The 115,343-nt window shown below is 49.8% G+C and carries 97 protein-coding genes, 10 tRNA genes and 1 other RNA gene (1 of these 108 only partly in view); 67 read left to right on the top strand and 41 right to left on the bottom strand.

All coding sequences use genetic code 11. The features are described from left to right. The first annotated feature begins 17 nt into the window (after positions 1-17). From rplM to M3P05_RS03395, 7 genes are all read left to right on the top strand, one after another. A complete protein-coding gene (gene rplM / locus M3P05_RS03425) occupies positions 18-446 on the top strand; it encodes a 50S ribosomal protein L13 (protein ID WP_249697821.1) in 429 nt (142 codons plus the stop codon). A 12-nt stretch (positions 447-458) separates the two neighbouring features. Further along, positions 459-851, top strand: a complete 393-nt coding sequence (rpsI, locus tag M3P05_RS03420) for a 30S ribosomal protein S9 (protein ID WP_249697820.1) — start codon at positions 459-461, stop codon at positions 849-851. Positions 852-1,216: 365 nt separating this feature from the next. Further along, complete coding sequence (gene petA / locus M3P05_RS03415; protein WP_249697819.1) at positions 1,217-1,810, top strand: ubiquinol-cytochrome c reductase iron-sulfur subunit; 594 nt, start codon at positions 1,217-1,219, stop codon at positions 1,808-1,810. Continuing rightward, positions 1,810-3,024, top strand: a complete 1,215-nt coding sequence (locus tag M3P05_RS03410; RefSeq protein WP_249697818.1) for a cytochrome b — start codon at positions 1,810-1,812, stop codon at positions 3,022-3,024. Before petA ends, M3P05_RS03410 begins: the two co-directional genes overlap by 1 nt. Beyond that, a complete protein-coding gene (locus tag M3P05_RS03405; RefSeq protein ID WP_249697817.1) occupies positions 3,024-3,791 on the top strand; it encodes a cytochrome c1 in 768 nt (255 codons plus the stop codon). Before M3P05_RS03410 ends, M3P05_RS03405 begins: the two co-directional genes overlap by 1 nt. 107 nt (positions 3,792-3,898) lie before the next feature. After that, the gene (gene sspA, locus M3P05_RS03400) at positions 3,899-4,528 is read left to right on the top strand and encodes a stringent starvation protein SspA (protein ID WP_249697816.1); all 630 of its coding nucleotides are present in this window, start codon (positions 3,899-3,901) and stop codon (positions 4,526-4,528) included. A gap of 149 nt (positions 4,529-4,677) precedes the next feature. Beyond that, positions 4,678-5,169, top strand: a complete 492-nt coding sequence (locus M3P05_RS03395; protein ID WP_249697815.1) for a ClpXP protease specificity-enhancing factor — start codon at positions 4,678-4,680, stop codon at positions 5,167-5,169. Between the two features lie 55 nt (positions 5,170-5,224). On the opposite strand, the gene M3P05_RS03390 is transcribed toward M3P05_RS03395, so the two are convergent. The 4 genes from M3P05_RS03390 to M3P05_RS03375 form a co-directional block, all read right to left on the bottom strand. Continuing rightward, complete coding sequence (locus M3P05_RS03390) at positions 5,225-5,797, bottom strand: BON domain-containing protein (RefSeq protein WP_249697814.1); 573 nt, start codon at positions 5,795-5,797, stop codon at positions 5,225-5,227. Positions 5,798-5,833: 36 nt separating this feature from the next. Beyond that, entirely contained in the window at positions 5,834-6,421 is a 588-nt protein-coding gene (locus tag M3P05_RS03385; protein WP_249697813.1) for a phosphoheptose isomerase, read from the bottom strand. Positions 6,422-6,501: 80 nt separating this feature from the next. Next, a complete protein-coding gene (locus M3P05_RS03380) occupies positions 6,502-6,885 on the bottom strand; it encodes a YraN family protein (RefSeq protein ID WP_249697812.1) in 384 nt (127 codons plus the stop codon). Further along, positions 6,860-8,731, bottom strand: coding sequence for a penicillin-binding protein activator (locus M3P05_RS03375; RefSeq protein ID WP_249697811.1), 1,872 nt, complete (start codon positions 8,729-8,731; stop codon positions 6,860-6,862). Before M3P05_RS03375 ends, M3P05_RS03380 begins: the two co-directional genes overlap by 26 nt. A gap of 146 nt (positions 8,732-8,877) precedes the next feature. Between M3P05_RS03375 and rsmI the strand changes: the two genes are divergently transcribed. Next, positions 8,878-9,723, top strand: a complete 846-nt coding sequence (gene rsmI, locus M3P05_RS03370; RefSeq protein WP_249697810.1) for a 16S rRNA (cytidine(1402)-2'-O)-methyltransferase — start codon at positions 8,878-8,880, stop codon at positions 9,721-9,723. A gap of 1 nt (position 9,724) precedes the next feature. Here the strand turns inward: rsmI and M3P05_RS03365 are convergent, their stop codons facing one another. Next, complete coding sequence (locus M3P05_RS03365; protein ID WP_249697809.1) at positions 9,725-10,354, bottom strand: MarC family protein; 630 nt, start codon at positions 10,352-10,354, stop codon at positions 9,725-9,727. Positions 10,355-10,442: 88 nt separating this feature from the next. On the opposite strand from M3P05_RS03365, the gene rnpB reads away from it, so the two are divergent. From rnpB to M3P05_RS03260, 21 genes are all read left to right on the top strand, one after another. Further along, an RNA gene (gene rnpB, locus M3P05_RS03360) (RNase P RNA component class A) lies at positions 10,443-10,837 on the top strand. Between the two features lie 392 nt (positions 10,838-11,229). Then, positions 11,230-11,685: a division/cell wall cluster transcriptional repressor MraZ gene (gene mraZ / locus M3P05_RS03355; RefSeq protein WP_249697808.1), complete on the top strand. Its 456-nt coding sequence runs from the start codon at positions 11,230-11,232 to the stop codon at positions 11,683-11,685. A gap of 2 nt (positions 11,686-11,687) precedes the next feature. Beyond that, positions 11,688-12,611, top strand: coding sequence for a 16S rRNA (cytosine(1402)-N(4))-methyltransferase RsmH (gene rsmH, locus M3P05_RS03350; RefSeq protein ID WP_249697807.1), 924 nt, complete (start codon positions 11,688-11,690; stop codon positions 12,609-12,611). Continuing rightward, the gene (gene ftsL / locus M3P05_RS03345) at positions 12,608-12,919 is read left to right on the top strand and encodes a cell division protein FtsL (protein ID WP_249697806.1); all 312 of its coding nucleotides are present in this window, start codon (positions 12,608-12,610) and stop codon (positions 12,917-12,919) included. Before rsmH ends, ftsL begins: the two co-directional genes overlap by 4 nt. A gap of 56 nt (positions 12,920-12,975) precedes the next feature. Next, on the top strand, positions 12,976-14,637 hold the full coding sequence (locus M3P05_RS03340; protein ID WP_249697805.1) for a peptidoglycan D,D-transpeptidase FtsI family protein: 1,662 nt from the start codon (positions 12,976-12,978) through the stop codon (positions 14,635-14,637). Further along, positions 14,637-16,142, top strand: a complete 1,506-nt coding sequence (locus M3P05_RS03335) for a UDP-N-acetylmuramoyl-L-alanyl-D-glutamate--2,6-diaminopimelate ligase (RefSeq protein WP_249697804.1) — start codon at positions 14,637-14,639, stop codon at positions 16,140-16,142. The genes M3P05_RS03340 and M3P05_RS03335 overlap by 1 nt, the downstream gene beginning before the upstream one ends. Continuing rightward, positions 16,139-17,548, top strand: a complete 1,410-nt coding sequence (locus tag M3P05_RS03330; protein WP_249697803.1) for a UDP-N-acetylmuramoyl-tripeptide--D-alanyl-D-alanine ligase — start codon at positions 16,139-16,141, stop codon at positions 17,546-17,548. The genes M3P05_RS03335 and M3P05_RS03330 overlap by 4 nt, the downstream gene beginning before the upstream one ends. Continuing rightward, positions 17,548-18,630, top strand: coding sequence for a phospho-N-acetylmuramoyl-pentapeptide-transferase (mraY, locus tag M3P05_RS03325; RefSeq protein ID WP_249697802.1), 1,083 nt, complete (start codon positions 17,548-17,550; stop codon positions 18,628-18,630). The genes M3P05_RS03330 and mraY overlap by 1 nt, the downstream gene beginning before the upstream one ends. Positions 18,631-18,642: 12 nt before the next feature. After that, the gene (murD, locus tag M3P05_RS03320) at positions 18,643-20,004 is read left to right on the top strand and encodes a UDP-N-acetylmuramoyl-L-alanine--D-glutamate ligase (protein ID WP_249697801.1); all 1,362 of its coding nucleotides are present in this window, start codon (positions 18,643-18,645) and stop codon (positions 20,002-20,004) included. Next, on the top strand, positions 19,997-21,181 hold the full coding sequence (gene ftsW, locus M3P05_RS03315) for a putative lipid II flippase FtsW (RefSeq protein WP_249697800.1): 1,185 nt from the start codon (positions 19,997-19,999) through the stop codon (positions 21,179-21,181). The genes murD and ftsW overlap by 8 nt, the downstream gene beginning before the upstream one ends. Continuing rightward, complete coding sequence (murG, locus tag M3P05_RS03310) at positions 21,174-22,244, top strand: undecaprenyldiphospho-muramoylpentapeptide beta-N-acetylglucosaminyltransferase (protein WP_249697799.1); 1,071 nt, start codon at positions 21,174-21,176, stop codon at positions 22,242-22,244. The genes ftsW and murG overlap by 8 nt, the downstream gene beginning before the upstream one ends. Continuing rightward, positions 22,237-23,688, top strand: coding sequence for a UDP-N-acetylmuramate--L-alanine ligase (murC, locus tag M3P05_RS03305; protein ID WP_249697798.1), 1,452 nt, complete (start codon positions 22,237-22,239; stop codon positions 23,686-23,688). Before murG ends, murC begins: the two co-directional genes overlap by 8 nt. 56 nt (positions 23,689-23,744) lie before the next feature. Further along, positions 23,745-24,740, top strand: a complete 996-nt coding sequence (locus M3P05_RS03300) for a D-alanine--D-alanine ligase (protein WP_249697797.1) — start codon at positions 23,745-23,747, stop codon at positions 24,738-24,740. Next, positions 24,695-25,534 (top strand): cell division protein FtsQ/DivIB, encoded by an 840-nt coding sequence (locus tag M3P05_RS03295; protein ID WP_249697796.1) that lies wholly within the window; start codon positions 24,695-24,697, stop codon positions 25,532-25,534. Before M3P05_RS03300 ends, M3P05_RS03295 begins: the two co-directional genes overlap by 46 nt. 127 nt (positions 25,535-25,661) lie before the next feature. After that, positions 25,662-26,906 (top strand): cell division protein FtsA, encoded by a 1,245-nt coding sequence (ftsA, locus tag M3P05_RS03290; RefSeq protein ID WP_249697795.1) that lies wholly within the window; start codon positions 25,662-25,664, stop codon positions 26,904-26,906. Positions 26,907-26,962: 56 nt separating this feature from the next. After that, positions 26,963-28,135, top strand: a complete 1,173-nt coding sequence (gene ftsZ, locus M3P05_RS03285; protein ID WP_249697794.1) for a cell division protein FtsZ — start codon at positions 26,963-26,965, stop codon at positions 28,133-28,135. Between the two features lie 177 nt (positions 28,136-28,312). Beyond that, on the top strand, positions 28,313-29,227 hold the full coding sequence (lpxC, locus tag M3P05_RS03280) for a UDP-3-O-acyl-N-acetylglucosamine deacetylase (protein ID WP_249697793.1): 915 nt from the start codon (positions 28,313-28,315) through the stop codon (positions 29,225-29,227). A 281-nt stretch (positions 29,228-29,508) separates the two neighbouring features. After that, positions 29,509-30,444, top strand: coding sequence for a M23 family metallopeptidase (locus tag M3P05_RS03275; RefSeq protein WP_249697792.1), 936 nt, complete (start codon positions 29,509-29,511; stop codon positions 30,442-30,444). A 42-nt stretch (positions 30,445-30,486) separates the two neighbouring features. Then, complete coding sequence (gene secA / locus M3P05_RS03270) at positions 30,487-33,231, top strand: preprotein translocase subunit SecA (RefSeq protein WP_283777657.1); 2,745 nt, start codon at positions 30,487-30,489, stop codon at positions 33,229-33,231. A gap of 460 nt (positions 33,232-33,691) precedes the next feature. After that, on the top strand, positions 33,692-34,909 hold the full coding sequence (argJ, locus tag M3P05_RS03265; protein ID WP_249697791.1) for a bifunctional glutamate N-acetyltransferase/amino-acid acetyltransferase ArgJ: 1,218 nt from the start codon (positions 33,692-33,694) through the stop codon (positions 34,907-34,909). Next, positions 34,909-35,847: a Nudix family hydrolase gene (locus tag M3P05_RS03260; protein WP_249697790.1), complete on the top strand. Its 939-nt coding sequence runs from the start codon at positions 34,909-34,911 to the stop codon at positions 35,845-35,847. The genes argJ and M3P05_RS03260 overlap by 1 nt, the downstream gene beginning before the upstream one ends. A 53-nt stretch (positions 35,848-35,900) precedes the next feature. Here M3P05_RS03260 and yacG read toward each other — a convergent pair whose 3' ends face one another. Both yacG and M3P05_RS03250 read right to left on the bottom strand, forming a co-directional pair. Beyond that, positions 35,901-36,098, bottom strand: a complete 198-nt coding sequence (gene yacG, locus M3P05_RS03255) for a DNA gyrase inhibitor YacG (RefSeq protein ID WP_408635853.1) — start codon at positions 36,096-36,098, stop codon at positions 35,901-35,903. 90 nt (positions 36,099-36,188) lie between these two features. Further along, the gene (locus tag M3P05_RS03250; protein ID WP_249697789.1) at positions 36,189-37,163 is read right to left on the bottom strand and encodes an outer membrane protein assembly factor BamD; all 975 of its coding nucleotides are present in this window, start codon (positions 37,161-37,163) and stop codon (positions 36,189-36,191) included. Positions 37,164-37,398: 235 nt separating this feature from the next. Here M3P05_RS03250 and rluD point away from each other — a divergent pair, with 235 nt between their 5' ends. The 7 genes from rluD to M3P05_RS03215 all read left to right on the top strand — a co-directional run bounded on the left by rluD (position 37,399) and on the right by M3P05_RS03215 (position 42,397). Beyond that, positions 37,399-38,361 carry a 23S rRNA pseudouridine(1911/1915/1917) synthase RluD gene (gene rluD / locus M3P05_RS03245; protein ID WP_249697788.1) on the top strand — a complete coding sequence of 321 codons (963 nt, stop codon included), beginning with the start codon at positions 37,399-37,401 and terminating at the stop codon, positions 38,359-38,361. Continuing rightward, the gene (gene pgeF, locus M3P05_RS03240; protein ID WP_249697787.1) at positions 38,358-39,098 is read left to right on the top strand and encodes a peptidoglycan editing factor PgeF; all 741 of its coding nucleotides are present in this window, start codon (positions 38,358-38,360) and stop codon (positions 39,096-39,098) included. The genes rluD and pgeF overlap by 4 nt, the downstream gene beginning before the upstream one ends. Before the next feature lie 78 nt (positions 39,099-39,176). After that, positions 39,177-41,744: an ATP-dependent chaperone ClpB gene (gene clpB / locus M3P05_RS03235; protein WP_249697786.1), complete on the top strand. Its 2,568-nt coding sequence runs from the start codon at positions 39,177-39,179 to the stop codon at positions 41,742-41,744. A gap of 252 nt (positions 41,745-41,996) precedes the next feature. Then, a tRNA-Asn gene (locus tag M3P05_RS03230) sits at positions 41,997-42,072 on the top strand. A gap of 38 nt (positions 42,073-42,110) precedes the next feature. Further along, positions 42,111-42,186 (top strand) — tRNA-Lys (locus M3P05_RS03225). Between the two features lie 7 nt (positions 42,187-42,193). After that, positions 42,194-42,269 (top strand) — tRNA-Asn (locus M3P05_RS03220). 52 nt (positions 42,270-42,321) lie between these two features. Beyond that, positions 42,322-42,397 (top strand) — tRNA-Lys (locus tag M3P05_RS03215). A gap of 243 nt (positions 42,398-42,640) precedes the next feature. Here M3P05_RS03215 and M3P05_RS03210 read toward each other — a convergent pair. Together M3P05_RS03210 and M3P05_RS03205 are read right to left on the bottom strand one after the other, a co-directional pair. Further along, complete coding sequence (locus tag M3P05_RS03210; protein WP_249697785.1) at positions 42,641-43,957, bottom strand: NAD(P)/FAD-dependent oxidoreductase; 1,317 nt, start codon at positions 43,955-43,957, stop codon at positions 42,641-42,643. A 27-nt stretch (positions 43,958-43,984) separates the two neighbouring features. Next, on the bottom strand, positions 43,985-44,182 hold the full coding sequence (locus M3P05_RS03205; protein WP_249697784.1) for a DUF3094 family protein: 198 nt from the start codon (positions 44,180-44,182) through the stop codon (positions 43,985-43,987). A 193-nt stretch (positions 44,183-44,375) separates the two neighbouring features. On the opposite strand from M3P05_RS03205, the gene M3P05_RS03200 reads away from it, so the two are divergent. Next, complete coding sequence (locus tag M3P05_RS03200) at positions 44,376-45,200, top strand: class I SAM-dependent methyltransferase (RefSeq protein ID WP_249697783.1); 825 nt, start codon at positions 44,376-44,378, stop codon at positions 45,198-45,200. Here M3P05_RS03200 and M3P05_RS03195 read toward each other — a convergent pair. Then, positions 45,099-46,280, bottom strand: a complete 1,182-nt coding sequence (locus M3P05_RS03195; protein ID WP_249697782.1) for an acetyl-CoA C-acyltransferase — start codon at positions 46,278-46,280, stop codon at positions 45,099-45,101. The two genes, M3P05_RS03200 and M3P05_RS03195, sit on opposite strands and share 102 nt — an antisense overlap. A gap of 368 nt (positions 46,281-46,648) precedes the next feature. Further along, complete coding sequence (locus tag M3P05_RS03190; RefSeq protein WP_249697781.1) at positions 46,649-47,605, bottom strand: hypothetical protein; 957 nt, start codon at positions 47,603-47,605, stop codon at positions 46,649-46,651. A 357-nt stretch (positions 47,606-47,962) separates the two neighbouring features. On the opposite strand from M3P05_RS03190, the gene M3P05_RS03185 reads away from it, so the two are divergent. The 9 genes from M3P05_RS03185 (at position 47,963) to M3P05_RS03145 (ending at position 54,235) form a co-directional block, all read left to right on the top strand. Next, positions 47,963-48,039: transfer RNA gene (locus M3P05_RS03185), tRNA-Met, on the top strand. 25 nt (positions 48,040-48,064) lie between these two features. Continuing rightward, a tRNA-Gln gene (locus tag M3P05_RS03180) sits at positions 48,065-48,139 on the top strand. Between the two features lie 30 nt (positions 48,140-48,169). Then, positions 48,170-48,246 (top strand) — tRNA-Met (locus tag M3P05_RS03175). A gap of 25 nt (positions 48,247-48,271) precedes the next feature. Then, positions 48,272-48,346: transfer RNA gene (locus tag M3P05_RS03170), tRNA-Gln, on the top strand. Positions 48,347-48,384: 38 nt separating this feature from the next. Continuing rightward, positions 48,385-48,461: transfer RNA gene (locus M3P05_RS03165), tRNA-Met, on the top strand. 8 nt (positions 48,462-48,469) lie between these two features. Beyond that, positions 48,470-48,544 (top strand) — tRNA-Gln (locus M3P05_RS03160). Positions 48,545-48,880: 336 nt separating this feature from the next. After that, the gene (locus M3P05_RS03155; protein ID WP_249697780.1) at positions 48,881-50,251 is read left to right on the top strand and encodes an FAD-dependent oxidoreductase; all 1,371 of its coding nucleotides are present in this window, start codon (positions 48,881-48,883) and stop codon (positions 50,249-50,251) included. Positions 50,252-50,392: 141 nt separating this feature from the next. Beyond that, the gene (locus tag M3P05_RS03150; RefSeq protein ID WP_249697779.1) at positions 50,393-52,261 is read left to right on the top strand and encodes a hypothetical protein; all 1,869 of its coding nucleotides are present in this window, start codon (positions 50,393-50,395) and stop codon (positions 52,259-52,261) included. Between the two features lie 216 nt (positions 52,262-52,477). Beyond that, positions 52,478-54,235 carry a coiled-coil domain-containing protein gene (locus M3P05_RS03145; RefSeq protein ID WP_249697778.1) on the top strand — a complete coding sequence of 586 codons (1,758 nt, stop codon included), beginning with the start codon at positions 52,478-52,480 and terminating at the stop codon, positions 54,233-54,235. 100 nt (positions 54,236-54,335) lie between these two features. Here M3P05_RS03145 and M3P05_RS03140 read toward each other — a convergent pair whose 3' ends face one another. Next, on the bottom strand, positions 54,336-54,893 hold the full coding sequence (locus M3P05_RS03140) for a hypoxanthine-guanine phosphoribosyltransferase (protein WP_249697777.1): 558 nt from the start codon (positions 54,891-54,893) through the stop codon (positions 54,336-54,338). A gap of 334 nt (positions 54,894-55,227) precedes the next feature. Between M3P05_RS03140 and upp the strand changes: the two genes are divergently transcribed. Next, on the top strand, positions 55,228-55,854 hold the full coding sequence (upp, locus tag M3P05_RS03135) for a uracil phosphoribosyltransferase (RefSeq protein ID WP_249697776.1): 627 nt from the start codon (positions 55,228-55,230) through the stop codon (positions 55,852-55,854). Positions 55,855-56,031: 177 nt separating this feature from the next. Then, positions 56,032-57,261 carry a uracil-xanthine permease family protein gene (locus M3P05_RS03130; RefSeq protein WP_249697775.1) on the top strand — a complete coding sequence of 410 codons (1,230 nt, stop codon included), beginning with the start codon at positions 56,032-56,034 and terminating at the stop codon, positions 57,259-57,261. 54 nt (positions 57,262-57,315) lie between these two features. Here the strand turns inward: M3P05_RS03130 and M3P05_RS03125 are convergent, their stop codons facing one another. The 8 genes from M3P05_RS03125 to M3P05_RS03090 form a co-directional block, all read right to left on the bottom strand. Continuing rightward, the gene (locus M3P05_RS03125; protein ID WP_249697774.1) at positions 57,316-58,134 is read right to left on the bottom strand and encodes a hypothetical protein; all 819 of its coding nucleotides are present in this window, start codon (positions 58,132-58,134) and stop codon (positions 57,316-57,318) included. Positions 58,135-58,153: 19 nt separating this feature from the next. Beyond that, on the bottom strand, positions 58,154-58,498 hold the full coding sequence (locus M3P05_RS03120; protein WP_249697773.1) for an STAS domain-containing protein: 345 nt from the start codon (positions 58,496-58,498) through the stop codon (positions 58,154-58,156). 265 nt (positions 58,499-58,763) lie between these two features. Beyond that, entirely contained in the window at positions 58,764-60,518 is a 1,755-nt protein-coding gene (locus M3P05_RS03115) for a formate--tetrahydrofolate ligase (protein ID WP_249697772.1), read from the bottom strand. A gap of 83 nt (positions 60,519-60,601) precedes the next feature. Next, on the bottom strand, positions 60,602-60,925 hold the full coding sequence (locus tag M3P05_RS21190) for a hypothetical protein (protein ID WP_408635852.1): 324 nt from the start codon (positions 60,923-60,925) through the stop codon (positions 60,602-60,604). A 237-nt stretch (positions 60,926-61,162) separates the two neighbouring features. Continuing rightward, positions 61,163-64,243 (bottom strand): beta-galactosidase, encoded by a 3,081-nt coding sequence (locus M3P05_RS03105; protein WP_249697771.1) that lies wholly within the window; start codon positions 64,241-64,243, stop codon positions 61,163-61,165. Between the two features lie 5 nt (positions 64,244-64,248). Continuing rightward, complete coding sequence (locus tag M3P05_RS03100; protein WP_249697770.1) at positions 64,249-65,304, bottom strand: aldose epimerase family protein; 1,056 nt, start codon at positions 65,302-65,304, stop codon at positions 64,249-64,251. A gap of 27 nt (positions 65,305-65,331) precedes the next feature. After that, positions 65,332-66,492, bottom strand: a complete 1,161-nt coding sequence (galK, locus tag M3P05_RS03095) for a galactokinase (RefSeq protein ID WP_249697769.1) — start codon at positions 66,490-66,492, stop codon at positions 65,332-65,334. 24 nt (positions 66,493-66,516) lie between these two features. After that, entirely contained in the window at positions 66,517-67,575 is a 1,059-nt protein-coding gene (locus M3P05_RS03090) for a UDP-glucose--hexose-1-phosphate uridylyltransferase (RefSeq protein ID WP_249697768.1), read from the bottom strand. Positions 67,576-67,844: 269 nt separating this feature from the next. Between M3P05_RS03090 and M3P05_RS03085 the strand changes: the two genes are divergently transcribed. Further along, the gene (locus M3P05_RS03085) at positions 67,845-68,870 is read left to right on the top strand and encodes a LacI family DNA-binding transcriptional regulator (RefSeq protein ID WP_249697767.1); all 1,026 of its coding nucleotides are present in this window, start codon (positions 67,845-67,847) and stop codon (positions 68,868-68,870) included. A 55-nt stretch (positions 68,871-68,925) separates the two neighbouring features. Then, entirely contained in the window at positions 68,926-69,498 is a 573-nt protein-coding gene (locus tag M3P05_RS03080; RefSeq protein WP_249697766.1) for a hypothetical protein, read from the top strand. A gap of 60 nt (positions 69,499-69,558) precedes the next feature. Here the strand turns inward: M3P05_RS03080 and rsgA are convergent, their stop codons facing one another. Continuing rightward, complete coding sequence (rsgA, locus tag M3P05_RS03075) at positions 69,559-70,641, bottom strand: ribosome small subunit-dependent GTPase A (RefSeq protein WP_249697765.1); 1,083 nt, start codon at positions 70,639-70,641, stop codon at positions 69,559-69,561. A gap of 324 nt (positions 70,642-70,965) precedes the next feature. Next, positions 70,966-71,409, bottom strand: coding sequence for a DeoR/GlpR family DNA-binding transcription regulator (locus M3P05_RS03070; RefSeq protein ID WP_249697764.1), 444 nt, complete (start codon positions 71,407-71,409; stop codon positions 70,966-70,968). Positions 71,410-71,685: 276 nt separating this feature from the next. On the opposite strand from M3P05_RS03070, the gene M3P05_RS03065 reads away from it, so the two are divergent. The 5 genes from M3P05_RS03065 to M3P05_RS03045 all read left to right on the top strand — a co-directional run bounded on the left by M3P05_RS03065 (position 71,686) and on the right by M3P05_RS03045 (position 77,146). After that, positions 71,686-71,946, top strand: coding sequence for an HPr family phosphocarrier protein (locus tag M3P05_RS03065; RefSeq protein ID WP_249697763.1), 261 nt, complete (start codon positions 71,686-71,688; stop codon positions 71,944-71,946). A 4-nt stretch (positions 71,947-71,950) separates the two neighbouring features. Beyond that, entirely contained in the window at positions 71,951-73,678 is a 1,728-nt protein-coding gene (ptsP, locus tag M3P05_RS03060; protein WP_249697762.1) for a phosphoenolpyruvate--protein phosphotransferase, read from the top strand. A 228-nt stretch (positions 73,679-73,906) separates the two neighbouring features. Continuing rightward, on the top strand, positions 73,907-74,926 hold the full coding sequence (locus M3P05_RS03055) for a hypothetical protein (RefSeq protein WP_249697761.1): 1,020 nt from the start codon (positions 73,907-73,909) through the stop codon (positions 74,924-74,926). Positions 74,927-75,023: 97 nt separating this feature from the next. Next, positions 75,024-76,262 (top strand): protein kinase family protein, encoded by a 1,239-nt coding sequence (locus M3P05_RS03050; RefSeq protein WP_249697760.1) that lies wholly within the window; start codon positions 75,024-75,026, stop codon positions 76,260-76,262. Between the two features lie 164 nt (positions 76,263-76,426). Then, positions 76,427-77,146, top strand: coding sequence for a hypothetical protein (locus tag M3P05_RS03045; protein WP_249697759.1), 720 nt, complete (start codon positions 76,427-76,429; stop codon positions 77,144-77,146). Between the two features lie 173 nt (positions 77,147-77,319). Here M3P05_RS03045 and gatB read toward each other — a convergent pair whose 3' ends face one another. From gatB to gatC, 3 genes are all read right to left on the bottom strand, one after another. Next, positions 77,320-78,777 (bottom strand): Asp-tRNA(Asn)/Glu-tRNA(Gln) amidotransferase subunit GatB, encoded by a 1,458-nt coding sequence (gatB, locus tag M3P05_RS03040; protein ID WP_249697758.1) that lies wholly within the window; start codon positions 78,775-78,777, stop codon positions 77,320-77,322. Between the two features lie 14 nt (positions 78,778-78,791). Further along, positions 78,792-80,261, bottom strand: a complete 1,470-nt coding sequence (gene gatA / locus M3P05_RS03035) for an Asp-tRNA(Asn)/Glu-tRNA(Gln) amidotransferase subunit GatA (RefSeq protein ID WP_249697916.1) — start codon at positions 80,259-80,261, stop codon at positions 78,792-78,794. A gap of 93 nt (positions 80,262-80,354) precedes the next feature. Further along, a complete protein-coding gene (gatC, locus tag M3P05_RS03030; protein ID WP_332841993.1) occupies positions 80,355-80,705 on the bottom strand; it encodes an Asp-tRNA(Asn)/Glu-tRNA(Gln) amidotransferase subunit GatC in 351 nt (116 codons plus the stop codon). A 603-nt stretch (positions 80,706-81,308) separates the two neighbouring features. Between gatC and M3P05_RS03025 the strand changes: the two genes are divergently transcribed. Then, the gene (locus M3P05_RS03025) at positions 81,309-82,346 is read left to right on the top strand and encodes a rod shape-determining protein (RefSeq protein ID WP_249697757.1); all 1,038 of its coding nucleotides are present in this window, start codon (positions 81,309-81,311) and stop codon (positions 82,344-82,346) included. Here the strand turns inward: M3P05_RS03025 and M3P05_RS03020 are convergent. After that, positions 82,336-83,517: a hypothetical protein gene (locus tag M3P05_RS03020; RefSeq protein WP_249697756.1), complete on the bottom strand. Its 1,182-nt coding sequence runs from the start codon at positions 83,515-83,517 to the stop codon at positions 82,336-82,338. The two genes, M3P05_RS03025 and M3P05_RS03020, sit on opposite strands and share 11 nt — an antisense overlap. 200 nt (positions 83,518-83,717) lie before the next feature. Here M3P05_RS03020 and M3P05_RS03015 point away from each other — a divergent pair, with 200 nt between their 5' ends. Beyond that, complete coding sequence (locus M3P05_RS03015; RefSeq protein ID WP_249697755.1) at positions 83,718-83,888, top strand: hypothetical protein; 171 nt, start codon at positions 83,718-83,720, stop codon at positions 83,886-83,888. A 67-nt stretch (positions 83,889-83,955) separates the two neighbouring features. Here M3P05_RS03015 and M3P05_RS03010 read toward each other — a convergent pair whose 3' ends face one another. The 9 genes from M3P05_RS03010 to napF form a co-directional block, all read right to left on the bottom strand. After that, positions 83,956-85,722, bottom strand: coding sequence for an SGNH/GDSL hydrolase family protein (locus M3P05_RS03010; RefSeq protein WP_249697754.1), 1,767 nt, complete (start codon positions 85,720-85,722; stop codon positions 83,956-83,958). Positions 85,723-85,896: 174 nt separating this feature from the next. Beyond that, the gene (locus M3P05_RS03005; protein ID WP_249697753.1) at positions 85,897-86,025 is read right to left on the bottom strand and encodes a TIGR02808 family protein; all 129 of its coding nucleotides are present in this window, start codon (positions 86,023-86,025) and stop codon (positions 85,897-85,899) included. Between the two features lie 12 nt (positions 86,026-86,037). After that, a complete protein-coding gene (locus tag M3P05_RS03000) occupies positions 86,038-86,631 on the bottom strand; it encodes a cytochrome c3 family protein (protein WP_249697752.1) in 594 nt (197 codons plus the stop codon). A gap of 51 nt (positions 86,632-86,682) precedes the next feature. After that, positions 86,683-87,141: a nitrate reductase cytochrome c-type subunit gene (locus M3P05_RS02995; RefSeq protein WP_249697751.1), complete on the bottom strand. Its 459-nt coding sequence runs from the start codon at positions 87,139-87,141 to the stop codon at positions 86,683-86,685. Positions 87,142-87,152: 11 nt separating this feature from the next. Next, positions 87,153-88,088: a quinol dehydrogenase ferredoxin subunit NapH gene (gene napH, locus M3P05_RS02990; RefSeq protein ID WP_249697750.1), complete on the bottom strand. Its 936-nt coding sequence runs from the start codon at positions 88,086-88,088 to the stop codon at positions 87,153-87,155. Continuing rightward, positions 88,085-88,846, bottom strand: a complete 762-nt coding sequence (gene napG / locus M3P05_RS02985) for a ferredoxin-type protein NapG (protein WP_249697749.1) — start codon at positions 88,844-88,846, stop codon at positions 88,085-88,087. Before napG ends, napH begins: the two co-directional genes overlap by 4 nt. A 53-nt stretch (positions 88,847-88,899) precedes the next feature. Further along, entirely contained in the window at positions 88,900-91,479 is a 2,580-nt protein-coding gene (gene napA / locus M3P05_RS02980) for a nitrate reductase catalytic subunit NapA (RefSeq protein ID WP_249697748.1), read from the bottom strand. Further along, positions 91,476-91,784, bottom strand: a complete 309-nt coding sequence (locus tag M3P05_RS02975) for a chaperone NapD (protein ID WP_249697747.1) — start codon at positions 91,782-91,784, stop codon at positions 91,476-91,478. Before M3P05_RS02975 ends, napA begins: the two co-directional genes overlap by 4 nt. Next, on the bottom strand, positions 91,781-92,287 hold the full coding sequence (gene napF, locus M3P05_RS02970; RefSeq protein WP_249697746.1) for a ferredoxin-type protein NapF: 507 nt from the start codon (positions 92,285-92,287) through the stop codon (positions 91,781-91,783). The genes M3P05_RS02975 and napF overlap by 4 nt, the downstream gene beginning before the upstream one ends. A 281-nt stretch (positions 92,288-92,568) precedes the next feature. Between napF and M3P05_RS02965 the strand changes: the two genes are divergently transcribed. Next, positions 92,569-94,398: a histidine kinase gene (locus M3P05_RS02965; protein WP_249697745.1), complete on the top strand. Its 1,830-nt coding sequence runs from the start codon at positions 92,569-92,571 to the stop codon at positions 94,396-94,398. Continuing rightward, on the top strand, positions 94,373-95,011 hold the full coding sequence (gene narL / locus M3P05_RS02960) for a two-component system response regulator NarL (protein ID WP_249697744.1): 639 nt from the start codon (positions 94,373-94,375) through the stop codon (positions 95,009-95,011). The genes M3P05_RS02965 and narL overlap by 26 nt, the downstream gene beginning before the upstream one ends. On the opposite strand, the gene M3P05_RS02955 is transcribed toward narL, so the two are convergent. Both M3P05_RS02955 and M3P05_RS02950 read right to left on the bottom strand, forming a co-directional pair. Next, positions 94,989-97,022 (bottom strand): hypothetical protein, encoded by a 2,034-nt coding sequence (locus M3P05_RS02955; RefSeq protein WP_249697743.1) that lies wholly within the window; start codon positions 97,020-97,022, stop codon positions 94,989-94,991. The two genes, narL and M3P05_RS02955, sit on opposite strands and share 23 nt — an antisense overlap. 336 nt (positions 97,023-97,358) lie before the next feature. Then, positions 97,359-99,533 (bottom strand): hypothetical protein, encoded by a 2,175-nt coding sequence (locus M3P05_RS02950; RefSeq protein ID WP_249697742.1) that lies wholly within the window; start codon positions 99,531-99,533, stop codon positions 97,359-97,361. Positions 99,534-99,886: 353 nt separating this feature from the next. Between M3P05_RS02950 and mreC the strand changes: the two genes are divergently transcribed. The 6 genes from mreC to tldD all read left to right on the top strand — a co-directional run bounded on the left by mreC (position 99,887) and on the right by tldD (position 109,205). Further along, positions 99,887-100,828: a rod shape-determining protein MreC gene (gene mreC / locus M3P05_RS02945; RefSeq protein ID WP_249697913.1), complete on the top strand. Its 942-nt coding sequence runs from the start codon at positions 99,887-99,889 to the stop codon at positions 100,826-100,828. Continuing rightward, positions 100,825-101,310, top strand: a complete 486-nt coding sequence (mreD, locus tag M3P05_RS02940; protein ID WP_249697741.1) for a rod shape-determining protein MreD — start codon at positions 100,825-100,827, stop codon at positions 101,308-101,310. Before mreC ends, mreD begins: the two co-directional genes overlap by 4 nt. A gap of 68 nt (positions 101,311-101,378) precedes the next feature. Next, positions 101,379-102,011 (top strand): Maf family protein, encoded by a 633-nt coding sequence (locus M3P05_RS02935; protein WP_249697740.1) that lies wholly within the window; start codon positions 101,379-101,381, stop codon positions 102,009-102,011. Positions 102,012-102,109: 98 nt separating this feature from the next. Continuing rightward, positions 102,110-103,576 (top strand): ribonuclease G, encoded by a 1,467-nt coding sequence (gene rng, locus M3P05_RS02930; RefSeq protein WP_249697739.1) that lies wholly within the window; start codon positions 102,110-102,112, stop codon positions 103,574-103,576. A gap of 95 nt (positions 103,577-103,671) precedes the next feature. After that, complete coding sequence (locus M3P05_RS02925) at positions 103,672-107,619, top strand: YhdP family protein (protein WP_249697738.1); 3,948 nt, start codon at positions 103,672-103,674, stop codon at positions 107,617-107,619. A 143-nt stretch (positions 107,620-107,762) separates the two neighbouring features. Further along, on the top strand, positions 107,763-109,205 hold the full coding sequence (gene tldD, locus M3P05_RS02920; RefSeq protein ID WP_249697737.1) for a metalloprotease TldD: 1,443 nt from the start codon (positions 107,763-107,765) through the stop codon (positions 109,203-109,205). A gap of 64 nt (positions 109,206-109,269) precedes the next feature. On the opposite strand, the gene yjgA is transcribed toward tldD, so the two are convergent. Next, complete coding sequence (gene yjgA / locus M3P05_RS02915) at positions 109,270-109,794, bottom strand: ribosome biogenesis factor YjgA (protein ID WP_249697736.1); 525 nt, start codon at positions 109,792-109,794, stop codon at positions 109,270-109,272. 404 nt (positions 109,795-110,198) lie between these two features. Here yjgA and pmbA point away from each other — a divergent pair, with 404 nt between their 5' ends. Together pmbA and M3P05_RS02905 are read left to right on the top strand one after the other, a co-directional pair. Then, entirely contained in the window at positions 110,199-111,566 is a 1,368-nt protein-coding gene (gene pmbA, locus M3P05_RS02910; RefSeq protein WP_249697735.1) for a metalloprotease PmbA, read from the top strand. 112 nt (positions 111,567-111,678) lie between these two features. After that, a complete protein-coding gene (locus M3P05_RS02905; RefSeq protein WP_249697734.1) occupies positions 111,679-113,232 on the top strand; it encodes a peptide ABC transporter substrate-binding protein in 1,554 nt (517 codons plus the stop codon). A gap of 10 nt (positions 113,233-113,242) precedes the next feature. On the opposite strand, the gene mgtE is transcribed toward M3P05_RS02905, so the two are convergent. The 3 genes from mgtE to rapZ form a co-directional block, all read right to left on the bottom strand. Beyond that, complete coding sequence (gene mgtE, locus M3P05_RS02900; RefSeq protein ID WP_249697733.1) at positions 113,243-114,604, bottom strand: magnesium transporter; 1,362 nt, start codon at positions 114,602-114,604, stop codon at positions 113,243-113,245. A 69-nt stretch (positions 114,605-114,673) separates the two neighbouring features. Next, a complete protein-coding gene (locus tag M3P05_RS02895) occupies positions 114,674-114,943 on the bottom strand; it encodes an HPr family phosphocarrier protein (RefSeq protein ID WP_249697732.1) in 270 nt (89 codons plus the stop codon). Then, a protein-coding gene (gene rapZ, locus M3P05_RS02890; RefSeq protein ID WP_283777655.1) for an RNase adapter RapZ crosses the window boundary here: on the bottom strand, positions 114,940-115,343 show its end. 505 nt of this gene lie beyond the right edge of the window; the window shows 404 of its 909 coding nt (coding positions 506-909); its start codon lies off the right edge, out of view — the gene reads right to left on this strand; it ends in the stop codon at positions 114,940-114,942. The genes M3P05_RS02895 and rapZ overlap by 4 nt, the downstream gene beginning before the upstream one ends.

Raw genomic sequence — 115,343 nt, 5'->3', positions numbered from 1 at the left:
TGAGGCGGAAGAGATTAATGAAAACCTTTAGCGCTAAAGCAGAAACCGCAAAGCGTGACTGGTACGTCGTAGACGCTACCGGCAAAACTCTGGGTCGTCTGGCCACTGAGATTGCTACCCGTCTGCGCGGCAAGCACAAGCCAGAATACACTCCTCACGTGGATACTGGTGATTACATCGTAGTTATCAACGCTGAGAAGGTTCACGTAACCGGTAACAAGGCGTCTGACAAGATGTACTACCGCCACTCCGAATTCCCGGGTGGCCTGAAGTCTATGAACTTCGAAAAGCTGGTAGCCCACAAGCCTGAGCGTATTATCGAACTGGCTGTAAAAGGCATGATGCCCCGCAATCCGCTGGGTCGCGCGATGCAGCGTAAGCTGAAAGTTTACGCTGGCACCGAACATCCGCATGCTGCTCAGCAGCCTCAGCAACTGGATATCTAATCGGGGATTATTATGTCTGTTACTCAAAACTACGGCACTGGTCGCCGCAAGAACTCTACCGCTCGCGTATTCCTGCGTGCCGGTACTGGTAAAATCAGCATCAACGGCCGTACTCTGCAGGAGTACTTCGGTCGTGAAACCTCCCGTATGGTTGTTATGCAGCCTCTGGAACTGGTTGAGATGACTGAGAAGTTTGACCTGAACATCACTGTAAAAGGTGGTGGTGACTCTGGTCAGGCCGGCGCAATCCGTCACGGTATCACTCGTGCACTGATGGATTACGATGAGACTCTGCGTGGTGCTCTGCGTAAAGCTGGTTATGTCACTCGTGACGCCCGTATGGTTGAACGTAAGAAGGTTGGTCTGCACAAAGCGCGTAAGCGTCCGCAGTTCTCCAAGCGTTAATCCATTCGGATACCGCACAAAAAACGCCTGGCCATTGGTCAGGCGTTTTTTTTATGAATGAAAAATCTTCCACCGTCTGCTTTCTTACCTCTCTTTTGTCGTCTTTCTCACCTCTTTTTGTAAGCCACTGGTTTAAAAAATAGTTTTGACCGACTTTTAACCGTTTTTTTGGCTTTTCTGACGCTTTTTCTCTCTATTGGTGCATTAACATTATGGACTAAAACCTATATCATTTCGGTCTGTGCGTGGGGCAGTAGGGTAAACGCCTGTTGCTTGTGGGAAATAACGAAATTAACTACCATGCCCACCGCCCGAAACTGGCAGGCATGCCATACAAGCAATAACCCTGATGGGGAGAAAGCCGAATGAGTCAAGACGGCGTAAATGTGGGTCGGCGCCGCTTCCTGATAGGAGCTACATCGGTTGTCGGAGCGGCGGGAGCCGTTGGGGTCGCGACACCGTTCGTCAAATCTTGGAATCCCAGTGCCAAGGCGAAAGCCGCCGGAGCACCTGTGGAAATCAATGTATCCAAACTGGAAGCTGGTCAGCAGGTCGTTGCCGAATGGCGGGGTAAGCCCGTATTTATTGTGCGGCGTACTCAGGAAATGCTCAAAAATATAGAAGGGGAAGACGGACGAGTTCGTGATCCGAAATCCAATGAATCGGAGCAGCCTGATTACGCAAAAAATGAGTTCCGTTCCCGTGAGGCTGAGTACCTGGTGTTGATAGGTCTCTGCACACACCTTGGTTGCTCTCCCAAGTATCATCCAGAAGTTGTTCCGATGGACTTCGATGCTAAGTGGAAAGGTGGATATTACTGCCCATGCCACGGCTCCAAGTTTGATCTGGCCGGGCGTGTGTACAAAGGAGTACCGGCACCAACCAACCTGGTTGTTCCGCCCTATTCCTTCAAGGGGGATGGCGTGATCGTGATCGGTGTGGATGAGGAGAACGCCTGATGGGACAAAAATTCATGGCATGGGTCGATGAGCGTTTGCCCGTAACCTCTTTCTGGGAAGCTCATCTCTCCAAATATTACGCGGCCAAAAACTTTAACTTCTGGTATTTCTTCGGTTCGCTGTCACTGCTGGTTCTTGTTAACCAGATTCTGACCGGTGTCTGGCTGACCATGAGTTATGAACCAAGCGCAGAAGGTGCTTTTGCCTCTGTTGAATACATCATGCGTGATGTGGAGTTTGGCTGGTTGATTCGTTATCTCCACTCCACAGGTGCTTCGGCATTCTTCGTGGTTGTTTATCTCCATATGTTCCGTGCGCTGCTCTATGGGTCTTATCGCAAACCCAGGGAGCTGATCTGGATCTTTGGTATGGCAATCTACCTGGCGCTGATGGCTGAAGCCTTTATGGGTTATCTGCTGCCTTGGGGGCAGATGTCTTACTGGGGTGCACAGGTCATTATCTCCCTGTTTGGTGCTATTCCGGTGATTGGCGCTGACCTGCAGCAGTGGATTCGTGGTGATTATCTGATCTCTGGAATTACCCTGAACCGCTTCTTTGCTCTGCATGTTGTGGCTCTGCCTATTGTGATTCTGGGTCTGGTGGTGATGCACCTGGCGGCTCTGCATACTGTTGGTTCAAATAACCCTGACGGTATTGAGATCAAGAAAAACAAAGGGCCGGATGGTGTACCGGTTGATGGTATTGCCTTCCATCCTTACTACACAGTCAAGGATATTGTCGGAGTGACTGTCTTCCTGTTTGTGTTCTGTGTGGTGGTGTTCTTCTTCCCGGAGATGAATGGCTTCTTCCTGGAACATGCCAACTTTGAACAGGCAAACAGTTTGAAGACGCCGGAGCATATTGCCCCTGTTTGGTACTTTGGTGCTTTCTACTCGATCCTGCGGGCCGTGCCTGACAAGCTGATAGGGGTTGTGGCGATGGGTGGTGCTATCGCTATTCTGTTTGTGCTGCCATGGCTTGATCGTAGCCCGGTGAAATCCTGGCGTTACAAAGGGCCGATTTTCCGCACCCTGATTGTACTGTTTGGTATCGTCTTCGCATTGTTGACCTGGCTGGGAACCATGCCTGCCACGGACACCTATACCTTGATCGCGCGTATATGCACAGTTTTCTATTTCGGTTTCTTTGTGCTGATGCCGTTCTACTCCGCGAAGGAAAAAACAAAACCAGTTCCGGAGAGGGTGACCGGGTAATGAAAAGAACACAGTTGCTCAAAAGAACAATAGCTGTATTGATGTTTGCTGTTCTGCCCTTGGGAGCTTTTGCAGCATCAGGGGGTTACCCGCTGGATGAGATGGTTCCGGATATGACCGATAAAGCCTCTCTGCAGCGCGGTGCTAAAACCTATATGAACTACTGCTATGGATGCCATGCTACTGGTTTCCAGCGCTATGAACGGGTCGCGGATGATCTGGGTATTCCCCATGATCTGATGATGGAAAACCTGATGCCAGCCGGTGGTAAAATCGGGGATCTGATGACCAATGGCATGGATCCGAAAGAGTCCAAGAACTGGTTTGGTGCCACACCTCCGGATTTGACTCTTGTGGCCCGGGTTCGTGGTACAGACTGGTTGTATACCTACCTTCGTACTTTCTACCTCGATCCCAAGCGTCCTTACGGTGTGAACAATAAGGTATTCCCGGACGTGGGTATGCCTCATGTTTTGCTGGAGTTGCAGGGTGCTCAGGTAGATACCTGTGGTGGTGGCGCTTCCCAGCTTGACACTCTGACAGGTGAGAAGCTGTGTGGTCTGGAACCTGACAGTTCTATCAAGGGCAGTATGACTCCCGGTCAGTTCGATCAGGCCATGTATGACCTGGTGAATTTCCTCTCCTATAGCGGTGAGCCAATGCAGTTGGAACGCCAGCGTTTGGGAATTTATGTGCTGTTGTTCCTGCTGGTATTCTTTGTAGTGGCCTATCTGCTGAAGCGTGAATACTGGAAGGACGTTCACTAACTCCTATAATCTGCTGGATTTTCTGGTAGAATTCCGCAATTGGCGCGTAATCACTCTTGATTGCGCGCGTTTTTGTTTCAACTGAGACCTCAGGCGGGGGTAAATAGATGGGCGTAGTCGCCAAGCGATCCTCAATGACCTTCTTCTCTGATCCGGCTGACCATTACTGTCACCGGGTACGCATTGTATTAGCTGAGAAGGGTGTTGCTGTTGATATTCAGGACGTGGATCCAAACGCCATGCCCCAGGAACTCACCGATATCAACCCATATGGAACTGTTCCGACTCTGGTCGATCGTGATCTGGTTCTTTACGAATCCGGTGTCATGATGGAGTATCTGGATGAGCGCTTCCCTCACCCACCTCTGCTGCCGGTTTACCCTGTCACCCGCGCCCAGAGCCGTCTGATGATGCACCGTATTCAGAAGGACTGGTGTCAGCTGGTTGATATTATTGTTAATCCTGCGAGCAAGGAATCTGCTGTTGCCAAGGCTCGTAAGGAGTTGCGGGAAGGTCTGATCGGTATAGCCCCGATCTTCAATGAGAAGCCTTTCTTTATGAGTGAAGAGTTCACTCTGGTTGATTGCTGTGTAGCTCCAATCCTGTGGCGTCTGCCTGCTCTGGGTATTGAGCTGCCTCGCCAGGCCAAGGGGCTGCAGGCATACGCAGATCGACTGTTTGAGCGGGAATCCTTCCAGGAAAGCCTGTCCGAAGTCGAGAAAGAAATGCGGGTGTAAGATCAGTCTTGAATTACACTGAAGGGAGTGTGATTGCACACTCCCTTTTTTATTGGGAACTTTTTAGTTTTTATTGATAGTGCTTTGTGTGGTTATAAATTGGGCCGGATGCATAATTTATTATCAGTAACCGAAGCTGGAGTCATTTGATGAGTATGACAAGCAGTCGTCCCTATATTGTCCGGGCGCTGTACGATTGGATCGTAGATAACGAATGCACGCCTTACCTGCTGGTTGATTCCCACTGGCCAGGTGTTTGTGTGCCTGCTCAGTTTACTGAAGATGATCAGGTTGTTCTTAATATCTCTCCCATGGCAGTGCGTGAGCTTGATCTTGGAAATGATGCTGTTTCCTTTATGGCGCGTTTTGGTGGGAAGTCCTGTGATGTTTATGTGCCGGTTGCAGCCGTCATGGCCATCTATGCCCGTGAGAATGGTCAGGGGATGGTATTTGAAATGGAGCAGCGTCCGGATTCTGTTGTGCAGGAAGCTGTTGAAGAAAAAGTAGAGTCTCCCAAGCTGGAATCTGTTCCATCAATAGTTCGAGAGTCGGAACCAGAAGAGGAAAAGTCGGATTCTGAAGCTCCTGCAGAACCGCCGCGTCCTGCAAAAGGTCGTCCTTCCCTGAAGGTTATCAAGTAGAAATAAGTCCATAAAAAAAGCCCGCTTTTGCGGGCTTTTTTTATGCTGGAATAAATCAGCGAATGTACTCAAAAACTTTCACAATTTTTTGAACACCATAGGATTCTTTAACGATGCTAACAGCCCACTCTGCTTCGCGGGGAGTGACCAGTCCCATCAGGTAGACAGTACCGTTTTCAGTAACCACTTTAACGCGTGTTACCGGAAAACCTTCGATTGCAGTCATGGTGGCTTTGATCTTGGTTGTTAGCCAGCTGTCCCCTGTGCGCACGAGTGCTGTGGTCGGTCCGGCAATTTCCAGCTCGTTGTAAACTTTACGAGCCTTCTTGGCTTCCCGTGCTATCTGTTCAGTCTGTGCTTTCAGATCTTCGCTGGTAACTTGTCCCGCCAGAAGGATGTAGCCATTAAAGCTGGTAACAACAATATGGCTGCCTTTGAAAGGCTCACCCGGAGCTTTTTTGAGGTTAACGCTGATAACAGTCTCAATGCCCTGGTCATCAACCCAGGCACCAATACTGCGTGTGCCCTGATTCCCCTCAATGGGACCTTCGCGCACTGCTGAAATGGTTGAGGCGCATCCGCTGATTAAAGCCAGTGTGCAAACCAGTATGGGCAGTAAGGCTCTCATGATTTTTTCCTTGTTAATTCTCTTCTATCTAGCCTGTTATTCGGCGTTACCAAAAAGAAATTCATCAATTAAGTCGCAAATGCAGTGCAGGGTAAGCAGGTGAACTTCCTGAATGCGGGCAGTGACCTGGTTGTCGACGCGGATTTCAACGTCTTCCGGATGTAGAAGTCTGGCACAGTTGCCACCATCCATGCCTGTCAGGGCGATGACTGTCATTTCACGATCGTGAGCGGCCTGGATGGCTTGAATAATATTGGGAGAATGGCCGCTGGTGGAAATCGCCAGAAGCATGTCGCCGGGCTGTCCGAGTGCTCTAATCTGTTTGGAAAATACTTCGTTATAACTGTAGTCGTTGGCAATAGACGTCAGTGTTGATGTATCAGCGGTCAGGGAAATAGCTGGAAGACTGGGGCGTTCCCTCTCGAAGCGGTTGAGCAGCTCTGAGGTGAAGTGTTGTGCTGCCGCAGCACAGCCACCATTACCGCATGCCAGAATTTTTCCTTCATTAACAAGGGAGTGTACCATAAGCTCTGCAGCCTGGGCGATAAGCGGAGGCAGATCCTCGGCTGCGCGGATCTTGGCGTCGATGCTGTCAGAGAAATGATTGGTTATATGGTCAAGCATGTCACGGTGTCCTGGTGATCCGCTTCTGTCCGTCTGGAAACTGCGTTCTCTCAGATAGTTGATCGGCTAAATGTATGGAGTCAAGTTCTGAAAGCATCCCTGGTCCAATTGACCGAATAAAGGTCATTGTGATGCGCATCCGGCTGAATCGCGATTATATCAAAGCGACATGGTTGTTGGTCGGTGAGATTATAAGTTTGCATATAATGTTGCGCTGTGCGGATCAACCGCTGACATTTGCGGTAATCAACGGATTCCTCGGGCGCGCCAAAATTGCGATGACTGCGAAATCTCACCTCTACGAATACAAGAGTGTCCCTGTCTTGCATGATAAGATCAAGTTCTCCTGTGCGGCAGGCATAATTTCTTTCCCGCAGCTTCATTCCTTTTCTGCGCAGATAGTTGAGAGCCAGATCCTCGGCTTTCTTTCCTGCGGTATTATGAACCCTCGTTTTCCAGAACATTCTCTAGATTCGGAGACATGGAGCGTTCACGGGTTAATGGCACCGGGCGGCCATTGCGAAAATACTGCCAGCGGAGTTCACGCTCGACTTCACGGTTGCTGTCTATGGTCAGGATGCCGGTGGCTCCAAACATCTGCGCTCCCTGAGAGCGTGACAGTTGCTCCAGGCGTGGGTAGATGCGCCAGGCATCGGCACCAAGTGCATAGAGTGGAGCCAGTGAGCCGGAGCTGTTACTCCAGGTTTTCTCAATTTCGGCCTTGAGAGGAGTGCTCTTATCAGCCAGCCATGGCATCAGCGGAATTCTCACCTCGTTGAGATCGCGATCCTGAATCTGGTCGATCTCGCCACTGTACATGCTGGATACCGTGTAAGTTGGTAGGTTGTAGGCGAAATAGAAATCGAGGGCAGGCTTGAGCTGGCGTCCCTGGCTCGGGTTACCAGCAATAAAGATCATGTCAATGTCTTCGCGACGACGCGGGGTGAAGTCGAGACGCTTTCCAAGAACTCTGGTCAGGCTGTTGGCCCGTTTGATGCTGCTGCTTACCAGCAGTGCTTTGCTGACAGAGGGGTTGAAATCTCCCTTTCCTGAGAAGGTCTGCTGGTCCAGTACTTCACCGCCCAGTTCCTTCCACGTTTCGGAAAATGTCGTGGCAACCCGGTTGCCCCAGCTGTTATCCGGTGTGATTAACACAGGCTGTCGGTAGCCATCCAGCCACGCACGTTCAGCGGCCTGACGCGCTTCATTTTCAGAAGCCAGGCCAAACTGATAAACGGGATGTGAAATCTGCTTTGGTAGCTCAGGTACCTGATTGAGGATAAGTTGTGGAACAGTAATTGAGCTGTTTTCAAGACTGTTTTGAGCAGCACTGCGACCCAGTGGACCAATAATCAGCTCAGCCCCATCATTTTGCGCCTGTTGAGCCAGTTGGGATGTATCAGTGTCATTGGTGTCGTAAACCAGCACATTTTGGGGGGAGGCTTGAGTGTTGCCTTTGAAAGACTGATAAAAACCCGCCATAAATCCATCGCGGACAGCTGCTCCGGCTGTGGCCTGAGGGCCGCTCAGCGGGAGAAGTAAGGCTATGCTTTGAGGCTGGTAAGCTGGTGTTGTTTGTAAAGTGGTTATAGCCTTGGGCTGGTTCAAGAAAGCTGGTGAACCGACCCATCGTCTTTGCCACTCGTCAAGCTGCTTCAATTGTGTGGCAAGTTCTTCCGGGCTGCGATAAATGATGGCAAGCTCCAGCCAGGGAATAAGGCTGTTGTTTCTGGTCTGGCTGAGTAATGCTTTCAGATCTTCACTATTTTCCTGAAGCATGCTGTACCAGAGATTAATATAGAGTTCCTCTGGAATGTTGTTTATTTGGGTGTCGATTGCGTTGCCCCAGTGGATAATGGCTTCCCTGTGGTCACCTTCCAGATCAGATAGTGTTGCCTGCAGAGTATCGTAAATCTGCTGCTGAGCAGGTCTCAGTGTTGCCCGGTTCAGTGAGTTCAGCCAGTCTCTTGCTTCGCCAGGGGTGTCGCTGCTGATACGCAGGTGGGCCTGAAGTAATAGATAGTCGCCAAGTTCCTGGTTGGTAAGGCTGGAGATATTCACCATGCCAAGCAGGCTGTTTGTTCTTTGCGGGTTGTCTATCCCGAACATTTGGGCAGCCTGAAGGTAAAGCTTGCTGCGGAGGGGGTCGGCGGCCCTGCTGGCCGAAACAATAAGTGATTCGGTCGTTGTGCCGGTTTCCTTGGTGATGACCGTTGGACGGGGTTCAACCCGGGGTGTGGAGCTGCAGGCCGCCAATAGAATTATTGGCAGTGACACCAGTACGGTTCTTATCCAGATTTTCGAATTCACGGTTTGCGGCGACCTTCTGGCAAAATAGTGAAATTAGTACAGATGGATTCTAACCGAGACATGATGGCGGCTCCAGAAAGTGAGGCTGAAATATGTATCGACTTTTATCTATCTGCCAAGCGTGAAGTTAAAAGCAAGGTTCAAAAATGAGTGAAAGTTGTCTTTATATAGTGGCAACACCTATCGGTAATCTGAATGATCTGTCTCCTCGCGCCAGGGATGTTCTGGCTCAGGTTGATGTGATCGCTGCGGAAGATACCCGCCATACTTCACGATTGCTCAACCATTTTGGGATCAGAGGTAACCTGGTTGCCTGTCATGACCATAATGAGCGGAGCCGGAGTGAGCAGATTGTTCAAAGGTTGCAAGGCGGAGAATCTGTTGCTCTGGTGTCGGATGCCGGCACGCCTCTGATCTCAGATCCGGGATATCATCTTGTCAATGCTGTTCGTGAGGCTGGTATTAAGGTTGTTCCTGTTCCAGGTGCCTGTGCCATGGTGTCGGCTCTGAGTGTATCCGGTCTGCCCTCGGATCGTTTCTTTTTTGAGGGATTTCTGCCAGCTAAAGGAGCTGGGCGCCGTAAACGCTTGGCAGAGCTTTCAGATTTTCCCCATACCTGGATTGTGTATGAGTCTCCACATCGGATCATGGATATGCTGGTTGATATGGATGGGGAGCTGGGTGGTGATCGGAAAATTGTCCTGGCTCGGGAACTGACAAAGACTTTTGAGACTGTTTTGTCCGGAACTGTATCTGAGTTACAGGAAATTCTCACCAGTGATGAGAATCAGCGCAGAGGGGAGTTTGTTGTTCTTATCCATGGTGCTGAAAAGCAGGAAGGCTTTGGTGATGACATTCCTGACGAGGCATTAAAGATTCTTGAGGTGCTGGTTGAAGAGCTGCCTATGAAGCAGGCCAGTCAGATTGCCTCAAAAATTACCGGCATAAAATCCAAGCTGCTGTATAAGGCAGGTCTGGCGATGAAAGAATGATTTATTGATCGGGAGGTAAGGGAACCCATTCAAGGGCTGCCAGACCTTCTATGCAAATCTCTACGGCCAGGGCTGTCACAATCAGGCCCATGACTCTTACAAGTACGGCTGAGCCATTCTCTCCCAGAATTTTATAAATGTGAGGCGCTGACCTGAAGATAAGGTAGGTCAGCACCATCACCAGGCACATCAGGAATGCTGTGAATGCCTGATCCTTGATGGTATGAATACGGTTATCAGTGAGGATGATAATCGCCGTCAGTGCTCCGGGGCTTGCCAGTGATGGGACTGCCAGTGGAAAAACTGCGACATCGTGCCCGGGTTCCTGGTGGCTGGCTTCCTGCTCTTCCTGTTCCGGGTGAAAAATCATTTGTATCCCAAACAAAAACAAGACAGCACCGCCTGCAATTTGAAATGCGCCAAGATGTATGCCGATGGCGTGAAGGATAATCTGCCCGGCTACGAGAAACAGGGTGATAATGGCAGCGCTGTAAAGAACTGCCTTGAGAGCAGTCTGGGCTTTACGCTCCGGAGAAAAACGACGAGTGACGGTCAAAAAAATGGGCAGGCTGCCTATTGGATCGATAACCGCAAACAGCAGTACGAAGTCATGGATGATTTCAGCGTACATTGAACGGTAAACCAAGGATTGACCTATGCACTGTAGTCAAAAGTTCGGCTTGAGGTGTGGGTGAGGTTCCGGTATTCTCCGCCATCCGCAAGATGGCTGGGCAGTCGCTGTTCTTTTTTCGTGTTTTCACGGAGGAAGAAGGGAGGAAAGTCCGGGCTCCAAAGGACAGGGTGCCAGGTAACGCCTGGGGGGTGAAAGCCTACGGAAAGTGCCGCAGAGAGTAGACCGCCTAAGTTGGCTCATTCTTTTAGAGGGAGCTGACCGGTAAGGGTGAAAGGGTGCGGTAAGAGCGCACCGCATGACTGGCAACAGTTCATGGCAGGGTAAACCCCACTCGGAGCAAGACCAAATAGGAATTCTATAGGCGTGGTCCGCGCTGAATTCGGGTAGGTCGCTTGAGGTGCATGGCGACATGTATCCCAGATGAATGGCTGTCACGGCTTTTTAGTTGTACAGAACCCGGCTTACAGGCCATCTTGCGGATTTTTTCTTTCTGTCCCGTCGGGCATAAAGAAAAGTATTTCAGATCGTGATGGTTTCTTTTCCTGATTTTGCTTTTGTTGCAGTAAAAAGCTCATTTCTTAGTTTTCTTCGAGATAACCAGTGCCATTCTTTATTAAATGGAGCGTTTAGCACTGTGTGGGTAAAGATAATCTGATCTCTTATCAGGTGCGGGCATATGTTTCATTTTCTTGAAGTTTTCCATTTTTCTCCACTCTAATCTCTTTTCGTAACTTATTAATTTTAAAAGAAATTGTCTGTAACCAGGGGTGTTGACCCGGGTTTTGCGTATTTCTATAGTGTGATACAGTGGGTCAAAGTGGATAAAAGTGGAATAATTTGGGATGCTGTTGCAATAGAGTGGAGGGAATCACGTGTTTCGTGGTGTGAATGCGCTAAATATGGATGCGAAAGGACGGTTGGCCGTGCCGACACGTTATCGCTCCGTATTGTCAGAGCGTTGCGCCGGGTATCTGGTTGCCACCATTGATACCGAAGAGACCTGCCTGTTGATCTACCCCGTTGATGAATGGGAGCAGATACAAGCGAAAATCGAGGCTCTTCCCAGCTTTCATCCCATGACCCGCAGAATACAGCGGTTATTGATCGGCCATGCCACAGATCTGGAAATGGATGGAAATGGCCGGATTTTAATTCCACCCCTGTTGCGTGAATACGCCGGGCTGTCTAAAAAAACTGTTTTGCTGGGGCAGGGCAAGAAATTCGAACTCTGGGATGAAGAGTGCTGGCATGAGCGGCGCGACGCTTACCTCAAGGAAACCGGGGAAGGTGTGGCGACTCCCGAAGATTTACAGACATTGTCGTTGTAGATATGAGCAAGCAGTTTAGGCACAAAACCGTGTTACTGGATGAGGCCATTGAGTGCCTGGTTCAGACGCCCGACGGGCATTACATAGATGGAACATTCGGACGGGGCGGCCACAGTCGGCTGATCCTGTCCCAGTTGGATGAAAATGGCCTGTTGACCGGAATTGATAAGGATCCGGTCGCCATAGGTTTCGGCGAGGCCCTGATGGAGGAAGACAAGCGCTTCCGTATCTGTCATGGCTCATTTGCAGAGATTAAAACCTTTGCAAATGGCGAAAAGCTGGATGGCATTCTCCTTGATCTGGGGGTTTCTTCTCCCCAGCTGGATGATGCAGCTCGAGGATTCAGCTTCCTGAGGGATGGTCCGCTTGATATGCGGATGAACACCAGCAAGGGAATGAGCGCTGCGCAATGGCTCGCTGTTGCTGATGAAGATGAGATCACTGATGTGATCAAACGTTTTGGAGAGGAAAAGTTCGGCCGCCGTATGGCCAAGGCCATTATCGAAGCCCGCCAGAATGCACCGATTGAGACAACGGCTCGTTTGGCCAAGATTATAGCGAATGCTAATCCGGTATGGCCCAAGAAGATCCACCCTGCCACCAAAGCGTTCCAGGGGATCCGGATCTTTATCAACAGCGAGCTGGATGATCTGGAGAGACTGCTTGAAGACAGTCTGGAGCTTCTGAAGCCTGGAGGAAGACTGGTGATTATCAGCTTCCACTCTCTGGAAGACAGGATTGTGAAGCGGTTCATTCGCAGGCATGAGAAAGGGGATGATGTTCCCAGCTGGGTGCCTCTGACGGATGAGCAGCTGAATCGGAAGTTAAAGAGTGTGGGCAAGGCCCGTAAACCTGGCCCGGAAGAAGTTGATGGTAATCCTCGTGCCCGCAGTGCGGTTATGAGGGTTGCGGAAAGGCTGGCATGAGTGGACGCTGGCTGGATTTTGCACCCTTGCAGTTTCTGCAGGGAGGAATCCGCTGGCTGCCTGTAGTCCTTGGCGCTTTGGTCGTGGTGTCAGCTTTTGCTGTAGTTTGGTCAGCGCACCTGAACAGGGTGGCATTTGACCAGCTGCAGATTGAGTTGATGCGTAAAAATGCAATTCAGGAACAGTGGGGGCAGTTGTTGATACAGCATAGCACCCTGACCGCTCACAAGCGGATCGACAAACTCGCTCGTGAGCAGCTTGAAATGGAAGCGCCCGGCAAAGACAGGATCATCATGGTACAGCCGTGAACAAGAGACGGAAAACGACACCATACCAAGGCCGATATCGCTGTGTTCAGTTCCTTATGGTTCTGGCAGTGCTGTTGGTTGGTGGTCGTGTTTCCTATCTGCAGGTTCTGAATCGGCCATTTTTACAGAATGAAGGCGACAAACGAACTGTCCGTGAGGAAGTGATTTCCGCCCACCGGGGGATGATCTTTGACCGGAATGGCAGTCCGCTTGCTGTCAGCACGTCTGTCACCACGCTCTGGGCTGATCCCCGGATACTTGTTAAGGAAAGAGCGCGCTGGCCGGAGTTGGCGAAGGCTTTGGGAATCAGTCCAAAGGCTTTGTCTCGCAAGATAGAGAATGCCAGTGGGCGCGGCTTTATGTATCTGGAGCGGCGTATGCAGCCGGCAGATGCAAAAAAAATACTGGATTTGGATATTTCGGGGGTGAATGGCCTTCCGGAATATCGTCGTTTCTACCCGGCGGGCGAAGTGGCAGCCCAGCTGGTTGGACTGACGGATATTGATGACAAAGGGCAGGAAGGTGTTGAGCTGGCCCTTGATGGCTGGTTGTCGGGTAAGCCCGGATCCATGCGGCTGATAAAAGACCGCAGAGGCAAGGTGATCCGGGAAACCGATGTGCTCAGGAGTGCTGAGCCCGGACATGAAATAAAGCTGAGTATTGATCTGCGCATTCAATACCTGGCTTATCGGGAGCTGGTGAGAGCTGTACGGGAGAATGAGGCCCGTACAGCTTCTCTGGTTATGCTGGACGTGAAAACCGGTGAAGTGCTGGCCATGGTCAACCAGCCTTCATTCAATCCAAATGATCGCAGTAATTTCAGTGCTGCCAGCGTTCGTAACCGTGCCATTGTTGACCAGTTTGAACCTGGTTCGGTTATCAAGCCGTTTACAGTTGCTGCGGCGCTGGAAAGTGGTCGGTACAGCAGTCATACCCCGGTTAATACTTCACCGGGGTGGATGCGCGTTGGGCGTGATGTGGTCAAGGATGTACGCAATTTCGGCAAGCTGGATGTAACCGGGGTTATTACCAAATCCAGTAATGTCGGGGTTTCCAAGCTGGCGCTGGATATAGGGCCGGAGCGGCTGGTTTCCCTGTTTCAGCGGGTTGGCCTTGGGCAGTCTACGGGCGTTGTTTTCCCGGGTGAAAGCACCGGTTTGATGCCGAGTCGCAGCAGTTGGAAGCCAATTGAGACGGCAACACTCTCGTATGGTTATGGATTGTCTGTAACCTCACTGCAGCTGGCACAGGCTTACATGATCCTGGCTAACGACGGCAGGGCGGTTCCAGTCAGCTTGATCAAGCGGGATATTCCTGTCGAAAGCCAGCAGGTGGTTGATCCACAGGTGGCGCGCAGAGTTCTCGATATGATGAGGACGGTGACTGGCGTCAAGGGAACAGGCCGCCGTGCCCGTACATACAGTTACACCGTTGCCGGCAAGACCGGCACTGTTAAGAAGCTGGGAGTCAAGGGCTACTCAGATGATAGCTATATTTCTCTGTTTGCCGGAGTAATACCAGCGAACAAGCCACGTGTGGCAATGGTCGTGGTGCTCGATGGCACCAAATCGACCAGATATTATGGTGGTGTTGTGGCAGCACCTGTGTTCTCCCGGGTGGCGGGAGAGGCCATGCGTATGCTCGGTGTGCCGGCTGATGATGCCGACAGCCAGCACATGCTGGTGGATACTGCCAGAAATTCCAGGAATGAGAGCTGATGACAGATTCTATTTGGGAACATAACCTGACTCTGAATCAGCTGCTTGAATGGCTCGGAATTGAGCCGTTGGCAGCGGATATCAAGCTGTCTGGTCTGGCGACCGACAGCCGCAGAGTCAGCAGTGGTGAGCTGTTCCTTGCCCTGCCAGGGTTTGCAACTGACGGGCGAGACTATATTGAAGCGGCGATAAAGGCGGGGGCGGTTGCTGTTCTTGCTGAAGCTGGCCGTGACCTGTCTTTCGTGAATGTCCCAGTTGTGCAGGTGTGTAACCTTCATGCCAGAGCTGGCGGCCTGATTGACTTTGCTCTTGGTCAACCTTCCCGTGATATCAATGTGATTGGTGTAACCGGAACCAACGGCAAATCGTCCTCTGTGCATTTTGTTGCTGAGCTTCTGGAGCAGATGAGCAGTGGCTGTGGTGTTATGGGAACTCTTGGTCAGGGCCGTGCTGGTCACCTTGAGAATATGGGGAATACCACTGCAGATATCCTGACCTGTCACAGCTTTGCTGCCCGGATGCGTCAGCAGAACGTTGGCTGGATGGCTACCGAGATATCATCCCATGGACTGGACCAGGGTCGTGTTAACGGGTTGCGAATCGATACCGCAGTTTTTACCAACCTGACCCGTGACCACCTCGACTACCACAAGACCATGGAAGCATACGCAGCGGCAAAGGGTAAGCTGTTTGCTCATCCCGGCCTGCGTCATGCCATCTTTAATGCTGATGATCCGGCGGCAGAAACTCTGCGCGGTTTTGCTCCTGAAAGTGTTGAGTGCCTTAATTGCTCTCTTTCTGATTCATCGGCTGATCTCTATCTCAAGAATATTGAGCTGCTTCCTGACGGAATGAAGGCGACTGTGGTTACCCCGTGGGGAACCGGGACTCTGGAAACATCATTAATAGGTCGCTTCAACCTGAGCAATCTGCTGGGTGTGGTAGCTGTTTTGGGATGTCATAACTTCCCGTTAAATGATGTCCTTGCTGCAATCAAGCATCTGGCCAGTGTTCCAGGCCGCCTGGAAAGTTATGGCGGTGGAACCCAGCCGGTTGTCGTGATCGATTACGCGCATACGTCTGATGCGTTGAAAAGTGTTCTCTTGGCCCTGCGTGAACATGGAGGTCGTCGTATTTCCTGTGTCTTTGGATGCGGTGGTGACCGCGACCGTGGTAAGCGCCCACTGATGGCCCAGGCCGCCTGTGCTGGTGCAGACCATGTTTATGTCACCAGCGATAATCCTCGTAGCGAGGAGCCCAGAAGCATTATTGATGATGCGCTGACTGGTGTTACCGGAGATGCTCTCGACAAGGTGACTGTGGTTGTAGATCGCGCTGAGGCAATCGCACTAGCCGTTTCAAATGCTGCGCCCGGTGATGTTGTTCTGGTGGCTGGTAAGGGCCATGAGTGTTACCAGGAAATTAAAGGTGTCCGCTATCCCTTCAGTGATCTTGATCAGGTGACTCAGGCTCTGACTCATTTGCAAGCCGGGAGGGTTGCATGATCGCCTCCAAACATTTGAGTGGGCTTGCTGATGCGCTTTCAGCCAAATTGATTGGTGATGATGCTGAGACAGGTTCTGTCAGCATCAATACCCGAACTCTGCAGCCTGGACAGCTCTTTGTTGCAATCAAAGGCCCTAACTTTGATGGGCACCGTTATGTTGAGGCTGCTCTGGAAAAAGGTGCCTGCGGGGCTGTTGTCAGTGAGAAGGGTGGCGGACTTCCTCGCGTGCTGGTTCAAGACACCGAAGATGCTCTTACAGCTATCGGTCGCTTAAATCGGGATGCTTTTGGCGGACTTGTTCTCGGCGTGACAGGCAGCAGTGGCAAGACTTCAGTGAAAGAGATGCTGGCAGCCATTTTCTCTCAAGTAGGCGAGACGTTGTCCACAAAAGGAAACCTGAACAACGCCTACGGGGTTCCAGTCACTCTGAGCGGTCTGACTGATGATCACAAGTTTGCCGTTGTTGAAATGGGAACCAACAGCCCGGGTGAAATTGCACATCTGACGTCTATTGTCCGCCCCCATATTTCCATGGTGAACAATGCTGGCGGTTCGCATATTGCCGGGCTCGGTGGCCTGGCTGGAGTCGTTCAGGAAAAAGGTGCGATTTTTGATCGTCTGCCTGAAGATGGCTGCGCCATCATTAATCTGGATGATGCCCATGCTGAAATCTGGAGAGAGCGGGTCGCTAAAAACAGCGGGTGTCGTGTAGCGACATTCAGTCTGAAGAATCAGGATGCAACCAGTCGGGCGGAAGATATTGTCACCGAAGATGACGGTATGCACTTCACCCTTCACCTTGATGGAAAAAATACACCGGTTCATCTGCAGTTCTGGGGTAAACACCAGGTCACAAATGCCTGTGCCGCTGCAGCTGTCGCCTACGCAGCAGGTATTGATATTGAAACTATCGCTGCTGGTCTGGGAGAAGCCCGTCCTTATGCCCGTCGTGGCCAGCGTTTCCGCACTGGCAGTGGTGCTCTGATCATTGATGAGAGCTACAACGCCAACCCCGAGTCAACCCAGGCATCCATTGACGAGTTGGTTGATTGTGATGGCTATCGCATTCTGATTGTTGGCGATATGTCAGAAGAGCATTTTGAGAGCGAGAAGGATGGTATTCGTCTGCATCGTGAACTTGGAAAGTATGCACGCAAGGCGGGTATTGATCGTGTGCTGACATATGGAAACTGGTCAAGCCATCTGCACACCGGCTTTAAGGGTGAAGGAAAACACTTCACAGACAAGCAGGAACTGTGCGACTGGCTGCTGCCACATTTGAATCCTGGTGTTGTTGTTTTGGTTAAAGGTTCTTTTACTGCTGGTATGAATCAGATTGTCAGCGCCTGTCTGGCTGACTCTGCTGTGGATAATTCCACGGAAACCGCCACGGAGGGCAACTGATGCTGTATTGGCTGGCTGATATTTTAAGCGCTTATTACAGTGGTTTTGGTGTATTTAAGTATTTGACTCTTCGGGCGATTCTCGGGGTTTTAACCGCACTGGCTTTTTCTTTGTGGTTTGGTCCGATTTTTATCCGCAAGCTGAGTTTTCACCAGATTGGTCAGGCTGTGCGTGATGATGGTCCCCAATCCCATCTCAGTAAAGCCGGGACTCCAACCATGGGCGGCGGCCTGATTCTGGCTGCTATAGCAATCAGCACGCTGCTTTGGGGTGACCTGACTAATGCATATGTCTGGATCGTGCTTGGCGTAACTCTCTCGTTTGGTGCTGTAGGCTGGGTGGATGATTACCGTAAGGTCGTTGAGAAGCATTCCCGGGGTCTGCCAGCAAAATGGAAGTATTTCTGGCAGTCAGTTTTTGGGCTGGGAGCAGCTATAGCGCTCTATATGATGGCCAAGACCCCCGTCGAAACCTCACTGATTGTTCCGTTTTTCAAGAACGTGGCTATCCCGCTGGGTGTGTTCTTTATTGTGCTGACCTATCTGGTCATTGTCGGTACAAGTAACGCCGTTAATCTGACAGATGGTCTGGATGGCCTGGCCATTATGCCAACGGTTATGGTTGGTGCTGCATTGGGTGTTTTTGCCTACCTGAGTGGTCATGCCGAGTTTGCCCGCTATCTCCATATTCCCTTTATTCGTGGTTCCGGTGAGCTGGTTGTGTTTACGTCAGCGCTGGTTGGTGCAGGTCTTGGATTTTTGTGGTTTAACACCTATCCCGCACAGGTCTTTATGGGAGATGTTGGTGCTCTGGCCCTTGGTGCCGCGCTGGGTGTTATTGCCGTTATCGTTCGGCAGGAGATCGTCCTGTTTATTATGGGCGGTGTTTTTGTGATGGAGACGGTTTCAGTCATTCTCCAGGTCGGTTCGTATAAGCTGACCGGGCGTCGTATTTTCCGGATGGCACCTATTCACCATCACTTTGAGTTGAAGGGCTGGCCGGAGCCAAGGGTTATTGTACGGTTCTGGATCATCAGTCTGATCCTGGTTTTGATTGGTTTGGCAACACTGAAGATTCGTTAAAGGAAAACTGGCGTGCACGAGCAGCTTATCAGCAGTGACAAAAAGCGCATAGTTGTCGGTCTTGGCAAGACTGGACTTGCGTGTGCGCGCTGGCTGTATCGTCAGGGGCTGCCTTTCTTTGTGGTTGATACCCGCACCAATCCTCCCGGACTGGATGCTCTTCGCGATGCCTGCCCGGGTGTTGATATTATCTGCGGGTCGCTTGAGAGTGATCTGTTAAGCCAGGCCGATGAGCTTATCGTGAGCCCCGGACTGTCCTTGAAAGAACCGACTATTGCTCAGGCTATCGCCAATGGTGTCGCTGTTTCCGGTGATATCGAACTGTTCTGCCGCCAGGTTGAAGCACCTGTTATCGCCATTACCGGCTCCAATGGTAAAAGTACTGTGACTACCCTGGTTGGCCTGATGGCTGAAAAGGCAGGAGTCAGTGTTGGAGTTGGCGGCAATATCGGCACTCCTGTTCTTGATCTTCTGGAGCAGGGTGAAAAGGATCTTTATGTTCTTGAGTTGTCGAGTTTCCAGCTGGAAACAACACACTCTCTTCGAGCTGCCGCAGCAACGGTTCTGAATGTCACACCGGATCATATGGATCGGTATGACAGCCTTGCAGAATATCATCAGGCCAAGCACAGAATTTACTGCGGCTGCACCGGTGCAGTTGTGAATCGTGATGATGCGCTGTCATCTCCACTTGTTTCAGAAAATGTTCGTCTTGTCTCTTTCGGGTTAAATCAGGCTCCTGGTCTGAATGATTTCGGTACCGTGAAAGAGAATGGCAAAACCTGGCTTGTTCAGGGGCTTAAACGACTTATTTCAACAGATGAGCTGAAAGTCCGTGGTAGTCACAATCAGGCGAATGCTCTGGCTGCACTGGCACTGGGAACTCTGGCTAGGCTGCCAATGGAAGCAATGCTGGAAGCTTTGAGAGAGTTTACTGGACTGCCCCATCGCTGCGAGTGGGTGAAAGATGCCCATGATGTGAACTGGTTTAATGATTCCAAAGCGACCAATACCGGTTCTGCCATTGCTGCCATTGAAGGTTTATCCAGCGATATAACCGGACAGATTGTTCTCATCGCCGGGGGTGATGGCAAAGGTGCAGACTTCTCTGAAATGAAGCCTGCAGTTCAAAGTCATGTACGTGATCTGATTGTTATTGGAGTGGATGGCCCCCGGCTGGGTTCTGAAGTTGAAGGGGCAGCTCCCATTCACAAGGCTGAGAGTCTGGATGAAGCCATTCTGACAGCAAAAGAGCTGGCGCAATCAGGTGATGTGGTATTGCTGGCTCCGGCCTGTGCCAGCTTCGATATGTTTGACAATTATGAGCATCGCGGCGAGATGTTCAGGGAACGTGTGGAGGTGCTGTGTGGCTAACATAAGCTTCTCCAACCTGTTTTATCGTTCCCAGCCTAATCAGGCCTCCGTTGATTTTTGGTTGCTGGGTGCAGCCATGCTGGTTGCCGGTATAGGACTGGTTATGGTGGCTTCAGCTTCCAGTGGTATTGCCAGCGCCAATTACAACGATCCGTTCCACTTTATTATCCGACAAGGAATTTTCCTGTTTGTTGGAGCTGTTGCTGCTAGCGTGGCAATGATTATCCCTATGGAACAATGGGAGCGCTGGTCCTGGATGGCTCTGGCTGTATCAGGTGTTCTTCTGTTTGTGGTGCTGTTTGTTGGTCGGGAGATTAACGGCAGTACCCGCTGGCTGCCCTTTGGGTTCTTTAACCTCCAGCCTTCCGAAGTGGCGAAGGTTCTGGTTGCTGTTTATATGGCCTCTTATCTGGCCCGCCGCCAGGATGATGTTCGCGGAGAAGGCTGGTGGGGATTCAGTCGTCCCATGCTGGTTCTCTCCATTGCATTGGCCTTGCTGCTGTTTGAACCTGATTTTGGCTCATCCGTTGTTCTGCTTGGTGCTGTCATGGGAATGGTATTTCTGGCCGGTGCCGGGCTGGGGAAATTCTTCGTGATTATGGCTGGAGCGGTTCTGGGAGCAGTGGCTCTGGTGTTTGCCGCCCCTTATCGTTTGCGTCGTCTGGCTGTCTATACCGATCCATGGGCGGATCAATTTGGTGATGGCTATCAGCTAACACAGTCGCTGATCGGTTTTGGCCGTGGTGGCTGGACTGGTGAAGGGCTGGGGAATGGTATTCAAAAACTGTTCTTCCTCCCTGAAGCTCATACCGATTTTATTTTTTCTGTGGTGGCAGAAGAGCTGGGGCTGATTGGTTCCATAGCCGTTATTGCCATTCTGTTTTTTATTGCCTGGCGGGCAGTGGAAATTGGCTTTCAGGCAGAGAAAGCCAATCAGTATTTTTCTGCTTATCTCGCTTACGGCCTGGGGCTGCTGTTTGGCAGTCAGGTGTTTATCAATATTGGTGTCAGCAGTGGTCTCCTGCCTACCAAGGGACTGGCCCTGCCATTCCTCAGTTATGGTGGCAGTAGCCTGATTACGAATTGTCTGACTATCGGGCTTTTAATGCGCATTGATTTTGAGCGTCGCAGTGCAGGCGCAGCTGTATCGAAAGTGAAGGGAAGCAGTCATGGCTGATCAGTCTCCTTTGTTCATTATTATGGCCGGCGGAACTGGCGGGCATATTTTTCCTGCTCTGGCAGTTGCTGATGAACTGCGTGACCAGGGTTTTCGTATCCATTGGCTGGGAACCCGCGATGGTATGGAAGCAGATCTGGTTCCCAAACATGGCTATGACATCTCCTATATGCCGGTGAAAGGTGTAAGGGGAAATGGTTTAAAGGCGCTGTTGCAGGCTCCTTTCCGTGTGTTGGTATCCATGTGGCACGCTCTGAAAATCATGCGTGCCAAAAAAGCTGTTGCTGTGCTGGGTATGGGTGGATTTGTTTCTGGCCCCGGCAGTGTGGCTGCATGGTTACTGCGTAAACCTCTGGTACTCCATGAGCAGAATGCCACGGTTGGCTTGACCAACAATATCGCCAGTCGGTTTGCGACCCGTTTGCTGGAAGCATTTCCCAATACTTTCCAAAAAAAACAGGCGGAATGTACAGGTAATCCTGTTCGCCCGATGATCGTCCCTGTTGAAAAGCAGGGGGATGACCAGAGGCCTCTGAAGCTTCTTGTTCTTGGCGGTAGTCGTGGAGCCGTTGCAATTAACGAGTGTGTACCAAAGGCGTTGTCCCGGCTGGATGGAGGCAAGCTTGAAGTCTGGCATCAGGCCGGTGATCGCAATATTGAGGAAACCCATTCTTTCTATCAGGAAGCGGGAGTTGAAGGGAGAGTTGATCCCTTTATTGATGATATGGCTGAAGCCTATGGCTGGGCGGATATTGTTTTATGCCGCTCCGGGGCTTTGACTGTGGCCGAACTGGCCAATGCCGGTAAGCCTGGCATTTTAGTGCCCTATCCCTGGCATAAGGATCAGCAGCAGCTGAAAAATGCCCGCTACCTGGTGGATAACCAGGCAGCCATTCTGCTTGAGCAGAAAGATATGACAGAACAATCATTGGCTGATCTGCTGAATCAGCTGGTTAAAGACCGGAGTCGTGTAAAGTCCATGGCGGAAGCAACCAAGGTTTGTGCTCACCCTGATGCAACGAAAACCGTTGCCCGTTTTTGTCGGGAGGTGGCGAATGTCTGAACAGTTATCAAGACAACACGTCCCGGTTTTTGCTGTTCCTGAAATGCGTCGGATTAGCAAGATTCACTTTATTGGCATCGGCGGCTCCGGAATGTGTGGCATTGCGGAAGTGCTGCGAAACCAGGGTTATAAAATTTCCGGTTCTGATATTAATCAGTCCCGGGTAACCCGCCGTCTGGAGTCTCTCGGGGTTGAGGTTTTCCTGGGGCATGACAGCGCCAATATCGATGATGTTGATGTGGTGGTCGTTTCCACAGCCGTAAAAGAAGACAACCCTGAGCTGGTAGAAGCCCGTGAACGTCGAATTCCGGTTGTTCCCAGGGCGGAGATGCTGGCAGAGCTGATGCGCTATCGACATGGTGTTGCTGTTGCCGGAACCCATGGTAAAACCACCACAACCAGTCTTCTAGCCTCCGTCCTTGGGCAGGGTGGCTTGGATCCAACCTTTATTATCGGTGGCCGTTTAAATTCTGCAGGCACCAATGCGCGACTGGGTGGTAGCCGCTACCTGGTTGCGGAAGCCGATGAAAGTGATGCGTCTTTCCTGCATCTGCAACCGATGATCTCCATTGTGACCAATATCGATGCCGATCATATGGGAACTTACGGTGGCGACTTCAGTAAACTGAAGCAGACCTTCATCGACTTTCTCCATAACCTGCCTTTCTATGGGTTGGCCGTGGTCTGTATTGATGATCCCGTGGTGCGGGAGCTTCTTCCCCAAATCAAGAGGCAAGTGATCACTTACGGTTTTGCTGAAGATGCGGATTACCGTGCCATCGATATTCGTCAGAATGGCATGCAGAACACCTTCCGTCTGGTTCGCAAAGATAGAGACGATGTGATTGATGTAGCCCTGAATATTCCCGGCGAACACAATATCCAGAATGCTCTGGCCACTTATGCCGTTGCGGCAGAAGAAGGTCTCAGTGATGAAGATATCTGTGCTGGCCTTGAAGGGTTCCAGGGCGTAGGTCGTCGTTTTCAGGTTTATGGCGACTACCAGACCGGTGTTGGCGAGGTCATGTTTGTTGATGATTATGGTCATCACCCCCGTGAAGTGGCGGCAACAATTGCCGCGATTCGCAAAGGCTGGCCGGATAAACGGCTGGTTATGATCTATCAGCCGCATCGGTATACACGTACCCGTGATCTTTATGAAGATTTTGTGGATGTGCTGTCACAAGTCGATGTTTTGCTGCTGATGGATGTGTACCCTGCCGGAGAAGCTGTTATTCCCGGTGCGGATGCACGCAGCCTGTGCAGGAGCATCCGTCAGCGCGGACGTCTGGATCCGATCTTCGTACAGCGTGGAGAACCGGTTGAGCCGGTGCTGGCCGATGTGCTGGCTGATGGTGATCTGTTAATTACCCAGGGTGCCGGTGATATCGGCGGTCTGGCCAGTGACCTGGCTGAAAAAGAGCTGGTGCTGAAACAGTCCTGATTAATTCAGGCCTGAAATAAGTGGCCGTTTGAGCCACAAATGAAAGAGTTGAGTGCATGACTGAACAAACCCAAAAGGACAATCTGACCAAGAGCACGGAAGCCTTTGGCCGCGTAGCCGTTCTGTGTGGCGGAGATTCTCCTGAGCGTCAGGTGTCGCTGAAATCCGGAGGCCGGATTTTTAAGGCGCTGCAGGATCGTGGCGTTGATGTGGTGATGGTCGATGCAGCAACTGATCTGGTTGATCAGTTGCAAACCATCAAGCCGGATCGTGTATTCCTGGCTCTGCATGGTGCCAGTGGTGAAGACGGTACTGTTCAGGGGCTGCTGGATTTTCTGAAGATTCCTTATACCGGCAGTGGTGTTAAGGGCTCGGCAATTGCCATGGATAAGTCCCGCAGCAAGTTGATCTGGAAGAGTATTGACCTGCAAACACCTGACTTTCAGATTGTTGATGCTGCAACAGATCTTGATGCGGTTGAGCTTCCGGTTCCCTGCTTTGTGAAACCCAACAGTGATGGTTCCAGCATCGCAACATTCCCGGTTTACAGCCGTGATGACCTGAAGCCTGCAATTGAGAAAGTGCTGGCCCATGCCGATAAGGTTCTTGTTGAGCAGATGATTGAAGGGCCGGAGTTCACGGTCAGCATTCTGAATGGGCGTCCTCTGCCGGGTATTCGTCTGGAGACAGATAACACCTTCTACGACTATGAAGCCAAGTACCTGTCTGACAGTACACGTTATCTGCTGCCCTGCGGTCTGACCGAAGAGAAAGAGCAGGAGCTGCAGGAACTGGCATTGAAAGCATTTGACAGTATCGGCTGTGCAGGCTGGGGGCGTGTTGACGTAATGCAGGATGGTCAGGGTAACTTCTGGTTGCTTGAGGTGAACACTATCCCGGGTATGACTGATCACAGTCTTGTGCCTATGGCAGCGAAAGCTGTTGGATATGATTTTGAAGATCTGGTTCTGGAATTGCTTCAGGCAACTGGACAGGAGGAGCGGCCATGGACGCCCGCCGGTACCTCAACCGTGACAGCCAGAGCCAACTGAACAAAGATGCCCGCAAAAAGAAGCGGGCAGGATATGTTCAGGAGGATGTAAAACGCTGGGCGACGCTTGTGTTGGGAGCATTGAAGTGGCTGGCAGTAGGCGTTGTCCTCGGAGCTTTCATCTGGTCGGTTCCGACAGTTTGGAACTGGCTGGACAGACCGATTGCCCGGGTTGGGATAAGTGGAGACTTTCGCTATCTCAATCAGGAACAGGTAAAGGTGAAGCTTGGGCCTTTCCTGCAGGAGCAGACATTTTTCAGTCTTGATCTGCGGGGTTTGCAAAAAGAGCTTCTGGCCGATTCCTGGATCGACAGCGTGAATGTCAGGAAAACCTGGCCGGATCAGCTTGAGATTACTCTCCGCGAGGAAGTGCCTGTGGCACGCTGGCGGGACAAAGAGCTGATCAATATCGAGGGAGAGGTTTTTCCTCGAGGTGCAGGGCAGGAGTTTGATGACTTTCCTGTTCTTGCAGGCCCGAGAGGGCGTGAGCAGGAAGTGATGGAGCAGTATCTGACGCTGAGTCACCAGTTGCGGCCAATTGGTCTGAAACTGGATGGAGTGGCGTTATCACCGGCCGGAAGCTGGAGCTTTCAGGTTGATGAGGTTGAAGTGCAGTTAGGAAGTGAGGCATTGCTGGAGCGCATGCAGAGGTTTTCCCGGTTGTACCGCATCCATCTTGAGAAACAATGGGTAGCTGTGAAAGGGGTTGACCTGCGCTACCGGGATGGGGTTGCAATCGCCTGGAAGCAGTCTGAACAGGCATTGGGATCTCAACAAGCTTTGGGTTCTTCATAAGCTTTGGGCAATGGGTAGGTGTATTCACCAGGAAAATGAAAACCTGATGACTGCAGGAAAAAATAGGCTGGTTCGCTGGTCGCAAACAAGTCACCGCTTGTTAACGGGACAACAGGTAGGTTTATAAATGACTGGTTCTGGGAACGGAAAGATGGTCGTCGGCCTGGATATCGGCACCTCAAAGGTAGTCGCCCTGGTCGGGGAGATTACAGAGCGCGATACCATAGAAATTGTTGGCATTGGCTCGCACCCTTCGCGTGGTTTGAAGCGGGGTGTCGTCGTCAACATTGAGTCGACCGTGCAGTCCATACAGCGTGCCATTGAAGAGGCTGAGCTGATGGCTGGTTGCCAGATCGATACGGTTTATGCCGGTATCGCGGGTAGTCATATCCGGAGCCTGAACTCCCATGGAATTGTGGCGATACGTGAGCGTGAGGTGACTCATGCGGATATGGAACGGGTGATTGATGCAGCACAGGCTGTCGCTATTCCGGCAGACCAAAAGATTCTACACATTCTGCCGCAGGAATATGTGATTGATACTCAGGAAGGTGTGAAGGAACCACTGGGTATGTCCGGTGTACGTCTGGAAGCCAAGGTTCATCTGGTGACCTGTGCGGTCAATGCAGTACAGAACATCGAGAAGTGCATTCGTCGCTGTAACCTTGATGTGGACGATGTGATTCTTGAACAGCTGGCATCCAGTTATTCGGTACTGACCGATGATGAGAAAGAGCTGGGTGTATGCATGGTGGATATCGGTGGCGGTACGACTGATATTGCCATCTTTACCGAAGGTGCCATTCGGCACACGGCGGTGATTCCGATCGCGGGTGACCAGGTGACCAATGATATTGCCATGGCCCTGCGGACACCGACCCAGCATGCGGAAGATATCAAGATTAAATACGCTTGTGCGCTGACTCAGCTTGCAGGTGAAAACGAAACCATCAAGGTACCGAGTGTTGGTGATAGGCCTCCAAGAGAGCTGTCCCGTCAGGCGCTGGCTGAGGTGGTTGAGCCGCGTTACGCCGAGCTGTTCAGTCTGATTCAGGCAGAGCTTCGTCGTAGCGGTTTTGAAGAGTTAATTCCAGCCGGTGTTGTTCTGACTGGTGGAACTTCCAAGATGGAAGGAGTGATTGAGCTGGCGGAGGAGATATTCCATATGCCGGTTCGTTTGGGAGTGCCTCAGAATATTGAGGGGTTGGCGGATGTTGTGCGCAACCCGATTTACGCAACAGGTGTCGGGTTGTTGCAGTATGCGCAGCACAATATGCAGGAGACTGTGAGCGCTGCTCCAGCCAAGGGCGCACGCCGACCTCAGGAAAGCTTTGTAGGTCGTTTAAAGCAGTGGATACAAGGCAATTTTTAATTGTTAACTGGAAGTTAATACAAGAAAATGGATATTAAGAGAGAAAGGAGAGAGTCATGTTCGAGCTGTTAGACAATGTGCCGCAGAATGCGGTTATCAAAGTCATCGGTGTCGGCGGCGGTGGCGGAAATGCGGTTAACCATATGCTCAATAGCCAGGTTGAGGGTGTGGACTTTGTCGTAGCCAATACAGATGCTCAGGCTCTCAAGAACCTGAATGCTCGCACCTTGCTGCAACTGGGTACAGGCATCACTAAGGGACTTGGTGCTGGAGCAAATCCTGAAGTCGGTCGTCAGGCCGCGCTGGAAGATCGTGAGCGAATTGCTGAAGTGCTTCAGGGTGCAGATATGGTGTTTATCACCGCAGGTATGGGCGGTGGAACGGGTACCGGTGCAGCGCCTGTTGTTGCCCAGGTTGCCAAAGAAATGGATATCCTGACTGTTGCCGTTGTCACCCGTCCGTTCCCGTTTGAAGGGCGCAAGCGGATGGCGATTGCCAGTGAAGGTCTTAAGGAGCTGTCCGAGCACGTTGATTCCCTGATCACCATTCCTAATGAAAAGCTGCTGCAGGCCCTGGGTAAAAAAGCCAGTCTGCTGTCTGCCTTCAGCGCAGCAAACGATGTTCTACTGGGTGCAGTGCAGGGTATTGCTGATCTGATTATCCGTCCGGGAATGATCAACGTAGACTTCGCCGACGTGCGTACTGTTATGTCCGAAATGGGCATGGCCATGATGGGTACAGGCTCTGCAACGGGTGAAAGCCGTGCTGCAGAAGCAGCTGAAGCGGCTGTGCGCAGTCCGCTGCTGGATGATATCGATCTGCAGGGTGCCCGCGGTATCCTGGTCAATATTACCGCTGGTCTCGATTTTGCCATTGGTGAGTTTGAAGAAGTGGGTGACGCTGTTTCCCAGTATGCTTCTGATAACGCTACAGTGGTTATCGGTACTGTTATTGATCCAGAAATGACCGATGAGCTGCGTGTAACTGTTGTTGCAACCGGCCTGGGAGAGGCGGATGATAAGATCCGCACAGTTGTGGACAATACACCTGCAAAGACAGAGAAGCCTGTTGAGACTCTGGATTACGCCGAGCTTGAGCGTCCGACAGTGATTCGCAACAAGCCTAAGACTGCACCGACATCCGGTCTGGACGCGGCTACGGCTCCGGATCTACAGTCTTCTCCAGATTATCTGGATATTCCGGCATTTCTGCGTCGTCAGGCGGATTAATTTCCGCCTTGCAGGTCAAAATGGGCATTGTTTACGGAATGTAACACTATATCCATGGTGTTAACTTTGCTAGACTGGCCGATTATTGCAAGTTTCCAAAATTGGTAGGAAGACTTGCAGTTTGGCTTCGCGCCAAATAACGGCATACGGCAGATATAAAGGCTTTACGGCTGCATTATGATCAGACAGCGTACACTTAAAAATATTATTCGCGCCACTGGCGTTGGTCTGCACTCAGGCGAGAAGGTCTATATGACTCTGAAGCCTGCTCCTGTTGATACCGGCATTGTTTTCTGCCGCACGGATCTTGATCCTGTGGTTGAAATTCCGGCCAGGGCGATGAATGTCGGGCAGACGACACTCAGTACTTCCCTCGAGAAGGACGGTGTGCGTGTTGATACGGTTGAGCACCTGCTGTCTGCAATGGCCGGTCTTGGTATTGATAATGCCTATGTTGAAGTCACTGCCCATGAAGTCCCTATTATGGATGGCAGTGCCGGTCCTTTCGTATTCCTGCTCCAGTCTGCTGGTATTGAAGAGCAGTCTGCTGCCAAGCGGTTTATCCGTATCAAGAAGAAAGTAGCGGTGGAAGATGGTGATATCACTGCCACCTTCGTTCCTTTTGATGGTTTCAAGGTTAGCTTTACGATTGATTTCGATCACCCGGTTTTCCGTGGTCTGACTCAGCAGTCCAGTATCGATTTCTCCAGTACTTCTTTTGTTAAAGAAGTCAGTCGTGCCCGTACCTTTGGTTTTATGCGTGATATCGAATTCCTGCGCTCCCAGAATCTGGCTCTGGGTGGTAGTGTCGATAACGCAATCGTGGTGGATGAGTACCGTATCCTGAATGAAGATGGTCTCCGCTACGAAGATGAATTCGTCAAGCACAAGATGCTGGACGCTATTGGTGATCTGTATCTGCTGGGCAGCAGTTTGATTGGTGAGTTTATCGGTCACAAGTCCGGTCACTCTCTCAACAACAAGCTGTTGCGCGCCTTGATCGCCGATGAGTCTGCATGGGAAGTAGTGACCTTTGATGACGCTGCCAAAGCTCCTATCTCCTATGCCCGTCCAACTGCCGTTATTGTCTGATCCGAATCTGATCTCTCTCTTTTAAGGCCATCTTATGATGGCCTTTTTTATGCACGTTCGTTCAAGTGAGCTATGGTTGCGAGGGGGATTGTCAGAATGCTATTGTGTGCCGCACACTGGCTGTTAATCTGGTAGTATCCACCTTTGCAACTAGCCGCAGCAGTTTTTTTTAAGCTGTTGAAATGGTTTTGTATAATTTGAGTATTCATTGCGTAAAAAATTATTTTGTTGTCGCAGTGAGTTGGATCGTACAGATTCTTAATGAGTGGATTCAGGCAGCAATGAAGATAATCGTTGTTAGACATCCCCATGGCAAGAGTCGCACCTTCTGGTTGAATGGTGTGCGACTGGCGTGGGTTGCCTGTCTGTTCTCAGCTTCTCTTGTCACCGCTGGTTTTGTAGCTGGTTGGCACTATATGGATATTAACTCGACAGGGTCCATGAGTGCCCGGGAGCTCGAAAACTGGCAGAAAGAATTAGCCGGTCAGCGTAAAGCTGTTGAGAAACTTCGCAATGAATCTGCTGTCGAACTGGATGCACTGTCTGTACAGATAGCCCAGTTGCAGGGGCAGCTCATGCGTCTTGATGCGCTGGGTGAGCGATTGGTTACTATGGCTGATCTCACTGGTGATGAGTTTGATTTTGGTACCCCCCCCGCTTTAGGTGGCCCTGAGGATTCCCAGGAATCCGGCACGGCTTACCAACCCCCTGGATTTTCTGATCAGATTGATGAACTGGCTGCCCGCATTGACAGTAAGGCGGAACAGCTGGAAGTCCTTGAATCAATGCTGTTAGGGCGCAGCCTTCAGGATGATCTTTATATTGCTGGCCGACCAATCAAGAAAGGCTGGATGTCTTCACCGTTTGGTCGTCGCACAGATCCGTTTACCGGTCGTCCAGCCCTCCATCAGGGGGTCGACTTTGCCGGTAAGGAAGGTTCTGATGTAATTGCTGTTGGTTCAGGTGTCGTCACCTGGTCTGGCGAACGCAGTGGTTATGGACTGCTGGTTGAAATTAATCATGGTAATGGTTATGTCACCCGCTATGCCCATAACAAGGAAATCCTGGTGAAGGTTGGGGATATCGTCAGTAAGGGACAGACTGTCAGTCACATGGGTAGCTCCGGACGATCAACCGGGCCCCATGTTCACTTTGAAGTACTGGTTAATGGACGTCAGGTAAATCCGTCAAGGTATGTTTACCGGGCAAGTCGCTGATGCGAGCGAAATGAATTCGGATATTTCAGGCATTTAACAAACATGTTGTCATCCTTCATCAAAAAAATTATTGGTAGTCAGAACGACCGTCAGCTCAAGAGAATGAGCAAGCGGGTAAAAGCGATCGGAGAGCTTGAGGGTGAACTTGAAAGCCTGACCGATGACGAGCTGAAGGCGCGCAGCCTGCAGCTGGCTGAGCGTGCCCGTGGCGGAGAAGAGCTTGATAAACTGCTTCCGGAAGCGTTTGCCGTCTGCCGTGAGGCCAGTCGTCGTGTTATGGGAATGCGCCACTTCGATGTACAGATGATCGGTGGTATTACCCTGCATGAAGGTCGTATCGCTGAGATGCGTACCGGTGAAGGTAAGACCCTGATGGCAACCCTGCCGGTTTATCTGAATGCTCTGAGTGGTAAAGGTGTTCATGTTGTTACCGTGAACGACTACCTTGCTCGCCGTGACGCTGACTGGATGCGTCCACTGTACGAATTTCTGGGTTTGACTGTTGGCGTTGTTGTTCCCCAGCAGAATCCTGACGAGAAGCGTGCCGCATACCAATCCGATATCACCTACGGCACCAACAATGAATTCGGTTTTGACTATCTGCGTGACAACATGGCCTTCCGTAAGGAAGACAAGTTCCAGCGTGGGCTGAACTTTGCTGTTGTCGATGAAGTTGACTCCATCCTGATCGACGAAGCCCGAACTCCTCTGATTATTTCCGGGCCGGCTGAAGACAGCTCTGAGTTGTACCGTACCATGAATAAGTTGGTGCCCAGCCTGAAGCGCCAGATGGAAGAGTTCAAGGAAGAAGATGAGCCTACCGAAGATCAGATTGGTCACTACATCATTGATGAGAAGACCCGTCAGGTTGAGTTGACTGAATCCGGTCACGAATATATCGAGCAGATGCTGACCAAACAGGGAATGCTGCCTGAAGGTGAGAGTCTGTATGCATCTCAGAACCTGAGTCTGCTGCACCACGCCCAGGCGGCTCTGAAGGCTCACACTCTGTTCCAGAAGAACGTTGAGTACATCGTTCAGGGGCAGGATGTTCTGCTGGTTGACGAACATACCGGTCGTACCATGCATGGTCGTCGTCTGTCGGAAGGTCTGCACCAGGCACTGGAAGCCAAAGAAGGTTTAACCATTCAGGCTGAGAGCCAGACTCTGGCTTCCACAACCTTCCAGAACTACTTCCGTCTGTATGAAACCCTGTCCGGTATGACCGGTACTGCGGATACAGAAGCCTACGAATTCCGTCAGATCTACGGTCTGGATGTAGTTGTTATCCCAACTCATAAGCCTATGGTCCGTAAGGATATGAATGACCTCGTGTACCTCACTCTTGAAGAGAAGTACGAGGCCATTATTCAGGATATTCGCGAAACCATGGCAGCGGATCGCCCGGTTCTGGTGGGTACAGCTTCCATTGAATCCTCTGAACTCCTTTCTGGTGCTCTCAGAAAAGCCAAGATTCCTCACGAAGTTCTGAACGCCAAGTTCCATGAGCGTGAGGCAGAAATTGTTGCTCAGGCTGGTCGTGCTGGTGCCATTACTATTGCGACCAATATGGCGGGTCGTGGTACCGATATTGTTCTGGGTGGTAACTGGGAAGCGGAAGCTGCTGAACTTGATAACCCAAGTCAGGAGCAGCTAGATAAGCTGAAGGCTGAATGGCAGGCGCGTCATGATGGTGTTCTGGCTGCTGGTGGTCTGCATATCATCGGTACTGAGCGCCATGAATCCCGTCGTATCGATAACCAGCTGCGCGGTCGTGCCGGTCGTCAGGGTGATGCAGGCTCTTCTCGTTTCTACCTGTCCCTTGAAGATAACCTGATGCGTATCTTTGCCTCTGACCGGGTGAAGAACTTTATGAAAGCGCTGGGTATGGAAAAGGGTGAAGCAATTGAGCACCGCATGGTGAGCAACGCTATCGAAAAGGCTCAGCGTAAGGTTGAAGGCCGTAACTTCGATATTCGTAAGCAGCTGCTGGAATACGATGATGTTGCCAACGATCAGCGTAAAGTGGTTTACACCCAGCGTAACGATCTTCTGGAAGCGGAAGATGTTTCTGAAAGTGTGGTGAATATCCGCGCTGAAGTTGTTAACAGCATCATTGATGAATTTATTCCTCCTCAGAGTCTGGAAGAGCAGTGGGATATTTCAGGTCTGAGCAAGCGTATTGCTGCTGAGCTGAACGAAGCCCTGCCTATCCAGAAATGGCTGGATGAGGAAGATGCTCTGGATGAAGATGGTCTGCGTGATCGTATTCTTGAGACTGTTGTAGAGTCTTACGAGACCAAGAAGCAGGTGGCTGGCGAAGAAGCCTTGCGTCAGTTCGAGAAGCATATCCTCCTGCGGATTCTGGATGATAAGTGGAAAGAACATCTGTCCACCATGGATTACCTGCGCCAGGGCATTCACCTGCGTGGTTATGCCGCCAAGAACCCCAAGCAGGAATACAAGCGTGAGGCATTTGAGCTGTTCTCCCAGATGCTGACAGATATCAAGCACGAAGTTATCCGTGTTCTGTCTCATGTTCAGGTGCAGCAGGATGATCAGACTGAAGAGCTTGAGCGTCAGCGTCGTGAAGAACTGGCTCGCCGCATGCAATTCCAGCATGAGCAGGCTGTGGCTCTTGAAGGTGAATCCCAGCAGGCTGCTGAAGAAGGTATGCCTCAGCCGGTAGAAACCTTTGTACGCGATGGTCGTAAGATCGGACGTAATGAACCCTGCCCCTGTGGTTCCGGCAAGAAGTTTAAGCAGTGCCACGGTAAAATTGTCTAGCTATTGATCAAATAAAAAGCCCTGCATTAAAGATGATGCGGGGCTTTTTTGTATATGGCCTGGGTTGACTAGGGGGCGTTCTCAATTAAACATCGAACTCAGCGCTTTAGAGAGTTTCTGTAACGAGGCGTAGTGCCGCAGGAATGCTTGTTGCCTTTCAAGGCGCTACAACGAAGCTTACAGGAACTCTCGAAAGCGCCCTGCGGGTGACTCTAAAAGCGGCCATACCCAGAGGGCACAAACGTCAGCTGCGTCGGGCTTGCTCAATGTAGAATAACTACGATTTTCACAAGCCCTTCTAACATCTGGCCGCTTTTAGAGTCACTGAGTCGATGTTTAATTGAGAACGCCCCCTAGTGTTAGAGCCAGAAGTTGAGGTTATTGCCCGTTAAATCATATATCCTGATGCACCTTGAGAATTAAAAAAACGATTACAAGCTTGTAAATAGGTGGGGAGAGTATGGCAACTGGCGCTGCACCTTCAGGTACGTTACACCCAGTTAAAGGGTTCAAACTTGGTACGGTCAAAGCTGAAATCCGGTATCCGGATCGACGTGATCTAGTGGTTATGACCTGGCCTGAATCAGCCTGTGTTGCCGGAGTTTTTACCCAGAATAAATTTTGTGCGGCTCCTGTCGTTATTTCGAAAGAAAGAGTGAATCACTCGCCCTGTGCGTTGCTGGTGAATACCGGTAATGCCAATGCCGGCACAGGGGAAAGAGGAATACAGAATGCTCTTTCTACAACAAGAAACCTGGCTGAGCTTCTTGGTTGTAAGACCGAGCAGGTTTTGACTTTTTCTACTGGTGTTATTGGTGAGTACCTGCCAGTGGATCGAATAGAAAAAGGTTTGCCCGGCTGTGTTGATGCGCTATCCGAAGACGGATGGTGGCAGGCAGCGGAAGGCATTATGACCACAGATACCCGCCCCAAAGGCTTTTCCCGCCAAGTTCGCAGTGGAAGTCATATCTTCACCGTTACCGGTATTGCCAAGGGCTCCGGGATGATTCATCCCAATATGGCAACCATGCTGGCCTATATCGCCACAGATGCAGTTATTGCTCAGCCACTGCTGCAAGAGCTTTTGGAAGACGTTTCGAACAACACCTTCAACCGAATTACCATTGATGGTGATACCTCAACAAACGACTCCTGTATTCTGGTTGCAACCGGTACCGCCGGTAATGAACTGATTAATAGTAGAAACCATCCTCTCTTTGGGAAGGTGGCTGAAGCTATTGCTGATATTTGTCAGGAGTTGGCCAAAGCCTTGGTTATGGATGGTGAGGGTGCTACCCGGTTTGTCACTGTTGCAGTGGATGAAGCGGAATCTGTGGAGCAGGCACATACAGTTGCTAATACTGTGGCTCTGTCGCCTTTGGTGAAAACAGCACTTTTTGCATCTGATCCCAACTGGGGACGAATTCTGGCGGCAGCTGGCCGGGCACCTGTTGATAATCTTGATGTTGAGAATATACGCATCTGGCTGGATAGTGTTCTGATTGCAGAGAAGGGTGGTGTAGCATCTACCTATCGGGAGGAAGATGGGCAGGCTGTTGTGGATAAGGAAGCCTATACAATTCGAATTTCTCTGGGTCTGGGAGAGAAAGAAACACAGGTTTGGACCTCTGACCTGTCCCATGACTATGTCACCATTAACGCAGAGTATCGTACCTGATGACGGTTCATGTCGTAGCTGCTGTCATTCTTGATAGTGAAGAGCGTGTATTAATCGCTGAAAGACCCGCTGATAAGCACCAGGGTGGTCTTTGGGAGTTTCCTGGAGGTAAAGTGGAACCTGGAGAGCGAATAGAAGGCGCGCTCTGTCGTGAGCTTGAAGAGGAGCTTGGGATTCTGCCTTCTGAGTATGAGCCTCTGATAAAAATCCGTTACGATTACTCAGATAAATCTGTTTTGCTGGATGTCTGGACGGTTACAGCATTTTCCGGAGAGGCACATGGGCGGGAAGGGCAGCCCATTGAATGGGTGGATAAGGCGCAGCTGCGGGATTATGAGTTTCCTGCTGCCAATCACCCTATTCTGAATGCGGCAATATTGCCTGAACGTTATTTAATCACTGGATCATTTCGGGATAAAAGCGAACTGATCGATAAAGTCTCTTCTGCTCTCAGAATGGGAATTTCACTGGTTCAGTTCAGGGCTCCCTGGCTGGATAAAGAACAATACCGGGAGTGTGTGGAATCTTTAGTTCCTCTGTTTTCCGGTCATGAAAGCAAGCTGATAGTAAAAGGCGAGCTGGAATGGCTGGAAGATGATTCAGTTGGTGGTATTCACCTCACCAGCTCTCAGCTTGAGAGTTTGCATAAGGAAGGGTGGAAGCACTCCGGTGGGAAAATTGTCGGAGTGTCCTGTCATAGTGGTTTGCAATTAGTGCAGGCTTCTGAGGTTGGTGCTTTCTTTGCCACGCTGTCTCCTGTTGAGGAAACATCTTTTCATCCAGAAGCTAATCCTCTGGGCTGGGGGCAGGTGGGGCCAATGATTGAGAACGCAACACTTCCGGTCTATTGCCTGGGCGGTATGAGGGATAACGATCTTGTCCAGGCCTGTCGTCTTGGTGCACAGGGTATTGCAGCAATCTCCGCCTGGTGGTCATAGTTTCTTGAGAAAGGTTGAAGCGGCATGCTTAGTTTGGCTTGCCGCTTTTGCTTTTACTTGTAGTTAGGATCATCCAGTGATTCTGACATGAGATCATCGTATTGACTGGCTCCAGGGATTTTGTGCTCTTCAGCTGCCCAGGCTCCAAGGTCAATCATTTTGCAGCGTTCGCAGCAGAATGGGCGATATTTATTCTCTGACTTCCATTCAACTGGTTTGCTGCAGTGGGGGCACTTGACTGTTGTGGTCACGATTAACTCTCAAGAAAAGTGATTATGAAAAAGGGTCTGACTAGTCAGACCCTTTTTTACCTGTAGGCATATTGTGAAACAGTTTATAGCCTATGGCTTGGGAGGTTCGGGTACAGCTTCAGACTTATCTTCGTCATCGTTACCGAACAGGCCAAATGTTACAGTGCTCAGCATGGAAGAATCCTCTTCTTCCTCAATGACTTCAGAGCGCTGGCGTGGTGCTGGATCATTGCTGCCAATCAGGCCAAATGTCACAGTGTTCAGCAGGGATGGATCAACATCGTTATAAATGCGACGACCGATAAATTCACCCTCGGCATTGATCAGTGTGCTGTCAGGGAAGTTGGTTTTCAGAACCAGAAGGGCTTCATCAGCTGGCTGATTCAGACCAAGGTGCTGGTAACCTTCAATCATGACTGCCAGAGCTTCTTCAGTGGAAGGTGTGCCCTGCAGGTGCTCAACGACATAACGTCCACGGTTTACAGCGGCAACATATGCCTTGCGCTTCAGGTAGTAATCAGCAGCATGCATTTCATAGCGTGCCAGGCGGTTACGCAGGTAGATCATGCGCTGACGGGCATCCGGAGCGTAACGGCTCTCCGGGAAGCGACGCAGCAGTTCGGCAAATTCGTTAAATGACTGGCGGGCCTGACCTGGGTCACGACGTGACAGGTCAACGGGAACATAGCGTTCCAGCAGGCCGAGGTCGGCAGTATTGGAAGCCAGACCACGCATGTAATAGGCGTAATCAACATTTGGGTGCTGTGGGTGCAGGCGGATAAAACGCTCGGCTGCAGCACGGGAAGCTTCTGGCTCAGTGCTCATGTAATAGGCGTAAACCAGATCCAGCTGGGCCTGTTCGGCAAAGGGGCCGAATGGGTATCTGGATTCCAGGATGCGAAGCTTGTCGACAGCAACGGAGTAAAGCCCGCTGCTCAATGCTTGGGAAGATTGTTCATAAAGCTCTGCTTCAGTGAGGTTCTCCGGCACCTTGGTTTCCGTGCTGGAGCAGGCTGTCAGAACTAAGGTCATGGCCAGAATAAGAATATGTTTTGTTGATCGCATGGGTTATCCCTGAGGTGCGTTCCCGCTGCAGTCCGTCCGTCCCGGAGTAAGACATGCTGTGATAAACTGCGTTAATCGTTCTATTTAATCACAGCATGGGGCTAATCCCAAGCTATCCGGGTTTGATCTTGTCAGGCGTGTTTCCGATGATGATTCAGGTCATTGGGTATGTCTGTCTGCATTGACCGGATACACGCTGTTATATTCAGTTGTTATAGGGATTCTAGTTTCATTTATGGCTGAAAAGATAATCCTGGAAGCATCCGTTCCTGCCGACCTGGGAGGGAAGCGCCTGGACCAGATCGCATCCAAGGTTTTTCCTGACTATTCCCGCTCCTGTCTGCAGGACTGGATTCGTGCCGGAGCGCTGACTGTCGACGGAAAAACAATTCGACCCCGGGATAAATTATATGGCGGGGAGCAGCTGCGGCTGGAGGCAGAGCTGGAGGAGGAAGATCGCTGGGAACCAGAGGATATCCCTCTGGATGTGGTTTACGAAGATGATCATATCATCGTGATTAATAAACCGCGTGACCTGGTTGTTCATCCTGCGGCGGGTAACTGGTCGGGTACCCTTCTGAATGGTTTGCTGTTCCGTTACCCGGAGCTGGCTTCTGTACCACGTGCCGGTATTGTTCATCGTTTGGATAAAGACACCACCGGCCTTATGGTGGTTGCACGAACCATGCAGGCTCAGAATGATCTGGTAGCTCAACTGCAGGAGCGGACCGTTAGTCGTGAGTATGAGGCCATTGTTTTTGGCGTGATGAGTGCTGGTGGAGTTGTTAATCAACCGATTGGTCGTCATCCGACCAGCCGTTTGAAAATGGCAGTCACTGATGGTGGTAAACCATCCATTACCCACTACTGGGTGGAGCAGCGCTACAAGGGGCATACTCATATCCAGCTGAAACTGGAAACCGGTCGTACTCACCAGATTCGTGTGCATATGAGTCATCTGCGCTACCCGCTGGTGGGTGACAGCCTGTATGGCGGGCCGCCACGTTTCCCAAAGGGGGCAACCCAGGAACTGACGACGGCGATCAAGGATTTTGATCGTCAGGCGCTGCATGCCCGTCGCCTTGGTCTTGTGCATCCCTATACCTGCGACTATATGGAGTGGGAAACTGAACTGCCTGAAGATTTCCAGACTTTCCTTGATGTTCTGGATCAGGATATGGAGCTCGAAACAGTATGACTCTGAAGGATAACTATCTGCTTCCTGAGTGGGCTGCGCCTTCTGGCGTAAAGGCATTTGTTTCTACCAAACCCATCAGTCCGGTTGGGCCGCCAATGGGAGAACGGAATGAACCTGACTTTCCTGCCCGGCGTAAGCAGTGGTTATCCTCCTGGGGTGAAGATTTGGTTCAACAGTGGGGCTGGAAACAGCAGCCCTGCTGGGCGACTCAGGTGCATGGTATTAACGTTGTGTCGGCTGACTCGAAATATGGAGTTGAAGCGGATGCGGTTTGGGCAGACCAGAGAAGCATTCCCTGCACAGTCTTAACGGCTGACTGTTTGCCAGTGCTGTTCTGTAATAAATCCGGTACCAAAGTGGCGGCTTCCCATGCAGGCTGGCGAGGTCTCTGTGATGGGGTGTTGGAAGCCACGGTGAAAGCAATGGGGGAGTCAGGCGAGCAATTGATGGCCTGGATGGGGCCAGCAATCAGTCGCCGTTGTTTTGAGGTGGGGCCGGAAGTGCGTGAAGCCTTTATCAAGGCAGCACCTGAAGCGGAAAAGGCCTTTGTCAGCGGTGAGGGTGACCGGTGGCTTGGAGATCTTTATCTGATTGCTCGGCAACGTCTGAATCGGTTGGGTATCACTGATATCACTGGCGGAGGTCTCTGCACAGTGATTGAAGATGAACTTTTCCACTCCTATCGCCGTGATGGCGCCGCTTCTGGCCGGATGGTTTCTGCAATCTGGGTTGAGTAAATCAACCCAGTTGAATTTTTTCCGTTAGTCGCCATATAGAAAAATAGAAAATGAAATTCTGGCGATGAGGGAAAAGCTATGCGCGCCGAGCGTCTAACCAGCAAGCTTCAGGCAGCCCTGTCAGACGCACAGTCTCTGGCAGTAGGTAAAGACCATAACAGTATTGAACCTGCTCACCTGCTGCAGACCATGCTTGAGCAGCAGGGTGGAGCGGTAAAGCCACTGCTGTCTCAGGTGGGTTTTGATATTGCTACCATCTACCAGGGGTTGGCAGATATTCTGGGCAAAGTTGCCGTTGTAAAGAATCCTACCGGCGATATTCAGCCCTCACATCCTTTGATTCGTTTGTTGAATCTTGCTGACAAGAGAGCGCAGCAGGATGGAGATCAGTTTATCAGCAGTGAATGTGTGCTGCTGGTGATGATGGAAGAAGGTGGCCCGCTTGGTCAGATGCTGCGGGATCAGGGTGTCAGCAAAAAAGCCCTGGAAACAGCAATCAAAAACCTGCGCGGCGGGGAGAATGTTAATGACCCTAACGCAGAAGATAGCCGTAACGCACTGTCGAAATACACGATTGATCTGACTGAGCGTGCCGAGCAGGGCAAACTTGATCCGGTGATTGGTCGTGATGATGAAATTCGGCGCACAGTCCAGGTGTTGCAGCGTCGAACCAAGAACAATCCGGTGCTGATCGGTGAGCCTGGCGTTGGTAAAACTGCCATTGTGGAAGGCTTGGCTCTGCGGATTATCAATGGTGAAGTGCCGGAAGGTATTCGCAATAAGAGAATTCTCTCCCTCGATCTGGGGGCTTTGTTAGCAGGTGCCAAATACCGGGGTGAGTTTGAAGAGCGCCTCAAGGCAGTTCTGAACGACCTTGCCAAGCAGGAAGGTCAGATCATTCTGTTTATTGATGAGCTGCATACCATGGTGGGTGCCGGTAAGGCCGAAGGAGCCATGGATGCAGGAAATATGCTTAAGCCAGCTCTGGCTCGAGGGGAGTTGCACTGTGTCGGTGCCACCACTCTCGATGAGTACCGTCAGTATATTGAGAAAGATGCAGCCCTTGAGCGTCGTTTCCAGAAGGTTTTGGTCGATGAGCCTTGTGTGGAAGACACCATCGCTATTCTACGTGGCTTGAAAGAGCGCTATGAAGTTCACCACCATGTGGATATCACAGATCCGGCCATTATCGCGGCTGCTAAATTGTCCCATCGGTATATCACCGATCGCCAGCTGCCGGATAAAGCTATCGATCTGATTGATGAGGCTGCCAGCCGTATCCGGATGGAGATGGACTCCAAACCTGAATCCATGGATAAGCTGGAGCGCAAACTGATTCAGCTGAAAATTGAGAAGGAAGCGCTGAAAAAAGAGGAAGACAGAGTCTCTCAGAAACGCCTGCAGGATCTGGATGGTGAAATCAGTAAGCTGGAAAAAGAGTTTTCCGACCTAGAGGAAATCTGGACGGCCGAAAAAGCAGTTCTCCAGGGTGCCCACAAGCTGAAGGAAGAGAAAGAGAAGCTGCTTCTGGAGCTGGATGCTGCCAACCGTAGCGGTGATCTGGCGAAGATGTCAGAGATTCAGTACGGCAAGCTTCCGGAAATCGAAAAGCGCATTCAGCAGGCGCAGGATGCCGAATCTGCCGAAATGCAGTTACTGCGCAACAAAGTGACAGACGAGGAAATTGCAGAGGTTGTCTCCCGCTGGACTGGTATACCTGTAAACCGAATGCTGGAAGGCGAGCGCGATAAGCTGCTGCGCATGGAAGAGGCATTGCATAACCGGGTTATCGGTCAGCATGAAGCCGTACAGGCTGTTGCTGATGCAGTACGCCGCAGCCGGGCTGGACTTTCTGATCCTAACAAGCCCAATGGCTCGTTTATGTTCCTCGGCCCAACCGGGGTGGGCAAAACAGAGCTGTGCAAGTCTTTGGCGGAATTCCTGTTTGATACTGAAGATGCCGTGGTTCGGATTGATATGTCCGAATTTATGGAGAAGCACTCTGTTGCCCGTCTTTTGGGTGCGCCTCCCGGGTATGTTGGTTATGAGGAAGGTGGTTATTTGACAGAAGCGGTACGTCGTCGTCCGTACAGTGTGGTTTTGCTGGACGAGGTCGAGAAAGCACATGCTGATGTCTTCAATGTTCTGCTGCAGGTGCTGGATGATGGCCGACTGACCGATGGGCAGGGGCGAACTGTTGATTTCCGCAATACCGTGATTGTGATGACTTCAAACCTGGGGTCAGACCTAATCCAGACTCTGGATAATCATGAGTTTGAAACCGTGAAGAGCACTTTGATGAATGTTGTGGGTCAGCACTTCCGGCCTGAGTTTGTAAACCGCATTGATGAGTTGGTGGTTTTCCATCCTCTTGAGAAGGGGCAGATTGCGGGCATTGCCTGTATTCAGCTGGATCGTCTGTGCAAGCGCTTGGCTGAAAACGAGTTGTCTCTGGAACTTTCTGATAAAGCCATGGCATTGCTGGTGGATGCAGGCTTTGATCCCGTCTATGGGGCCCGTCCTCTCAAACGTGCAATTCAGCGGGAAATTGAGAACCCTCTGGCGCAATCCATTCTGGCTGGAAAATATGAACCCGGTTCCACAATTAAAATGGATGTGAAAGAAGAAAAGGTGGTTTTCAGCTAGCTCTTAATTAACTGACTGAAATCTCACGGAAATATCCTGAGAGGGTGGCGTATGCTGCCCTTTTCAGTTTTCAGGGTGAAATTTGTACGAGTTTGGCGAACTCTGATTGTAATATGCCGTAAGTATGCGGCCGCTGTTGTAAAAAGGACTTGACGAAAATCTCAGAGTCATTATCATTCGCCGCCGTTGAGTGATGACAACGACGCGGTTCGCCGGGTTGTTGACCGAGAGGTAAGAGCATCACCGCATGCTTCCCCGATAGCTCAGTTGGTAGAGCAAATGACTGTTAATCATTGGGTCACTGGTTCGAGTCCAGTTCGGGGAGCCACTTTTAGAAACGATCAGCTTGCGTAGCTGTTTGTTTATGGGTCGTTAGCTCAGTTGGTAGAGCAGTTGGCTTTTAACCAATTGGTCATAGGTTCGAATCCTATACGACCCACCATTTTCGTTCCCTGATAGCTCAGTTGGTAGAGCAAATGACTGTTAATCATTGGGTCGCTGGTTCGAGTCCAGCTCAGGGAGCCAAATTTCTCTTATAGAGAGTAAAAGCAATCAACTTGCGTAGTTGTTTGTTTGTGGGTCGTTAGCTCAGTTGGTAGAGCAGTTGGCTTTTAACCAATTGGTCATAGGTTCGAATCCTATACGACCCACCATTTTCAAAAGCCCGCATCATTGATGCGGGCTTTTTCGTATGCGTGAACAGTCATAAGTACCCGGCAGTTGCTTTCATATATTCTGGCGGCGTCTTTTTCCACCCTTACAGCGTTGCAACTCTGGTCACGTAGCTACGGCTACGCTCCCGGCGTTGCGCCTTGAAGGGTGAAAAAATCCACTCGCCACAACATACGAAAGCAACTGCCCGGGTGCTTAAGCGAAAAAATGTTCATGGTAAAAAGTTAATGCAGTTTCAGCTTTGGTGTTGTGCTGCGCTCCAGCAAATCTTTTACCATCAGCATTCCTGTGCGCCAGAAGCCGTATAAGGCGATTTGGTGCAGGCGGTAAAGTGATAGATAGAACATGCGGGCCAGCCAGCCCTCAAGCATGACACTTCCCGTTAGATTCCCCATCAGGTTCCCCACTGCGGAATGGCTGCTGAGAGAAATCAGTGAGCCGTGATCGCGATATTCAAAGCTAAGAAGTTCCTGTTGCTGCAGTCGGCGCTTAATATTTTTGGTTAAAAGGCTGGCCTGTTGATGTGCTGCCTGGGCCCGAGGGGGAACTGTAAAACTGGTGCCATTCTTTTGAGTGATGGTGCAACTGGCGCAATCTCCCAGGGAAAAAATATTATCGTCCTGTGTAGTTTGCAGGGTCGGGTGGACAAGCAGCTGGTTGATTTTATTGGTTTCCAGTCCGTCCAGGTTTTGTAGAAACTGCGGCCCTTTGATACCGGCTGCCCAAATCGTGACATCTGTCTCAATGTTCTTACCATCTCTGGTTTCCAGATTGTCTTTGTTGATCTGGCTGACCAGTGTTCCCGTCATGGTATGAATGCCGATCCTGTCGAGCTGCAGCTGAACGCCCTTACTGATTCTTTCCGGAAGTGCAGGGAGTACTCTGTTTCCCCCTTCCAATAGTGTGATGCGGGTGTTGCCAACATCGCTTTTTAAACCGTATCGAGACATCAGCTGGGCGGCATGATGCAGTTCGGCTGCCAGTTCAACTCCGGTGGCTCCGGCGCCAATGATGGCAATATTGGTTGTTGTGTCTGCGTCTTCCTGCTCCGTTATCTTCATTGAGCGGCTGATCAGGTGCTGGTGGATGCGCTCAGCCTGCTCCCGGCTGTCCAGAAACAGGCAGTTTTCCTGAGCTCCGGGGGTATTGAAATCATTGGTATGGCTTCCTACGGCTATTACCAGAGTGTCGTACTCAATGGTGCGCTCGGGGAGAAGAGGTGTATTGCTGGTATCTGTTGTAGAGGCGAGGGTAATGGTTTTCTCTTTCCTGTTTAGACCGTTCATTGTGCCGGGCTGAAAGCGAAAATGATTCCAGCTGGCCTGGGCTAGATAGTTCAGCTCATCACTGTAGGAATTCAGGGAGCCGGCAGCGACTTCGTGCAGCAATGGTTTCCAGATATGAGTCATGCGGGCATCAATCAGTAAAATATCAGCCTGCTTTTTTCGTCCCAGGGTTCTGCCAAGCCGTGTTGCCAGCTCCAGACCGCCAGCACCTCCCCCGACAATAACGATACGATGTAATCCCTGGTTTTTATTCATTGGTTTCTCTAATCAACGGGCACCGCTTTAGTATGGCAGATATAAAGTGCCGACCACTCTGGCCAGAACACCGAAGATAACAATAACAACGGCCAGCCACATCATCAGTTTCCAGGGGTGGAAAGGTTGTCTTTCCTCCTTGTTAATGCCGGAAGAAATGAAGTCGTCAACTAGCTGCTGGTCCTCAGGGTTGAGGCGGGTCTGTTGTTCAGTTTCCTTGTTCATAAATCACCTGCTTGTCTTTGCTATGCCCTGCTTCCCCAGAACTTGGGAAAATAAGGCGGAAAGACTCCATCCTGATTTCTATTCTTATTTTTTAAGTTGCGTCAGTTTCCTGAAGCTCAGAAAGTATGGTCAACGGTCTTGCTTTCTGACAACTTATCAGCAAACAGAATTATCAAACAGGGATGTTTGTAGAATGAACTGGAAAAATGCCGGTGAGAATCCATTTATAGGCTGGTTTCGGATGTTGATCACCGAAGCCTGTCTCTCACTTGTTGGGGTGCGATTTATCTTCCAAAGACAATTTCTCTGGTTTGAATCACGCAGACGTTTGGTTTATTTGTTTTGCAGTCCCTGGGCAATCAGCAGACGCTTTCTGGATGATCGTGGTGAGTTGGAAGCGCAAGGTTATGGTGAAACTCCCCTGGTGACTCTGGAGGCTGTAGCAAGGCGTCTGGAGCTTTCTACGGGTGATCGTATTCTGGAGCTGGGTTGTGGTACCGGACGCAACTGTGTGTGGCTGGCTGCGAATTATGGCTGCCATATTGATGGAGTTGAGCAGATTCCAACACTGGTTCGGATTTCTCAGCGATTGCTCAAGGGGTCTTCCCTGACTGATAAAGTCACACTTTCCTGTATGGATATGTTTGAGCTGGATATGTCCAGCTATCGGCTGGTCTATGTGGACTGCACAGCCATGAGCGAAGCATGTATCCGTCAGGTCGCGATGTTGTGTGCCGGGCTGCCAAATGAAGCGCGTGTAGTGACAGTGAATGCGTCACTGTCGGAATTGATGCCGGAACGGTTTCAGCTTGAAAGAGTTTTTCCCGGGTTGTTTATCTGGGGATGGTCGGATATGCGTATACAAAGAGTGGGTATGCCTGAGGACTATCTGGATAGTCCTCAGGTCGATTCACAATCAGATCATTTCAACGGCAATTGCGGTAGCTTCGCCGCCGCCGATACAGAGGCTGGCGATTCCGCGCTGGCCACCGGTGCGGCGCAGGGCATGAATCAGTGACACGATAACTCGGGAGCCGGTTGAGCCAATTGGATGACCCTGTGCGCAGGCACCACCATGAATATTCACTTTGCTGTGATCCAGTCCAACATTCTGTATGGCTGCCATAGTCACCATGGCAAAAGCTTCGTTGATTTCGAACAGATCAACGTCATCCTTATCCCAGCCGGTTTTATCCAGAAGTTTGGTAATGGCACCAACAGGTGCAATGGTGAACTCGGATGGGTGGCGGGAGTTGGTTGAATGACCAACGATCCGTGCCATGGGCTTCAGGTTTCTTTTCCTGGCTTCACTTTCTGTGGTCAGCACCAGTGCTGAAGCGCCATCGGAGATGGAGCTGGAATTTGCCGCTGTAATTGTTCCATCTTTGGCAAAAGCCGGACGAAGCTGGGGAATCTTTTCGATATTGGCATTAAAGGGTTGCTCGTCATCACTGACGATGTTTTCCCCTTTGCGGGTTTTCACGGTGACGGGCGTGATCTCTTCTTTCAAGTAACCACTTTCAATTGCACTCTTGGCACGATTGAGTGATTCGATGGCGAAGTTGTCCATGGCTTCGCGGGTCATCTTGTATTCGTTGGCCATATCCTGGGCGAATGAACCCATCAGGTGACCTGTCTCTGCGTCTTCCAGTCCGTCGGTAAACATATGATCAAGAACGCCGCCATGGCCCATACGGTAACCTTGGCGAGCTTTATCCAGCAGGTAGGGAGCATTGCTCATGCTCTCCATGCCGCCTGCAACCATTATGGTGTTGGTTCCTGCTTTGATAAGGTCGTGGGCCAGCATAACGGCTTTCATTCCTGAACCGCAGAGTTTATTGATTGTTGTACTGCCGGTTTCATCAGGAATGCCAGCCTGACGCGCAGCCTGACGGGCCGGGCCTTGTTTCAGGCCGGCAGGAAGTACGCATCCCATAATCACTTCTTCAATATCCTGCGGAGCGATTCGGGATCTCTCAATGGCAGCTTTAATAGCCTCTGCACCAAGCTGGGGAGCTGTCATGGCGCTAAGAGAGCCCTGCAGGCCACCCATGGGGGTGCGGGCTCCACTGACAATTACAATCGCGTCTTCAATCATGCCTGATACCACTTTGTTTTGTTTATTATGGTGATGACTAGGGGGCGTTCTCAATTAAATATCGACTCAGTGACTCTAAAAGCAGCCAGATGTTAGAAGGGCTTGTGAAAATCGTAGTTATTCTACATTGAGCAAGCCCGACGCAGCTGACGTTTGTGCCCTCTGGGTATGGCCGCTTTTAGAGTCACCCGCAGGGCGCTTTCGAGAGTTCCTGTAAGCTTCGTTGTAGCGCCTTGAAAGGCAACGAGCATTCCTGCGGCACTACGCCTCGTTACAGAAACTCTCGAAAGCGCTGAGTTCGATGTTTAATTGAGAACGCCCCCTAGGGTGTGTTCACAATTGATTGTACCAGTCGACAGCAGTCACAGTCAGTAGCTGCCCACAGGTTGTAAATCGATAATGACGCGGGTGGGAAGGTGATACCACTTGCGAAACTCGAAATACCTGGGAGCTTTCACTCTCATTGGGCAATTGTAGAGGTTGTGCAGTGAATGACCTTTGGCTGACTTTATGATTTCTGCAGTGACTGCTCCCGGCTTTAATCCATTGGTTACGGTGCGCAGAAAGTTAACTGTGACTTTCTCATCGGGTCTATCGGTATGGGAGCGGGTAAGAGTGACATCAATATCGGTTGGGTAATCTGCCAGACCCCACCAGTTTTCCTGGTCAACCAGAAGGAAGCGCCCCTGGTTGTTTCGGTCGCGGTCAAACATCTCGCCTTCTTCTATGGCTTCCAATGCATCCTGGTTGCCATGAAAATACTGAGAAGTGATAACACGACCACTGGCTACTCTGTAGCCTGTGATTCTCCAGGGAGAGTCAGAAGGCAGCTCTATGGCTGTCAGGCTGGCAGCTCCCACATAGGGCCAAAGGGTGAATGCCGCCTGTGTCATGCCGTAGGCTGCGGTAGCGACAATAGCGACAACTGCAGCGACAAGTGCAACTTCTTTCACGCCTTGTCCAACTCGATCTGTAAATGAATCGCTGCTGTCGTCAGAAGAGGAAGAGCTGCTGCTTCCTCCACCCCAGTACGGACCTGCTCCCCACCATCCGCCACCCCATCCCCAGTGCTCATGCTGGTGGATATGTCTGACAACGGTTGTATTCGTATTGCCCTCACTGATATCTGGAGTCGGTGCATAGTTGTAATAGAGGCGCCTTTTCAGTTCGTAGAGGCCCATATGCCGGTAATCAATATCGTTTTCCACCGGGATGGTATTTCCGGATGAATAGGTAGTGGTGGGGGTGTTGTCGTAAAAATTGTTTGCGCTCGCTGTAGCGGTTATTAAAACCGACAGCGTGCTGGCCAGTATTTTTTTCAACATGGCTGTGTCTCCTCTCTATCTCAGTATTCAGGTGATGCTGGTTTGTTTTGTTGTGTGTCTTTGTGTCGTGAGGAGAGAGGACAAAGTGATTTTGTTTTGAATTAGATCAGCCTGTTATATCAATGATTCGAAGATTTGTGAGTGATGTTACTGTCCGTGACATCCTGAAGCCGTTTGAGGGGCTGACCGGGCAGGCTTCGAGTTATTTTGCGGCTGCGTTTTGCCTTAGTGACGGGCAAGATTAGCTTCAGATTGAAGGGTGTCAATGTGCCGTTACGGTTTTCCGGTGTGGGTTTTTGCCAGTTAATTGTTGACAGTAAGGGCCTGAATCATGAAAATGCGCTCCGAAGTTTTCGGGGCTAGGTAGCTCAGTTGGTTAGAGCACAGCACTCATAATGCTGGGGTCGGCAGTTCGAATCTGCCCCTAGCTACCACGATTTCATCGCACGATGAAGTGATTGGGGTGTCGCCAAGCGGTAAGGCAACGGGTTTTGATCCCGTCATGCGCAGGTTCGAATCCTGCCACCCCAGCCATCTCTTCCGAAAACTCAACAATCTCTTCGTGGCTAGGTAGCTCAGTTGGTTAGAGCACAGCACTCATAATGCTGGGGTCGGCAGTTCGAATCTGCCCCTAGCTACCACGATGTCATCGCACGATGAAGTGATTGGGGTGTCGCCAAGCGGTAAGGCAACGGGTTTTGATCCCGTCATGCGCAGGTTCGAATCCTGCCACCCCAGCCATTCTCCTTTGAGATTGTCAAAATTTGCAAAATGATTGTGGCTAGGTAGCTCAGTTGGTTAGAGCACAGCACTCATAATGCTGGGGTCGGCAGTTCGAATCTGCCCCTAGCTACCATAATCTACTGGGGTGTCGCCAAGCGGTAAGGCAACGGGTTTTGATCCCGTCATGCGCAGGTTCGAATCCTGCCACCCCAGCCATTTCCTTCTGCTTATCTTTTCTAATCTCTTCATTCAACTCTGATTATTTCTTTAATTTGCTCTTCCTGCTTTCCGTTGGGCTAGTCTTTTTCTCGTGGTTCAGATTTCAAATTGAGCGAAATTTTCCGTGCCAGTGGTTTCTACTTAAAAATACCGGTTAAATTTGCTCAGCTTCCTATATAATGCGCCCCAAATAGTTCTGGTCGGCCATAAAAAAGCCATGAGCGATAGCGACCCATAAGGTCTTCCCGTGGCAAAAAAGGCTCAAGGAAGGGGGATCAGACGGTATAAACAGTCCTTGGTCATAATTCCGGTGACACACGCCAGGAAAAGGTTATGACCCAAAGACGCGATCAGAGAGCAGAGAGCATGACGGATAAGACCTATGACGTGCTGATTGTGGGAGGAGGTGTTTCGGGTACAGCGTTGTTATACGAATTGTCCCGCTATACCGATCTTGGACGTATAGGCCTGATTGAGAAGTATGATGATTTCGCCAAGGTAAACTCCAAGAGCAGTAATAACAGTCAGACGATTCACTGCGGGGATATTGAAACCAATTACACGTTGGAAAAAGCCCTCAAAGTGAAGCGCACTGCCAGCATGTTGGTAAATTACGCCAAATCCCTGCCGGATGACGAGCGTGACAATATTATTTTCAAGTATCCAAAGATGGTGCTCGGAGTAGGGGTAGAAGAGTGCGAGTTCCTGCGGCAGCGCTTTGAAGTTTTCAAAGAGCATTACCAGGGAATGGAACTGCTTGATAAAGAACAGATTGCCAAAATCGAGCCGCAGGTCGTTAATACCAAAAATGGAACGCGTCCTGAAGAGGTGAATGCGCTTGCTATCACCGATGACTATACAGCAGTCGATTACAAGGCTCTGTCTAAGTCTTTTGTTGATCAGGCCAGGGCCACGGATAAGGAAATCGATATTCATCTGGAAACCTGTGTCAGCGCTATTGAGAAGTGCGAGGAAGGACATAAGGTCATTGCCAATAATGGAGAATATCGAGCCCGGTTTGTAGTGGTCAGCGCCGGTGGACACAGCCTTCTGCTGGCACAGCAGATGGGGTACGGGCTGAACTTCTCCTGCCTTCCTGTTGCCGGCAGCTTTTACTTCACTCCGCAAGTGCTTACCGGCAAGGTTTATACCGTTCAGAATGACAAGCTGCCTTTTGCTGCGATTCATGGTGATCCTGATGTCAGGGTACCGGGCAAAACCCGTTTTGGGCCTACAGCACTGCTTCTGCCAATGCTGGAACGATACAATAGCAAGACTATTCCGGAGTTCTTTAAGGTTCTTCGCCTTGATGGCTCTGTCTTTAAAGTTTTCTGGGATCTGTTTAAGGTTTCGGATATCAGAAACTATATTTTCAAAAACTTTCTGTTCGAAATTCCATGGGTCAGGCGTCGTCTTTTCTTAAAGGATGCCCGCAAGATTGTTCCAGGTCTGGAGTTAAAGGATGTTGAATTTGCCAAAGGTTATGGTGGGATCCGTCCTCAGCTGATTGATAAGGATAAGAAAGAACTGCTCCTTGGTGAGGCTCGAATTAACCCGGGAACCGGTATTATTTTTAATATGACACCATCCCCGGGTGGAACAAGCTGTTTAGGGAATGCCGAGAATGATTTGAGGATAATTATTGATTATCTTGGCTGTAACTTTGATGAAAACAGGTTTAATCAGGATCTGTTAAATATATAACCAGTGACGTTTAATTGTTGGGAGGTCATCAGTCGATGGCCTCTTTTTTTTGGTCTATAACATTGAGCAATTCTGTTAGTGACAGTTTGGTTTTGAATCTTTCTTCCAAATTGCCTGATTATTCAGCAGCAGGTGTTCACAATGAAAAAAACATTTCTTAGTCGTAGTTTAGTGTTGTTGTTACTGTTGCTGCTAGGGCAGGGTGTTGTGTATGGAGGAACCACTGGCGCTAAAAATGTTGGTAGGTCTACAGCTACCGGCAGTAGTCCAGGAATTGATGAAGAAAGCCTGAATAGTGGTGTATCTACGGTTGCCAGACAAGCGGAACCACCAGTAATTCCAGGTCAGAAACCAGGCCGTGGAATCGGTGCCAGCGGAAAAAAAAGTGCGAGTGGCCCCGTAAGGAGATCTACTCGTAAAACAACAAAACCTGCACGTTTAGGGGCTGATGAGCCATCAATAAGTGTTCATCATAGGAAATTATCCCCTGACTCTTTAGCACGGGAGAGTGTTGCGTTAACTAGGGATAAATCAGGTCAAGATGGAGGAGAGTCAAATCCAGTCATTGCAGAGAGAATGTTGACTAAAGAAAAAGATGAACAAATGGTGGAAGAATTTGAAAAACAATTGCCATATGAAAAGAGATACTTATTACCAGAGGTCTGGATAGGGGAGGAGAATGATGAGGTTGAGGATGAAGTAAGTGGGGAAGAAGAGCGTAACACAGAGTATCAAAACCTTTTGGCAGCATTCCATAAAAAGAATTATCCCAACACAAGGAGATTTAATTCTAAAGAGCGTTCGCAGAAGCCACAGCAGGTAGTGGAGAGTGATCCATCTGAGCAGGATAAAGAGCAATTAACTCTAAAGGCAGGGACAGCCAAGCCTAGGTTTTATAAAAGGTTGTTGAATGCTCTTTTCTCGAGAAACAGAAAGACTGGTGATGCTAAGTTACCGGAAAGAAGAGAACAAGAAGAGTCCCCTTCAGCAGAGCCTGTTCTAGAAGAACTTGGAAAAGAGAAGGGGTTGAGTTCTCCTGCAGATAAAGCAGAAGGGTTATCGGATGTTGACGGTGCAAATCAACTCTCAGTTGATGACCGAAAAGATCTGCTCCCTGAAGTTATTTCAATGGAGAAAATTAAATATCAGTATAAATATCCAAGCTTGTTAAACCGTGCTTGGTATCTTGGATTAGGGCTCATCAGTTATGCAATTGATTACAGCAAACGTGCAGTCCAGTCCTTATATGTGGATGGAAAAAGGGTTGCCAGTCAAAAATATTATCCACTTGATAATTCAAGACGCCGATTCGTTAGTGATGCAATCCCTGTTGATAGTGGCGGGCAAAAGTACTTTGTGTTTATTGAGAAGAGTATTGATCATGAGGTAATGGGGTATCAGCACTTTAAAGCTGATGGGACAGTAATGAAATCAATGGGAGTCAATGTTTACTTTGTTCCAGAACGTAGAGGTAGAAAGCCTTATATTCACAGGAACAATGATCTGCTTTTGGGAATGGAAATCAACTTTGATGAGTTTTGGCGTGCTATAGAAAATAATCCTGATGGGCTGGTTAAGTTTTCTGTTAGGGATATGCAATCCAATAGCTCAGGTGAGAGTGCGTCCGAGTTTGTTCCTATGCCATTCTCTACGCCCGAAAAATCCGAAATTGAAAGAGTTGTCCAGGGTCACAGAAGCCTGAAAGTTCAATCCTCATCGGATGATCAGGGGGTTCTGGTTAAGAAGGTTTACCTCCTGAGACCAGATCCTATTACCAGTGATACACAGCATAACGGATTGTATTTTGTCCTGAATGAAGTTGACTTGGTTGAAAAGGTTGTCAAACCCACGTTAGGCCTTGAGCCGGGCGAAGTTTTAGGAAAACTGCAAGAAGAAAATGGTTTGATGTGGAATACCACGGCCTTTAAGTGGCTGTCAGTTCAGGGTGGGAAGGCGAAAGCGGACAGCTCATCAAAAGATGCTCGTATGGATGTGAAAGCCTGGCTTTAAGGAAGAGGTCGTGATGTGTCAGCAGCTCATCTGGAGCTGCTGACACATAAGGAAGTTGTCCCTAAGAGCCTGAGTAATTAGTCGGTTTGTTGACGTTAGTCTGGTTGATTAAGCTGGTAGTTATTGGAAAAAACAAGAAAATGTAAGCCACCAATAAGAATGTCATTTCAGCCGATAGCTGTGGGTACGAAACTACAGTAATCCCCCGGTTACCTTATGGAATCAAATGGCAGTATTCAAAGGGGAAGTTCTTCCTCGATTGATGCCCTGGATCTGCAGGTTAGTCCTAAACAGCTGGACGAAGCCCGGTTCAGTGCAAAATTCTCTAACAGTTCAAGGACTGTTTCCAAGGCTGAACCCGATGTTAGCCTGAAAACCGAACAGAAAAGTGCTGAGGTCGACTCTGAGGCGCAGACAGACAGTATTTCCAAGCGTGATGTCAGGGATGTTTCCGATAATAAACCCGGCAGGTTGCGTCAGGCTGCCGGCTATATAGCTGGGGGAGTCAAGAAAGGCGCTTCGGCAGCTTATGACTATGGTGCCGGTAAACTCAAATCTGGAAAAGAACTCGCTTCTTCTGCATGGAAAGGAGGAAAGGAGTTTGCCCACCACCCAGTCGATACCACACTCGCAGCCATGCATGGTCTCCATAAATCTGGTCAGGCAAAATTGGCCTCAACCAAGCAGAGTGCTGCCGCCCTTAAGGAAGCTGTTGCAGAGGGGGGGCGGGCCTTTAAGGCTGATCCAAAACAAGCTACAAAGAATGCTGTCAAGAGCGCGGTTGTTGGAGTAGGAAAAAGCCTGAAGAAGCGGGCAGTATCCCTCCGCACAAAAGTTGCAAAACTGATACCTGCTCGTGTTAAAAACCATGCAGCCCCCAAAATTAAATCTTTATTCAGCCGGAGTGTCCGGGAAACTCCGCCTCAGCTTTCGGCTTCGGTAAAGGCAGCTCAAACGGAAGCTACCCAGAAAACAGAGAAGTTTACCCAGTTGAAGACTGATGGAGCTGATACTCTCCACCAGGCTCAGACTTCTGGAGAAAACTTTGAACTGCTCGGCAAGTTACTTGATGACCCAGGTGTGTTCTATGATTCTGCGGTTGATGCAGAGCTAACCTTTCCAGGTGGGCAAACAGTCATTATCAAAGGAGAAGGCCTGGAACGGGACCAGCGCATTGACCGTGCCATGAGCCTGGCTGACAAGCAAAAGTCCCAAATTCGTGAAGGTATTTCAGATAGCCGCCAGTTTGTTGATGAGGTCAAAGCAGGTAACAAAGATCTGAAAAAGGATCTGAAGAATGAGTTATCTGCTCTTCGGGAGGAAGCGGCTTCAACAGAACAGTCGGACTACAAGGGTCAGATAGGAGCTTTACGTAAAGAGCGGGAAACGCTCAAAGAGCAAGGTGAGAAATTGTCATCACAACTGAAATCTGAGCTCAGTGAGCTTAAAAAAGAGCTGAAAAGTCAGAGAAATAAACTCAAGGGTGAAATCAAGAGTGCTTCCTCAGAGCGAAAACAGCTGAAAAAAGAACTGGAAAAAGAGATTCAGAAAGGAAAGGAAGTCCGGGCAAGTATTCGCCAGGAAATGGATGCAGCCCATAAAACCATTGATAGGTGTCAAGGTCAGCTTGACAGTTCAAAATCGAAGGTCGATCCAGAATTACTCTCAACCAAAAGAGAATCCGAGAGAGATAAAAATCTAAGGCTGGGTCGTTTGATGACTCATAAACAACAAAAAGCAGGTCAGGCTGTTGAAGACTTGCAGCGAAGAATTAAAGATCTTGGAGCCAAAATAACAACTGGAAAAGAATCATTGGAGAAGCTTGATATTGATTCTTTGAAAACCGAGAAGGTTGTCGACCTGGAAAAACAGTTGGCTAATACAAAGAAAGAGATTAAGGCTAATGCCAGAGAAATTGATTTAAGAAAGCGGCAGCATAGTGCTGATAAGGACGCATTAAAAAAGATTAAATAAATTTCTTATTATAGAGATTGGGTTGTTTCTAAATGTGAAGTGCAATTGCAGTCGGTTTTAGCCGTTCTGCAATTGCTGCAGCGAACTTGGTTACTCAGTATCAATGACCTTTCAGTGCATAAATACCAGGTGCATTTCGCCAGTAACCCTGATAATCCATGCCATAGCCGAAAATATAACGATCTTCACATTCAAGTCCGGTAAAGTCGCTCTTCTGGCCTGGCTTTGCTTTACGGTCGTGCAGCTTATCAACCATGACAGCAGTCATAACTTCTTTAGCACCGGCTTCTCGACAGTAATCAACAATAGCTGCGAGCGTATGACCTTCGTCGAGAATATCATCGGTAATCAGAATGGTACGATCTTTTAATTCATGAGCAGGTGGGACTTTCCATTCTAGATCTCCACCGCTGGTAGTGTTGCGGTACCGGGTGGCATGAACATAGGATGATTCAAGCGGAAAGTGCAGATGTGTCAGCAGTTTCCCACAGAATACCAGGCCGCCGTTCATTACAGCAAAAACCAGTGGGTTCTTATCAGCCAGGACTTCGGTGATTTCGCTGGCCATTCTGCGGATAGCACCATCTACCTCTTCACGGGTGTACAGACAATCAGCTTCTTCGAAGACCTGTTGGATGTGGTCCAGATCGATGGACATGGGGGGAGGCCTCTCCTCAACCATTTAATGTGACATTGATTCAGTCTTGGATGCCAACATAGGGGCGAACAGCATCTCTGGATCAATATTAAAAACGGAACATACATGTCTCTGGCCTGCATTGCCAGTGTTAGCTGGCGAGTTGGCTGAAAATCATCCGACAAGCTCTTGATTTCGGCAAAGGGCAGAAGGGTGGCGTGATTATGCCTGCACCGTTACGTTAACTCCTTAGGGGATTTCTTTCGATTCGCATTGGATGATGGTGATCAAGACACATACAATACCGGATTAGCTGCCACATACGGTATGCGGTAGTTAAAAACAGAGGCCCTCAATGAGCGTTCGCGAAATTACTCACCCCCTGATTCAGCACAAGCTGGGTCTGATGCGTCAAAAAGAAATCAGCACCAAAGGTTTTCGCACTTTGGCAAGTGAAGTCGGAACACTTCTGACTTATGAAGCGACCAAGGATCTTGAGCTTGAAGATCATGTCATCGAAGGCTGGAACAGTGAAGTTACTGTTCAACGCTTGAAAGGAAAGAAAATCACAGTTGTCCCAATTCTTCGTGCCGGTCTGGGTATGCTGGACGGTGTTATGGAGCTGATTCCCAGCGCACGTATCAGTGTAGTTGGTTTGTACCGGGATGAGGAAACTCTGGAACCCGTTCCCTATTTTGAAAAGCTGTGCAAGCAGATTGATGAGCGTATGGCTCTGGTGGTTGACCCCATGCTGGCAACCGGCGGCACCATGATCGCCACCATCGACATGCTGAAAAAGGCAGGCTGCAAGCACATTCGTGTACTGGTTCTGGTTGCAGCCCCCGAAGGTATTGCAAAGGTTCAGGAGCAACATCCGGAAGTAGAAATCTTTACTGCTTCTGTTGATGATTGCCTGAATGATCAGGGGTATATCCTGCCAGGTCTGGGTGATGCCGGTGATAAGATTTTCGGCACCAAGTAACCTGAAATAATACAGTAAAAATAACTATCGCTCGCCAGCCCGGACAGCTTTGCTGCCCGGGCTTTTTTGTCTCTTTGCCTATCTCTCAGCGTTAGCCCCAACGGACTGCTAGACTGCCTCCCTCCAGATCCCAGGCTGGGACATTCGCTCAATGTGATCCGAAGAATGAATAACAGTATGGATTCAGAGAATCACTTTAAAATCGCCCTTGTCGGCGGGCAGATGCTGTTTGTAGCTTTTGGAGCACTGGTTCTTGTGCCACTGCTGACCGGTTTCGACCCTAATGTCGCTTTGTTTACGGCGGGAGTTGGAACACTGGTGTTCCAGTTTTGTACCCAGCGACGTGTGCCCCTGTTTCTGGGGTCCTCCTTTGCGTTTATTGCCCCAATTATTTACAGCGTTGAAACCTGGGGCATGCCAGCCACATTGGGCGGAATCATGGCGGGGGGAGGGTTTTATCTATTTCTCAGCCTGATGGTCAGGCTTTATGGGAGGGGGTTTCTTTACCGTCTGTTTCCTCCTGTTGTTGTTGGTCCGGTCATCATGGTTATCGGGTTGGGGCTTTCCACTGTGGCAGTGAATATGGCCATGGGAAAGACTGGTGATGGCTCATCCCAGATCTTTGAGCAGGAAATTGCAACGTTGGTGGCGGGTGCTGCGCTGTTAACCACACTGGCAGCAGCCACCATGGGAAGAGGGCTGATCAGACTGGTGCCAATTCTGGCAGGAGTCTGTGGAGGAATGCTGGCTGCCTGGTTTACAGGAATCTGCGATTTCAGCAAAGTGACTGAGATCGGGTGGTTGACCGTTCCTCCCTTTGTGTTTCCAGAATGGAATATGAACGCTGTTCTGTTCATGTTACCCGTTGCTGTTGCTCCAGCCATTGAGCATTTGGGAGATATTCTGGCCATCAGCTCTGTGGCTGGTGAAGACTATATGGAAAGCCCTGGGCTTCATCGCACCCTGCTAGGTGACGGATTGGCTACATCTCTGGCCGCAGCTGTAGGGGGGCCACCAAATACAACGTACTCAGAGGTGACGGGGGCTGTCATGCTGACCAAGGTTATAAATCCCGCCACCATGACCTGGGCAGCCATAGTTGCAATAACACTGGCTTTTGTTGGCAGGCTGGGAGCGGTTTTAAACTCAATACCATCACCGGTAACGGGGGGGATTCTTGTTCTTCTGTTTGGTTCTATTTCTGTGGTGGGGTTGAATACTTTAATCAAATCCCGGGTTAATCTGTCAGCACCGCGCAACCTCTGTATTGTTTCACTTTCTCTGGTATTTGGCCTGGGTGGCTTGCAGATTGGAACGAGTTTTATGGCCCTTCAGGGGGTTAGTCTCACTGCGCTTACAGCTGTAGCCCTTAATCTTATTTTGCCAGAAGAGTGCCAGCATGATTGAAACAGATGAAATAGAGCTGAAACCCCCGCCATTTCTGGCAGGCTTTTCAGTGATTTATGCTACCGGAAAAGAATATTTCGGCAAGTAGGTTGTTCTGGTCAGACCATCCAGCCAGTTGAAATCTTTTGGCAACAGTGACTTGTCCAGAATAAAGTCATTGTAGAAACCAAGAACTCCACCACCTATGGCTCCTATTCCCAGAACCGGAATGGCAACCATTCCAACAATAGGGGCAGATATTCCCAGCGTCATACCAGCGCCGAGGAATGTACTGGCCAGCATAGTACCCATGACGGTATGCAGAGCAATACTGCAACTTAGCCGGACAAATAAAATCGGGTTATCAACATAGTCGCACAAACGATCCTTGATTTTATCGAACAAGTTTGTGGGTTTGCTTAAGCCGATTTTATGGGGATGGTTCACATAGTTCTCGGGAACGTTGTTGTGACTGACACTTGCCTTGCGATAATTCCAGCCTTTGCCATTTTGCGTAAGCAGATAATTTTGATGTTTCTTACTAAGAGGCTTACCGGCGGTCAATCTTGCAGATGGGTAATCCTCATCTTCATCATCGTCACTATCAACATCCAAAGGCTGTGAGGGAAAGTAGCCTGAGTCAAGGTATCCAAGCTCTTCGTCATCTCTTCTCGGGCAATCATCATCGTACATATCTTCGATGCCGCTGTCATAGTCATCATCATAGGCTGTCATACGTCGCTGATGTAACTGAATAAGATCATTATGTTCGTCACTTTCCGGAACATGTCTGGTGCTGCGGCCGACCTTTTGTTCAAAATCATGACCCATCTGCCCATGATGCATATTGGCGCTGTGAGACTGAAAAGAAGAGTTGTGAGTATGTTTTAGCATCTTTTACTCCTTCCTCTGGTTAGTGCATGACCTGACGCATGGCTTCCGCTCGTCCGGACGTTACTTCGATAAATTGATCCAGCCCACTGATATCCAGCAGATCAACCAGGTTCTTGCTGGCATGGCAGAGAACGATCTTTCCACCGCCTGCCGATGTTGCCCGAACCAGATCAGACAGAACTGCCAGACCATCACTGTTCATTGAACTCAGAGCACGGCAATCCAGAACGATACGGGCATGTCCTTCGCTGAGAAGCATGTTGAAGGTGTTCTGGAGAAAGCCAGCATTACTCGCTCTGACGCACCCTTCCAGGATGACAACAGCCAGTTCGTGGTATTCCTCAAGTACAAGCTCTAAAGCCATGGTACACCTCCTTCCATATACACTCCCGGCAAGGGAGTTTTCTCATGGGCACAAGGTATCGATTTGGTTCCCGTGAGTCTGTTAGACCATGGTGGCTAAGACGGAAGTTGTAGAACCCCGATTTCAAACTGTATACCGCTAGCGTTCTCTATAATGCAGCTGGAGGAAATTGATGATGTTTATCGAAGAAAATGACCAGAAATAATCTGTTTATGAAAAAGGGGAGCCTGAGGGCTCCCCTTTAGGTTTGACAGCAGTCTATCGATTAGCTCAGGTTCATGATGTTGCCATCATCATCCAGATCAATCTTCATGTAACCAGGCTTGGAGCCCAGACCTGGCATGGTCATGATGGTTCCGCACAGGGCGTATACAAAGCCAGCACCGGCAGACAGACGAACTTCACGTACAGGTACGTCAAAGTCAGTTGGCTCGCCTTTCAGGGCTGGGTCGTGAGATACAGACAGCTGAGTCTTGGCCATGCACACAGGCAGGTTACCGTAGCCCTTGGCTTCCAGATCTGCGATCTGCTTCTGAGCCAGTTCGCTGATAACAACCTTATTGCCGCCGTAGCCTTTGGTAGCCAGTTCGTTCAGTTTGGTGGAAATATCATCTTCAACGTTGTACAGGTAGTTGAAGTAAGCCTTCTTCTCGTTGCAGACGCGGTCAATTTCCTTGGCCACGTTCATGCAGCCTTCGCCACCATGGATGAAGCCTTCAGAGATAGCTACACCTTCAGCACCCAGTTCCTTGGCTTTGGCCATCAGCCAATCCAGTTCTTCCTGGGTATCCTGTGGGAAGCGGTTGATAGTAACAACAGCTGGTACACCGTACTTCTTAACGTTGTTAATGTGGAAGTGCAGGTTAGCCACGCCCTTCTCCAGAGCAGGCAGGTTAGGATCAATCATGCCTGGGTCAAGATCGCGACCAGCGACAACCTGGAAATCACCGGAGTGGGACTTCAGACCACGCAGGGAGCAGACAATAGCAACAACGTCAGGAGACTTACCGCCGGCACGAACCTTGATGTTGCAGTACTTCTCATAACCCATGTCGGAACCAAAGCCAGCTTCAGTTACCACGTAATCACCGAGTTTCAGAGCGATTTTGTCAGCAACGATGGAGGAGTTACCGTGCGCAATATTCGCGAAAGGACCCGCGTGAACGAAGCTGGCACCACCTTCCAGGTTCTGCATCAGAGTCGGCTTGAGAGCTTCCTTCATGATAACAGCCATGGAACCGGCAACCTGCAGGTCTTCTGCAGTGACTGGCTCGCCATCGTGGTTGTAGGCCATGATGACCTTACCAAAGCGCTCGCGCATATCTTTCAGGCTGGTTGCCAGGGCCAGGATAGCCATCAGCTCGGAGCCAACGGTAATATCAAAGCCTTCGGTACGAGGCACACCGTTCATGTTCTTGGGGGTGCCTGGAGTCTGCTCACCCACAGTGATGTGGCGCAGAGCACGGTCGTTATGGTCAACCACACGACGCCATGTGATGCGCTTGGGGTCGATACGCAGAGCTTTCAGGCCGGTGCGCTTTTCAAATGCTTCATAGCCTTCACGCTCTTCATGGAAAATACGGGTATCAAGTGCTGCGGAACCCAGGTTATGAGCACTGGAGATTGCGTGGATGTCACCGGTCAGGTGCAGATTAAAGTCTTCCATGGGAACAACCTGAGCGTAACCGCCGCCAGCTGCACCACCTTTGATACCGAATACCGGACCCATGCTGGGCTGGCGAATACAGCTGATTGCATTCTTGCCAATGGTGTTCAGACCCATGGTGATTGCGATGGTGTTTACAGTTTTGCCTTCACCGAAAGGTGTAGGTGTGGTTGCGGTAACCAGAACCATGCGGCCATCAGGACGATCTTTCAGATCTTCAATGGAGTCCAGGCTCACCTTGGCCTTGTAGTGGCCATAGGGTTCGCAATGCTCCTGCTTCAGACCGAGATTGTTTGCCAGCTCGGTGATATGCATCAGATCCGCATCTCTGGAGATTTCAATATCCGACTTCACTACGTAGTACCCCTGCAAATGATATTGGTTCGCACTTAATTAGAAGTGGCAGGATGCCTTACTTGCAAGTGTCAGAGTTTGACTTAAATCAATTTTTTAGAAAGGTTGGTTGTAAAAAATAGCTGAAAGTTTACGACTTGGCTGATTATCCGATGCTCTGCAGAGCCTGCTATTACAGGAAATTCATTATTCAGCGGGAATTGCTGCGTAGCGTCGTTGTTGGCGATAACAATTTCGATCTTGTCAGCGTTAGGGCCAGAGAACCATGCATCAACCTTGTCCTTGGCCATGGCGGTATCCAGATGCAACTTATCGGTCTTCAGTTTGAAGTCGTCGTTTAGAGTGCTGATAACGTAGCTGGTACGGGCTTCGGTATCTGGGTGGCCTGGTCCACCTTTCAGCAGCACGGTCTGAATAACGCCGTCGCCATTCAGATCCCACCGAGGGTTGGCATTCCACTGCTTGGCGATCAGCTGGCACCTACATAGTAAGCCTTGTCATAGCTGGCCAGATCTTTAGCGGGAGGTTCCTTGTCGTAGAACACAACAGGAGCATCATCATAACGGGCTTTATCAATGATGACGGCAGCGCCGGTTGGGTCAACGAGGTTGATAGCCAGAGCTTTATGCTTAATTGGATAATATTTAACCTATAGATAAGTTGTATTCGTAACGGCCTGGCCCAATTAGATACTTGTCGTGTACCGATTTACTCCAGGAATCATCGCCACCAATTCCCATATGAAAACCATCCAGCCATAGATACAGGTGGCCTTCACTCTGCAGATCACATGTATGCCGTGCCTTTTCCAGGCTCTTCTGGCTCCAGGGGCTTAATGTGAAAATAAAAGGAGAATGACTGGTGATACTTAAATCTTTCTGATCTGGTCTGTGAAGCTTCAACCAGCGAACATCACATCGTGCCCCGTTCTCCTGAGGAACAATATAAGGCGTAGTCATATTACTCAGGGGGAGGTGGTAATGATCAATCAAGGCAGCCGTTTTTCGATCAGGGTAGTTTTCCCAAGGCCCGCGACCGAGCCATTCAGCAGAATCACAGCCATCCTTCAGAACAATTTGAAGACCGATCCGGGGCAGTGAGGGCATATCCTGCCGAATCTCGACAATAACCCGGATATCACACCGGCCGCTGTCATGAATACGGTAATGGTGGTGAGCAATAATCCGGCCGTTGCCATAGCTTCGTTCTGTTTCGACCTCAATGATTCCATCAGGCCGTTCCCAGAATTCGAAATAGGTTTTCTCTGCCTGTAATTTATTAAGGCCGGTGTCTAGCCAGTCGCGGCCGTAAACATCACAATCCTGTACAGCGAAAGGAACCATATCGTTATCAGTTGGTGCACGGTAAAAATTATCAGTGACGGGTGCTGCCAGCTGTGGTCTGTCATTAATAATGACCTGCTGAAGTACGGCGGCCTCTCTGTCAAAGATAAAGTTGCTGTTGGCACACAGAATTTCCAGCCCTGCACCAGAGGAGCAGAAGTTAACGCAGTGCTTTGTTCCTGGTTTCTTGCTTTTAAGCGGCACAGGCCAGTTAAGTTTGAATTGAGCATGAGCCGTTTTGTGTCCTGCCTCAGCCCACGGCGTATCATGTTTTAAAATCGTTTCGCAATGAAGCCGATAATCAGTGTCTGCAGTCAGATCGGGCCATTTAATAGTGACGGGTAGAGTACGGCTTTCACCAGGCTGTGTGGTGATATCATTAACAACACCTGTCTGGATCACCTTGCCATCGGCTTTCACTGTCCAGTAAAGGCGCTGGTTGGAGAGATCATCGAAGTTATGTCCATTCTTTATGGACAGTTCATGCCCCTGATACTGGAAGCGGATGAACTGATGAACATACTTGGCTTCCAGAATTGCAGGCTTCAGGCTGCGATCAGGGAGAAGCAGACCGTTAATGCAGAACTGGCGGTCATTGGGCTGATCACCAAAATCACCGCCATAGGCCCAGTACGGCTCGCCTGAATCTGATACTTTGGTGATTCCCTGGTCAACCCAGTCCCAGATAAACCCACCCTGCAAGCGGAGGTAATTGTGAAATGCATCCCAGTACTCTGCATAACCACCCAGGCTATTGCCCATTACATGGCTGTATTCGCACAGAATTAACGGACGTTGCTCACCGGATAAATTGATATGTTTTTCAATGGCTGGCTTTAGAACACTACCCTGGTTCTGGTCCTGTCCAACCCGTGCATACATTGGGCAGATGATGTCGGTAATATCTGTATCTGATCCTCCGGCTTCATATTGTACCGGGCGGGTGGGGTCACTGTTCTTGATCCAGTGATACGCGGATTGAAGATTACAGCCATAGCCGGATTCATTTCCCAAAGACCAGATAATGATCGAGGCATGATTTCGCGTACGTGGCACCATACGCTGAACACGCTCAAAACAGGCCTGGTGCCAATCCGGGTTATTGGTGAAATAGTTAAATGGTTCAGCGCCATGGGTTTCCAGGTTGGCTTCATCGACAACATAAAGCCCGTACCTGTCACAGAGGCGATACCAGAGCGGATGGTTAGGGTAGTGAGAGTTACGAACAGCATTAAAGTTATGCTGTTTCATCAACCGGATATCCAGCTCCATATCCTCTCGTGAGAGGGTATGGCCATGTTCAGGATGGTGCTCATGGCGGTTAACGCCGCGAATCAGCAGAGGTTGTCCATTGATTTTCAGTAAGCCGTCTGAAATCTCTATATGGCGAAAACCAACCTCGCAGGATTCGATATCGACAGGATTTCCATTTTGATCTTCCAGCCACAATACCAGCCTGTAAAGTTCAGGCTGTTCAGATGACCAGAGGGCGATATCCCTCAGCTCCAGGTCAAAGTGCCAGGTTGGCTGAGTAAATCCTCTTTCGTCCTGCTGAGAAGCGGGTTTAAGCTGCTGGTGCTCAAAAACAGTCTGCCCTTCAGGATCAACCAGAGTACAGAACAGTTTCTGGTCACTGTTATGCTGGTTGAGTGATGCTGTTAAGGAAAGACGACCATTTCTGTATGAGTGAACAGGTATGGCTTCAACCTGATAGTCAGAGATATGGATCGGAGCTTTCCTGAGGATATATACATCCCGGAAAATACCAGACAGCCACCACATATCCTGGTCTTCCAGATAGCTGCCATCACTCCAGCGCATCACTATAACAGACAGGGTATTTGTGCCCGGCCGTATGGTTGTGGATAAGTCAAATTCAGCTGGAAGGCGGCTATCCTGGGAATAACCAAGGTGTTTTCCATTCAGCCAGCAGTGAAAAGCGGAGTTCACACCTTCAAAGACGATTCTCTGGTGGTGATCCAGCCACTCTTCATCGGCTTCAAATTCAAACCGGTAACAACCAGTTGGATTCTTCTCTGGAACAAAAGGTGGTTGAAAATCAAAAGGATATTGGACGTTGGTATAGATTGGACGATCACGGCCGTGCATTTGCCAGTTTGATGGCACCGGAATTTGCGCCCAGTTCCTGCTGGTAAAGCCTGGCTCGATAAACTCCCGGGGAACCTCTTCTGGCATGGAGTACAGACAAAAATCCCACAATCCATTCAGGTAAAATCGGCCGGAACTGTCTTCCGGTTCTGTGGATAAAGCTGTCGACAGATCCTGCCATGCAGCCAAAGGAGCATGGGCTGGTAAACGGTTGATGCCAGTGACATTCTGATTCTGCCAGTCTTTACGGGCGATGATTGTCTGAAAATCCATAAGTATCAGGGCTCGCAGGAGAATGTCAGTATTGTGTGATGATGATATGTGTCACCAGGCTTTAACTCTGTCGAGGGAAAGTGCGGATGATTTGATGCATCCGGCCAGATCTGTGTCTCCAGACAGAAGCCGGCTCTGGCCTGATAATGTTCATCGCCTGCAGCGGGAGTTCCTTCGAGATAATTGCCGGAATAAAACTGTACACCTGGCTGATCGGTTGCCACCGTCATAACCCGTCCGGATTCCGGCTCGTGTACTTTGGCAAATTCTCTGGGCTCCTCACTATCTGCTGAAAGGCAGAAGTTATGGTCATAGCCTTTGCCAATCTCTAACTGTGGATGGTCCTCACTGATATTCTGTCCGATTGGTTTGGCGATTCGGAAATCAAAAGGTGTTCCGGCAACGTCTGCAAGTTCACCTGTGGGAATGGCAGTTGGGTCTGTTGGCAGGTAATGCTCAGCATCCAGTTGCAGGATATGCCCCAGACAATCACCTTTACCTGCCAGGTTGAAGTAACTGTGCTGAGTCAGATTAACCAGCGTGGTTTTATCTGTGGTTGCCTTGTAAACAGCATGCAGCTGGTTCTCTTCTGTCAGAGTGTAAATCACCGCGACATTAAGATTACCGGGATAATTCTCTTCACCGTCAATGGAGAGATAACTCATGGTCACAGAGGCAGAGTTTTCATTCCTGGTGATGGACTGCTGCCAGACTTTGCGGTTAAAGCCACAGTTTCCACCATGAAGATGATTGGGGCCATTATTGCAGGCAAAGTGATATTCCTTGCCTGCAATAACAGTCATCCCTTTGGCTGTGCGATTGGCCGTTCGTCCGGCGACTGTCCCCAGATAGGCTCCCTGTCGTTCATAATTTGCGACCGAATCGCAGGACAGAACGATATTCTCCAGGTTGCCATAACGATCCGGAGTCCGAATTGCCTGGATAGTGGCTCCGTAGTTGATCAGTGCCACTTCCACACCGAGGGAATTGCACATAACTGTGCGAAGGATATCTTCCCCCGCACGGGTTTTGCCAAACAGCTCTTCTTTGACGGTGACCATGAGACTCTCCTTGTGAAGCTCTCCCTGTTAAGAAAGAACTGTTGCGCCGGAAGTCGCTTTGCAGATATGAATATCAGCCTTTAAACCGCTGCGCTTTTCATACTCTTTCTCAACCGCCTTGCGGATAGCCGGTACATCCTGTTCAGGCACCAGAGCAACAATACAGCCACCGAAACCACCGCCAGTCATACGTACACCGCCTTCAGTGGTGATGGCCGAATCAACAATTTCGACCAGTGCATCAATAGCCGGGTGAGTAATCTCGAAGTCATCACGCATGGAAATATGGGACTGCGCCATCAGCTCTCCCATCTGTGCAAGATCGCTGGCACTCAGGGCTTCGCTGGCGGCCATGGTGCGGATATTTTCAGTGATGACATGACGGGCACGACGATATGTCGTGCTGTCCATATTGTCCTTATGCTCTTCAAGCAGAGACATATCCGCATCACGAAGAGCCTGAACGCCCATAATTGCAGCTGCCGATTCACACTGCTTGCGACGGGTGTTGTATTCGCTGTCAACCAGGCCACGCTGAACGTTGGAGTTGATAATCACAACGGCAACACCGGCAGGCATGGAGATGAGCATGGTATCGAGACTGCGGCAGTCGAGCAGCATGGCATGGTTCTCTTTACCGCAGGCAGAGATCATCTGATCCATAATGCCGGTATTACTGCCAACAAAGTCATTCTCGGATGACTGACCAGCCAGCGCCAGATCAGCAGGAGAAATTTCAATGCCACTCAGGTGACTGAGTGCCAGGCCGGATACAACTTCCAGCGCAGCTGATGAACTTAAACCGGCACCCTGTGGCACGTTACCGGAGACAACCAGATTTGCACCTTTCAGCTGGTGGCCCTTCTGCATCAAAGCCTGTGCCGTTCCGCGAATGTAGTTACACCAGAAATTGCCCTCTTCAGCCTTGGCAACTGGCAGTGTCAGTTCGAACTGGCTGCGGGCGTTCTCATAGTCGCAGGCTACAACCACGACTTTGTTATCGTCCCGGGGGCTGGCAGCAATCACAGTTCCATAATTAATGGCACAGGGCAGGACAAAACCATCGTTATAGTCTGTGTGCTCACCGATCAGATTGACTCGACCAGGGGCCCAGTAAAACTGCTTGGGTGCAGAACCAAACTGCTCTTGAAATGTTTGGGAGGTCAGTACTTGCAGGTCAGTTTTCATTTGTCAGTACCTTCCTGGTCGTTGTTATTGCTCAGAGTTGTTCAGATAATGTTCCAGAGGCAGATTGCGCAGGCGTTCTGCAGCCTGTTCCGGAGTCAGGTCGCGCTGACTTTCTGCCAGCATTTCAAAGCCCACCATAAACTTGCGCACAGTCGCAGAACGCAGCAGAGGCGGATAAAAATGGGCGTGCAGCTGCCAGTGATCGGTGTTCTCCTGCAGGCGTGGAGCACCATGCCAGCCCATGGAATAGGGGAAAGAGGTGTTAAACAGGTTGTCGTAACGGGTGGTCAGCTGTTTCAGGATGACCGCCAGTTCATTACGCTGTTCATCGTTCAGGTCCGGTAGGTGTTTCACTGCAAACTTTGGCAGAAGCAGGGTTTCAAAGGGCCATGCCGCCCACCAGGGAACAACCGCAATCCAGTTCTCGGTTTCGGCAACTGTACGTTCACCGTCGGCTGATTCCTGCAGGGCGTAATCGAGCAGAAGGTTGGAACCTTTGTTTTCCTGCCACTGCTTCAGGCTTTGATCAACTTTGCGGGCTTCATTGGGAAGGAAACTGGTTGCCCAGATCTGACCGTGAGGGTGAGGGTTGGAACAGCCCATGGCTGCGCCCTTGTTTTCAAAAACCTGCACCCAGTTGTAATCCCTGCCCAGATCATTGATCTGTTCTGCCCAGGTATCGACAACCAGCTGAATATTTTCTACAGAAAGCTGTGGCAGGGTTTTGCTGTGATCCGGAGAAAAACAGATAACACGGGATGTTCCGCGGGCAGAATCTGATTTGAATAGCTCTCCCCTCTCTTTTTCACAAAAGCCTTCTGCATCAGGAGTGTCACTCAGCAATGCAGGAAAATCGTTGGGGAAAACGTAGGGCTTTTGATAGTCGGGATTCTTTTCCCCGCCAATACGCTCATTGCGTGGGCAGAGATAGCACTTTGGATCATGTGCAGGGCGATTATCAGGAGCGGTTTTTTCCTGCTGCCCCTGCCACGGACGCTTGGCTCTGTGGGGAGAAACCAGAACCCAGTCACCCGTCAGCGGGTTAAAACGACGGTGAGGATGATCCTTGGGGTCAAAAGACATGTTATCCACTTTCTAGGTTTCTCCGGGTCAAAGTTTGTCCGCAGGGTGAATGGTAAAGGCGGTTTTATAATTCGTTCGTTGATTTGTATCATGCTTTGAAAGCGTTTTCAGAAAGCGTTTTCAAAAAAGTGAAATTCTGCCATGTAAGTTGGTAGAATCCTGACTGAAATGATTTACTGAAGCTTCTCTCAACATTCAAAATGATCGAGAGAAGAGTTCTCTAGAGCTGAAAGGCAGGATGAGTAGCTGGATAAGTAGCAGGATAAATAGTGGCCACCATTAAAGACGTCGCCGAACGTGCAAATGTTTCTATCTCAACCGTTTCCAGAGTCGTCAACGGTACTGCAACCGTTGCTGCGGCCAAGCGGGACAAAGTGCTGCAGGTTATGGCTGAGCTGAAATATCAGCCCAACAGCGCAGCACGTGCTCTGGCAGGTAATAAAACCGGGATGCTGGGTATTGTTGCCAATGATCTGGCTGACCCCTTTTTCGCGACCTTGTTAAAGGGTGTTGAAACTGAGGCCCGCCAAGCTGGAATGCAGGTACTGGCTGCCTGTGGTCATCATGATGCCGAGCAGGAAGAAGCGGCTATCCGCTCTCTGCTTTCCCGCCGTTGTGATGCCTTGATTGTGCACTCCAAAGATATTCCTGATCAGCAGCTCCTGGATTTACTGAGCGAGTGTCCGGTCGCTGTCGTCGTGAACAGGGAAATTCCAGAGATAGCAGACCGCTGTATATGGTTTGATAATCTGGCAGCCGGGTATATGGCAACGAAGCACCTGCTGGCTCAGGGGCACCAGAACATCGCATGGCTGGGGCGAAACCAGAATATTACCGATAATGTCGATAGATACATCGGTTTCTGCAACGCTTTGGGGCAGGCTGGCATTGATCATAACAAGGCTTACAAAGCGTTTGGTGAAGCAACGGTTGAAGGTGGGTATCAACTGGCCTATGAGCTGATTCGATCTAAATCTGAAGTGACAGCGATCATGGCTTATAACGATGCCATGGCAGCAGGTTGTTTGCGGGCATTGCATGAATTAAATTACAAGCTACCGGATGATTGCTCTGTTATGGGCATTGATGATGTGATTCTTGGTCTTGTTGTTTACCCTCAGCTGACAACTGTGAATTACCCCGTTGAAGATATTGGCCGCACAGCTGTTAAAAAAGCTCTGGCATTGCTGGCGGATCAACAGCTTGAAATGACCAACCACTTTTCTCCCAAAGTCGTTATTCGGGGTTCTGTGGCATCTTTGAGAAAATCAGTTTTGAGAAAGTCAGGCTCATAACCCACAGTGAAGAGCTACAATTTCCAGTACTTCAATCTCGTCAGGCCTTACCGCAATGTTTGAGCACAATGAGCTGATTTTGGAGATGGTCGAGCTAGGACAGGAGGTGAATCCTGCCTGTCCATTTGTCAGCTGTATAACTGATGAGTGGGGCCAGCTTCTGGTTACGGCGGTATCTTCAAAACATATCAGCCCTTTATACACATCCGAGCAGCTGGCCCTTCATCTTCTGGCAAGGAACTACAGCTGCAAACCCAACCAGCCTCTTACTTTGTACAGTACCGCTGAAATCACTCCGGCCGGAGTTGAGGCGCTGATTCATATGAACCTTTATGCAGGGATTCAGATTACACGGCATGTCTATGGTGCCAGCAGGGAAGATGTTTCCAGGTTATGGTCACCCTGTTCATCAATCACCTGCACTGATATGTATGAAGCCTTCAGGGGAGAAAGGCCGGTTATAGAGTTTATTGGTGGCGTTGAAAAAGATGCCTGCGATGCCATGTTTGAGGAGGCTGGTATTTTGTTCCGGGATGGAACAGGTCCGGTGTTGAGCAGTGACCTTGAAGAGTTCTGCAGCATTGAGGACTGGATGCTGGAAAGCTGTTATGAAGACGTTTGCGAATAAGGAAGTCAGCCCTGTCAAAGATTGAAAGGGCTGACTGACCGCAGAGTTATATTACCACTCTTATCTTTGTTTTAACCGACGGCTGTCAGCCTGAACACGTTTGTAGAACTTCCCCAAAGCCTTGGAGTCAGCTCTTCGGTCGGCCAGAGACTGGGCATTGATTGCCTGCTCTCTTAACAGCTTTGAGTAGCTTTTAAAGCGGCGAGGGTCCAGATCACCACTTTCAATGGCCTGCTGCACTGCACACCCAGGTTCAGCCTGGTGACTGCAGTCCGCAAACCGGCAATTTAAAGCCAGTTCCTCAATATCAGCAAAGGTTTCGGAAACTCCTTCCACACAATCAGCTATCTGTAACTCTCTCATTCCCGGAGTGTCCATCAGCAGACCGCCGGCCTCCAGAGGCTGGAGTGCTCGGGAGCGGGTTGTGTGCTTGCCCTTGCTGTCATCCTCACGGATACCACCGGTTTTCTGGAGTTCATGGCCACTCAGCGTGTTGATCAGTGTTGACTTACCGACCCCGGAAGAGCCGATAAAAGCTGTTGTTTTTCCAGTGTTGCACCAGGTTTTCAGTAAGTCTGATGTTGATGCATCCAGACTGTTAACCAGCTCAACCTGCAGTGTTGGATCAAGGTTGCGAACCTGATCGAGAAAACTATCGGGGTCGCTACAGAGGTCTGCTTTGGTCAGGATAATAACCGGTTCAATCTCTGCCTGATTGATAATGCTGAGATAGCGTTCTATCCGACTGAGATTAAAATCATGGTTCAGGGATGAAACAATAAAAGCTGTATCCAGGTTGGCTCCTATCAGCTGAACCTTACGATCAGTTCCCGGCGCTTTGCGTGATAGCAGACTGCTTCGTTCCAGCAAACGATGGAAGCGCTGGTCTTGATCAAGCAGCAGCCAGTCACCAACCGCAATGTCGGGCATATTGTGATGTCTGTCGAGTCTGGTTTCACCATGCTCTGTTGCCAGAACCAGGATGGAACGATGCTCAGCCATCACACGAGCCGGCTGTGTAAAATCGTATTCTTCCAGCGTCAGCTGCTGCTGAAAAAATGGTTTCCAGCCAAGTTGTGGTAGAGACAGAGCGGAGTTGGAAAAAGTGCTGGTGGCTAAGTTAGTGGTTAAGTTTGTTGTCATGTGTACCCCTGACGCACACAACCGCTTCCATGAGCAGTTTCCATAAGAAATGGCGTCATAAAAAATGCTAGTGCAGGGGCTGTTGCTCGATAATGCATACTTGAAATTATGCTGAGCAATTGAAGGCCCCGGTGAATACCGGGCCGGGAAATCAGAGTGTTCTGATTAGTTTTCGCTGGCCCGGTTATTGTTCTTTACAATCATCTTGTGCTCTCCTTTTTTCACGAATTGATGGGCTAATGATAATGCATGATGTCTGGTGGAGCCAAGGGGTTATTCCTACCTGAATGGCGGCTGTGTTGTTAGTCATCCTTTCAAGTGTGTTCAAAATCCCGTCATCCTGACTTCAATATTCGGGTGACGAGCCAGTTCATTTGCTACATTAAGTCCGTTAGTCATCACGACAAGATTGTGCTTGTCAGTAAGGTAGCGTGCCGGGCGTTCGGTGGTAGTGCCTGAATCCATGATCAGAGATTTACCATCGCAGACCAGGGTCGCGGCTTTACGGGCAAGGGCTTCTTTCTTTTCATTGTTCAGGAAGTTTTTATCCCTGAGCGGGAGTTCCCGTGAGAATATTTCCGGAATAGTTGCTCCGCCACGGGAACGAATTATCAGCCCTTTGTCGTTAAGGTAGTTCATGTCACTGCGAATGGTAACGGTGGATACATGAAACCGGTCGGGGAGATCTTCAACGCGAACATGCCTGTACTGGCGGACTTGGCGGATGATGACTTCGCGTCGCTCTGCTGTTGTTATTGTGTTCGCCATAAGTGCCTCTTAAACATCCAGGGCGGTGGCTCTTTATTGGAGCTAACTTATGAATGTTCTCAATCAGGTTTCAATGATTTTCAATAATTTTCAATAGCTTTCGTAGGCTTTCCTTTGGTTATTTATTGTCCCCGATTTGCCCTGTGGCATTGGCGTTGAGTAATGAAAAATGTTGCCTTATATCCGAACAACAGCCATGAATCAGCAGTTGGGTTTGCCTACCCGGGGCTGAGCAGCGAATGGCGATATTTTTTTGCCTAACAGGGAAACCGGATCATGCAGTCAGTACAACTTAACATCATCAACGAGAATGGCTTTCACGCTCGACCGGGAACCGTGTTTGTCAAAGCGTGCAAGCAATTTTCCAGCAAGGTGACTGTTGAGAAGAATGGGCAGACCGTCAATGCCAAGAGTTTGATGAAGTTGCTGGGGTTGGGAGTTGTATACGGAGATGCCATCACCCTGTGTACTGAGGGAGAAGATGAGCTTCAGGCGCTGGATCAGCTGAAGCATGTTGTTGAAACTCTGGAGGGCTAAGGACATGGCCGCTGCACAAAAACTGGAAGGAATCATTGCTTCACCGGGTATAGCCATTGGAGAAGTGGTCTTCTACCACAATGAATACCCTGAAATACCAGAGGCAGATATTGCTCGGGATCAGATTGATGATGAGATCGGCCATTTTATGGCTGCACGTCAGAATTCAATGGATCAGCTGGAGAAGATTTATAAGGAAACCTGCTCAACTCTTGGAGAGCAGCAGGCTTCAGTCTTTGAAGGTCATATGCTGATCGCCGAGGATGAAGAGCTCGAAGAGGAAGTTCTTGAGCTTATTCGCTCCGGTAAAAATGCCGTAGCCGCTGCGGATCAGGTTATACGCAATAATATTGGTGTGATTGAACAGCTTGAAAATGAATATCTGAGGGAACGCGCCGCCGATCTGCGCGATGTCGGTGTACGAATGGTCTGCAATATCCTTGGTATTCCAATGCCCGGCCTGGGGTGCCTGAAAGAGAACTCAATTATTGTTGCCAATGATCTTTCACCTTCCGATACCGCACAGCTTGATTTCACTAGAGTCAAAGGCTTTGTCACCGCAGTAGGCGGTAAGACATCTCACTCCGCTATTCTTGCGCGAACGCTGGAATTGCCCGCCATTGTAGGGTGTACGGAAATTTCTGCGGCAGTGAAAGATGGTGATACCCTGATCCTCGACGCCCTGAACAATAACCTGATTCCCAACCCCAACGCAGAACAGCTCGAACAGGCTGGTCTTGAGCTGGATAAACTGGAAACCGAGAAGCAGGAACTGCGGCTGCTAAAGGATCTGCCTGCGCAAACATCTGATGGTTGCTTATTCGAGATGGGCGCCAATATCGGTCAGCCTGGTGACATTGAGCTGGCCATGGAAAATGGTGCAGAGGGAATTGGTCTCTTCCGTACTGAGTTCCTGTTTATGGGGCGCAGCAGCATGCCTTCTGAGGAGGTTCAGTTTGAGGCCTACAGGCGTGCCGCTGAAGCAGCAAATGGTATGTCAGTGATAATCCGGACTCTGGATATTGGTGGTGATAAGAATCTTCCTTACCTGGATCTGCCGGCAGAGTTAAACCCTTTCCTGGGTTGGCGTGCCATTCGTATGTGTCTGGATCGTCCTGAAATTCTTCACACCCAACTGCGTGCCATCCTGCGTGCCAGTGCATTTGGCAAAATCAAAATTCTGTTCCCCATGGTAATTTCTCTCGATGAGGTTCAGCGTCTGAAAGCTCATATTGAGCTGGTGACTCTGGCCCTGACTGAGGAAGGTGTTGCCTATGATCAGGATTGTGAAGTTGGCGTAATGGTGGAAACACCTGCTTCGGTTATGATTGCCGATCAGCTGATTAAGGAAGTGGACTTTTTCAGTATTGGAACCAATGACCTGACTCAGTACTTGCTGGCCGTTGATCGTGGTAATGAAAATATTTCAGGTCTTTACGACAGCCTGTCTCCCTCCGTGCTACGTGCGATCAAGATGGTCATTGATGCAGCCCATAATGCTGGAAAGTGGGTTGGCATGTGTGGTGAGCTGGCAGGTGATGAACAGGCGGCGCTGGTTCTTGCTGGCATGGGGCTGGATGAATTCAGCATGCCCGCTTCGTCTATTCCCCGAGTGAAGAAAGCTCTGCGCAAGGCAAATACACCTACTCTTAAGCACCTGGCTGAGAAGTGTCTGGAGCTGAGATCTTCTGATGAAGTAAAGGCATTGGTTGATGCTGTAGCCAGCGTTTAGGCAGTATTTAAAACAAGTGTTCAGGCCAGCTTTCAGGATAGTGGCAGGTTTCCAGAAGGAAAGACTTGCCCTTACTGTAGCACTGGATTATTGCGCGAAACATAATGCATTGCCCTGGATTGAACTAAGCTTCTGTTCCCGCTGAAACGGAGGGTACAGGTGTTCCTTTATCTGCCAGATCAGGGTCAGGATCGTTTTGTCGGTTAGTAAAGCGGAGCGAGTGTATTGATGTTGTTTCGGTTTTCTCTCCTGTTGTTAATGGTCAGTATGTGCGGCAAGTTGTCTGCAAATATTCTTTCTGACGACTTTCCCTATGGAAAACCTATAGTGTTTAAATGGCCGGTACAAGAGACATCAACAAGAGTAGGTAACGGTTCCGTCTATAAAGTAGAGTGGAAGTCCTTATCTTTAACGTTTTGGGCCCCTAACGAAAACAAATTTGATGTTAGTTGGCTACGCGAAGGCTTTGAACAAGGTGTAGTTCAGGTTGATCTTTCGGTAGTTCCTAAGGTTTCTGATGTGCAAGAAGCAAATAAGAAAATACTTAAGGTTGTTGATCGTGACGTTTATTATAGTGAAAAACCTGAAGGCCCGGTATTCGTTGCGGTGGATAATGAGTGCAGTGACCTTAACACACTATTTGCATTGGTTCAGGCCTTGCTGCTGATATTCTCTTCCTCTGGTGAAGAGGATAAGGTAAGGGATTTTATAGGGAGGGCTCAAATACACCAATGGTACAGTGGCGGCTATCTTTTGATAGCCCCTCCAGAGGGTACAGATATTGCTCTAGGGGCAAAAGAGCAAATTGAAGCTGTCAGTATCAGCATCGCAGACAACTTTTCTGCTGAACCTCAAGTGATGCCCAGGTATTCTGCTTCACGGAATTTTGCTTCTTATGATTTGTCAATACTCGTCCATTTCAAGACGGGTAATATTTTTAAGACCCGCACCTTTACTCTACATGTTGATGATAGAATACCCGGTTTGCTTCGGCTGGTTAAAGAAAAAAACTGGTCAAAAAAAGATGAAGTCAGAGATGGAGTCAGAGATGAGAGTGAGAGCAGACCACCATCGCCCAGCCTGTTATCCAATCTTACCAGCTTATTTTGTTGCCATGACTTATGTCGAGATAGCAGATCTGCCTCTCAGCCCACCGAGAGAACGCCGCTAATACATGAAGAGCAACCGCACTATGGTAATTCTTTAGGAGTGCAAGGAACTGCTGAATTTACTCCTGCAAAAAAGTAATTGGTAACAAGGCTGTTATGACATGGAATTTTCAAGATACCTTTTTCTCTAAGTAATATCAGTCAAGTTGCAATAATAATTAACGGAGCCAGGTACTATGGCGGCCGATATGAATATGGATATAAATATAAAAAGTCCCGTGAAAAGAGGAAGCTCGGAGTGTGAGGGGAGTGTAGCTGGAACATCGAGCAGTTCATTTCAAAAGAAAATAGAACGAACGACAGGCCATGTCATTCAGTCAGGTGCATTCAGTTTAAGCTTGCAGTCAGCGGGGACAGCAATGGGGCATAGGTCTGTTAAGCGACAAAAAATAAACGATTTGTCTTTTACTCCAGAACGTAAAGTACTAAAAACTGATGAGGTTGATAAGTTAGATAAAAAAACGACTCAAAGAGAACTTCTGCTTACCCTGCACTCAAAATACCATATGCCTGCCGATGTTAATGAGCTTGAAATTGATACTACAAGTAAGGCAAGTGCAGGAGGGACTGGTGTTGTTTACAAAGTATTCTTTAATGATAAATTCGGTGCCTTCTCTGGTGAAAAAGGTATAGAGCCTTTGACGGGAAAAGCCTTGGCTGTGAAAGTTGTAAGCTTGGTTCCGGAGTGGAGGGAACTATGGATGAGGACACCTGAGGCAACTAAGATTTCTTTTGCTCGCGAGCCAAAAAAAAGGTCGGAGAGATTACTATCTGAAGTGTTAACGCTCAAGAAACTACAGGGGCACCCTTCAATCCCTGAGCTATATGGTTCTTACTCATTTTCAAAAGATATGGCTGACGTTATGGTTTGCGAATATATACTTGGAGGTACGCTTTTTGATTATTTCTGCATATGTGCAAGCGATAAAATAAATCGTGCTCCTGAGTTTTATCACTTTGCGCTTCAAATAGCGGAGGGAATCGCATGGATTCATCGGCAAGGCTATGCTCATTTTGATATTAAACCATCGAATATCATGCTGGCAGAATCAAAGAGCGGCAAAGAAACAAGATGTATTAAGATTACTGATTTTGGCTCAGCCAGGAAACTCGAGCCAGGCAGTGATCTTCCAGCATTTACTCTTTTAGATGAGACCACAGAGAAATATCGGGCACCTGAAATTGAGATCAGTAAAAACTGTTTAACTCGTGTATCTCATAAAGCTGATATTTATTCTTTGGGTGTTATCTTGCAGGAAATGGCAAAAATTATAATAAACCCGCAAGACAGATGGCATTCTCCGAGTTTTGCTGTTGGTTCATGCCAGTTTAATTTTATGAAAGCAGATGTGTATAAGCGTCCTGATGCTGAGAGGGCCATAGAGCTTATAAAACAATACCCACCTGCCAATTAAATAGCGCTGAAAGCCCTGTTTCTTACTGGCCTGGCTACGCAATGTCTACGAAATGCCTCCAGAAAGTCAGCTTGGTGGTTTGATATACACTGAAAATAGTGAAAAAACCAGAATGGTTGGGCCATTTCTGTTATCTCGGAGAAACAAATATATAGGGAAATACTATGAGAGGAATATCTTCTGAAAGCAAACCCGTGAGTCATAATTCCCCGTTGCCAGTACCTGAAAGTGAAAATAAACAACTGGATGGCAAGAGTTACGTAGCTCCCTCGGGCCAGTCGGGAAGTCCCGATAAAGCGCTGAGTGACTACTCGGTCACTGTGGCTGGTGTCACGGTTGATCATATCTCTGCGAAATCAGTGGGGGCTAAAGAGAAAATAAAAAAAGTGGTTGAATTTGTGAATGCGGCGTACAGGGATTATGGGTTAGATGGAGGAAAAGATAGAATCACTGAGGAAAAACTAACGGGGTTTGTTCATCGTGATGAAAACACCATCCTTGAAATGAACCGCGAACAGAAAGATGGAGAACATAAGGAATTAATAGCATGTTGTGTCGTGAGTAAAGGCGATAGAGTGAAGGCTCATCAAACTGATCAAGGATTTCTGGATGCCACGCAGTTGTATGTTGGCTTGATGACAGTAAAAATGTCAGAAAGTAATAAGAAACTTGCAACACAACTGATGTTCGAAGCTGAGCAATTTGCAAAAGAGAATCACTACAAGTCCCTTGTCGTTGATGTCTGTGCCGATGGGCAGTCAGTACCAGATAAAAAAGATTTCAAACATGAAAAACTGAAGAGTAATGGGTATGTTGAATACTCATCTTATTCGCCCCCAGATGGAGGTTACCATCTTACCCGGTACGAGAAACCCTTATTATAAGTATCTGAACTTTTATGTCAGCCTAAGTCTTGGTTCGTCAAATCAAGCCAGTTATCAAAGTAAAAACCGGCAGGGGGAAAGAATCATTCATTCCGCCCCCCTGTTTATCAAAAGCCTGCATCCATTGAATCAAATTTATAAAAGCTAAAGAGCAACCATAAAATGGTAATCCTCTACTGCAACTTCTTTTTCAAAAGCTGGTTAACCATGCCTGGATTAGCCTTACCACGGGAAGCCTTCATGGTTTGACCGACAAAGAAGCCAACCATCTTGCCGCGCCTGGCATCATCAGCTGCTCTGTACTGTTCAACCTGTGCAGGATTTCTGGCCAGCACATCATCGATAATCGCTTCGATAGCGCCGATATCGGTTACCTGCTTCAGTCCTTTCTTCTCAATGACTTCATCGGCTGAAGAACCTTCATTATTCCACAGAGCCTCAAATACCTGCTTGGCGATTTTACCGGAGATGGTATTGTCCTTGATACGGGCAACCAGGCCTCCCAGGGCTTCAGCGCTAACTGGAGAGCTGACGATTTCCAGATCATTCTGGTTCAGAGTCTTGGCCAGTTCGCCCATCACCCAGTTAGCGGCCAGCTTGGCATCACCACCGGCTTTGGCAGCAGCTTCAAAGTAATCCGCTGTTGCCAGTTCGCAGGAGAGAACCTCGGCATCGTAATCGCCCAGACCAAGGTCATTGATAAAGCGTGCCTTACGGGCTTCAGGCATTTCCGGCATCTCGGAACGGATCTTTTCCAGACGGCTGTCTTCAATCACAACCGGCAGCAGATCAGGGCAGGGGAAGTAACGGTAATCGTTGGCTTCTTCCTTGCTGCGCATGGAGCGGGCAACATCGGTATCACCGTTGTAGAGACGGGTTTCCTGCACAATTTCGAAACCATCTTCGATCGCTTCAATCTGGCGCTGAATCTCCTTATTAATGGCACGTTCCATAAACTTGAAGGAGTTCAGGTTCTTGGTTTCGGTGCGGGTGCCCAGCTTCTCCTGACCTTGTGGGCGAACAGAGACGTTTACGTCAAAACGCATGGAACCCTGAGACATTTCGCCGTCACAGATTCCCAGAGTGGTCACGATAGAGTGCAGTTTGCGGGCAAAAGCCACGGCCTGCTTGGCGTTGCGCATATCCGGTTCGGTAACAACTTCAATCAGAGGTGTACCGGCACGGTTCAGATCGATACCACTCATGCCATGGCTCCCAGTAGAGAAAGCTTCGTGCAGGCTCTTGCCTGCATCTTCTTCCAGGTGGGCATGGTGAATGCGTACGCGGTGAGTGCTGCCATCATCCAGCGCAATATCCATGTGTCCGGCACCGACGATAGGCTTATCCAGCTGAGTGGTTTGGTAGCCCTTGGGCAGGTCAGGGTAGAAGTAGTTTTTGCGCTCGAAAATATTGACCTTGTTGATCTCGGCCTTGATACCCAGACCAAACTTGATCGCCATATTAATGGCTTCTTCGTTTACAACCGGCAGAATACCCGGCAGGCCCAGGTCTACCGCGCAGGCCTGGGTATTTGGTTCGGCACCAAAGGCAGTGGAGGCACCGGAGAAAATCTTGGTTTTAGTGGCGAGCTGAACGTGAATCTCAAGCCCGATAACCGCTTCCCATTCCATTGTTCTACTCCTCTTTAACCTTTCATGCCAGCGTCAATGCCTGTTGGAACTGCCAGATGCCAGTCGGTCACCTGCTGGTACTGGTGACCTGCATTGAGCAGGCGGGCTTCTTCAAAGTGCGGTGCAATAATCTGCAGGCCGACAGGCAGTCCATCCACCATGCCAGCCGGAACACTCATGGCAGGCAGGCCAGCCAGGTTAACGGAGATAGTAAAGATATCACCCAGGTACATAGCCACAGGGTCATCGGTCTTATCGCCAATCGGGAAGGCTGGAGTTGGTGCGGTTGGACCCATGATTACATCGACTTCGTTGAAAGCAGACATAAAGTCATCACGGATCATGCGACGAAGCTTCTGGGCCTTGGCGTAGTAAGCGTCGTAGTAACCAGCGGAGAGTGCGTAAGCGCCTACCAGGATACGGTTCTTAACTTCTCTACCGAAGCCTTCGGCACGACTGCGCTTGTACATATCTTCCAAATCTTTTGGATCTTCACAGCGGTGACCAAAGCGTGCACCGTCGAAACGGGACAGGTTGGCAGAGGCTTCTGCGGGAGCGATAACATAATAAGCAGCAACAGAGTGATGAGTGCGGGGCAGGCTGATTTCTTTTACCGTTGCGCCCAGCTTCTCGTATTCCTTGATGGCATCACGGACAACCTGTTCTACCTTGTTGTCCAGACCTTCAGCGAAGTACTCCTTAGGCAGGCCGATACGCAGGCCTTTCAGTGGTTCGTTCAGAGTGGCAGTGTAATCAGGAACCGCACGATCCATACAGGTGGAATCTTTCGGATCAAAACCGGCCATCACATTCAGCATCATGGCGGCATCTTCAGCGGTGCGTGCCATTGGACCTGCCTGGTCCAGACTGGAAGCAAAGGCCACCATGCCCCAGCGGGATACACGACCATAGGTTGGCTTAATGCCGGTAATGCCACACATGCTGGCAGGCTGACGGATGGAGCCACCAGTATCAGTTCCGGTCGTACCGGCTGCCAGACGGGCCGCAACAGCAGCAGCGGAGCCGCCAGAGGAACCGCCGGGAATCATATCGTGGTTCCAGGGGTTTTTAACCGGACCGTAGTAGCTGTTTTCATTGGCGCCGCCCATGGCAAACTCGTCCATGTTCAGCTTGCCCAGGTTAACTGCTCCGGCAGCTTTAAAGTTGGCGGTTACTGTGGATTCATAAGGGGCAATGAAATTATCCAGCATTCTGGAGCCACAGCTGGTCTTGATACCCTGGGTGCAGAACAGGTCTTTATGGGCCAGGGGAATACCGGTCAGAGGCGTAGTATTGCCAGCGGCAATGGCTTCATCGGCAGCTTTTGCCTGCTCAAGGGCGATATCAGGGCAGACAGTGATGAAGGCGTTCAGATCACTGCCGAGAGTATTGATTCTATCGAGATAGGTTTGGGTCAGCTCGACGCTGGACACTTCACCGGCTTTCAGCGACCGGGAAAGTTCAGCCAGACTTTTTTCAATCAAGCTTTTTTCAACCAATGGCTTTTCGTTCATGTTGTAATATCTGTGCTTCGATCAGTGGGCAGAGGTAGGGAAGCGGTGGCCTGAAATAAAAAATCAGTCAATCACTTTCGGAACCAGGAACAGACCATCTTCTTTGGCCGGAGCATTGGTCATCAGCTGCTCACGATTATTGGTTTCCGTAACTTCGTCTGCCCGCAGCCGCTGGACTGCATCAAGTGGATTGGCGAGAGGCTCAATGCCGTCGGTATTCACCGCCTGCATTTCATCAATCAGGCCCATAATGGCCGTGAGCTTTTCGGTGGTCTGTCTGACCTCATCCTCACTGATAGACAGTCGGGCAAGGTGAGCGACGCTCTGCACTTGTTTGGCTGAAATGCCCTGACTGTCAATTTTTTCAGGCGCTGGCATTTCCGGCTCAAGGCTGTTTGAGCGGTCGATCGCCATGGTAGTTCTCCGGTGGTTTCAGAACTCTGACACGTTGTTCAGAGAAATAGCAGCTCTCACTGCATGTTTTTTGGTGAATCGGCCTAATTTAGGGGGTTGACCCTATAATCTCAAGGTTCTTTTACTGATTGGGCATGACTTTGCTGTCTCGGTGGTGCTGAATCACACAATACAGGGCCAAAACAGTTCTTTTTTGTTGTTTGATAAGTTATGTGAAGTGAAGGGAAATGTATTTCCACAGTAAATCGATTGCTGCAGCTTGCCCGTAGTGCAGTCGATTGTTAGAGTTGGCAGATTACACCAAAACTATGCTTGCGATTCCTGATTTTCGACGCAGTTTGCGGCAAAGGGAGCGCACAAGGATTTTTTGGCAGTGCTTGTTAATAACTGTGGCGTTTAAGTGAACACAAGCATTGCCGTTAAGTGGTTTAAGATTATCGTGCAGTTGTCTGCAGTCGGCTATACACACAGGCCGGTACTAATCATTGACAGCAAGTCACTGACAGCACGAATACTTGATTGCATCAGCCATCCAGACAGCGGCCAGGTCGCTGATACGGACAAACTAATTGAGAAGGCCCCCCGGCAGGGCTACAGGACATTATGTTAAAGAGATTGCGCGGACTGTTCTCGACAGACCTGTCTATCGACCTGGGAACAGCTAACACCCTCGTCTATGTGCGCGATAAAGGTATCGTGCTGGATGAACCATCTGTAGTTGCGATTCGTAACCTTGGAACCCAGAAGAGTGTTGTGGCTGTTGGTATGGACGCCAAGCGTATGCTGGGCCGTACTCCTGGCAGTATTACCGCTATCCGTCCCATGAAGGATGGTGTGATTGCAGACTTTGATGTCTGTGAAAAAATGCTGCAGCACTTTATCAATAAAGTGCATGAAAACAGCTTTATTCAGCCCAGCCCTCGCGTACTTGTGTGTGTTCCCTGCAAGTCCACCAAGGTCGAACGTCGTGCGATTCGTGAATCTGTCCTGGGAGCGGGTGCCCGAGAGGTTTATCTGATTGAAGAGCCAATGGCTGCTGCAATTGGTGCTGGCCTGCCGGTTGAAGAAGCCAGTGGTTCCATGGTGGTGGATATCGGTGGTGGTACCACTGAAATCGCCATTATCTCTCTGAGTGGTGTGGTTTACTCCGAATCTGTCCGTATCGGTGGTGACCGCTTTGACGAAGCTATTGTGACCTATGTACGCCGCAACTATGGCAGCCTGATCGGTGAATCCACAGCTGAGCGTATCAAACAGGAAATCGCCATTGCTTACCCAATGGGTGAAGTCCGTGAGATTGATGTTCGCGGTCGTAACCTGGCCGAAGGTGTGCCCCGCAGCTTTACCCTGAACAGCAACGAAGTTCTGGAAGCCCTGCAGGACAGCCTGAACTCTATTGTTCAATCCGTTAAGAGCGCTCTGGAACAGTCTCCGCCGGAACTGGCTTCCGATATTGCCGAGCGTGGCGTGGTGCTGACCGGTGGTGGTGCACTGATGCGTGGTCTGGATACTCTGATCAGTGAAGAAACCGGCCTGCCGGTTATCGTTGCCGAAGAACCTCTGACCTGTGTTGCCCGTGGCGGTGGCCGTGCTCTTGAGATGATGGATCGTCATCGTATGGATCTGCTATCTACTGAGTAATCTCCTCTTTTAAGGCCGGGTCACCTTGTGGCCCGGCTCTTGAAAATTCATTTTTTGATTTCCCTCTTTCCCTCTTTCCCTGTAAATCAGCAGTTTGCATGGCTTCTGGTTCTGTGCCTTCTTCTTCGACATCAATGAACCTCTGTTTCTGGGCTAATGTCATTTGCTGGAGTTCCTTCTGGTGCATCACTGCGTCATCGGCAGGAATGAAATAACGATTTTTTATGGAAGGGTTGGTAACAGGACTTCTTGAGAACTTTGTCGATTGAATAAGAGGATGGTGAATCATTATTCCAATGCTACCCCTGTGTCCTTGAGAGAAAGGAGGGGGCGAGTCGTTAGAAGGTAATGAGACAGGGAGTCTTCTGGCAGGGCTGGAGGATCTGCTTCTGGGGCTATCGGGTGAGCTGATCCCACTGTCATCAAACACTTCCGCTTTGGTCGTTAAAGGCTGGCCGATTGCTGCCAGATATCGTTGTTCATTAAGAGTGATGATTTTAACAACGAGTGTTTTGTGATCAGTGTCTTTGGCAAAGTAAAATTTCATATCGGCCTTTCTGCAGGTATAAAAAATATCGTCAAACACATCCACAGCCTCGAAAGGCAGCTCCTCTAAATTGTAAAACTCATGGAGCAGATAAGATAATGAAGTGACTTCTTCGTCTGATGTAAATTGGTATGCAACGGCTATGGGAAAGTTTTTAAACCCACCGCCATGATTAGTCATTTCAACAGAAACAGTTGAATCATCCTCGAGAAATTTTGATTTTGTTGTTCGGGTTAATGATGACGTGCACTTCTGTGCGAGTTGGAAAAGGTCATCCTCTGGTTGCGTTCCTCGGCGTAGTTTTAGTCTTAATGCAGGATGAGACACAGCGCCTTCTCCCTTTCTTTCGTCTTCAACTGGCTGGCTGGCATCCCAGGAGTATGTGTGATCAATATCACTCTCCGGCTCGACGAAAAAATCATTTTCACTGGTATGTGGTTGGATAGAGATGCTGGAGGCGGAGGGGTGCTCTGCATCAATATGCCCGGAACCGATCAGGACAAACTGCAGGGTTGAACCAATAGCTTGATACAAGACAATAGGTAGACGAGTGGCGTATGCAGAAGCACTGAAGAGATAACACAGGAAGAAAGTAAAACATCTGATTCTGTCGCCATTCTTCATTTTTTTACTCTGGTTTATGGAGCATCTATTTTAGATTGTCTTGCTGACGGTGTTACACATTCCCCATTATTTCGTTACAAAAAGCCGATTCCTGCAAGTACATTAAAAGTATAGTCTCGGCTTACTCTCAAGTTGCTTCGATTTGATAGGCAGTGCGAAGCATGCAATTCCGATACACCAGGACTAATCCGGGGTAAGAAATGGAAGTTTGGAAAGGTCGACACGCACAATCTGGATATGTTGACCCAATGTTTGGTGCAGCCATCGTCACTGATGATGGACGTGAAATCCCAATTACGGTCAAGCAGGTTGATGATTTTCTGGAAAAGTTGGTTTGGGACGAGGAAGCAGAAGCGAGAAATCATAAATAAAACCAATAAGACCGTGGCAGTTCTGCAAAAGGCAGGTAACTGGGGCATTACCTGCCTTTTTCTTCGATTAAGAAGATTTTTTTCCTTTGTCAGCTTTAGCCTGCTCGAAGGTATAGTTATCAGGGCTGCAGGGAACGGCAAATTGCTTCTGCATGATGACACAGGCCTTGGCAGCAATAGCGTAGTGTGCATCTGAGCTGGGATGAACACTGTCGGCAAAGAACTTGGTTTTGCTTTGCTCGGGTTGAATATTCATACCTTTAATGTGGAAGGTATCTGCAAATCCTTTGTTCTTTTTCAGTTCTCTAAGAACAAAGTTATCAGGCTGGGCTGAATCTGCTGCTGATGCTCTTTCTACAGGGCCATCCGTTCCAGGGACGGCGATATCAAGAATGGGGTGACTGACATCCCAGCGGTCTTCCTTAAGCAGCTCTTTAAACATGCGTGCACCGTCTACTGTCACCAGCTGGTAACCATTGTCACCATGGTATTGTTCCCGCAAAAGGTTCAGACGCATGATCAGGCTGGTGTTGTATTTCTGTATCAGGTTGGAAATATGCAGGGACTCTTTATCCTTGGGCTTGGATGGATCGGGATGATAGCGGGGAGTATCAGAAATATCCGGCAGCAGAACAACGGCTACCCGGCGGGCACCTGCATCAAGAATCTTCCATACATCCCGCGCATGTTCCTGGGCAACTTCATCAGGATCTGACCACTTATTCAGGAAGTCGTTGGCGCTGTTGAAGAAGACAACCAGAGTGTCATCTTCGATAAGGACATCACCAGGGTTTGGTGTGTGACCATGCTCCTGGGCAAAGATATTGCGGCGCTCATTGAGATAAGACTGCACAATCAGGCCTTCACAGGGAGGAATAAGGCTGCCCTGGAAGAACATGGTTGCACCGCCTGTTATCCCGTCGGTGAGTTCAGAAATGATATGCAGGCTCTCAGCCTTGTCCTGAGCGCAGAGGGTCCAGCTTCCTGCCATGGCCCGGTTGTCGAGGGTCACCTTGTGATCCTGTGTCGACATCATCTTGTGAAGATATTCCACCCATACCTGATCAACTTCTGTTGTGGTGGTCCATTTACCTGGTATGTAGTAATTGGGGTCGGGTACCAGTGGAATCTTGTCGGCAAACTTGCTGGTGATTTTTATCAGCTGATCATCACCGGCATCAAGAATGACATTGGCAAGATCCTTTTCAATAAAGTTAATAAGGTAACTCACCTGTTTACCTAAAGACTGGAACAGACTTCGTTCCGTAGAGTCCTTATCCATTTTCTCAAGACGGCCTTCAATCCAGCGTGATGCTCTATTCAGGGGCTTAAGAACGGCCTTATCAATACGGTCTTCTGAAGCATCCATCGCCTCAAGAACATTAACCAGAATATGACCTAACCCTTCAACAATTCTGGTTTTGACTTTGTCAAGCAGGCGACCCAGGTAACCCTTTGCTTCACTTTTACGAAGAATCTCTTTCACCGTGAGATCGAAGTTGGCCTGAATATTATCCAGCGTTGTCTGCCGACCGATGATCTTGGCCAGGTCCATGGGATAACGGGTCGTGCCATCAGGAAGAGTAATCACTTCTCCCCTTAGTGTTTTCAGAAGGTTGAAGGTTGAAAGTGCGGATTCTGCCGGATGGTAGGAGTCACCGTTACTGTCGCTAAGACTGTCACCAAAAACCACAATCTTGTGGGGTCGCCAGGGAACGGGCTGGGCCGGTATTGGTGGACTTATTTCGGGGTCTTTTGCCAATGCTATGATGGCAACGGATAGCGTCAGGGGGAGGAGTAAAGCTTTTGCTTTGCGGGCACTTGGACGTGACATATCCGGTACAACCCTTCTGGTGAGTATCGGGAATGTTTAGCACAAAGATTCTATTTTGCTTTTTGATTACCAGAGACAACTTCCGAGAGGGATGAGCTGGAATAAAAAAGCCACTTGCCCAATACATTGAACAAGTGGCTTTTCTTCGTAAACAAAGGACTTAGCTGTATGGCTTTATTTTCTGCCAGTGAGTTCCAGCAGGAAGCAGGCCACAACCGCTGTACCGATAAACCCACCCAGTAAAATCATTGGCAGGGCGGAATAACCGAGTATGTACCAGATAACAGTTTCCAGTGATCCCATAATGTTCCTCCTTTAGCCTCCCCAGCCATCGACATGACTCATGTCAGGCAGTTCGTGGGCAATACCCTTGTGGCAGTCGATACAGGTCTGGCCATTCTTTTGCGCTTTTTCGTGCAGAGTAAAGGCACGGTTTGACTGTTCAGAGTAATCCATAAACTCGAAGTTATGACAGTTCCGGCATTCCTGCGAGTCATTGGCCTTCATCCGAGCCCACTCTCTTTCCGCCATTTCAAGCCGGTGGTCGAGGAACTTCTCGCGGGTATCAATGGTACCTGCAATCTTGCCCCACAGCTCCTTACTAGCCTGGATCTTGCGCACCATCTTTGGTCCCCACTCTTTGGGAACGTGGCAGTCAGAGCAGATAGCCCGGACACCGGAACGGTTGCTGTAGTGGATAGTGGACTTGTACTCTTCGTACACATTGTCCTTCATCTCGTGGCAACCAATACAGAACTCTTCCTTGTTGGACATTTCCATACTGGTGTTAAAACCACCCCAGAAGATAATACCGGCTGCAAAACCGAACAGCAGTATCAATCCCAGCGCTACTGATGTCGGACGCTTAAGCATCTTCCAGTAGCGTTTTATAAATAATTCCTTTGCCATTGCTTTCACCTGGATTCGTTTTTGTCCAAACCTTCTACCAGCTCAGGGCTGTTAGTCGAGAGATTCAACTGGCTTGAATTTGTTTTCGATCAGCGGCTTGGCATCGACCTGAGGTACGTGGCACTGCAGGCAGAAGTAACGGCCTGGGGCAACGTCAGCCAGCACCTTACCATCACGGTTCTTGAAGTGGGTGACGCTGATGCGCGGAGCATTCCACTTCTTGGCGTTTTTCCAGCTGTGACAGCTTAGACACTTGTTAACGTTCTTATCGACCTGGTAGCCACGGATATCGTGTGGAATCAGTGGAGGCTGATCGACAAACTGTCGGTCAAGGTTGCCATCTGTTTCCAGAATCTTTTTCAGGGCTGGTGCAGGTGCTTCCTCGTTCAGTACACCGCCGCGCAGGCTGGTGCCGTCGGCAAAGGCACCGAAGCTCAGGCAGACCGCGATAACGGTCAGGAAGCTTTTCAGAAATTTGCTTGGAGATTTTAAGTGTAGGTGTGTACTCATGGCGTCTTAACTCACTTGGCCAATGATCTTTTTGTTGCCCTGCTCGTGTCCGGAGCCTGGCGGCTAAATTTGATATTCATTTGAAAATCGAAAACCTGCTTGGCGCAGACATCAATGCAGCGTCCGCAGCGGGTGCAGTCCCTCTTGTTTAAAACAGAGGGGTTCAAAACAGGACCGCCACCCTTGGCAGGTTTCAGTGCAATCGGAAGAATCTGGGGTTCAGGGCAGACAGCATAACAATCCATGCAGTCATCACATTGCTCGCGTCTGCTTGCGTTGACTTTTACCGGACTGGCTTTTCCTATCAGGCTGTAGAAAGCACCCAGTGGGCAAAGGTGGCCGCACCATCCTCTCTGACTGACCAGAAGATCAAACAGAAAGATAGCAACAATCAGCATCCAGCCACTGCCCATACCGAAGAGCAATCCGCGATAGACTTGGGAAACCGGATTGACTATTTCCCAGGCCAGTACACCGGTTACCAGTGGCAATACCAGCACCAGGCCAAGCAACCAGTAACGGGCAGTGCGTGGCAGGCGATGGCTGGTACGGATATCCAGCTTGCGTCGTAAAACGCCAGCCAGATCGGTCACCGGATTGATTGGGCAGACCCAGCTGCAGAAAGTGCGTCCGCCAATCAGCCAGTAAAGACCAGCGACCAGCAGAGCGCCTGCAGCGGCGGTCAGTCTCAGCGGGTGCAGAGCTGCCAGGGTTTGCAGGGCCAGCAGTGGGTCTGTCATCGGTACCGTATCGAGAATACGGCTGGACGACAGGTTGCCATCAATCAGATGGATACCGAGCCAATTTGCTCCGAGCCATGGAGTCAGCAGGAACAGTGCAAGAACAGTGATCTGGGACAGGCGGCGCAGGATCATAAACCGGTGGGCGTGCCACCAGCCTAAGGTTTCTGACGCTTCTTGTCCTGGGTTGCGCTTTTGCTTGCTCATAGCTTGGTTCCCTCCGGCAGACGATCCGGAAGATCCAGCAGATCAGGAATCAGAGGTTTGCCGGCTTTCTCAGCTTCCTCCCATCCCAGACGGTAATGATGACCCAGCTCTCCCATAGCCAGGTCTCTTGGCATAACCTTGATCGCTGCTTCTTCCAGTACGCAGGCTTTCTCGCATTTACCACAGCCGATGCAGACATCCGGATTGACGACTGGTTCGAAAGAGGTGTGAGCACCGGTACGCTCGTTATGGGTTCGCTTTAGGGTGATCGCTTCATCAATCAGCGGGCACACCCTATAGCAGACTTCACAGCGCAGCCCCTGCAGACTCAGGCAGTTCTGTCTGTCGATCAGAACCGCCAGTCCCATCCGGGCTTCATTGATATCATCAAGATGATGATCAAGAGCACCGCTTGGACAGGCTTTGGCGCAGGGAATGTCTTCACACATTTCGCAGGGAATTTCCCGGGCATTGAAGTAAGGCGTACCGATCGCGATTGGATCTTCCGGTTTCGCCAGCTTCAAAGTATCCCAGGGGCAGTCGCGCACACAGAGGCCGCAACGCAGGCAGGCTGCCAGAAAATCATCTTCCGGCAGCGCACCGGGCGGACGCAGAGCCTGGGCAGCATGGACTTTCGACTTTTCGGCAATATACGTCAGCCCCAGGCCTAGCAGGCCTGTTGCACAGGCAGCCTGTGCGGTGCCGGTCAGAAACCGGCGCCGGGATAACGTTTTGTTTTTGTCGTTTTTCTTGTCCATGTCCATACGCTCCTGTTAAGCGCCCCGCTCTTGAATAGCTCCAGATACTTAAATCAGACCGCTACGATCTTCACTGCGCACTTCTTGTAATCCGTCTCTTTGGAGAGCGGATCAGTAGCATCCAGAATAAGCTTGTTAACCAACTGGCCTGCATCGAAAAACGGCATAAATACCAGGCCTTTTGGTGGACGGTTACGGCCACGGGTTTCAACACGGGTACGAACCTCACCGCGACGGGAAACAATCTTGGCTTCCATACCGCGGCGCAGACCACGTTCCTTGGCATCTTCCGGGTGCATGTAAACAACAGCATCCGGGAAGGCACGGTACAGTTCAGGTACACGTCGGGTCATGGAGCCGGTGTGCCAGTGTTCCAGAACGCGGCCGGTGGACAGCCACAGGTCATACTCTTTGTCCGGAGACTCGGCGGGTGGCTCATAAGGAACAGCGAACAGCCAGGCTTTGCCGTCAGGCTTGCCGTAGAACTTCACTTCCTCGCCAGCCTTCACATAGTGGTCATAACCTTCACGGAAGCGCCACAGGGTTTCCTTGCCGTCAATCACCGGCCAGCGCAGACCGCGTGCCTTGTGATACATATCGAATGGTGCCAGGTCGTGGGCCTTGCCACGGCCGAAGGTGGCGTACTCTTCAAACAGGCCTTTTTGGACATAGAAACCGAAATGGTCATTTTCCTGGTTCATACGACCCTTGAATTCGGAAACCGGGAACTTGTCGACCTGACCGTTCTTGAACAGTACGTCGTACAGAGTCTTACCACGGAATTCTGGTGCCTTGGCCAGCAGTGCGTCGGACCACACTTCTTCAACCTTGAAGCGCTTGGAGAATTCCATCAGCTGCCATACGTCGGAACGGGCTTCACCCTGAGGTTCAACCTGCTGGTACCAGAACTGGGTGCGGCGTTCGGCGTTACCGTAGGCACCTTCCTTCTCAACCCACATGGCGGTTGGCAGGATCAGGTCAGCTGCCTGACCGGTAACCGTTGGGTATGGGTCGGAGACAACGATAAAGTTGTCAGGGTTACGGTAACCAGGCAGACCTTCCTCATTCATGTTAGGAGCGGCTTGCATGTTGTTGTTACACATCACCCAGTAAGCGTTCAGCTTGCCGTCTTTCAGCATACGGTTCTGCAGAACGGCGTGGTAACCCACCTTGCCAGGAATAGTGCCTTCAGGCAGTTTCCAGACTTTCTCGGCGTAGTCACGGTGAGCCTTCTTCTTAACAACCATATCTGCAGGCAGACGGTGAGCGAAGGTACCGACTTCACGGGCAGTACCACAGGCAGATGGCTGGCCAGTCAGGGAGAATGGACCGTTGCCAGGCTCGGAGATTTTGCCGGTCAGCAGGTGGATGTTGTAGATGATGTTATTCATCCATACACCGCGGGTGTGCTGATTAACACCCATGGTCCACAGGGACATAACCTTGCGGTTCGGGTCGGCGTACAGCTTGGCCAGTTCTTCCAGGTTCTTTTCAGGAACCCCGGAAATTTCAGAGGCCTTCTCAACGGTGTATTCGCTGACAAACTTGGCGAACTCGTCAAAGCTGATCTCTTTGGAACCACCGTTACCTGGGTTGGCAGCTGCCTTTTCCAAAGGATTCTCAGGGCGCAAGCCGTAACCGATATCGGTCACACCCAGGCGGAAGTGGGTGTGCTTCTTGATAAAGTCTTTATTGATCGCATCGTTCTGGATCAGGTAGTTACAGATGTAGTTACCAATGGCCAGGTCAGACTGCGGAGCAAAGATAATCGAGTTGTCAGCCAGTTCAAAAGAACGATGCTTGAAAGTCGACATGACCGCAACTTTCACATGCGGGTTGGAGAGAGCACGGTCGGTGATACGGGACCACAGGATCGGGTGCATCTCTGCCATATTGGAACCCCAGAGTACAAAGGCATCTGAGTGTTCGAAGTCGTTGTAGCAGCCCATTGGCTCATCGATACCGAAGGTACGCATAAAGCCACCTACGGCAGAAGCCATGCAGTGACGTGCGTTTGGATCGATATGGTTGGAACGGAAGCCAGCCTTGTACAGTTTGGAAGCGGCATAACCTTCCCAGACAGTCCACTGACCGGAACCGAACATACCAACGGCTGGCATTTCGTCTGAGTTACGGGTCTTAGCGATGGCGTCTTTCCACTTTTCGGCCATGATGTCGAAGGCCTGATCCCAGGAGATGGGAGTGAACTTACCGTTCTTGTCGTACTTGCCGTCAGTCATCCGCAGCAGAGGCTGGGTCAGACGATCTTCGCCGTACATGATCTTGCCAAGGAAGTAACCCTTGATGCAGTTCAGACCCTTGTTCACCGGTGCTTCCGGATCACCCTGAGTCGCAACTACTCGGCCATTCTGAGTACCAACCAGCACGGAACAGCCGGTACCGCAGAAGCGGCAGGGGGCTTTGTCCCAGTGGATATCAGTCTCCTTGCTACTGGTAATCAGGTTAGTGGCCGAAGCCGGCATACTCATGCCAGCTGCTGCTGCGGTGGCAGCTACGGCGCTGGACTTGATAAAGTCCCGGCGGCTTTGAGGTGCAAGGCTCTTGAGTTTATTCACAGCCTTGTCTTTCAAAGCTATCTCTTTAAAAGCTATCTCTTTAAAAGAGTGTTTCATGCTTCACTCCAGTCATCGTTGTGCGTGTAGACCAGCGAAGTGGATAACACCCCCTCCACATGGCTGATGGCTGTGATGGTATCAACCATCGTTTTCTGTCCGGGCATCTCTTCAACGGTGACGACCAGCTTGCCCTCTGGTGCGGCTCCGTGAATTTCCACGCCGGTTAGATTCTTTAGTTGCTCTTGCACGCTCTCAATTTTGGTAGGAGAGGTGTGGACGATAAGTCCGGTCAGTGAGCTGAACTCGCTATCTGTGCCTTCGGCACTTTTCATCTCGCTCATGGCGCCTTTAACCTCGCTCATGGCTGCTCCGTAGAGAGTTTCATGGCAACGGCTGAAACCGGGCAGCTGGAAACACATGCTCCGCAGCCGTTGCACAAATCAGTATCCAGGTTTGGCAGGGCGACTCCGCCCGGTGCCAGGCGAAAAGTAATGGCCTCGACTTCACACTGCTCGCCGCAGGTACGGCAGTGCACTTTATTTTTTGCAAGGCATCTGTCGTTGATTGTGGCAGTGATGTTCCAGGGCTTCTGCTGACTGTCTGTTTTCAGCAAGGCTTTCGGGGAACAGCTTTTCACACAGGCTTCGCAGAAAGTACATTCAGCCTGCGAAAAGTCTGCTATCGGATATCCACCATCACCTTTTTTCAACAAATTGGTTTCACAGGCATCAATACAGTCGTTGCAGCGCACACAGGTATCGAGAAATTTGTTTTCAGGTAAACTCCAGGGTGGACGGATGCCTCCCACCCGGTTGATCCGGCCCCGGAATAAGTTTCTGCGAGATTGGTTAACTGCCTGCTGCATGTGCCCTGAATGTGTCACTGTTTTAAGTCGACGTGGGGCAGATAGTAATGCTGTAAAACCTTAGTAAAAGAGGGGGGAATCGCGCGTTATCAGTTCACTTTATTCTTGCGTACCTCTTTATGGGTAGAGTAAAACAGTGAGGTGTAGGGTAAAACTCCACGGAAATCTGATAATTGCGCCTTTGGGTGGATGAGTGTGGCTCCCCACATTTTTACTGCGAGGCAATGGTGGTAGTTACAGAAAAGTGATCAGTTATTGATGTAGATCAAGCACTATTTTCTATGACTTTAAGGCGTAAGCTTCTTCTTATTCTCCTGTCCAGTTCATTGCTGGCAGCTTCAGTGATCAGTACGTCACTGTGGTTTGCCAAAATAACCGAGACAGATGCAGCCGCTATCAATGTGGCTGGTTCCCTGCGGATGCAGTCCTGGCGGCTTGCTGAGCACGTTGTTGTTCCTGAACTGGTAACAGAGGACATTCTTGTCCCCCTTGTTCAGATATATGACAAAAGCATTCACCATGATTCTCTTGCGCTTCTTGCTGACTGGAGTAACCCGATTGGGGATCAGTACCGGCAGATTCTGAACGAGTGGCAATACATTATGCGGCCCCGTCTCCAGCGCGGAGATTTCCAGGCCTACGTGGTGCAGGTGCCGGATTTCGTCGATCGAATCGATGCCATGGTTAATGCCCTGCAGGAAAATACCGAACGCAAACTGAAAGGGCTGTACATTGCCATGATTGTGGCTCTGATTGGCCTGGCGTTTTTTGCTGTGTGGATGTTCCGGGATGTGCGCAAGAGCTTTCTGGAACCGATTGGAGCCTTGGCGCAGGCTGCCAGTAAAGTTGGTCGCAGGGATTTTGATATTGATCTTCCGTACAACTCAGGAAATGAACTGGGGCAGCTGACCGGTGCCTTTAACCATATGGCAGGTGAGCTGAATCAGCTGTACCAGGGGCTGGAAAAACAGGTCGAGATTCAGACACTGGCTTTAAGCCGCTCTAATGCTGCCCTGGAACTGCTTTATGCCAGTTCACGTTCTCTGGAGAATAACCCTTTTGACCGTACCAATATGGTCTCATTGCTGGAACGCTGGCAGAAACTACTGAGACTGCAGGGGTGTTATCTCTGTCTCTCAGGAGCTGCTGGAAATGACAACCTGCAGCGTGTTGAGCCTGAAACCAGCTTGTCAGTCAGCTGTGATGGCGGGCGCTGTACCAGTTGCCTGGTTGAAACAAAAGACCATGCCATTCCTGTTGGCGTCGGGTGCCCGTCTGGAAGCAATCATTTTCCGGTTTCTGTCGCCAAGAAGGATAACCAGTGCTTTGGTTTCCTGCGGGTGATTCCGGCACAGGGTACCCAGTTAAGTGATGAAGAACGACAGTGGCTGCAGGTCTTTGTTGATATTCTTGCCACAGCTTTGAGTCAAAGCCGGCAGCGCGAAGATGAACGACGCCTGCTGCTTATGGAGGAGCGGGCGGTTATAGCGAGAGAGTTGCATGACTCCCTGGCACAGGCTCTATCCTACCAGAAAATCCAGATTGCCCGCCTGCGCCGCCAGGTTCCGGAAGAGGGTACGGCAAAAGAGATTGTTGAAGATCTTCAGAGTGGTGTCAGCAATGCCTACCGCCAGTTACGGGAGCTGCTGGTCACCTTCCGTCTGTCGATGGCAGAAGGATCACTGAAAGACAACCTTGAACGTACACTGGAAGAGTTCAACAGCCGTTCTGCCGAAACCCGGTTTGAACTGGACTACCGTATCCGTTTCCGCCCCGTAGATGCCCATCAGGAAATCCACATCCTGCAGATTATCAGAGAAGCTCTGAGCAATGTGGTCAAACATGCCGGGGCAACACTGTGCCGGGTCAGTTGCTATCAGACAGAAGGTCAGGAAATTCTGGTTACCGTTGATGATAACGGTAAAGGAATTGATAAAGACCCGGATCGTCCGGGGCACTACGGTCTGACTATTGTTCGAGAGAGAGCCAGCAGTCTGAATGGTGATGTTGCAATGGTGCCATCGCCACTGGGTGGAGCCCGGGTCCAGCTTCGTTTTAAAACTGTTTATACAGAGAACCAGAATAATGCCGTCGAAAGTCTTGCTGATTGATGACCACCCTCTGTTGAGGCGCGGTTTACAACAACTGATCAATGATGACCCGGAGCTAGAAGTGGCCGGGGAGGCTGGTGATGGCAAGGACGGGCTGGAGAAAGCAAAAAAGCTTGACCCAGACCTGATTCTGCTGGATCTCAATATGAAAGGCATGGATGGTCTGGCAACGCTGAAAGCGATTCGTGATGCAGGTATAACTACCCGAGTGGTTATGCTGACAGTCTCTGATCATCAGGGAGATGTCGCTGCTTTATTCAAGGCGGGTGCAGATGGCTACCTGCTGAAGGATATGGAGCCCGATGAACTTATCAAAAACATTCATCAGGCTGTAAACGGTCAGCTGGTGGTTGACGAGCGTCTGGCTGAGGTTATGGCATCACTGCTCAGGCACGATACCGGTACCGGCGATCAGCTCTCTACCCTGACAGCGCGCGAGTGCGATATTGTCTGGCTGATTGCAGATGGGCTTTCTAACAAGATGATTGCCCGTGAGCTGAATATTACCGAGGGAACGGTGAAGGTGCATGTGAAGCACCTTTTAAAAAAGCTTGGCGTACGTTCCCGGGTAGAGGCGGCTATTTTAATGGTCAACAAAGGGAAGCGTCCTTGAGGGCGTGATTCTTGTAGAGAACGGTGAAGTCTTCGTTAATCAGGTGGCCACCAGGCAATTGGAAGCAGGTACCATCTGCGCTCTCCAGTAGTGTGCCATCTTCATTCTCAAGCACCTGGGGCATATATACCTCTCTACCGAGGCCATGTATGTAAATATCTTTAACAAAACCACAGCTTTCCAGTGAAGTTGCTTTCTCGTACATCTCTATCGCACGAAGAGCCGGATGAGCATGCTGATAAGGCCTTTTCTCCTCGGCAAAACGCTTTGTGAAAAGCGGAGCGGCATGTGTCCCGATTTTTATCAGATCTTTATAATTGGAGGAAATGATGGATACCTCCAAGGCATTGATCTGCCGGGAGACTGTTCGCAAAACTTTACGCATTTCCTCTTCGGTTGTGTTTGTCAATTCGCCAGGATAGAAGAGCCTGTGGAACAGTTTGCCCAGAGTGTCAGGCTGCGCTTTGTCTGCGCAGAGAGCGATGGAGCGGGACAGGCTTTGTGAACTCAGCAGGCCAAAAGTTGTGTTAGGGGCATTGAGTGTGAGACATGGCCGCAAGATTGCCTGATCCCCAAGGTGGCTGTTCGAGTATGGTGATAAACATGCCAAATCGAACAGGTTAGGCCAGAGGTTTTCGTCAAAGCCTCCATGATATGGGCTGAGAATTTGGGGCAAAAGCCTGTCATTCATCAGGCCTTTGTCGCGCAAGATGGCCATTTGCAAATCATGAACATTCTTGGTGTGAAAAATGGCACAGGAAAGAGCGTGGTCGCGAAAACTTCCATGTTCAGCAGCAATGATATCGGCTTCTAAATGATCTACGAACCCCAGAAACAGCGGACTTACTCTGCCATTTTTCCCTGCGGCCAGCGCGAGGCTTTGGTACAGTTTATGCGATTTGATCCAGTCATCCATTTTGGTACCAGTGGCATCATCATGTTTGACTCTTGGGCAGGGGTAGTAAGAGCCTTTGAGACGTTCTTGATGGGCTATCCCCTGAGCTTCAGAGAATACCTTTGAGGCGACTTGATCTTGTTTTGAACTGGACACGTCTTCAACAGCACGATCTCTGACCAGCTTATACTCAAGTTCCTCGTGAAAGTCATGATGGGGGAAGCTGGTATCTGCCTCTCCTGCCCCGGTGGCCTGTTTCTGAAAGATATCAATAATCTTCTCTCCAAGCTTGGCTAACTGGGGCACATAATCCATAGGTTCATGAAGATAGCGAGAAATTTCCATACAGCGTTGAGATAACTCTGGGGCAACTGCTATGGCCAGTTTTCGATATTCATCAATCATGCTGGCTGCAATGTCAGAGTTGCGGAAAGGGTCATTGGAATATTGAGAATGTTTTTTTCTATTGACTGAATGTATCTTATCTTCGACAGTTGTTTTTAACCGCTCTTGTTTCTGTGCCGATGTTGTTCTTCCACCGGAAACTGGCTCGGGGTTGCAGCTATAAGCAGTCAGGATATCTGTAAGAACTAGAAATTCGTGCTGAATTTGCCGCTCTTTCAGGCAAAGCTGTGCAATTCCGTCCGGACATGTAAGTAACTCCAGCAAGCTTGCCATAATGGCATCAGGGTGGCTGCCATCTTCAGTAAATATTACTGGTGGAGTTGCGGAATAGATATTATTGATCACATTTCTGTCATGGATAACAAAACGCCCGTAGATCAGCTCTGGAGAGTTTGCGTGTATTCTTGAATAGTCTGCAGCGCGCAAGCGTAAACGCTGGCCGGTTTTATTGAGGGCTGACAGTAACTTTTGGGTTTCCTGATTGTTTAAATCCAGCCCAAGTTCCAAGTTATCTGAATGTTTGTCGTTGAACTCAGTAATTACCTTCCTGGCTTGTTCTTCGGTCATGTCCTCATCAAGCGGAATATCAAACAATGCCATCACCGGCGCACGGCTGGGTGGAGAATCGCCTCCCTGGGTTGAGGGCGTACCGGGGTACAGGGGAGCCAGTCTGTCAGCCAGAGTCTGGCCTGGAGGTAAACCTATCCTCACAGCTCTTGGCGTTTTTTGTGTACTGCTGCTTGTGGAGATGGTCAGGGCAGGTTCAACTGAAATTTGCTCAGGCTTTGATAGAGGAGCGCCCGTAACCGCTATACCTTTTGTGTTTTGGTCTGTGGATGTAAATTGACACTCTTCTATTTTCGCAATTTTTACCGGTATAGAAACAAATAAAGCTTCCCTTTCTTTATTGTTCGACGGGTTTGGTCTTTTTCTTGGGCTTTCAAAATCTATCCTTGCATTAGACTCCACGGCTGTACTTCCTCCGGGCATATTATTTTTCTACATGAGTGCAGACGTGCCCTGCGGCTGCTGGACTCAGGTAAAGCTTCAATCCAGCGAGTGATTCTTGTAGAGAACGGTGAAGTCTTTGTTAATCAGATGGCCACCGGGCAGCAGGTAGCAGGTTCCATCTTCGCTCTCCAGCATCGCGCCATTTTTATCCCGAAGCACCTGGGGCTCATACACTTTTCTGCCAATGTCTGTTATCTCGCTATCCGCAATAAAATTGCAGTTTGCTACATCGGATGCTTTTTCATACAGTTCTATGGCACGCCGGGCCGGACTGGTCTGCTCAAAAGGCCTCCCTTCCCTGGTAAAGCGCTCTGCGAAAAGTGGAGCTGCATATGTACCGATTTTTTTCAGATCTTTGTAATTGGAAGAAATGATGGACACTTCCAGCGCATTGATCTGCAGGGAGAGCATTCGCAAACCCTCACGCATCTCTGTTTCGGGTGTGTCTGTCATTTTGTCAGGCGAGCAGAGCCTGTGGAACAGTTTACCCAGAGTATCAGGCTGGGCCTTGTCTGCGCAGAGAGCGATGGAGCGGGACAGGTTTTGTGAACTCAACAGGCCAATAATTATGTTAGGGCTATTCAGAGCCAGGCTGGGGCGCAGAATCACTTGATCACCGAGGTAGCTGTCTGTCTCTGGTACCAGACAGTTTGCATCGAACAGGTTGGGCCACAGATTATCATTGCCATTTTCGACGCCCAAAGGGCAGAGTATCTGCGGTAAAAAGCTGTCATCCATTAATTGCTTGTCACGCAGAACAGCCATCTGCAAGTCGTGGACATTTTTGGTGTGAAAGGGGTTGCAAGATAAGGCGTGATCCCGAAAGCTGCCATACTGAGTAACAATTACATTCGCCTGTTTTGGCTTGAGAAATCCAAGAAACTGTGGGCTTACTCTGCCGTCTTTCCCAGCTGCCAGTGCCAGACTGTGATGCAATTTATGTTGACTCACCCAGTCGTCCATTTTGGTGGAACCATCCAATTTGTCTGTGTTGACAATGGGCTGGGGGTAATATGACCCACGAAAGCGTATTGGCAGCAATGTGGCTTGTGTCTTGGATATTTGACAACAGTAACCTCTAAGCGCAGGGCTAATATCTTGATTAACGCGATCATTAGTCAGCTTAAAGTTAAACTCATCGCCAAAGTAATAATGAGGGAAGTTTGAATCCGCAGTTCCCGATCTAGCTGTCTGCTGTTGAAAAACGGTTATAATCCTTTGTCCAAGATTGGCCAGCTGGGGCAGAAATTCAATAGGGTCATGGAGATAATGGGAAATGTTTACGCAGCGCTGGGTCAGCTCCGGGGCAACCTCCATTGCCAGTTTTCGGGTAGAATCAATCAAGCTGGCGGCCAGATCAGGATTGATATGAGGTCTTTGACTGTAAAGACCACTTCTATTGAGCTGAATTGGCTCCAGTGAGTTTTTGACGGCCTCGAACTGTTGTTTGTCCGGCGGTAACAGTTTGTTATTATAGTAATCATTCTTATGCTTATTTATGTACGCTCCCAGGATATCCTTAAGTACGGAAAGCTCATGGTGTTCTTGCCGCTCTTTCAGGCAAAGTTGTGCAACCCCCTTCTCGCATGTGAGTAGTTCCAGCAAGCCTGCCATAATGGCATCGGGATGGCTGCCGTATTCAACATATGTTGTTGGAGAGCTTGGAGAATAGCTACTATTGACCACATTGTTGCCATCGATAACAAACCGCCCGTAGATCAACTCTGGAGCGTTTGTGCGTATCCTTGAATAGTCTGGAGCACGCAGGCGTATACGCTGGCCGGTTTTATTGAGGGCTGAAAGAAACTTTTGGGTTTCCTGGCTGTTTAAATCCAGCTCAAGTTTCGGAATGTGTGAATATTTCTTGCTGAACTCAATAATTACCCTTCTGGCTTCCTCCTCGGTCATGTCCTCATCAAGGGCAATATCAAACAATGCCATCACTGGCGCACGGCTGGGCGGAGAATCGCCTCCTTGGGTTGGGGGCGTACCGGGGTACAGGGGAACCAGTCTGTCAGCCAGAGTCTCATCTGAATATAGACGTATCCTCACGGCCCTTGACGTTTTCTCTATACCTTCTGGTTCTGGTTGTTTTTCCAATGAGCTATCTGAAGGGTTAGTCAGGGCAGGCGTAACAGGGATTGTCCGGGGCAGTGATTGGGCCAGATTCGCAAGCGTTATATCTCCCGGGCCACTGGGTGTGAATGTCAATTCAGAGCTTTCTGTTTTTGCAGTTTTTACCGTCTTTGGGTCAAGTAAGGATCCCTTTTTTTTTTTCATTGTCAGGTGGGCAGTCATGACTTATATTTGGCGAAGTGCTTCTACTGTGAATAACAAAATCCATACCTGCTTTTCCCCGATATTTTTCGATGATTGCGCATTAGAATAACGTGTGGCCAGTTCAGTTCCGCTTGAAGTAATACGAGGGCTAACTGAGTGGTCAGTTTCTGGGCGATTTTTATTGATTTTCGTGCTGGCCAATCAGTGAGCTAACGGTAAGAAAGCATTCAAATTTCGGAAATCTATCGGTTTCCCCTTTCCGCATTGCCTGTTAGACATTTACAATAAGTAATTTTGGACTTGGAGCTTGCAGGAGCACTCCCATTAATCCCATATTTCGCAAGGGGCAGGCCCTTGGTGCCCGTTTTACCTTTCTACTGGCACTCTCCCTGGCTCTGATATTTGTTGATCATCGCTTTGATTCCCTGGTGCAGGTGCGCAGCTGGTTATCCGTTCTGGCCACCCCGGTTCAGCTGTTGGCGGATACACCTGCCCGCCTGGTCGGTAATGCCAGCCTGATGGTCAGTTCGCGCAGTGAACTGGCGCAGGAGAATGCACGCCTTAAGGCCCGCAGCCTTATTCTTGAACAGAAAATCCAGAAACTTGCATCGTTGAATGCTGAGAATGTCAGGCTTCGTGAACTTCTGAACTCTTCCCGTCTTGTTGATGAAAAAGTTGTTGTTGGTGAGCTTGTCGGCATTGACCCCGACCCGAATGTGAAACAGGTCGTGGTCAACAAAGGTGAGCGCGACGGAGTCTACATTGGACAGCCATTGCTGGATGCTTCAGGTGTTATGGGGCAGGTTGTTCAGACAAGTCCTTTTACCAGTCGGGTGATTTTGATTACCGACAGCAGCAGTCGTATACCAGTGCAGGTGAACAAGAATGGATACCGTGCGATTGCAGCCGGTAACGAGTCCGGTACTGAGCTTGAACTGCAGCATGTTCCGGCAACGGCGGAAATTGCAGAAGGTGATCTGCTGATCACTTCTGGCATGGGGCAGCGTTTCCCTGTTGGTTATCCTGTGGCTGAAGTCACTGAAGTGACGCGTAACCCTGGAGAACCGTTCCTCTATATCCGTGCTGAACCTTTGGCCCGCCTTAACAGAAGTCGGCTGGTTATGCTGGTTTTCTCAACCGAACGAAATGGACTGGAGCATAGAGCTGATAATAACGGTAATGATCTAGCTGCTCAGGAAGGGCAGGAAACGGAGGTTAAGCAATGAGACATTCTTCTCATGCGCACTGGCTGGTATGGCTGACGCTGTTGATGGCAGCCGTGTTGAGTCTTCTGCCACTGCCTGCCTGGTTGTCCTATGCACGCCCATCCTGGATACCGCTGGTAACTATCTTCTGGATTCTGGTGTTGCCACAGTATTACGGGCTGTTCTTTGCCTGGGTACTCGGTATTGTGATGGATATTCTCTATGGCACGGTCTTTGGTCAGCATGCCATGGCCATGCTGTTTATGGCCCTGGCGGTGAACCAGCTGCACCGCAGACTGCGAATGTACCCCTGGTGGCAGCAGAGCTTTATGGTGCTGTTTATTACCGGTCTTTATGAGCTTACGGTGATTTGGGTGGGCAGTGCGACAGGAAGACTGTCACCGTCCCTGCTATACCTGCTGCCAGCTGTGACCAGTGCTCTGTTGTGGCCGTGGCTGGCTGCTGTTATGCACAGTTTTCGCCGTCGCTTTATCGTTATTTAAAAATCAACAGAACCCATTAGGACTCTGTTGATTATTTTTGAGCTGTTTTTCCGCTCAGGACTGTTTGTATGGCAAATGTCTCTTTTCTTTATCTGGCCTCCAGATCTCCCCGCCGCAGGGAGCTGCTGACGCAGGCCGGAATACCATTCAGGCTGGTGGATATCGAGATCGATGAGTCGGTCTTGGAAAATGAAAGAGCCGCCGACTATGTTGAGCGGCTTGCCCGAAGCAAAGCCGAGGCCGGCTGGGCAAAATTGCAGGATACCGGAGGCGCTGCCGCCCCTGTTCTTGCAGCAGACACTACGGTTGCTCTTGGCGGGAAACTGCTGGGAAAACCAGAGAATGAAGATGATGCCGTTGAGTCACTTATGCACCTCAGCGGTCAGACCCATGATGTACTGACAGGCATAGCGCTTTGTGGTGACCTGGGGGATGGACTGGATGTTGAAACCCAGGTTGTGACCACCCGGGTACGCTTCAGCCATTTCTCTATTGAGGATGCCCGGCGTTATGTAGCGACAGGGGAGCCGATGGATAAAGCCGGTTCTTATGGTATTCAGGGGTTTGGTGGAACACTGGTAGAGAGTATTGACGGGAGTTATTCCAACGTCGTTGGCCTTCCATTGAAGGAAACAGTCGAGTTGGCAGGGCTTTTCGGCGTACCATACTGGCAAAAGCTTTCAGGTGACCAGACCGTGTAACTGGTTGCTGCAAACAGCCATGAGCAGGAAATGCCCACTCCGAAAAATGAAAATGCGGAGGCATTTCCTGGTAAAAAAGTAGTTGCCGAGGGATAGGGATGAGTGAAGAGATTCTGATGAATATTACGCCCATGGAGTCCCGTGTGGCGCTGGTGGAAAACGGCGTCTTGCAGGAAGTCTATGTGGAGAGGGATCGTAACCGCGGTATCGTCGGAAATATTTACAAGGGCAAGGTTGTCCGGGTTCTTCCGGGAATGCAGGCCGCTTTTGTTGATATTGGTCTCGAAAGGGCAGCCTTTATTCATGCCAGCGAGATCTATGATAAGCAGGATCGTGCTGATGGTCAGGAGCCCAGCATAGTGGAGCTGGTTCATGATGGGCAGGCTCTGGTGGTGCAGGTGACCAAAGACCCAATTGGCTCTAAAGGAGCACGCCTGACCACCCATATCTCCATCCCCGCCCGTTACCTCGTCCTGATGCCCCATAACTCCCATGTTGGAATCTCGCTTCGAATCGAAGATGCTGAAGAGCGTGACCGCCTGCGGGAAATTGTTGAACGACTGCTGTCCGAGGATGGCCGGAAAGACAAGGGCGGATTTATTCTCCGGACTGCAGCTGAAGGAATAGGTGAGCCGGAGATTCTTGCCGATATCCTGTTCCTGCACAGGCTTTGGGATTCCGTGGAAGAGCAGCGCAAGGCCAGCAAGGCACCTTCCTGCATTTATGAAGACCTTCCCCTGCATCTGCGCACCATGCGTGATCTGGTTGAACCGGATATTGAAAAAATCCGCATTGATTCCGAAGAAACCTTTAACAAAGTGACCAAGTTCGTCCGCAAGCTGGTGCCCCATCTGGATGGCAGGGTGGAGTTTTATACCGGTGAGCGTCCGATCTTTGACCTGTTCAGCGTTGAGGATGAAATTAACCGGGCACTGTCCCGCAGGGTGGAACTGAAGTCTGGCGGATACCTGATTATTGATCAGACAGAAGCCATGACCACCATTGATGTCAATACAGGTGGTTTTGTCGGCCACAGGAATCTTGAAGAGACTATCTTCAAGACCAACCTGGAAGCCGGCCATGCTATCGCCCGTCAGCTCAGACTCCGCAATCTGGGCGGGATCATAATTATCGACTTTATTGATATGGAAGATGTCGAACACCAGCGCCAGGTTCTCCGAACTCTGGAAAAGATGCTGGAGCGGGATCATGCCAAAACCAATATTACCGGTGTATCTGATCTCGGGCTGGTAGAAATGACCAGAAAACGGACCCGGGAATCTTTGGAAAATACCCTGTGTGAAGCCTGTCCTACCTGCCAGGGACGGGGAACCCAGAAGACTGCAGAAACCGTCTGCTACGAAATCTTCCGGGAGATTATGCGGGAGGCGAGAACCTATGAAAGTGACAGCTATCTGGTTCTGGCGTCAGAACAGGTTGTTGACCAGCTTCTGGACGAAGAGTCCGACAGCGTGGCAGATCTGGAGTCAGCGATGAATAAAACCATACGCTTCCAGGTTGAGCCCCGTTATGGCCAGGAACAGTTTGATGTTGTGCTGGTCTGATATGTGACTGGCTATTCTGTTCGGGATAGCAAAGGATTGTGGTGGCCTGACCGACGCGTGTGCGTCGGTTTTGTGTTAAGGCTGACCGGAGAAATATGAAGAAAATAGCCCTGCATTTATCCCGTGCGACATGGATTGCACTGGTATTTGGTCTGGTTCTACTGGCGATTATTGTATCTGCCGGCAGGGTCGTTATGCCTATGGTCAGCGGGCTCAAGGGGCAGATCACTGACAGCCTGGGAAGTACACTTGAAACCAGAGTGTATCTAGGCGAATTGACAGGCCGGCTCCATAACTTCAACCCTGCGATAAGTCTGGATCAGGTTGTTATCTATCAACCGGAGCAACCGGACCAACCCAGCGTTTCTCTTGAAAATATCATCCTGGAACTGGATACCATTTCCACTCTGGTCAATCTGGAGCCGGTGTTTCGGCGGGTAATGGTTGGTGGTGGAGAGCTGAACCTTACTGGTGAGCCAGGGCATATCGGTCTGGCTGGCTTTCCCAGAATTGAAGCAGAGGATGAAGAAGACACCACTGTCAGTCAGCGGGAAGGGGTGAGAAATATGCTGGAGGTGTTAAGCCGCCAGCGCCAGATTGATTTTGAGAATATTCACCTCTCTCTGTCCATGAACTCCGGCAAAACCCATGATGTACTGGTGGACCGCCTGACTCTTACCGGACCTTCTGATGGCCGCAAAATGTCGGCCCGTATCAGCTCTGCTTCAGGGGAAGAGATTGAACTGGCCATGAATGTCAGCGGGCATGCCATCAGGTGGCCGGACATCATGCTTGATGGATATATCTCTACACCAACTATCAACTTTAAAAAATGGCTTGAGTTATTACCTGAATCACTGCGCAAAGAGGCCAAGCTAAAGTTCAATCAACTGCGTGCCGGAACTCAGGCATGGTTCAGCTACTCACCCAGAGGCTGGAAGATTCACGGTAATCTGACAGCTGATATGGTGGATATAGATCGTGAAGGTCAGACACTTCCTCCGCTGACATCGTTACGTTCAGATTTTGCCCTGACATTTGGCAAGCATCAGGATCAGCAACTTTGGCTGAATAATCTTTCGTTCATTTTTTCCGGTTACGCCTATCCGGGCAGCAACGTTTTTATCAGGAGAGGAATAAAGCCGGATCGTGATATCACCATTGCCGCAGATCGTATTCATCTGCAGGCACTTTCATTGATTTCTACCACATCCAACCTGTTACCCAATGTTGTGAATGGTATTGTCACGCGGCTTGCACCCCGCGGGAGAATTAACAACTTTGTCCTGAAATTAAAGCCATCTTCTGACCCATTTGATTTGGACTTGAGTGCAGAGCTGCGGGATGTTGGAGTCGATCACTGGTATGGGGCACCTTCCGGGGAAAGGATTAATGCCAAGGTCAGAATGAATGCCCGGGAAGGCGTTATTGATCTCGACAGTCGTGGTTTTACCCTGGGGCTGGATAACGTCTTTGATGATGTATGGGTCTATGACCGGGTTGCGGGCAAGCTGTATTGGCATATCATTGATGATGTTTACATTCTGCGCACTGATCAGATGTCGTTTACTGGCGGTGAAGGTGATATTGAAGCACGGTTACGACTGGATATTCCTTTTGGTGAAGATCCTATCTGGATGGCTCTGGAAGCAGGGATAACCAGCGGAGATGCTCTCTATGCCGGTAAGTATCTGCCCACTTCGCTGGGCGATCTCAATGTCTGGCTTAACAGTGCTATCAAAGGTGGGGATATCAGCCAGGGGGCCTTTATCTGGAATGGGCCGCTGACTAATCCGGTTGCGCCAAAAAGCCTGAGCTGGGGCCTTTTCTTCGATGTCAGCAATACTGATTTTGCTTACGATCCTGAGTGGCCCGAGGTCAAAGGTGTCGATGGCCTGGTGACAGTGGATCAGGATGAGGTTGTTGTTAAAGCAGATAAGGCCCGGGTCTATGACAGCCGTGCAACAGGTCTGACAGCAATTGTTCCAGACTTGCTGACTGATAAGCCGCTGACTCTGAAACTGACTGGCCAGGTTACCAGTAATGGCAGGGACGGTCTCAGGATTCTCCGTGAAACACCTATTGCTACAGCAATGAATAATGCTGCGGACCAGTGGGATATTGGCGGCGATGTCAGGGTTGGTCTGGATCTCAATATTCCCCTGACTGCCGAGGGTAGAAACAAAGAAGATATTAAAGTTGATATCGGGCTTGCAGGAAACAGGTTTGCTATTCCTGATCTGGATCTGGCTGCAACCAATATCAGTGGCAGAATGTCCTATTCCACTGCGAAAGGGTTACAGGGAACTGGTTTAAGCGGATCGCTTTTTGATAAACCAGTGACGTTTGGTATATCAACCTCATCGGGGCGCTCTGCCAAAACACAGGTTGATATCAATGGCAGAGTCGCCATGAAGCCACTCTCGCAATGGCTGGGATGGGACTATCTCTGGCTGGCCGATGGCGAGACAGATTATAAGGCACGTGTCACTGTTGGAGGCAAAGGGGATATCCGGGTTGATGTTGATAGCAGTCTGGTTGGAATGACTTCCAGTATGCCCGAACCTCTCGATAAGAAAGCTTCCCAAAAACTGCCGTATTCCATGTCAGTTCTTGCTCCTGCTAAAGGACCATTTACGGTTGAAGGTTCATTGGCCGGGCGCTTCGATTATGTTCAGGAGCTTGATCGAAAGAGCCAGAAGCTGAGTCGTGGCGGGGCACGCATTGGTCAGGGGAAAGTTGAACTGCCTGACAATGGTTTTCTGGTAACAGGTCAGCTTGATGCTCTGCAGTTAAAGCCGTGGCACTTATGGTGGCAGAAAAACGCAGGAAACTTCCGGTCAGAATCAGGAGAAACTTCAGGTTCTGCTATTGAATCTTCAGTCAAAGATCTATCGATATCTGTAAAAGATGTCTCTATAGACAGACTGCTCTGGGGTGGTGCCGGGTTTAACAACGTTCAGGCCAGTTTCTCGCAGGACAGCGAAGGGATGCACCTTGGCCTGAAAGCTCCGGAAGGCGATGGAGTTCTGACTATTCCTGCGGATAACCGTCCTCTGAGAATTGATATGGCTCAGCTGAATCTGCCGGGAGAAGTTCTTCCGGAGCATAAGCTGGAAACTTCCAAAGTTGAGACGAACAACAAGCAAGAAGAGTTTGTTGATCCATTCACTGATGTGGTTCCTGCCGATATCCCAGACCTGGATGTTCATGTCGAGAGGATTCGTATTGGCGAGCAAGAGTTTGGGCATCTCAGTACCAAAATACGCACAGTCAAAGATGGAATAAAAACCACAGAGCTGAAAGGTGTACTTGGTGGGGCTGAGGTCGATGGCAATCTGGGTTGGACCAGGCATGACGGTCAGCACCATACAGTGATCAATGCCAGTATCGACAGCACTAATGTTGAAGAGTTTCTGGCTAAGTGGGGCTACCCAGAGTTGATGACAGGTAAGCGTCTCAAGAGCAGCAGCTACTGGACCTGGGTGGGGTCACCTGGTGGTTTTCAGATGAAGGAGATGGAAGGTCACAGTGATATTGAAGTCAGGAATGGGCGCTTCCTGTCTGTGGACAGCAGCTCAAGCAGCGCGCTCCGCCTGTTTGGGGTTCTTAATGTTGATGCCATTACCCGCCGCCTGCGTCTGGACTTCTCTGATCTGTTCCGCTCCGGAATGGCGTTTGATCAGGTTGAAGGAAAGCTGTCTTTTGATAAAGGTCAGATCAATCTGAAGGAGCCTTTGACTGTTAAGGGGCCATCATCAGATTTCAAACTGGATGGCTCTTTGAATGTTGTGAAGAATACGCTGGATATGGGGCTGGTGGTGACGCTACCAGTGACACAGAATATTGCTGTTGTCAGCCTGCTTCTTGGGCAGCCTTATATTGCCGGAGCTGCCTATCTGTTTGATAAATTACTGGGCAGTCAGGTTGAGCAGTTCGCCAGTCTCAGGTATGAGATAAAAGGCAGTCTGTCTGAGCCGGCAATGAAGCTGGATCGCCTGTTTTCAAATAAAGCCAAGCACAATAAGAAGAAATTCAAGTAGATTTGGTTGATTATTTAAGGGTTAACTTCAATGAATAGAACAGGGATGATGAATACCGGCAAGGGCATGCAGGAAAAGTTCTTGAGCCTGATCATGTCCTCTCATACCATGGCATAAGACGTAATTCAGGGAACACCCACCAGATGACAGATATCCTGACCCAAGCCAAACAACAGTTACTTGCTCCCAATTCACTGGATGAATCTCATCTGGAGCAGGTAATCCATGGCATGCTGGGGCATCAGATTGATGCAGCTGATCTTTATTTTCAGAGTATTCGCCACGAAGGCTGGGTACTTGAAGATGGCATTGTAAAGGAAGGCAGCTATAACGCTGATCGCGGTGTGGGTGTCCGTGCCATCAGCGGTGAGAAGACCGGTTTTGCCTATGCCAATGATATTGCCCTGCCAGCTCTGGAAGCGGCTGCTGGTGCATCACGCAGCATTGCCCGTCAGGGGCAGGATCGCCAGGTTCAGGCCTGGGGACGGAGCCAGCCACTGGCCTTATACAACGATGCCAACCCTCTCGATTCAATGTCCCGGGATGACAAGGTCAAACTCCTGAAGGACATGGATGCTGAAGCCAGGCGTCTGGACCCAAGAGTGAAACAGGTGACTGTCAGCCTCGCTGGTGTTCATGAGTATGTTCTGGTCGCTGCAGCAGATGGCACATTGTCTGCAGATATTCGTCCGCTGGTTCGCTTGAATGTTGGTGTGATTGTTGAGGATAACGGTCGCCGGGAGCGTGGCAATTATGGTGGTGGTGGCCGCAGTGATTACCAGATGTTCCTGAAGGGCGACCTGTGGAAGTCTTATGCCAAGGAAGCTGTCCGTCAGGCGCTGGTAAACCTGGAGGCCGTCGCAGCACCCGCTGGAGCAATGGAAGTGGTTCTGGGTGCCGGCTGGAACGGTGTTCTGCTGCATGAAGCGGTGGGGCATGGTCTTGAAGGAGACTTTAACCGTAAAGGCAGCTCCATGTATTCCGGCCGCATTGGCGAACGTGTCGCTTCGCCGCTCTGTACCATCGTTGATGATGGAACCATGGCCGGTCGTCGTGGATCTCTGAATATTGATGATGAAGGCGTGACCTCTTCCAATACGGTTCTGATTGAGAACGGTATTCTGAAGGGCTATATGCAGGACAAGATGAATGCCCGTCTGATGGGTGTTGAATCAACCGGCAACGGCCGTCGTGAATCTTATGCTCATCTGCCTCTGCCCCGCATGACCAACACTTACATGTTGCCTGGCCAGCAGGAAAAGGAAGAGATCATTGCCTCTGTGAACAAAGGTATTTACGTGGCCAATATGGGCGGTGGCCAGGTTGATATCACGTCGGGCAAGTTTGTTTTCTCAACCAGTGAAGCCTATCTGATTGAAAATGGCAAAATTACTACGCCTGTGAAAGGTGCAACGTTGATCGGTAACGGTCCTGATGTTATGAACAAGGTATCCATGGTTGGTAATGACCTTAAGCTGGATTCCGGAGTAGGCGTCTGTGGTAAGGATGGACAGTCAGTGCCGGTTGGAGTTGGTCAGCCAACTCTGAAAATTGATGAGATTACTGTTGGTGGAACCAGCATGTAAGTTTCTGGGTAACCGGAACCATAAAAAAACCAAGGCTGGCTATACCCGCCTTGGTTTTTTTAACTCAGCTTTCGCTAACTTCTCTCAGGCAACGGAACAGTTTTTTACTGAGTGTTGCTTTCTTCTCTTCTGACTTTTCTTTATTGATATTACGAATCAGCTGGCGCAGTTGCTGTGCGTCAGCGTGAGGGTGTTCATCAAGAAAAGCCGTCAGGGCTGTGTTGCCATCATTAATCAGGCGCTCGCGCCAGCGTTCCAGGATATGGAAATGGCGGCTGTACTCTTCACTGCTGGTGTCCATCATGGCCAGCTCGTGACGGATGGCATCAATATCCTGATCCAGCATCAGCTTGCCAATAAACCCGAACTGACGCTTGCGGGCGTTGTGGCTTTTGATTCGTGCTGTCTCAGTAATGGCATCAATAATCCGACCTTCGAGGGGGATTTTTGCCAGCTGATCAGGCTTGAGTTCAGTCAGCCTGGCACCCAGATCCTTAAGTTCATGGGCATCCCGCTTCAGCTCGGATTTGCTGACCAGAATGATCTCTTCATCCTGATCCAGTTCTTCGTGATTTCTGTTTTTGCGCATTCTGTTACCGTGGAAATGCCGCTGGTTGCTAGGGGGGGTTCACAATTAAACATCGACTCAGTGGCTCTAAAAGTGGCCCGACACAGCAGGGGGCCACTTTTAGAGTCACCCGAAGGGCGCTTCCGAGAGTTCCTGTGAGCTTCGTTGTAGCGCTTTGAAAGGCAGCAAGCATTCCTGCGGCACTACGCCTCGTCACAGAAACTCTCGGAAGCGCTGAGTTCGACGTTTAATTGTGAACACCCCCTAGGCGTTACATTTCCTGTTTAAGGGCATATCAAATAGTAATTGGCGATTATTTTACCATGAAAACCACGAAGTGCTTTGGTAACTCGAAGCTTCTGGTTTACGGAATGAAAAGCAGGGCTGTAGAATGGAAGCAACAAGGCTCAGGATAGGATGTTTCAATGGCCAGCCCCAAGACTAGCCAAGCACAGCCGGTGATTGATCCGGCTCTGGAAGAGCAGCGTCTCACCACGTTGGTTTCTGACATTATTGATGAGGCCCGCAAGCAGGGAGCAAGTGCCTGTGAAGTGGGTGCCAGCTCGGATGCCGGTCTGTCAACGACTGTGCGTATGGGGGAAGTTGATACCGTCGAGTTCAACAAGGATCAGGGTTTCGGTATCACGGTATATTTTGGCCAGCGCAAGGGTTCGGCCAGTACCAGTGATGATACTCCTGAAGCGATCAGAGATACCGTTCGGGCTGCCTGTGATATAGCCCGCTACACAAGTGAGGATAATTGTGCTGGTCTGGCAGATGCCGACCAGATGGCTACTGACTTTCCCGATCTGGATCTCTATCACCCCTGGGGTATCAGTGCCGAAGAGGCAATTGAGCGAGCTAAAGAGTGTGAAGCTGCCGCCCGTGCTGTCAGCAGCAAAATCACTAACTCGGATGGTGCAACAGTAAATTCTCACCAGGGCTGCCGTGTCTACGGAAACAGTCATGATTTTATTGGCCCTCACCGTTCCAGTCGCCAGAGTGTCAGTGCAGTGATGATTGCCCAGCAGGGTGATGAGATGCAGCGCGATTACTGGTACTCAGTGGCCCGTGATGGCAATAAGCTGGAATCTATGGCTGATATTGGGCGTAAGGCTGGAGAGCGTACTCTGGCCCGCCTGGGAAGCCGTAAAGTGCCCACAGCCAATGTGCCGGTTATTTTCAGTGCTGAGCTGGCCGGTGGTTTTATCAGCCATATGATGGCGGCCATCAGCGGTGGCAGCCTGTATCGTGAGGCTTCTTTCCTGCTGGATCATCTTGGCAAAAAGATTTTCCCTGAGTGGGTCAATATCTATGAGCGTCCGATGCTGAAGGGTGGCATGGGCTCAGTCGCTTTTGATGGTGATGGCCTGCAGACCCGTGATCAGTCATTTATTACAGATGGAATGCTGGCCAGCTATCTTCTCAGCACCTATTCAGCCCGCAAGCTGGGTATGACCAGTACTGCTAATGCTGGTGGTGCCCACAACCTGTTTATTGACAGCAATGCCGGTGATCTGGATAGCTTGGTTAAAGAGATGGATACAGGCCTGCTGGTAACCAGTCTGATCGGTCAGGGCATCAATATGGTAACAGGGGATTACTCCCGTGGTGCTGGTGGCTTCTGGGTTGAGAATGGTGAAATTCAGTTCCCGGTTTCTGAAGTCACAATTGCTGGCAATCTGAAGGATATGTTTATGAATCTGCGAAAGGTTGGTAATGATATTGACCGTCGCGGTAATATCCAGAGTGGTTCCCTGCTGGTTGATGGCATGATGGTGGCTGGAGAGTAACAATTCTCCATTTATCATATTTCTTTTTGTAAATGGCGGTGAATATTCTCCGCCATGTCTTCCCTCAGTTTTCTACACTTCCCTGTGAATTTTGGTTTTCGGGGGTGTCGACATGCGTATCTTACCGGCCATTCTGGCCGTTCTTCTCTCCTCATATATTCAGGCAGAAACCCTGGTCAGGGGGCTTGCTACGCCTCCGGCAACGCTTGATCCGCACTTTTTTCATGGAACACCTGAAGCAGGTGTTCTCAAGGACTTATTCGAGGGACTGGTGATTCAGGATGAGTATGGGCTGCCGGTTCCCGGCGCTGCAGAGAGCTGGCAGGTATCTGAAGATGGCCGCACCTGGACATTCAGGCTGCGTGAAGACCTTAAGTGGTCTGATGGAACTCCTCTGACATCAGAAGATTTTCTCTTTAGTTTTCGCCGTCTGGCTGATCCTGCAACCGGTGCCAAGTACAGCTGGTATCTCCAGCTTTCCGGTGTTGTTAACAGCCAGGATGTTACCGAAGGAAAGCAGCCTGTAGAATCCCTTGGTGTGACAGCACTAGATAAGCAGACACTGGTAGTCACGCTGGACGAGCCTCGCAGCTGGTTCCCTGCCATGATGACTTTTCCATCGTTTCTGCCTGTTCCGCGACACGCTATTGAAGCATGTGGAGAGGATTGGCATTTGAAAGAAGGCTGTGCTGTCAGCAATGGCGCTTACAGCTTTGTTTCCAGTGGTCATAACGAAATAAAGCTGCAGCGAAACACCTTCTACTCAGGTTTTTCTGAGGCTCAGATTTCCGATCTGGTCTGGAAAATGTATCAGCAACCTTTGGATGAACTTGTGGCATTCAGGGCCGGTGATCTTGATATTACATCCGGCCTGCCAATTGTTTCTTTGCTGCCTAAGGCTGTCTCTGTTGGTATAGCCACTGAGCCGGAGCCTCAGCTAATTACCAGTTATCTGATTGTTAATCCCAAAAATTCAACGATGAGTAACCCGCATTTGAGGAAAGCTCTGGCTGCCGTGCTTGATCGTGATGCTGTTTTTCCTGATGTTGGAGGGCCTGCCTGGACTTTGACTCCGCCCTGGACCAAAGGGGCCAGCAACTGGTTACCAGAAGATTACGGACAGGCACAATGGAAAAGAGATAATGCTGCCCGGAAGGCATTAGCCAAGGCCGGTTACAGTGAGAGTAACCCAGTCAAAATCGAATATATGACAGTGGAAGGTTATGGCAAGGGAGGTCTGTATAACGAATCAATTGTCAGCCAGTGGCGCAGATTGCCAGGGGTTGAGGTTGAGATTGTCAGCCTGGACTGGATGGAGTTCACTCGCCGTTACCTCTCAGGTGACTTCCAGGTTATGCATAGTGCCTGGCTGGCTGCCTTTAACGATCCTGCTGCATTTTTACTGTTAGGTGGTCGTCTTTCACCTTATTCGCTGGGTGTGATGGATGATGATTATGATGTTGCGCTGCAAAAAGCGATGTCTGAAACGTCTCAGGAAGAACGTAAAATGCTTTATCAAAATCTGGAGCAGCAGCTGGTTGAATCCAACAGTATTATTCCCTTGAAACATTTAAGTCAGGTTCACTGGCTCCAGCCAAGAGTTAAGGGTTTCACTGCCACAAACCCGGAGGGTTGGGTTACCAGCCGTCAGTTGCGCTTAGAATAGAGCCTTTCGGTTAGGTATAGAAAAGTGTCGCCAGTCCAAGGAAGGACAGAAACCCTACGACGTCGGTAATGGTTGTCAGAATCACAGACCCCGCGAGTGCCGGATCAATATCGAGTGATTTCAAAACAAGCGGCAACATGGCTCCCGAAAGAACTGCAACAACCAGATTGATAACCATGGACAAACCAATCACAAGCGTGATGGTCTGATCATCAAACCAGACCATGGCGGCAGCAGAAACAACGATGGCCCAGAACAGCCCGTTCAGTAAACCCACAAGACCTTCCCTGGTCAGCAGCCAGGTGGTGTTGGATTTACCAATCTGACCAAGCGCCATGGCACGTATGATCAAGGTAAGAGTCTGGCTTCCGGCAATTCCACCCATACTGGCAACGATTGGCATCAGCACAGCCAGAGCCACTACCTGATCAATAGTTTCCTGAAACAGACCAATCACTCCGGAGGCGATAAATGCTGTTATCAGGTTAATGCCAAGCCATACAGCCCTGCGTCGCGTGGTGCGCAGTACTGGTGCGAAGGTGTCTTCATCTTCATCCAGTCCGGCCATGCTCATAATTGAGTGTTCGGCTTCGTCCCTTATAACATCGACGACGTCATCAACAGTGATACGTCCAAGAAGATGACAGCTTTCATCAACGACCGGAGCCGATACAAGGTCTTCCCGTTCGAATAACTGTGCGACATGGGTATCTTCCATAGAAACTGGAACAGGCTGAATAGCGTGATCTATCAGATCAGCCAGAAGGGTACTGGGATCTGCAGTCAGTAAATCACTGATTGGTACAGCGCCCTGGAATTGATCGAAACGATCGACCACCAGTAGCTGATCTAGAGGTTGGGGTAATGAGTTGTGCTGACGTAGATAACGCAGGGCAACTTCAACAGTAATATCCTTGCGGACGGTTACCGTATCGGTGTTCATCAGGCCGCCTGCGGTATTCTCTGGATAGGCTAGAACCTCTTCGACTCGCTGGCGATTCTGGTAATCCATCGAATCCAGAACGCGATAGGTTATCTGTTTGGGCAGCTGCTGAAGAATATCCGCAATATCATCCACATCCTGGTCTTCGAAAATACTAATCAGTTCCTGGATGTTCATCTGGTCAATAAAGAACTGGCGGACTTCTTCCCCCATCTCATTGAGTACGTCGCCTTCATCCTCAACTGGAATCAGTTTCCAGAGAATGCTGCGCTGTCGGGGAGGAGAGGACTCGAGCAGGTGTGCAATATCTGCAGCAGACAGGCTATTGAGCATTTGCCGGGTGTGTTCCGGCATGCCGTAATTGAGTGTTTTGTTCAGAGCTTCCAGCTGGTCTTCAGACAAGGCCAGTGATTGTTGTTGCTGAGGCACAGGCACACCTGCATTTTTATTACGTGCTGTCGTTACAGTTTTGAAGCAACAGCACTGATTGTTTATTTATTATTCATTTTCATCAAAGCGGTTGGATACCAGTTCAGCAATGGCGGAATAAGCCTGATCCGCGTCGTCACCTTCGACTTCAATATCCAGAGTTGTTCCCTTGCTGGCTGCAAGCATCATAACCGCCATAATACTTTTGCCATCAACCATTTTGTTCTGATTTCCAATGCGGATTGAGCTGGCAAAGGATGATGCCACACCAACAAACTTGGCTGCTGCACGGGCATGCAGGCCCAGTTTGTTGATGATAACCAGCTGTTCCTGAATCATGGGTATTCCTCTTTATGATTCCCGTGTGCCTTCTTGGCTTCCATTTCCCGGTGACGAACCTGAACGGAATTCTGATGTTTGCGGAATTCACTGGCCAGGGTTTCGCTGATGAATACCGAGCGATGCTGTCCTCCAGTGCATCCGATGGCAACGGTCAGGTAACTGCGATTGCTCTCTTCAAAAACGGGCAGCCAGTTACTGACGAAACTGGTGATATCCTGCAGCATTTTGTTGACAGAATCATGTCCGCTCAAAAAATCAATAATGGGCTGGTCCTTACCATTAAACCCTCGCAGCTCTTCATGCCAGAAAGGGTTCGGCAGGCAGCGAACGTCAAAGACAAAATCTGCGTCCAGTGGAACCCCTTTCTTGAAACCAAAGGATTCAAATTGCAGGGATA

Source organism: Parendozoicomonas callyspongiae, assembly GCF_023502345.1.
GTDB classification, from domain to species: domain Bacteria; phylum Pseudomonadota; class Gammaproteobacteria; order Pseudomonadales; family Endozoicomonadaceae; genus Sansalvadorimonas; species Sansalvadorimonas callyspongiae.
This window is presented reverse-complemented; position numbering and strand designations above follow the sequence as displayed.

Excerpts from the sequence above, each read along its gene's own strand:
- napH (WP_249697750.1), bottom strand. The coding sequence starts at position 88,088 with ATGAGCAAGCAAAAGCGCAACCCAGGACAAGAAGCGTCAGAAACCTTA.
- M3P05_RS03150 (WP_249697779.1), top strand. The coding sequence starts at position 50,393 with ATGAAAAAAACATTTCTTAGTCGTAGTTTAGTGTTGTTGTTACTGTTG.
- M3P05_RS03025 (WP_249697757.1), top strand. The coding sequence starts at position 81,309 with ATGTTAAAGAGATTGCGCGGACTGTTCTCGACAGACCTGTCTATCGAC.
- M3P05_RS03380 (WP_249697812.1), bottom strand. The coding sequence starts at position 6,885 with ATGTTCTGGAAAACGAGGGTTCATAATACCGCAGGAAAGAAAGCCGAG.
- M3P05_RS02925 (WP_249697738.1), top strand. The coding sequence starts at position 103,672 with ATGAAGAAAATAGCCCTGCATTTATCCCGTGCGACATGGATTGCACTG.
- M3P05_RS03105 (WP_249697771.1), bottom strand. The coding sequence starts at position 64,243 with ATGGATTTTCAGACAATCATCGCCCGTAAAGACTGGCAGAATCAGAAT.
- M3P05_RS03055 (WP_249697761.1), top strand. The coding sequence starts at position 73,907 with ATGTTGTTTCGGTTTTCTCTCCTGTTGTTAATGGTCAGTATGTGCGGC.
- M3P05_RS02935 (WP_249697740.1), top strand. The coding sequence starts at position 101,379 with ATGGCAAATGTCTCTTTTCTTTATCTGGCCTCCAGATCTCCCCGCCGC.
- upp (WP_249697776.1), top strand. The coding sequence starts at position 55,228 with ATGAGCGTTCGCGAAATTACTCACCCCCTGATTCAGCACAAGCTGGGT.
- M3P05_RS02905 (WP_249697734.1), top strand. The coding sequence starts at position 111,679 with ATGCGTATCTTACCGGCCATTCTGGCCGTTCTTCTCTCCTCATATATT.
- rsmH (WP_249697807.1), top strand. The coding sequence starts at position 11,688 with ATGAGCAAGCAGTTTAGGCACAAAACCGTGTTACTGGATGAGGCCATT.
- murC (WP_249697798.1), top strand. The coding sequence starts at position 22,237 with ATGTCTGAACAGTTATCAAGACAACACGTCCCGGTTTTTGCTGTTCCT.
- rsmI (WP_249697810.1), top strand. The coding sequence starts at position 8,878 with ATGAGTGAAAGTTGTCTTTATATAGTGGCAACACCTATCGGTAATCTG.
- M3P05_RS03050 (WP_249697760.1), top strand. The coding sequence starts at position 75,024 with ATGGCGGCCGATATGAATATGGATATAAATATAAAAAGTCCCGTGAAA.
- M3P05_RS03155 (WP_249697780.1), top strand. The coding sequence starts at position 48,881 with ATGACCCAAAGACGCGATCAGAGAGCAGAGAGCATGACGGATAAGACC.
- M3P05_RS03015 (WP_249697755.1), top strand. The coding sequence starts at position 83,718 with ATGGAAGTTTGGAAAGGTCGACACGCACAATCTGGATATGTTGACCCA.
- M3P05_RS03210 (WP_249697785.1), bottom strand. The coding sequence starts at position 43,957 with ATGAATAAAAACCAGGGATTACATCGTATCGTTATTGTCGGGGGAGGT.
- M3P05_RS03070 (WP_249697764.1), bottom strand. The coding sequence starts at position 71,409 with ATGGCGAACACAATAACAACAGCAGAGCGACGCGAAGTCATCATCCGC.
- M3P05_RS02965 (WP_249697745.1), top strand. The coding sequence starts at position 92,569 with ATGACTTTAAGGCGTAAGCTTCTTCTTATTCTCCTGTCCAGTTCATTG.
- M3P05_RS03080 (WP_249697766.1), top strand. The coding sequence starts at position 68,926 with ATGTTTGAGCACAATGAGCTGATTTTGGAGATGGTCGAGCTAGGACAG.
- pmbA (WP_249697735.1), top strand. The coding sequence starts at position 110,199 with ATGGCCAGCCCCAAGACTAGCCAAGCACAGCCGGTGATTGATCCGGCT.
- murG (WP_249697799.1), top strand. The coding sequence starts at position 21,174 with ATGGCTGATCAGTCTCCTTTGTTCATTATTATGGCCGGCGGAACTGGC.
- ptsP (WP_249697762.1), top strand. The coding sequence starts at position 71,951 with ATGGCCGCTGCACAAAAACTGGAAGGAATCATTGCTTCACCGGGTATA.
- M3P05_RS03410 (WP_249697818.1), top strand. The coding sequence starts at position 1,810 with ATGGGACAAAAATTCATGGCATGGGTCGATGAGCGTTTGCCCGTAACC.
- pgeF (WP_249697787.1), top strand. The coding sequence starts at position 38,358 with ATGACTCTGAAGGATAACTATCTGCTTCCTGAGTGGGCTGCGCCTTCT.
- M3P05_RS03065 (WP_249697763.1), top strand. The coding sequence starts at position 71,686 with ATGCAGTCAGTACAACTTAACATCATCAACGAGAATGGCTTTCACGCT.
- M3P05_RS03295 (WP_249697796.1), top strand. The coding sequence starts at position 24,695 with ATGGACGCCCGCCGGTACCTCAACCGTGACAGCCAGAGCCAACTGAAC.
- M3P05_RS03190 (WP_249697781.1), bottom strand. The coding sequence starts at position 47,605 with ATGTTGAAAAAAATACTGGCCAGCACGCTGTCGGTTTTAATAACCGCT.
- M3P05_RS03300 (WP_249697797.1), top strand. The coding sequence starts at position 23,745 with ATGACTGAACAAACCCAAAAGGACAATCTGACCAAGAGCACGGAAGCC.
- M3P05_RS03145 (WP_249697778.1), top strand. The coding sequence starts at position 52,478 with ATGGAATCAAATGGCAGTATTCAAAGGGGAAGTTCTTCCTCGATTGAT.
- M3P05_RS03100 (WP_249697770.1), bottom strand. The coding sequence starts at position 65,304 with ATGGTCACCGTCAAAGAAGAGCTGTTTGGCAAAACCCGTGCGGGGGAA.
- ftsA (WP_249697795.1), top strand. The coding sequence starts at position 25,662 with ATGACTGGTTCTGGGAACGGAAAGATGGTCGTCGGCCTGGATATCGGC.
- M3P05_RS02995 (WP_249697751.1), bottom strand. The coding sequence starts at position 87,141 with ATGAGTACACACCTACACTTAAAATCTCCAAGCAAATTTCTGAAAAGC.
- M3P05_RS03275 (WP_249697792.1), top strand. The coding sequence starts at position 29,509 with ATGAAGATAATCGTTGTTAGACATCCCCATGGCAAGAGTCGCACCTTC.
- M3P05_RS03140 (WP_249697777.1), bottom strand. The coding sequence starts at position 54,893 with ATGTCCATCGATCTGGACCACATCCAACAGGTCTTCGAAGAAGCTGAT.
- M3P05_RS03340 (WP_249697805.1), top strand. The coding sequence starts at position 12,976 with ATGGTTCTGGCAGTGCTGTTGGTTGGTGGTCGTGTTTCCTATCTGCAG.
- rng (WP_249697739.1), top strand. The coding sequence starts at position 102,110 with ATGAGTGAAGAGATTCTGATGAATATTACGCCCATGGAGTCCCGTGTG.
- M3P05_RS03125 (WP_249697774.1), bottom strand. The coding sequence starts at position 58,134 with ATGCTAAAACATACTCACAACTCTTCTTTTCAGTCTCACAGCGCCAAT.
- M3P05_RS03010 (WP_249697754.1), bottom strand. The coding sequence starts at position 85,722 with ATGTCACGTCCAAGTGCCCGCAAAGCAAAAGCTTTACTCCTCCCCCTG.
- M3P05_RS03250 (WP_249697789.1), bottom strand. The coding sequence starts at position 37,163 with ATGCGATCAACAAAACATATTCTTATTCTGGCCATGACCTTAGTTCTG.
- rluD (WP_249697788.1), top strand. The coding sequence starts at position 37,399 with ATGGCTGAAAAGATAATCCTGGAAGCATCCGTTCCTGCCGACCTGGGA.
- gatB (WP_249697758.1), bottom strand. The coding sequence starts at position 78,777 with ATGGAATGGGAAGCGGTTATCGGGCTTGAGATTCACGTTCAGCTCGCC.
- M3P05_RS03260 (WP_249697790.1), top strand. The coding sequence starts at position 34,909 with ATGACGGTTCATGTCGTAGCTGCTGTCATTCTTGATAGTGAAGAGCGT.
- M3P05_RS02895 (WP_249697732.1), bottom strand. The coding sequence starts at position 114,943 with ATGATTCAGGAACAGCTGGTTATCATCAACAAACTGGGCCTGCATGCC.
- petA (WP_249697819.1), top strand. The coding sequence starts at position 1,217 with ATGAGTCAAGACGGCGTAAATGTGGGTCGGCGCCGCTTCCTGATAGGA.
- M3P05_RS03385 (WP_249697813.1), bottom strand. The coding sequence starts at position 6,421 with ATGCTTGACCATATAACCAATCATTTCTCTGACAGCATCGACGCCAAG.
- ftsL (WP_249697806.1), top strand. The coding sequence starts at position 12,608 with ATGAGTGGACGCTGGCTGGATTTTGCACCCTTGCAGTTTCTGCAGGGA.
- M3P05_RS03200 (WP_249697783.1), top strand. The coding sequence starts at position 44,376 with ATGAACTGGAAAAATGCCGGTGAGAATCCATTTATAGGCTGGTTTCGG.
- lpxC (WP_249697793.1), top strand. The coding sequence starts at position 28,313 with ATGATCAGACAGCGTACACTTAAAAATATTATTCGCGCCACTGGCGTT.
- narL (WP_249697744.1), top strand. The coding sequence starts at position 94,373 with ATGCCGTCGAAAGTCTTGCTGATTGATGACCACCCTCTGTTGAGGCGC.
- M3P05_RS03130 (WP_249697775.1), top strand. The coding sequence starts at position 56,032 with ATGGATTCAGAGAATCACTTTAAAATCGCCCTTGTCGGCGGGCAGATG.
- M3P05_RS03365 (WP_249697809.1), bottom strand. The coding sequence starts at position 10,354 with ATGTACGCTGAAATCATCCATGACTTCGTACTGCTGTTTGCGGTTATC.
- M3P05_RS03330 (WP_249697803.1), top strand. The coding sequence starts at position 16,139 with ATGATCGCCTCCAAACATTTGAGTGGGCTTGCTGATGCGCTTTCAGCC.
- rsgA (WP_249697765.1), bottom strand. The coding sequence starts at position 70,641 with ATGACAACAAACTTAACCACTAACTTAGCCACCAGCACTTTTTCCAAC.
- mraY (WP_249697802.1), top strand. The coding sequence starts at position 17,548 with ATGCTGTATTGGCTGGCTGATATTTTAAGCGCTTATTACAGTGGTTTT.
- galK (WP_249697769.1), bottom strand. The coding sequence starts at position 66,492 with ATGAAAACTGACCTGCAAGTACTGACCTCCCAAACATTTCAAGAGCAG.
- M3P05_RS03205 (WP_249697784.1), bottom strand. The coding sequence starts at position 44,182 with ATGAACAAGGAAACTGAACAACAGACCCGCCTCAACCCTGAGGACCAG.
- gatC (WP_332841993.1), bottom strand. The coding sequence starts at position 80,705 with ATGGCGATCGACCGCTCAAACAGCCTTGAGCCGGAAATGCCAGCGCCT.
- M3P05_RS03195 (WP_249697782.1), bottom strand. The coding sequence starts at position 46,280 with ATGATTGAAGACGCGATTGTAATTGTCAGTGGAGCCCGCACCCCCATG.
- sspA (WP_249697816.1), top strand. The coding sequence starts at position 3,899 with ATGGGCGTAGTCGCCAAGCGATCCTCAATGACCTTCTTCTCTGATCCG.
- ftsZ (WP_249697794.1), top strand. The coding sequence starts at position 26,963 with ATGTTCGAGCTGTTAGACAATGTGCCGCAGAATGCGGTTATCAAAGTC.
- M3P05_RS03090 (WP_249697768.1), bottom strand. The coding sequence starts at position 67,575 with ATGTCTTTTGACCCCAAGGATCATCCTCACCGTCGTTTTAACCCGCTG.
- clpB (WP_249697786.1), top strand. The coding sequence starts at position 39,177 with ATGCGCGCCGAGCGTCTAACCAGCAAGCTTCAGGCAGCCCTGTCAGAC.
- M3P05_RS03020 (WP_249697756.1), bottom strand. The coding sequence starts at position 83,517 with ATGAAGAATGGCGACAGAATCAGATGTTTTACTTTCTTCCTGTGTTAT.
- M3P05_RS03120 (WP_249697773.1), bottom strand. The coding sequence starts at position 58,498 with ATGGCTTTAGAGCTTGTACTTGAGGAATACCACGAACTGGCTGTTGTC.
- M3P05_RS03405 (WP_249697817.1), top strand. The coding sequence starts at position 3,024 with ATGAAAAGAACACAGTTGCTCAAAAGAACAATAGCTGTATTGATGTTT.
- M3P05_RS03335 (WP_249697804.1), top strand. The coding sequence starts at position 14,637 with ATGACAGATTCTATTTGGGAACATAACCTGACTCTGAATCAGCTGCTT.
- napF (WP_249697746.1), bottom strand. The coding sequence starts at position 92,287 with ATGCAGCAGGCAGTTAACCAATCTCGCAGAAACTTATTCCGGGGCCGG.
- rpsI (WP_249697820.1), top strand. The coding sequence starts at position 459 with ATGTCTGTTACTCAAAACTACGGCACTGGTCGCCGCAAGAACTCTACC.
- M3P05_RS03390 (WP_249697814.1), bottom strand. The coding sequence starts at position 5,797 with ATGAGAGCCTTACTGCCCATACTGGTTTGCACACTGGCTTTAATCAGC.
- M3P05_RS03395 (WP_249697815.1), top strand. The coding sequence starts at position 4,678 with ATGAGTATGACAAGCAGTCGTCCCTATATTGTCCGGGCGCTGTACGAT.
- M3P05_RS02975 (WP_249697747.1), bottom strand. The coding sequence starts at position 91,784 with ATGAGCGAGGTTAAAGGCGCCATGAGCGAGATGAAAAGTGCCGAAGGC.
- tldD (WP_249697737.1), top strand. The coding sequence starts at position 107,763 with ATGACAGATATCCTGACCCAAGCCAAACAACAGTTACTTGCTCCCAAT.
- M3P05_RS03045 (WP_249697759.1), top strand. The coding sequence starts at position 76,427 with ATGAGAGGAATATCTTCTGAAAGCAAACCCGTGAGTCATAATTCCCCG.
- secA (WP_283777657.1), top strand. The coding sequence starts at position 30,487 with ATGTTGTCATCCTTCATCAAAAAAATTATTGGTAGTCAGAACGACCGT.
- napG (WP_249697749.1), bottom strand. The coding sequence starts at position 88,846 with ATGGACAAGAAAAACGACAAAAACAAAACGTTATCCCGGCGCCGGTTT.
- rplM (WP_249697821.1), top strand. The coding sequence starts at position 18 with ATGAAAACCTTTAGCGCTAAAGCAGAAACCGCAAAGCGTGACTGGTAC.
- M3P05_RS03000 (WP_249697752.1), bottom strand. The coding sequence starts at position 86,631 with ATGGCAAAGGAATTATTTATAAAACGCTACTGGAAGATGCTTAAGCGT.
- napA (WP_249697748.1), bottom strand. The coding sequence starts at position 91,479 with ATGAAACACTCTTTTAAAGAGATAGCTTTTAAAGAGATAGCTTTGAAA.
- argJ (WP_249697791.1), top strand. The coding sequence starts at position 33,692 with ATGGCAACTGGCGCTGCACCTTCAGGTACGTTACACCCAGTTAAAGGG.
- M3P05_RS03005 (WP_249697753.1), bottom strand. The coding sequence starts at position 86,025 with ATGGGATCACTGGAAACTGTTATCTGGTACATACTCGGTTATTCCGCC.
- yjgA (WP_249697736.1), bottom strand. The coding sequence starts at position 109,794 with ATGCGCAAAAACAGAAATCACGAAGAACTGGATCAGGATGAAGAGATC.
- mreD (WP_249697741.1), top strand. The coding sequence starts at position 100,825 with ATGAGACATTCTTCTCATGCGCACTGGCTGGTATGGCTGACGCTGTTG.